Source organism: Pelomonas parva, from assembly GCF_043555835.1.
In the GTDB taxonomy this organism is placed as follows: Bacteria; Pseudomonadota; Gammaproteobacteria; order Burkholderiales; family Burkholderiaceae_C; genus Pelomonas; species Pelomonas parva.
On sequence record NZ_JBIGHV010000007.1, the window covers coordinates 110,999 to 225,335 of the forward strand.

General features: G+C 68.3%; 96 protein-coding genes and 1 pseudogene (2 of these 97 cut by a window edge). 46 read left to right on the plus strand and 51 right to left on the minus strand.

What is annotated here, in order from left to right; translation table 11 throughout:
- The 15 genes from ACG00Y_RS18960 to ACG00Y_RS19030 all read left to right on the plus strand — a co-directional run.
- A protein-coding gene (locus ACG00Y_RS18960) for a cobalamin B12-binding domain-containing protein (RefSeq protein ID WP_394481530.1) crosses the window boundary here: on the plus strand, nt 1–575 show its 3' portion. It extends 430 nt beyond the left edge of the window; 575 of the gene's 1,005 nt are visible here — the last part of the coding sequence; its start codon lies off the left edge, out of view; its stop codon occupies nt 573–575.
- A gap of 187 nt (nt 576–762) precedes the next feature.
- The gene (gene ppsR / locus ACG00Y_RS18965; protein ID WP_394481532.1) at nt 763–2,142 is read left to right on the plus strand and encodes a transcriptional regulator PpsR; all 1,380 of its coding nucleotides are present in this window, start codon (nt 763–765) and stop codon (nt 2,140–2,142) included.
- A gap of 73 nt (nt 2,143–2,215) precedes the next feature.
- Nucleotides 2,216–3,094, plus strand: coding sequence for a chlorophyll synthase ChlG (gene chlG, locus ACG00Y_RS18970; protein ID WP_394481534.1), 879 nt, complete (start codon nt 2,216–2,218; stop codon nt 3,092–3,094).
- The gene (locus ACG00Y_RS18975; protein ID WP_394481536.1) at nt 3,091–4,419 is read left to right on the plus strand and encodes a BCD family MFS transporter; all 1,329 of its coding nucleotides are present in this window, start codon (nt 3,091–3,093) and stop codon (nt 4,417–4,419) included. Before chlG ends, ACG00Y_RS18975 begins: the two co-directional genes overlap by 4 nt.
- Complete coding sequence (locus ACG00Y_RS18980) at nt 4,391–5,581, plus strand: geranylgeranyl diphosphate reductase (protein WP_394481538.1); 1,191 nt, start codon at nt 4,391–4,393, stop codon at nt 5,579–5,581. Before ACG00Y_RS18975 ends, ACG00Y_RS18980 begins: the two co-directional genes overlap by 29 nt.
- Entirely contained in the window at nt 5,581–5,892 is a 312-nt protein-coding gene (locus tag ACG00Y_RS18985) for a hypothetical protein (protein ID WP_394481540.1), read from the plus strand. The genes ACG00Y_RS18980 and ACG00Y_RS18985 overlap by 1 nt, the downstream gene beginning before the upstream one ends.
- Nucleotides 5,889–6,191 carry a high-potential iron-sulfur protein gene (locus ACG00Y_RS18990; protein ID WP_394481542.1) on the plus strand — a complete coding sequence of 101 codons (303 nt, stop codon included), beginning with the start codon at nt 5,889–5,891 and terminating at the stop codon, nt 6,189–6,191. Before ACG00Y_RS18985 ends, ACG00Y_RS18990 begins: the two co-directional genes overlap by 4 nt.
- A 20-nt stretch (nt 6,192–6,211) precedes the next feature.
- Entirely contained in the window at nt 6,212–7,498 is a 1,287-nt protein-coding gene (locus ACG00Y_RS18995; protein WP_394481544.1) for a DUF3422 family protein, read from the plus strand.
- Between the two features lie 6 nt (nt 7,499–7,504).
- Nucleotides 7,505–8,524: a magnesium chelatase ATPase subunit I gene (gene bchI / locus ACG00Y_RS19000; protein ID WP_394481546.1), complete on the plus strand. Its 1,020-nt coding sequence runs from the start codon at nt 7,505–7,507 to the stop codon at nt 8,522–8,524.
- The gene (locus ACG00Y_RS19005; protein ID WP_394481548.1) at nt 8,521–10,284 is read left to right on the plus strand and encodes a magnesium chelatase subunit D; all 1,764 of its coding nucleotides are present in this window, start codon (nt 8,521–8,523) and stop codon (nt 10,282–10,284) included. Before bchI ends, ACG00Y_RS19005 begins: the two co-directional genes overlap by 4 nt.
- A gap of 453 nt (nt 10,285–10,737) precedes the next feature.
- A complete protein-coding gene (locus tag ACG00Y_RS19010; RefSeq protein WP_394481549.1) occupies nt 10,738–10,926 on the plus strand; it encodes a hypothetical protein in 189 nt (62 codons plus the stop codon).
- A gap of 35 nt (nt 10,927–10,961) precedes the next feature.
- On the plus strand, nt 10,962–11,279 hold the full coding sequence (locus tag ACG00Y_RS19015) for a helix-turn-helix transcriptional regulator (RefSeq protein ID WP_394481550.1): 318 nt from the start codon (nt 10,962–10,964) through the stop codon (nt 11,277–11,279).
- A gap of 43 nt (nt 11,280–11,322) precedes the next feature.
- The gene (locus tag ACG00Y_RS19020) at nt 11,323–12,321 is read left to right on the plus strand and encodes a reverse transcriptase family protein (RefSeq protein WP_394481552.1); all 999 of its coding nucleotides are present in this window, start codon (nt 11,323–11,325) and stop codon (nt 12,319–12,321) included.
- 139 nt (nt 12,322–12,460) lie between these two features.
- On the plus strand, nt 12,461–13,507 hold the full coding sequence (locus tag ACG00Y_RS19025) for a PDDEXK nuclease domain-containing protein (RefSeq protein WP_394481554.1): 1,047 nt from the start codon (nt 12,461–12,463) through the stop codon (nt 13,505–13,507).
- On the plus strand, nt 13,504–14,535 hold the full coding sequence (locus ACG00Y_RS19030; RefSeq protein WP_394481556.1) for a UPF0149 family protein: 1,032 nt from the start codon (nt 13,504–13,506) through the stop codon (nt 14,533–14,535). The genes ACG00Y_RS19025 and ACG00Y_RS19030 overlap by 4 nt, the downstream gene beginning before the upstream one ends.
- Here the strand turns inward: ACG00Y_RS19030 and bchO are convergent.
- Complete coding sequence (bchO, locus tag ACG00Y_RS19035) at nt 14,498–15,397, minus strand: alpha/beta fold hydrolase BchO (protein ID WP_394481558.1); 900 nt, start codon at nt 15,395–15,397, stop codon at nt 14,498–14,500. The genes ACG00Y_RS19030 and bchO overlap by 38 nt on opposite strands.
- 47 nt (nt 15,398–15,444) lie before the next feature.
- On the opposite strand from bchO, the gene ACG00Y_RS19040 reads away from it, so the two are divergent.
- Genes ACG00Y_RS19040 through ACG00Y_RS19065 form a run of 6 tightly spaced genes read left to right on the plus strand, consistent with a single transcriptional unit; the run spans nt 15,445 to nt 20,197 of the window.
- The gene (locus ACG00Y_RS19040) at nt 15,445–17,025 is read left to right on the plus strand and encodes a phytoene desaturase (protein ID WP_394481560.1); all 1,581 of its coding nucleotides are present in this window, start codon (nt 15,445–15,447) and stop codon (nt 17,023–17,025) included.
- Complete coding sequence (locus ACG00Y_RS19045; RefSeq protein WP_394481561.1) at nt 17,009–18,046, plus strand: phytoene/squalene synthase family protein; 1,038 nt, start codon at nt 17,009–17,011, stop codon at nt 18,044–18,046. Before ACG00Y_RS19040 ends, ACG00Y_RS19045 begins: the two co-directional genes overlap by 17 nt.
- Nucleotides 18,043–19,338: a glutamyl-tRNA reductase gene (hemA, locus tag ACG00Y_RS19050; RefSeq protein ID WP_394481563.1), complete on the plus strand. Its 1,296-nt coding sequence runs from the start codon at nt 18,043–18,045 to the stop codon at nt 19,336–19,338. Before ACG00Y_RS19045 ends, hemA begins: the two co-directional genes overlap by 4 nt.
- A gap of 4 nt (nt 19,339–19,342) precedes the next feature.
- The gene (locus ACG00Y_RS19055) at nt 19,343–19,489 is read left to right on the plus strand and encodes a hypothetical protein (protein ID WP_394481564.1); all 147 of its coding nucleotides are present in this window, start codon (nt 19,343–19,345) and stop codon (nt 19,487–19,489) included.
- A 45-nt stretch (nt 19,490–19,534) separates the two neighbouring features.
- The gene (locus ACG00Y_RS19060) at nt 19,535–19,990 is read left to right on the plus strand and encodes a BLUF domain-containing protein (protein WP_394481566.1); all 456 of its coding nucleotides are present in this window, start codon (nt 19,535–19,537) and stop codon (nt 19,988–19,990) included.
- Between the two features lie 36 nt (nt 19,991–20,026).
- A complete protein-coding gene (locus ACG00Y_RS19065) occupies nt 20,027–20,197 on the plus strand; it encodes a hypothetical protein (RefSeq protein ID WP_394481568.1) in 171 nt (56 codons plus the stop codon).
- Here ACG00Y_RS19065 and ACG00Y_RS19070 read toward each other — a convergent pair.
- Genes ACG00Y_RS19070 through crtD form a run of 5 tightly spaced genes read right to left on the minus strand, consistent with a single transcriptional unit; the run spans nt 20,181 to nt 24,326 of the window.
- The gene (locus tag ACG00Y_RS19070; RefSeq protein WP_394481942.1) at nt 20,181–20,564 is read right to left on the minus strand and encodes a Fic/DOC family protein; all 384 of its coding nucleotides are present in this window, start codon (nt 20,562–20,564) and stop codon (nt 20,181–20,183) included. The two genes, ACG00Y_RS19065 and ACG00Y_RS19070, sit on opposite strands and share 17 nt — an antisense overlap.
- Nucleotides 20,500–20,832 carry a hypothetical protein gene (locus tag ACG00Y_RS19075; protein ID WP_394481569.1) on the minus strand — a complete coding sequence of 111 codons (333 nt, stop codon included), beginning with the start codon at nt 20,830–20,832 and terminating at the stop codon, nt 20,500–20,502. The genes ACG00Y_RS19070 and ACG00Y_RS19075 overlap by 65 nt, the downstream gene beginning before the upstream one ends.
- A 19-nt stretch (nt 20,833–20,851) precedes the next feature.
- Nucleotides 20,852–21,844, minus strand: a complete 993-nt coding sequence (locus ACG00Y_RS19080; protein ID WP_394481571.1) for an NAD(P)H-binding protein — start codon at nt 21,842–21,844, stop codon at nt 20,852–20,854.
- Nucleotides 21,844–22,704 carry a carotenoid 1,2-hydratase gene (locus ACG00Y_RS19085; RefSeq protein ID WP_394481573.1) on the minus strand — a complete coding sequence of 287 codons (861 nt, stop codon included), beginning with the start codon at nt 22,702–22,704 and terminating at the stop codon, nt 21,844–21,846. Before ACG00Y_RS19085 ends, ACG00Y_RS19080 begins: the two co-directional genes overlap by 1 nt.
- 38 nt (nt 22,705–22,742) lie before the next feature.
- Nucleotides 22,743–24,326 carry a 1-hydroxycarotenoid 3,4-desaturase CrtD gene (crtD, locus tag ACG00Y_RS19090; RefSeq protein ID WP_394481575.1) on the minus strand — a complete coding sequence of 528 codons (1,584 nt, stop codon included), beginning with the start codon at nt 24,324–24,326 and terminating at the stop codon, nt 22,743–22,745.
- A 92-nt stretch (nt 24,327–24,418) separates the two neighbouring features.
- On the opposite strand from crtD, the gene ACG00Y_RS19095 reads away from it, so the two are divergent.
- The 15 genes from ACG00Y_RS19095 (at nt 24,419) to ACG00Y_RS19165 (ending at nt 39,037) form a co-directional block, all read left to right on the plus strand.
- Nucleotides 24,419–25,297, plus strand: a complete 879-nt coding sequence (locus ACG00Y_RS19095) for a polyprenyl synthetase family protein (RefSeq protein ID WP_394481577.1) — start codon at nt 24,419–24,421, stop codon at nt 25,295–25,297.
- Entirely contained in the window at nt 25,294–26,424 is a 1,131-nt protein-coding gene (locus ACG00Y_RS19100) for a methyltransferase (RefSeq protein WP_394481579.1), read from the plus strand. The genes ACG00Y_RS19095 and ACG00Y_RS19100 overlap by 4 nt, the downstream gene beginning before the upstream one ends.
- A gap of 97 nt (nt 26,425–26,521) precedes the next feature.
- A complete protein-coding gene (gene bchC / locus ACG00Y_RS19105) occupies nt 26,522–27,475 on the plus strand; it encodes a chlorophyll synthesis pathway protein BchC (protein ID WP_394481580.1) in 954 nt (317 codons plus the stop codon).
- Nucleotides 27,472–28,479, plus strand: a complete 1,008-nt coding sequence (locus ACG00Y_RS19110) for a chlorophyllide a reductase iron protein subunit X (protein ID WP_394481582.1) — start codon at nt 27,472–27,474, stop codon at nt 28,477–28,479. The genes bchC and ACG00Y_RS19110 overlap by 4 nt, the downstream gene beginning before the upstream one ends.
- A 2-nt stretch (nt 28,480–28,481) precedes the next feature.
- A complete protein-coding gene (bchY, locus tag ACG00Y_RS19115) occupies nt 28,482–29,960 on the plus strand; it encodes a chlorophyllide a reductase subunit Y (protein WP_394481584.1) in 1,479 nt (492 codons plus the stop codon).
- On the plus strand, nt 29,960–31,441 hold the full coding sequence (gene bchZ, locus ACG00Y_RS19120) for a chlorophyllide a reductase subunit Z (protein WP_394481586.1): 1,482 nt from the start codon (nt 29,960–29,962) through the stop codon (nt 31,439–31,441). Before bchY ends, bchZ begins: the two co-directional genes overlap by 1 nt.
- A gap of 104 nt (nt 31,442–31,545) precedes the next feature.
- Nucleotides 31,546–31,695 carry a light-harvesting antenna LH1, beta subunit gene (gene pufB / locus ACG00Y_RS19125; RefSeq protein ID WP_394481587.1) on the plus strand — a complete coding sequence of 50 codons (150 nt, stop codon included), beginning with the start codon at nt 31,546–31,548 and terminating at the stop codon, nt 31,693–31,695.
- Nucleotides 31,696–31,718: 23 nt separating this feature from the next.
- Nucleotides 31,719–31,943: a hypothetical protein gene (locus ACG00Y_RS19130; protein ID WP_394481589.1), complete on the plus strand. Its 225-nt coding sequence runs from the start codon at nt 31,719–31,721 to the stop codon at nt 31,941–31,943.
- An 11-nt stretch (nt 31,944–31,954) separates the two neighbouring features.
- Entirely contained in the window at nt 31,955–32,140 is a 186-nt protein-coding gene (pufA, locus tag ACG00Y_RS19135) for a light-harvesting antenna LH1, alpha subunit (protein WP_394481591.1), read from the plus strand.
- A 118-nt stretch (nt 32,141–32,258) separates the two neighbouring features.
- Entirely contained in the window at nt 32,259–33,083 is an 825-nt protein-coding gene (gene pufL / locus ACG00Y_RS19140) for a photosynthetic reaction center subunit L (protein ID WP_394481593.1), read from the plus strand.
- A gap of 12 nt (nt 33,084–33,095) precedes the next feature.
- Entirely contained in the window at nt 33,096–34,073 is a 978-nt protein-coding gene (pufM, locus tag ACG00Y_RS19145) for a photosynthetic reaction center subunit M (protein WP_394481595.1), read from the plus strand.
- A complete protein-coding gene (locus ACG00Y_RS19150) occupies nt 34,073–34,219 on the plus strand; it encodes a hypothetical protein (protein WP_394481596.1) in 147 nt (48 codons plus the stop codon). The genes pufM and ACG00Y_RS19150 overlap by 1 nt, the downstream gene beginning before the upstream one ends.
- Nucleotides 34,216–35,337, plus strand: coding sequence for a photosynthetic reaction center cytochrome PufC (gene pufC, locus ACG00Y_RS19155; protein WP_394481598.1), 1,122 nt, complete (start codon nt 34,216–34,218; stop codon nt 35,335–35,337). The genes ACG00Y_RS19150 and pufC overlap by 4 nt, the downstream gene beginning before the upstream one ends.
- Before the next feature lie 137 nt (nt 35,338–35,474).
- Nucleotides 35,475–36,899 carry a transcriptional regulator PpsR gene (ppsR, locus tag ACG00Y_RS19160; protein WP_394481600.1) on the plus strand — a complete coding sequence of 475 codons (1,425 nt, stop codon included), beginning with the start codon at nt 35,475–35,477 and terminating at the stop codon, nt 36,897–36,899.
- 2 nt (nt 36,900–36,901) lie between these two features.
- On the plus strand, nt 36,902–39,037 hold the full coding sequence (locus ACG00Y_RS19165) for a GAF domain-containing protein (protein ID WP_394481602.1): 2,136 nt from the start codon (nt 36,902–36,904) through the stop codon (nt 39,035–39,037).
- On the opposite strand, the gene ACG00Y_RS19170 is transcribed toward ACG00Y_RS19165, so the two are convergent.
- The 4 genes from ACG00Y_RS19170 to ACG00Y_RS19185 all read right to left on the minus strand — a co-directional run bounded on the left by ACG00Y_RS19170 (nt 39,034) and on the right by ACG00Y_RS19185 (nt 43,457).
- Nucleotides 39,034–39,696 carry a biliverdin-producing heme oxygenase gene (locus ACG00Y_RS19170; protein WP_394481604.1) on the minus strand — a complete coding sequence of 221 codons (663 nt, stop codon included), beginning with the start codon at nt 39,694–39,696 and terminating at the stop codon, nt 39,034–39,036. The two genes, ACG00Y_RS19165 and ACG00Y_RS19170, sit on opposite strands and share 4 nt — an antisense overlap.
- Nucleotides 39,635–41,230 carry an esterase-like activity of phytase family protein gene (locus tag ACG00Y_RS19175; protein WP_394481605.1) on the minus strand — a complete coding sequence of 532 codons (1,596 nt, stop codon included), beginning with the start codon at nt 41,228–41,230 and terminating at the stop codon, nt 39,635–39,637. The genes ACG00Y_RS19170 and ACG00Y_RS19175 overlap by 62 nt, the downstream gene beginning before the upstream one ends.
- An 88-nt stretch (nt 41,231–41,318) precedes the next feature.
- The gene (locus tag ACG00Y_RS19180) at nt 41,319–41,942 is read right to left on the minus strand and encodes a hypothetical protein (protein WP_394481607.1); all 624 of its coding nucleotides are present in this window, start codon (nt 41,940–41,942) and stop codon (nt 41,319–41,321) included.
- A gap of 24 nt (nt 41,943–41,966) precedes the next feature.
- On the minus strand, nt 41,967–43,457 hold the full coding sequence (locus tag ACG00Y_RS19185; protein WP_394481609.1) for a hypothetical protein: 1,491 nt from the start codon (nt 43,455–43,457) through the stop codon (nt 41,967–41,969).
- Nucleotides 43,458–44,041: 584 nt separating this feature from the next.
- Between ACG00Y_RS19185 and ACG00Y_RS19190 the strand changes: the two genes are divergently transcribed.
- Together ACG00Y_RS19190 and ACG00Y_RS19195 are read left to right on the plus strand one after the other, a co-directional pair.
- A complete protein-coding gene (locus ACG00Y_RS19190) occupies nt 44,042–45,793 on the plus strand; it encodes a ShlB/FhaC/HecB family hemolysin secretion/activation protein (RefSeq protein ID WP_394481611.1) in 1,752 nt (583 codons plus the stop codon).
- Between the two features lie 56 nt (nt 45,794–45,849).
- Nucleotides 45,850–63,186: a filamentous hemagglutinin N-terminal domain-containing protein gene (locus ACG00Y_RS19195; protein WP_394481613.1), complete on the plus strand. Its 17,337-nt coding sequence runs from the start codon at nt 45,850–45,852 to the stop codon at nt 63,184–63,186.
- A 40-nt stretch (nt 63,187–63,226) separates the two neighbouring features.
- Here ACG00Y_RS19195 and ugpQ read toward each other — a convergent pair whose 3' ends face one another.
- A complete protein-coding gene (ugpQ, locus tag ACG00Y_RS19200) occupies nt 63,227–63,967 on the minus strand; it encodes a glycerophosphodiester phosphodiesterase (protein WP_394481615.1) in 741 nt (246 codons plus the stop codon).
- A 49-nt stretch (nt 63,968–64,016) separates the two neighbouring features.
- On the opposite strand from ugpQ, the gene ACG00Y_RS19205 reads away from it, so the two are divergent.
- The 3 genes from ACG00Y_RS19205 to ACG00Y_RS19215 are packed head-to-tail and all read left to right on the plus strand — an operon-like array spanning nt 64,017 to nt 68,672.
- On the plus strand, nt 64,017–67,874 hold the full coding sequence (locus tag ACG00Y_RS19205; protein WP_394481616.1) for a DUF3683 domain-containing protein: 3,858 nt from the start codon (nt 64,017–64,019) through the stop codon (nt 67,872–67,874).
- A complete protein-coding gene (locus ACG00Y_RS19210) occupies nt 67,871–68,233 on the plus strand; it encodes a 2OG-Fe(II) oxygenase (protein ID WP_394481618.1) in 363 nt (120 codons plus the stop codon). The genes ACG00Y_RS19205 and ACG00Y_RS19210 overlap by 4 nt, the downstream gene beginning before the upstream one ends.
- 4 nt (nt 68,234–68,237) lie before the next feature.
- Complete coding sequence (locus ACG00Y_RS19215; RefSeq protein ID WP_394481619.1) at nt 68,238–68,672, plus strand: HIT family protein; 435 nt, start codon at nt 68,238–68,240, stop codon at nt 68,670–68,672.
- A 30-nt stretch (nt 68,673–68,702) separates the two neighbouring features.
- Here the strand turns inward: ACG00Y_RS19215 and ACG00Y_RS19220 are convergent, their stop codons facing one another.
- The 6 genes from ACG00Y_RS19220 to ACG00Y_RS19245 form a co-directional block, all read right to left on the minus strand.
- Nucleotides 68,703–69,347, minus strand: a complete 645-nt coding sequence (locus ACG00Y_RS19220) for a CIA30 family protein (protein ID WP_394481621.1) — start codon at nt 69,345–69,347, stop codon at nt 68,703–68,705.
- 19 nt (nt 69,348–69,366) lie between these two features.
- Nucleotides 69,367–70,218, minus strand: coding sequence for a nucleotidyl transferase AbiEii/AbiGii toxin family protein (locus ACG00Y_RS19225; protein ID WP_394481623.1), 852 nt, complete (start codon nt 70,216–70,218; stop codon nt 69,367–69,369).
- Nucleotides 70,215–70,841 (minus strand): type IV toxin-antitoxin system AbiEi family antitoxin domain-containing protein, encoded by a 627-nt coding sequence (locus tag ACG00Y_RS19230; RefSeq protein ID WP_394481625.1) that lies wholly within the window; start codon nt 70,839–70,841, stop codon nt 70,215–70,217. The genes ACG00Y_RS19225 and ACG00Y_RS19230 overlap by 4 nt, the downstream gene beginning before the upstream one ends.
- A 460-nt stretch (nt 70,842–71,301) precedes the next feature.
- A complete protein-coding gene (locus ACG00Y_RS19235; protein WP_394481627.1) occupies nt 71,302–71,760 on the minus strand; it encodes a hypothetical protein in 459 nt (152 codons plus the stop codon).
- Between the two features lie 223 nt (nt 71,761–71,983).
- Nucleotides 71,984–73,297 (minus strand): type II toxin-antitoxin system HipA family toxin, encoded by a 1,314-nt coding sequence (locus tag ACG00Y_RS19240; protein WP_394481628.1) that lies wholly within the window; start codon nt 73,295–73,297, stop codon nt 71,984–71,986.
- 1 nt (nt 73,298) lies between these two features.
- Entirely contained in the window at nt 73,299–73,706 is a 408-nt protein-coding gene (locus ACG00Y_RS19245) for an XRE family transcriptional regulator (protein ID WP_394481630.1), read from the minus strand.
- Between the two features lie 198 nt (nt 73,707–73,904).
- Here ACG00Y_RS19245 and ACG00Y_RS19250 point away from each other — a divergent pair, with 198 nt between their 5' ends.
- Nucleotides 73,905–75,905 carry an alpha/beta fold hydrolase gene (locus ACG00Y_RS19250; RefSeq protein WP_394481632.1) on the plus strand — a complete coding sequence of 667 codons (2,001 nt, stop codon included), beginning with the start codon at nt 73,905–73,907 and terminating at the stop codon, nt 75,903–75,905.
- 41 nt (nt 75,906–75,946) lie between these two features.
- Nucleotides 75,947–76,191 (plus strand): annotated as a pseudogene (locus ACG00Y_RS19255) (hypothetical protein); the annotation flags it as partial.
- A gap of 4 nt (nt 76,192–76,195) precedes the next feature.
- On the opposite strand, the gene ACG00Y_RS19260 reads toward ACG00Y_RS19255, so the two are convergent.
- The 17 genes from ACG00Y_RS19260 to ACG00Y_RS19340 all read right to left on the minus strand — a co-directional run bounded on the left by ACG00Y_RS19260 (nt 76,196) and on the right by ACG00Y_RS19340 (nt 92,598).
- On the minus strand, nt 76,196–77,194 hold the full coding sequence (locus ACG00Y_RS19260; protein ID WP_394481634.1) for a relaxase/mobilization nuclease domain-containing protein: 999 nt from the start codon (nt 77,192–77,194) through the stop codon (nt 76,196–76,198).
- Entirely contained in the window at nt 77,191–77,859 is a 669-nt protein-coding gene (locus ACG00Y_RS19265; RefSeq protein WP_394481636.1) for a hypothetical protein, read from the minus strand. Before ACG00Y_RS19265 ends, ACG00Y_RS19260 begins: the two co-directional genes overlap by 4 nt.
- 52 nt (nt 77,860–77,911) lie before the next feature.
- Entirely contained in the window at nt 77,912–78,559 is a 648-nt protein-coding gene (locus ACG00Y_RS19270; RefSeq protein ID WP_394481638.1) for an OmpA family protein, read from the minus strand.
- Between the two features lie 10 nt (nt 78,560–78,569).
- Entirely contained in the window at nt 78,570–80,453 is a 1,884-nt protein-coding gene (locus tag ACG00Y_RS19275; RefSeq protein WP_394481640.1) for a type IV secretory system conjugative DNA transfer family protein, read from the minus strand.
- Between the two features lie 113 nt (nt 80,454–80,566).
- A complete protein-coding gene (gene virB11, locus ACG00Y_RS19280) occupies nt 80,567–81,637 on the minus strand; it encodes a P-type DNA transfer ATPase VirB11 (protein WP_394481642.1) in 1,071 nt (356 codons plus the stop codon).
- A gap of 15 nt (nt 81,638–81,652) precedes the next feature.
- Nucleotides 81,653–83,098, minus strand: a complete 1,446-nt coding sequence (virB10, locus tag ACG00Y_RS19285) for a type IV secretion system protein VirB10 (protein WP_394481643.1) — start codon at nt 83,096–83,098, stop codon at nt 81,653–81,655.
- The gene (locus tag ACG00Y_RS19290) at nt 83,095–84,006 is read right to left on the minus strand and encodes a TrbG/VirB9 family P-type conjugative transfer protein (RefSeq protein ID WP_394481645.1); all 912 of its coding nucleotides are present in this window, start codon (nt 84,004–84,006) and stop codon (nt 83,095–83,097) included. The genes virB10 and ACG00Y_RS19290 overlap by 4 nt, the downstream gene beginning before the upstream one ends.
- The gene (locus ACG00Y_RS19295; RefSeq protein WP_394481647.1) at nt 84,003–84,776 is read right to left on the minus strand and encodes a VirB8 family type IV secretion system protein; all 774 of its coding nucleotides are present in this window, start codon (nt 84,774–84,776) and stop codon (nt 84,003–84,005) included. The genes ACG00Y_RS19290 and ACG00Y_RS19295 overlap by 4 nt, the downstream gene beginning before the upstream one ends.
- Nucleotides 84,777–84,831: 55 nt before the next feature.
- The gene (locus tag ACG00Y_RS19300; protein ID WP_394481649.1) at nt 84,832–85,527 is read right to left on the minus strand and encodes a TrbJ/VirB5 family protein; all 696 of its coding nucleotides are present in this window, start codon (nt 85,525–85,527) and stop codon (nt 84,832–84,834) included.
- Between the two features lie 23 nt (nt 85,528–85,550).
- Nucleotides 85,551–86,600 carry a TrbL/VirB6 family protein gene (locus tag ACG00Y_RS19305; protein ID WP_394481651.1) on the minus strand — a complete coding sequence of 350 codons (1,050 nt, stop codon included), beginning with the start codon at nt 86,598–86,600 and terminating at the stop codon, nt 85,551–85,553.
- 430 nt (nt 86,601–87,030) lie between these two features.
- A complete protein-coding gene (locus tag ACG00Y_RS19310) occupies nt 87,031–89,514 on the minus strand; it encodes a VirB4 family type IV secretion/conjugal transfer ATPase (RefSeq protein WP_394481653.1) in 2,484 nt (827 codons plus the stop codon).
- Complete coding sequence (locus tag ACG00Y_RS19315) at nt 89,498–89,830, minus strand: VirB3 family type IV secretion system protein (RefSeq protein WP_394481655.1); 333 nt, start codon at nt 89,828–89,830, stop codon at nt 89,498–89,500. The genes ACG00Y_RS19310 and ACG00Y_RS19315 overlap by 17 nt, the downstream gene beginning before the upstream one ends.
- A gap of 13 nt (nt 89,831–89,843) precedes the next feature.
- The gene (locus ACG00Y_RS19320) at nt 89,844–90,134 is read right to left on the minus strand and encodes a TrbC/VirB2 family protein (RefSeq protein WP_394481657.1); all 291 of its coding nucleotides are present in this window, start codon (nt 90,132–90,134) and stop codon (nt 89,844–89,846) included.
- Entirely contained in the window at nt 90,131–90,634 is a 504-nt protein-coding gene (locus tag ACG00Y_RS19325) for a lytic transglycosylase domain-containing protein (protein WP_394481659.1), read from the minus strand. Before ACG00Y_RS19325 ends, ACG00Y_RS19320 begins: the two co-directional genes overlap by 4 nt.
- Nucleotides 90,635–90,643: 9 nt before the next feature.
- The gene (locus tag ACG00Y_RS19330; protein ID WP_394481661.1) at nt 90,644–91,225 is read right to left on the minus strand and encodes a hypothetical protein; all 582 of its coding nucleotides are present in this window, start codon (nt 91,223–91,225) and stop codon (nt 90,644–90,646) included.
- Nucleotides 91,226–91,412: 187 nt separating this feature from the next.
- The gene (locus tag ACG00Y_RS19335) at nt 91,413–92,201 is read right to left on the minus strand and encodes a helix-turn-helix transcriptional regulator (protein ID WP_394481663.1); all 789 of its coding nucleotides are present in this window, start codon (nt 92,199–92,201) and stop codon (nt 91,413–91,415) included.
- A complete protein-coding gene (locus tag ACG00Y_RS19340) occupies nt 92,170–92,598 on the minus strand; it encodes a hypothetical protein (protein ID WP_394481665.1) in 429 nt (142 codons plus the stop codon). The genes ACG00Y_RS19335 and ACG00Y_RS19340 overlap by 32 nt, the downstream gene beginning before the upstream one ends.
- Nucleotides 92,599–93,174: 576 nt before the next feature.
- Here ACG00Y_RS19340 and ACG00Y_RS19345 point away from each other — a divergent pair.
- Together ACG00Y_RS19345 and ACG00Y_RS19350 are read left to right on the plus strand one after the other, a co-directional pair.
- Nucleotides 93,175–93,459, plus strand: a complete 285-nt coding sequence (locus ACG00Y_RS19345) for a YlcI/YnfO family protein (protein WP_394481667.1) — start codon at nt 93,175–93,177, stop codon at nt 93,457–93,459.
- Nucleotides 93,456–93,782, plus strand: coding sequence for a type II toxin-antitoxin system RelE/ParE family toxin (locus ACG00Y_RS19350; protein WP_394481669.1), 327 nt, complete (start codon nt 93,456–93,458; stop codon nt 93,780–93,782). The genes ACG00Y_RS19345 and ACG00Y_RS19350 overlap by 4 nt, the downstream gene beginning before the upstream one ends.
- 116 nt (nt 93,783–93,898) lie before the next feature.
- On the opposite strand, the gene ACG00Y_RS19355 is transcribed toward ACG00Y_RS19350, so the two are convergent.
- Entirely contained in the window at nt 93,899–95,173 is a 1,275-nt protein-coding gene (locus tag ACG00Y_RS19355) for a cellulase family glycosylhydrolase (RefSeq protein WP_394481671.1), read from the minus strand.
- A gap of 417 nt (nt 95,174–95,590) precedes the next feature.
- On the minus strand, nt 95,591–96,709 hold the full coding sequence (gene moaA, locus ACG00Y_RS19360; protein WP_394481673.1) for a GTP 3',8-cyclase MoaA: 1,119 nt from the start codon (nt 96,707–96,709) through the stop codon (nt 95,591–95,593).
- A gap of 142 nt (nt 96,710–96,851) precedes the next feature.
- Here moaA and ACG00Y_RS19365 point away from each other — a divergent pair, with 142 nt between their 5' ends.
- Entirely contained in the window at nt 96,852–97,244 is a 393-nt protein-coding gene (locus ACG00Y_RS19365; protein WP_394481943.1) for a ribonucleotide reductase subunit alpha, read from the plus strand.
- On the opposite strand, the gene ACG00Y_RS19370 is transcribed toward ACG00Y_RS19365, so the two are convergent.
- The 15 genes from ACG00Y_RS19370 to ACG00Y_RS19440 form a co-directional block, all read right to left on the minus strand.
- Nucleotides 97,241–97,930 carry a carbonic anhydrase gene (locus ACG00Y_RS19370; RefSeq protein ID WP_394481675.1) on the minus strand — a complete coding sequence of 230 codons (690 nt, stop codon included), beginning with the start codon at nt 97,928–97,930 and terminating at the stop codon, nt 97,241–97,243. The two genes, ACG00Y_RS19365 and ACG00Y_RS19370, sit on opposite strands and share 4 nt — an antisense overlap.
- A gap of 7 nt (nt 97,931–97,937) precedes the next feature.
- On the minus strand, nt 97,938–98,687 hold the full coding sequence (locus ACG00Y_RS19375; RefSeq protein ID WP_394481677.1) for a peptidylprolyl isomerase: 750 nt from the start codon (nt 98,685–98,687) through the stop codon (nt 97,938–97,940).
- Nucleotides 98,688–98,694: 7 nt separating this feature from the next.
- Nucleotides 98,695–99,390, minus strand: coding sequence for a respiratory nitrate reductase subunit gamma (gene narI / locus ACG00Y_RS19380; protein WP_394481678.1), 696 nt, complete (start codon nt 99,388–99,390; stop codon nt 98,695–98,697).
- Complete coding sequence (gene narJ / locus ACG00Y_RS19385; protein ID WP_394481680.1) at nt 99,387–100,079, minus strand: nitrate reductase molybdenum cofactor assembly chaperone; 693 nt, start codon at nt 100,077–100,079, stop codon at nt 99,387–99,389. The genes narI and narJ overlap by 4 nt, the downstream gene beginning before the upstream one ends.
- 8 nt (nt 100,080–100,087) lie before the next feature.
- Nucleotides 100,088–101,611 carry a nitrate reductase subunit beta gene (gene narH, locus ACG00Y_RS19390; RefSeq protein WP_394481682.1) on the minus strand — a complete coding sequence of 508 codons (1,524 nt, stop codon included), beginning with the start codon at nt 101,609–101,611 and terminating at the stop codon, nt 100,088–100,090.
- A complete protein-coding gene (locus ACG00Y_RS19395) occupies nt 101,608–101,976 on the minus strand; it encodes a cupin domain-containing protein (RefSeq protein ID WP_394481684.1) in 369 nt (122 codons plus the stop codon). The genes narH and ACG00Y_RS19395 overlap by 4 nt, the downstream gene beginning before the upstream one ends.
- A 34-nt stretch (nt 101,977–102,010) precedes the next feature.
- Nucleotides 102,011–105,802 (minus strand): nitrate reductase subunit alpha, encoded by a 3,792-nt coding sequence (locus tag ACG00Y_RS19400; protein ID WP_394481686.1) that lies wholly within the window; start codon nt 105,800–105,802, stop codon nt 102,011–102,013.
- 11 nt (nt 105,803–105,813) lie between these two features.
- Nucleotides 105,814–107,151: an MFS transporter gene (locus tag ACG00Y_RS19405; RefSeq protein ID WP_394481688.1), complete on the minus strand. Its 1,338-nt coding sequence runs from the start codon at nt 107,149–107,151 to the stop codon at nt 105,814–105,816.
- A 355-nt stretch (nt 107,152–107,506) separates the two neighbouring features.
- Nucleotides 107,507–109,138 carry an MFS transporter gene (locus tag ACG00Y_RS19410; protein ID WP_394481690.1) on the minus strand — a complete coding sequence of 544 codons (1,632 nt, stop codon included), beginning with the start codon at nt 109,136–109,138 and terminating at the stop codon, nt 107,507–107,509.
- Nucleotides 109,139–109,158: 20 nt separating this feature from the next.
- On the minus strand, nt 109,159–110,424 hold the full coding sequence (locus tag ACG00Y_RS19415) for an MFS transporter (protein WP_394481692.1): 1,266 nt from the start codon (nt 110,422–110,424) through the stop codon (nt 109,159–109,161).
- 419 nt (nt 110,425–110,843) lie between these two features.
- Nucleotides 110,844–111,512, minus strand: a complete 669-nt coding sequence (locus tag ACG00Y_RS19420; protein WP_394481694.1) for a response regulator — start codon at nt 111,510–111,512, stop codon at nt 110,844–110,846.
- Nucleotides 111,509–113,374 carry a type IV pili methyl-accepting chemotaxis transducer N-terminal domain-containing protein gene (locus ACG00Y_RS19425; protein WP_394481696.1) on the minus strand — a complete coding sequence of 622 codons (1,866 nt, stop codon included), beginning with the start codon at nt 113,372–113,374 and terminating at the stop codon, nt 111,509–111,511. The genes ACG00Y_RS19420 and ACG00Y_RS19425 overlap by 4 nt, the downstream gene beginning before the upstream one ends.
- A 61-nt stretch (nt 113,375–113,435) precedes the next feature.
- Nucleotides 113,436–113,651, minus strand: a complete 216-nt coding sequence (locus ACG00Y_RS19430) for a DUF3079 domain-containing protein (protein ID WP_394481697.1) — start codon at nt 113,649–113,651, stop codon at nt 113,436–113,438.
- Nucleotides 113,648–114,316, minus strand: a complete 669-nt coding sequence (locus ACG00Y_RS19435; protein WP_394481698.1) for a hypothetical protein — start codon at nt 114,314–114,316, stop codon at nt 113,648–113,650. Before ACG00Y_RS19435 ends, ACG00Y_RS19430 begins: the two co-directional genes overlap by 4 nt.
- A 16-nt stretch (nt 114,317–114,332) precedes the next feature.
- Nucleotides 114,333–114,337, minus strand: the 3' portion of a protein-coding gene (locus tag ACG00Y_RS19440; RefSeq protein ID WP_394481700.1) for an NnrS family protein. 1,186 nt of this gene lie beyond the right edge of the window; 5 of the gene's 1,191 nt are visible here — the last part of the coding sequence; the start codon falls outside the window, past its right edge; it ends in the stop codon at nt 114,333–114,335.

The following is a 114,337-nucleotide window of genomic DNA, read 5'->3' on the forward strand; positions in this document are numbered from 1 at the left end:
CCGGCGCGTCCCAGGAGCAGGTCTTCCTGGACCTGCTCGCGCCCTGTGCCCGCTGGATGGGCGAGCTGTGGGAGGACGACCGCTACGACTTCTCGCAGGTCACCATTGGCCTGTGGCGGCTGCAGCGGGTGCTGCATGAGCAGGGCAGCCGTTTCAATCAGGTGGCGCGCCCCGACGCTGACAGCCATCGCGCCCTGCTGGCCGCCGTGCCGGGCGCGCAGCACACGTTTGGTGTGGTCATGGCGGCCGAGTTCTTCAGCCGGGCCGGCTGGGACGTCGAATGTGAACCCAAGGCCACCTGGGCCGATCTGCAGACCCGCCTGACCGGCAACTGGTTCGACATGTTCGGGCTGTCAATCGCGACTGGCGACAGCATCCCCCATGTGGCGTCTGCTATTCTTGACATGCGAGAAGCGTCAGCCAATCGCGATGTTTTCGTGATGGTTGGGGGGCCGATGGCGGCCCAATTGCCGGACTTGGCAACGCTTTGCGGGGCCGATGCGATGGCCAGCGAGGCCTGCAGTGCGGTGGAAGCCGCCAACTGCGGTGTCGGCGCACGTGTCAAGAGAGCTTGACGCCATGTGACCTGACACCCCACCCGCCGACACCGACTGTCGTTATGTCCTGCGGCGGCATCCGGATGCTGCCCCTTGCAACTCAGGGAGCCCGATGCGCAACCTCGGCACAGCAGCCACAGACCAGCTGTTTGAAGCTCCCGAGCTTTATTTCGCTGACCTGAATGCTGACGTCCTCGCGGCCGTGGTGTCCGCCGCTGCCGATCTGGCCCTGGTGCTGGACAGCCAGGGTGTGATCCGCGACATCTCCCTGGGCACCAGCCACACCAAGGAGCTGGGCGAGCTGCGCCAGTGGGTGGGCCGCCGCTGGGTCGAGACGGTCACCATCGAGAACCGGGGCAAGGTCAACTCCATGCTGGCCGCTGCGGCCGGTGGCGCCGGCCCCGAGAACCAGGGGCAGCGGCCGGAGCGTCAGGTCAATCACCCGCTGGCCGGCGGCCTTGAGCTGCCGGTCAGCTACAGCATCGTGCCCATGGGTGTGCAGGGCCGCGTGCTGGCGCTGGGCCGGGACCTGCGCGAGGTGGCGGCCGTGCAGCAGCGCCTGGTGGACGCCCAGCAGTCCATGGAGCGCGACTACCTGCGCCTGCGCCACACCGAGGCCCGCTACCGCCTGTTGTTCGAGGCGGTCGACGAGGCCGTGCTGGTGCTCGACGCCACCTCGCTGATCGTGTTCGAGCACAACGCCGCCGCCGCCCGCGTGCTGGGCGACTCGGCCAAACGCATCGTCGGCCGCAGCTTCGCCGAGCTGCTGGCGGTGGAGAGCCAGGCCGAGTCCTATGCCAAGTTCTCGCAGGCGCGCAGCGCCGGCCGCAGCGAGGACATGCTGGTGCGCCTCGCCAATGGCAGCACCGAGTTGAAGCTGGCTGCCACCGTCTTCAAGCAGGACAGCACCACCTCGCTGCTGGTGCGCCTGTCACCTGCGAATGCGGCGATCCCGGGCCAGCCGCTGAACCGCGCGGCCGAGGTGCCATCGCTGCTGAACGTTGTCAACGCGATGCCCGATGCCTTCGTGCTGACCGACATGCAGGGCCGCATCCTCAGCGCCAACCAGGCTTTCAGCGACATGCTGCAGCTGGCCGTGGGCGAATCCGTGCAAGGCCAGTCGCTGGACCGCTGGCTGGGCCGCTCGTCGGTGGACCTGAACGTGCTGATCGGCAATCTGCGCCAGCACGGCGTGCTGCGCCTGTTCCCCACCACCTTGCGCAGCGGCTATGGCGAACCCGGCGCGGTCGAGATCTCGGCCGTGGCCGTGCCCGATGGCCCGCAGGCCTGCCTGGGCTTCTCCATCCGCGACGTGGCGCGCCGCCTGCCCGCCGAGGGCCGCTCCAACCGCCAGCTGCCCCGCTCGGCCGAACAGCTCACCGGGCTGGTGGGCCGGCTGCCGCTGAAGGACATCGTCGGCGAGACGACTGACCTGATCGAGCGCCTGTGTATTGAAGCGGCACTTGAACTCACCCGAGATAACCGTGCGTCTGCCGCCGAGATGCTCGGGCTGTCTCGCCAGAGTCTGTACGTGAAGCTGCGCCGCTACGGCATTCAAGACATGGGCCCGGCTGGCGGCGACTAGCGTCCGCCTGCCGCGTCGGCAGTAAGTGTAAATCTAACTTGACATTGAACTGCGTCAGCCCAGAATAGGCTGCATGCAGCGCCCCGCTCTTTCGGCTGTCGCCGAACTGCTCAAGCCCATCACCTGGTTTCCGCCGATGTGGGCTTTTGGCTGCGGTGTCGTGGCCTCGGGCATGCCGGCCGAAGGGCGCTGGCCGCTGATCGTGGCGGGCGTGCTGCTCGCCGGCCCCTTCGTCTGCGCCACCAGCCAGGCGGTCAACGACTGGTTCGACCGCCATGTGGACGCCATCAACGAGCCGCAGCGCCCCATCCCCTCCGGCCGCATGCCCGGCCACTGGGGCCTGTACATCGCCATCCTCTGGACGCTGCTGTCGCTGCTGCTGGCCTGGCAGCTCGGCCCGGCGGGCTTCCTGGCCGGCCTGGTCGGCCTGCTGCTGGCCTGGGCCTACAGCGCGCCGCCGCTGCGCCTGAAGCGCAACGGCTGGTGGGGCAATGCCGCCTGCGGCCTCTGCTACGAAGGCCTGGCCTGGATCACCGGCGCGGCCGTGATGGCCATGGGCGGCTGGCCCGATGCGCGATCGCTGACGCTGGCCTTGCTCTACAGCCTGGGCGCCCACGGCATCATGACGCTGAACGACTTCAAGTCCATGAAGGGCGACCGGCAGATGGGCATCGACTCGCTGCCCGTCATGCTCGGCGCGCCGGGTGCGGCCTATGTCGCCTCCATCGTGATGGCGACGCCGCAAGTCATCGTCGCGCTGCTGCTGTGGCACTGGGGCCAGGGCTGGCACGGCCTGGCGGTGGCCGGCCTGCTGGCCGTGCAGTTGCTGATGATGAAGCGCTTCGTGGCCCAGCCGTTGGCGCGGGCCGTCTGGTACAGCGGCGCGGGCGTGCCGCTGTTCGTGTCGGGCATGCTGGTCAGCGCCTTTGCCTTGCGCGGGATCGTGACATGAGCAGGCCTTTCGGTGCCTTGAGCGTGCTGCGGCTGGGCCTGGTGCAGGCCAGCCTGGGCGCCATCGTCGTGCTCACCACGTCGACGCTGAACCGCGTGATGGTGGTGGAGATGGCCTTGCCGGCGCTGCTGCCGGGCCTGCTGCTGGCGCTGCACTATGTCGTGCAGATCAGCCGCCCGCGCATGGGCCATGGCTCGGACCTGGGCCGGCGCCGCACGCCCTGGATCATGGGCGGCATGGTCACGCTGGCGGCCGGCGGCTGGCTCGCCGCGCTGGCCACTGTGTGGATGGGCAGCAGCCCGGCCGCCGGCATCGCGCTGGCCCTGGTGGCCTACACACTGATTGGCCTGGGCGTGGCCGCCAGCGGCACCTCGCTGCTGGCGCTGCTGGCCAAGCGCGTGCCGGCCGAGAAGCGCGCCACAGCGGCCACGACGCTCTGGATCATGATGATCGCCGGCTTCGTCGTGACGGCCGGCGTGGCGGGCAGCCTGCTCGACCCGTTCTCGCCGGGCCGGCTGATGTGGGTCGCAGGCGGTGTCGCGCTGTCGGCCGTGGTGTTGACCGCGCTGGCGTTGATCGGCCTGGAAGGGCCGGCGCAAGCGATCGCCGCAACCTGCGCGCCGGTGGACTTCAGGCAAGCGCTGCAGGACGCCTGGGCCGAGCCGCGCGCGCGCCGATTCACCGTCTTCGTCTTCGTCTCCATGCTGGCCTTCAGCATGCAGGACCTGATCCTGGAGCCCTTCGCCGGCCTGGTGTTCGGCCTGACGCCGGGCGCCACCACCAAGCTTTCCGGCACCCAGCACAGCGGCGCGCTGGTCGGCATGCTGCTGGCCGCTGCGGCGGGCAGCCGCTGGGCCGGACGGCACTGGGGCTCGCTGCGCAGCTGGACCGTCTGCGGCTGCGTGGCCTCGGCCTTGGCGCTGGGCGGGCTGGTGTGTGCCGGTCTCGTGGGCCCGACCTGGCCGCTGCAGGCGAATGTCTTTGCGCTGGGCCTGGCGACCGGCGCGTTCTCCATCGCGGCCATCGCTTCCATGATGGGCCTGGCCGGCGCCGGCGAGGCGGGCCACGAAGGCGTGCGCATGGGCCTGTGGGGCGCGGCCCAGGCCATGGCGTTTGCGCTGGGCGGCGTGCTGGGCACGGCGGCCAGCGACCTGACGCGCTGGCTCATCGCCGATGTCGGCCTGGCTTATGCGCTGGTCTTCCTGCTCGACGCCGCGCTCTTCATCGGGGCGGCCCGTCTGGCTGCCCGCGTGGAACCTCGCGCCAGGTCCTCGCGCGCCAACTTGGGAGAGCGGTATGAACCACAGCCAGCCGGTGGACTTTGATGTCGTCGTGGTGGGCGGTGGCCCAGCCGGTGCGACGGCGGCGGACGACCTGGCCAGCCAGGGCCAGCGCGTGCTGCTGCTGGACCGCGCCGGCCGCATCAAGCCCTGCGGCGGCGCCATCCCGCCGCGCCTGATCGCGGACTTCGCCATCCCCGAGCACATGCTCGTGGCCCGCGCCACGGCCGCGCGCATGGTCTCGCCCAAGGCGGTGGAGGTGGACATCCCGATCGAAGGCGGCTTCGTCGGCATGGTGGACCGTGAGCAGTTCGACGAATGGCTGCGCGAGCGCGCCGCCGCGCATGGCGCCGAGCGCCGCACCGGCAGCTTCGAGCGGCTGGACCGCGATGCGGACGGCATCAGCGTCGTGCACTACAGCGCCGACGGTGGCCCGCAAAGCGTGCGCACTCGCGCCGTCATCGGTGCCGACGGGGCCCGGTCCCAGGTGGCGCAGCAGGCCGTCCCCGGCGCCGACAAGGGCCGTTTCGTGTTCGCGTACCACGAGATCGTCGCCGTACCCGAGCAGCCGCCCGCCGGCTACCTCGGCAGCCGCTGCGAGGTGCACTACCGGGGCGAGCTGTCCCCCGATTTCTACGGCTGGGTGTTCCCCCACGGCACCAGCGTCAGCATCGGCACCGGCAGCGCCGACAAGGGCTTCTCGTTGCGCCGGGGCGTCATGCAGCTGCGCGCATCGGCCGGCCTGGCCCACGCGCGCACGCTGCGCCGCGAGGGCGCGCCCATCCCGATGAAGCCGCTGCCCCGCTGGGACAACGGCCGCGACGTGGTGCTGGCCGGTGACGCGGCCGGCGTCGTCGCGCCTGCGTCGGGGGAGGGCATCTACTACGCGATGCTGGGTGGCCGCCTTGCTGCCGAGGCCGTGCAGCTGCTGCTGCAGACCGGCGATGCGAAGTCCCTGGCCCTGGCCCGCAAGCGCTTCATGCGCGAGCACGGCCGGGTGTTCTGGGTCCTCGGCATCATGCAGCGCTTCTGGTACAGCAGCGACAAGCGCCGCGAGCGGTTCGTCAGCATCTGCCGCGACCGCGACGTGCAGCAGCTCACCTTCGACGCCTACATGCACAAGCGGCTGGTGCGTGCCAAACCCATGGCGCACGCGCGCATCTTCTTCAAGGACATGGCCCATCTGCTCGGGCTGGCGCGGGTGTGATGGACAACCTGCTCGACGCCCGACTGCTGCGCCACCTGGTGGACCTGGTGCTGGCGGTCAGCCTGATCGAATTGCTCTGGCTTTTGCTGCGCCGGCCCACGGGGTTCACGAATCTGGCGCCCAATGTATTGGCCGGGCTGAGCCTGACGCTGGCGCTGCGCCTGAGCCTTGTCGGCTCAAACCACGCCTGGATCGTTCTCTGCCTGGCCGCTGCGGGCCTGGCCCATCTGCTGGACCTGCGGGCGCGCCGACGCCACCCCGGACTTTTCACACCCACCCAGCCCCTCGGGCAAGGAAGGCAATCACCATGAGCACACGTCGCAATTTCATCCGCCTGGTCCCCATTGCAGGCGCCGGCATGCTGGCCGGTACGGCCTGGTCCCAGGCGATGGTTGACGAGAAAGACGCGATGGCCGCTTCTCTCGGCTACGTGGCCGACGCCACCAAGACCAACAAGACCAAATACCCCAAGTACGCCGCCGGCCAGGCCTGCAGCACCTGTGCGCTTTACACAGGCAAGGCCGGTGCGGCGTCCGGGCCCTGCGGCATCTTCCCGGGCAAGCAGGTGGCGGCCAAGGGCTGGTGCAGCGCTTACGCAAAAAAGCCTTGAGTCGCTGAAAGCAACGTCGCATGAGGCTGCTCCCGGCCGACCTGCCCGAGCGAGCTGCCCTCTCGCTGGAGGTGCACGCGCGGCCGTCGGAGCCGCTGGCGGCGCCTGGCCGTGCCAGCTATGCGGCGGTGCTGGTGGACGCCGACGAGCGCGAGCGCGAGCTGGCCCACCTCGCCCGGCTGTGCCGAACGCACGGCCAGGCGCCGCCGGCCGCCGATGCGGTGCACTGGAGTGGCCTGATCGGCGGCCTGCGGCTCAAGTGGGAGCGCCATGGCGAGTTCTCCAGCTACACGCTGCTGATGGCGGCGCGCGCAACCGCGCCGTTTGTCGACTCCGCCGCTGCCAACCTGCCGCCCGGCTGGCTGGCTGGCGTGCCGGGCATGACGGTCTATGCCGGCCATGCCGAACTGCTGCAGGCCGAGGACGCGCCCGCGCTGCCCGACCTGCAGCAGCAGTTCTTCGCTGGCAACGCAGTCGTCGGCAGCGCCGTGGGCGATGGCGCGGGCCTGGCCTACTCCGACTTCCTCATCCATCCCGACGGCTTTGGCCGCATGCTGCTGGTGGACCAGGGCCTCACGCCGCTGATGGCCGGCCGCATGCTGCAGCGGCTGTTCGAGATCGAGGCCTACCGCATGATGGCCTTGCTGGCCTTCCCGGTGGCGCGCCGCCTGTCGCCGCGCATCCTCGCCATCGAGCGCGCGCTGGCGGGCCTCACCGATGACATCGCCCGCGACGGGGGGCGTGACGAGAAGCTGTTGCACGAGTTGACCCGTCTGGCGGCCGAGGTGGAGAGTGGCCTGTCCGCCAGCCAGTTCCGCTTCGGCGCCTGCCGGGCCTATGCCGAACTGGTGCGAACCCGCATCGGCGAGCTGCGCGAGCGGCGGCTGAGCGGCCTGCAGACCATCGACGAATTCATGGGCCGCCGCTTCACACCTGCCGTGGCCACCTGCGCCACCGTGTCGCAGCGCATGCACGATCTGTCCGAGCGCGTCGCCCAGGCCAGTCACCTGCTGTCCACGCGGGTCGACATTGCCCGCGAACACCAGAACCACGCGCTGCTGGCCTCCATGGACCGGCGCGCCAAGATGCAGCTGCGGCTGCAGCAGACGGTCGAGGGCCTGTCCATCGCCGCCATCGTCTACTACATGGCCGGCGTGGTGGGCTACGTCGCCAAGGGCGGGCGCTCGCTGGGCGCACCGCTTGACGTCGACCTGTTCGTGGGCCTGAGCGTGCCGGTCCTGGCGCTGTTGGCCTTCAATGCGGTGCGCAAGGCGCGGCGCCGCGCGCGTGAAAACGAGGCGGTCTGAACACCGATGAGCACACCCTTTCCTTTTTCTGCCATCGTCGGCCAGGACGAGATGAAGCGCGCCATCCTGATCGCCGCCGTTGAGCCCGCCATCGGCGGCCTGCTGGTCCTGGGCGACCGCGGCACCGGCAAGTCCACCGCCGTGCGTGGCCTGGCTGCGCTGCTGCCTAAGATGCGCGCGGTGCAGGGTTGCCGCTACCACTGCGACCCGGCGGTGTCTTCCGCCTGCGAAGACTGCGCGCGGCTGAAGTCGGCCGGCCGCCTCAAGACCGAAGAGCTGCCCGTCCCCGTCGTCGACCTGCCGCTGGGCGCCAGCGAGGACCGGGTGTTGGGCGCGCTCGACCTGGAGCGGGCGCTGTCGCAGGGCATCAAGGTCTTCGAGCCCGGCCTGCTGGCGCGCGCCCACCGCGGCTTTCTGTACATCGACGAGGTCAACCTGCTGGAGGACCACCTCGTCGACCTGCTCATCGACGTGGCCGCCTCGGGCGAGAACGTCATCGAGCGCGAGGGCCTGAGCGTGCGCCACCCCGCGCGCTTCGTGCTGGTGGGCAGCGGCAACCCCGAGGAGGGCGAACTGCGGCCGCAGCTGCTGGACCGCTTCGGCCTGTCGGTCGAGGTGAAGACGCCCACCGACATTGCCCAGCGCGTGGAGGTCGTGCGCCGCCGGGACGCCTTCGAGCGCGACCCCGTCGCCTTCACGACGACGTGGGCCAAGCAGGACGTGAAGGTGCGCCGGCAGATCCTGCAGGCCCGCGACCGCCTGACCGACCTCGCCGTCAGCGACGCCGTGCTGCACCGCGCCGCCGAGTTGTGCGTGGCGGTGGGCAGCGACGGCCTGCGCGGCGAGCTGACGCTGATGCGTGCCGCCCGCGCGCTGGCCGCGCTGCAGGCTGCGCCGGAGGTCACGCTGGCGCATCTGCGCGAGATCGCCGTGCCCGCGCTGCGCCACCGGCTGCGCCGCAATCCGCTGGACGACACCGGCTCGGGCGAGCGCATCGAGCGTGCGGTGGCCGAGTTGTGGACTTGACCGAGTTCGACCCGGGGCTGCAGGCGATCTGTCTGCTGGCGGTAGACCCACAAGGCCTTGGCGGCCTGTGCCTGCGTGGCGCGGCTGGCCCGGCGCGTGATGCGCTGCTGGCCACGCTTCGTCGTTTGCTCCCGGCTGAAACACCCTGGCGCCGCCTGCCGCTGCAGGTCGACGATGAACGCCTGCTGGGCGGCCTGGACCTGGGCCTGAGCCTGGCCGCCGGCCGGCCCGTGGCGCAAGCCGGCCTGCTGGCCGAGGCCGATGGCGGCGTGCTGCTGCTGCCCATGGCCGAGCGAGTGGACGCCGGGCTGGCGGCCAAGCTGGCGTCGGCGCTGGAGCAGGGCGCGTCGCGCTTTTGCGTCGTGGCGCTGGACGAAGGGCAGTCGGCCGAAGAGCAACTGCCGGCCGGCCTGCTGGAGCGGCTGGCGTTGATCGCGAGCCCGGCTGCGCCCGACCTTGCGGCGGGATTGGCGGGGCTGAGCGAGGGTCAGGCCTTGCCGTTTGATCTGGCCGAAGCGCGGCAGCGGCTGGCTCGCATCCCTTACGACGACGCCACCGTGGAGGCGCTGTGCGGCACGGCTGCCGCGCTGGGCTTGCAGTCGTTGCGCGCTCCCTGGCAGGCCTGGCGCGCGGCCTGCGCGGCGGCGGCCATTGCGGGGCGGGATGCAGTGACGCAGGCCGATGCCGAACTGGCCGCTCGGCTGGTGTTGGCGCCGCGTGCGCGCGCCTTGCCGCAGGCGCAGGCTGAGGCCGAATCAGCGCAGGCACCTGAGCCTTCAGCTTCGCCCGAGCCACAGCCGTCAGCACCCGAAGCCGCCGACGCCTCGCCACCCGAGCCCAGCGAAGGCGAGCAGCAGGCCCAGCAACTGCAGGAACAAATGATCGCTGCAGCCCAGGCCGCCATCCCGCCCGGCCTACTGGCCAGCCTGGCCGGCGTGCCCACGAAAGGCGGCGCGGGCGCCGGCCGGCGCGGTGCTGCCGCCCGCCCGGCGCAAAGCGGCCGGCCGCTGGCGTCGCGGCGTGGCAGCCTGCGCGCCGGTAGCCGGCTGGACCTGCTCGCCACCATGCGCGCCGCCATCCCCTGGCAGCGCCTGCGTATGCTGGAGCGCGAGCAGCAAGGCCTGGCCCCCGTTCTTGGTCAAACATCGGCCCGCCTGCTGCTGCGGCGCGATGACTTCCACATCAAGCGCTACCGCCGCCCCAACGAGACGACGACGGTCTTCGTCGTCGACGCCTCCGGCTCCCAGGCGCTCAACCGCCTGGCCGAGGCCAAGGGCGCGGTGGAGCTGCTGCTGGCCGACTGCTATGTGCGCCGCGACCGCGTGGCGCTGATCGCGTTTCGCGGCGAAGGCGCCGAGGTGCTGCTGCCGCCCACCCGCTCCCTGGTGCGCGCGCGGCGGTCACTGTCCGGCCTGCCTGGCGGCGGCGGCACGCCGCTGGCGGCCGGCATCGAGGCGGCCTGGCTGTTGGGCAGCAGCCTGCAGTCGCGCGAGGGCGGCCGGGCGGTGCTCGTCTTCCTGACGGATGCCCGCGCCAACATCGCCCGCGACGGCAGCGCCGGCAGGGGGGCTGCGATGCAAGACGCGCTGGCCGCCGCCCAGCGCCTGCGCGCGGAAGGCCTGGCCAGCGTGCTCATCGACACCTCGCCCCGCCCCCAGCCGGCCGCGATGGCGCTGGCCCAGGCGATGGCGGCGCGCTATGTGCCGTTGCCGCAGGGGCAGGCGGCGCAGGTGTATGCGGCGGTGGCGAGGGTGGGTTGAGCGGGCTGCAATACAACGAGGGCGTCCTAGCGGGCATGCAACTGCTAGGTTGGTTCGGCCGCACCAACCTTTGTTGAACGCTCGAATCGTCATTCGCTGTGGGCGCATGAGATTCGCTGTTGGCGAAAATTGTTTTGACGCCGAAGCAGTGGTCCGGCTACACTCGCGCCGCGGTTGCGGAGATTTATGTCTCGTAGCAATGGGGGCTTCGGCCCTGCGGGGGTGTTACAGCCCCTACCCAATCCCAGACCAGACGGCGGCGCGGTCCCACGACCACGGCTCTCCGGCAGGCAGGGGATAGCCGAGTCCGACGAGAGCCGGACTCGGGTAACTGGCTCAGGGGGAAAAGCGCGGTTTTCTCCAGGTTGTTTCCATCACGAGCGTACGAGAGGCATCAGGCTAAGGCGGGAGGTCCCGCTGAGGTTGTTGATGTCGCGTCGTGAAAGGCCCCAAATGACAACCAAAGAAACCGCAAAACCGTGTCCGTCGACGGAACGGAAGAAGTCGAAGGTCGTGATCCTCAAGGAGGTTCTCGGCTGGGCAGCAACCCTCTACCGGGTGTTCAACCTGGTGGATGGACGTTGGAACTGGGTCAAGGAGCACTGGCAAGTGCTTCGTGACTGGTTTGTCGACTTCCTGTGAAGACGACTACTCCTGATCTTTTTACTGCCAGGACCATGATGTTGAACGAAGCGCTAAGGCTTGTCAGGGCCTATCACGACCTCTCGCAGTCGGAGCTATCCGCCCAGTTGGGTATCTCCAACTCCTATTTGTCGGAGATTGAGTCTGGCAAGAAGCAGCCAACACTCGAGATGTTGAACAGATATAGCGAGCATTTCGATATTCCGGTTTCGTCGCTGCTGTTCTTTTCGGAGAATCTTCACCAAACAGGGCTCACCAGCAATCTGCGCGTTGGAGCCGCAAAGAAAGTTTTGGCATTACTTCATTGGGTTGAAGCAAAAAGTGTCAGCAAGTCCGAATCCAGCGCCAGGTAAGGCGCGCAAGTCATACGCATTGAATCAGTGTGCCCTCTACAAGGTGGGCTCCAAGAAGCGGCTGGCGCAGATCCTCGAAGTCAGTGCCGGCGATTTGACGAGGCTGTCGGTTGACGATGGCAATTTCGAAATCTTCGAACTCGAAGCACAGGTTTGTGAGTTCACCGGTAGGACGCGAAAGGCGCGATGGGTGCAGAACCCGGTCCCCGATCTGAAGATCGTGCTTGCGCGGATAGCCAAGCTGCTTTCCCGTATCCAATCTCCGGACTACTGCCACGGCGCGACACCTGGTCGGTCATACCGATCTAACGCTCTGGCTCATGTCGGCGCACGGTCAGTCGCTACGTTCGACCTCAAGGAATTTTTCCCATCCACATCGTCGAAACAGGTCTTCCGCTTCTTCCTGAAGGATTTGCAGTGCGCACCGGATGTGGCTGGACTCCTTACAGATCTCTGCACCTACAGGCGCGCGCTACCCACCGGCGCGCCGTCAAGCCCGATCCTGGCCTACTGGGCTAATCGAGGCTTGTTCGAAGCAGTTGATCGACGCGGTAAAGAGCTAAAGCTGAAGCTGTCGGTCTATGTCGACGACATCACTCTGTCTGGAGACGCGATCCCGCGCAGTCTGACTGACCAAATGGAAGGCATCGTCGAGAGCCATGGACATAAGCTGTCTGGGGATAAGACTAGGCTCTTCGGCCCCGGGCGTCCCAAGCATGTCACCGGCGTTGTCATCGCGGGCGGGGCACTGCGTGTGCCGCACACCCGGTTTCGCAAGGCCCGCGCCATTCGAGCCGCATTTGACGCGGAGAAGGACTGTCAGAAGCGCGCGCTGCTGGCCGCCAAACTGTGTGGTCTTTTGGGGGAGGCTGCCTTCTTGGACGTCCGTTACAAGCGAATGGCCGCCGACAGCGTGAGGCTGTTGGCCGCCGCGAAATCGAAACTGCCTGCACGTTCTGCTCGCACACGGGTATGCAAAGCCAAACGAGCAGCAGCCTCGGGAACCAAGCGTTGGCAGGTGGCCGGCCCTGTTCCGTTCTGACAGGCGACCGCTGGGTCGCGTCATTGAGACGACAAGCGCTGATCTCACGACTGCGACAGCCGCCACTCAGCCATCATGTCCAACACGCCGTTTTGCATGCTCGGGCGACGTTTTTTCGATGGCACATACACATCGACCCATGACCGAACTGACCGCCTTCCACACCGACATCAAGTCCATCCTGGAGCAAGCCCGCAGCAAGGCGCGCTCGGCGGTGAACTCGGCCATGGTGGAGGCGTACTGGCTGATCGGCCAGCGCATCGTGCAGGAAGAGCAGCAGGGGCAGCACAAGGCCCAGTACGGCGCGCGGCTGCTGGAGAACCTGTCTCGGGCGCTGACCGAGAACTTTGGCAAAGGCTTCTCCTATGCCAACCTGCGCAATTTCCGCCAGTTCTACCTGACCTACCCCGACTGGGAGATTTGCTACACAGCGTGTAGCAAATTGAGCTGGAGCCACAACCGGCTGATCATGCGGGAGGACGACCCCAAGGCCAGGGCCTACTACCTGGCCGAGGGCGCTGCGCAGCAATGGACCGTGCGGCAGCTGGAGCGCAACCTGCAGAGCCGCAGTTTCCAACGCCTGTTGTCGTCTCAAGGCAAGACCGAAGCCAGCGGCGCAGCGAGCCTTGAGTCGCTGGGCGACTTCATCAAGGACCCCTACGTGCTGGAGTTTCTGCAGCTGCCGGAATCGGCCCGGCTCCGGGAGAGTGAGCTGGAGCAAGCCATCATCGACGAGCTGCAGAAGTTCCTGCTGGAGCTGGGCAAGGGCTTCTCGTTCGTGGCGCGGCAGATGCGCATCAGCACCGAGACCAGCCATTTCTTCATGGACCTGGTGTTCTACAACTACCTGCTCAAGTGCTTCGTCATCATCGACCTGAAGACGGGCACGCTCACCCACCAGGACATCGGCCAGATGGACATGTATGTGCGCATGTTCGACGACCTCAAGCGCGGCGAGGACGACAACCCGACCATCGGTCTCATCCTGTGCGACAGCAAGGATGAGACCGTCGTCAAGTATTCGGTCATCAAGGAAAGCCAGCAGCTCTTCGCCTCCAAGTATCAGCGGGTGCTGCCCACCGAGGCCGAACTGATTGCCGAGATCGAGCGGGAGAAGCGCTTGATCGGCGCACAACGTGATTTGCCCGATGCGCCCGGCGCAGCAGACCCAGACGACACCCTATGACCGACGACGACATCGAACTCATCTACTCACCGCTGTCGCAGACCCACAGCGCCGAGGGGCACACGCTGCGCATCGAGATCTACCGTGGCGCGGGCGAGCCGTGGATTCTGGAAATCGAGGACGAGCTTGGAACGTCCACCGTGTGGGACGACCGATTCGAAACCGACACCGCTGCCCTGGCTGCGGCCTTTGAGGCGATCGAAGCGGAGGGCATTCATGCCTTCGTGACCGACGCCCAGCAGGCGGCCAAAGAAGCCGAGCCCGAGCTGTTGCGTCGGCTGTCGGAGGTCGAGCGTCCCGCTATGCCGCCCGGCATGCAAGCCATGATGACGCCGCTGTCGGAGGAGGAACTTGAAGAGCTGGACATGTTCCTGCTGGAGCTGGAAGCCGAAGAGAGCATGACGCTGGACATGCTCGACGGCTATCTGCACGCGCTGGCGATCGGGCCGGAAACGGTGATGCCCAGCCAATGGCTGCCCAGGGTGTGGGGGCAGGAAGAAGGCGCGATGTTGCCGCCGGTGGACGACCTGGATCAGGCCAACCACCTGCTGGGCCTGGTGATGCGCCACTTCAACAACATCGTGGCTGGCTTTGACCACAGTCCGCCGCTGCTAGCGCCCTTGTGGCACACGGTTCAGTACGGTCCCGACGAGGAATTCGAGGATGCGGAAGCCTGGACCTTTGGCTTCACGGACGCCGTGCGTCTCAGCCCGGCGGCGTGGCAGGCGCTGTTCAAGCACCCGGACGGCCAGCGTTGGTACCGGCCCATCGGCTTGCTGGGCGAAGACGATTTCTCGCCCGACCAGGACGAGCTGACCCGCACCCCCGAGCAGCGCGCGGCGCTGGCGGAGCAGATCGAGGAGAGTCTGCTGCGCATCCATGCGTTCTGGCTGCCGCTGCGGCAGGCGGTTAGCGAGCGCGAGCTGGCGCAGCGCATCAGCACCAAGGTCGGCCGCAACGAGCCGTGCCCCTGCAACAGCGGCAACAAGTTCAAGAAGTGCTGCGGGGCCCCGGCCGAACTGCACTGACAGCCCCCTCACGCGCATTGCGGGTCGCGTCCCGCAGCGCCACCAGCAACGCGTTGACCACCTCTGGCGCCTCCTCATGCGCCAGATGCCCCAGCCCCGGCAGCGGGTGAAAGCTCGCCCCCGGCAGCCACCGCGCCAGCTCCAGCGACTGCACCGGCGCCACCGTGCGGTCGGCCAAGCCCGCCGCCAGCCACAGCGGCGTGCGCAGTTCGGGCAGGCGGGCCTGCAGGTCTTCCAACTGCCAACTGGCCAGCATGTCCAGCACACCGCGCAGGTGTTCAGGCTGCTTCAGCAGCTCGCGGTAGTGCTGCACGCCGGCTTCGTCCAGGCGGGAGCCGGTGGAGGCGATCAGGTTTGTCAGCGCCCGCGGCTGGCCAGCGTGGCGGCCGACCCAGGCGGGCAGCCAGGCGCTGCGTGACGCGAGCTTGGCCACGGCCGGCGCCACCAGGCCCATCAGGCCGGGCAGCGGCTGCAGCGCGCCGTTGACGGCCAGCAGCCCGCGCGCCTGGGGCAGGCGGCCGTCCAGGCTCATCTGCACCATCACCGCCGCGCCGGCCGAGTGGCCGGCAACCAGCGCGGGCTGCCAGTCCAGCGCGTTGAGCAGGTCGCCGACCGCAGCGGCCATGCGCGGCAGGCTGGCCTGGCGGTCGGCAAAGCCTTCGCTGCCGCCGTGGCCGGGCAGGTCGGGGATGAGCATGTTGAAGTGCGCCGCCAGCGCAGGCAGGCAGGGGCGCCAGGACTGCAGCGACGACCCGGTGCCGTGTAGCAGCAGCAGGTTCGGCCCCTCATTGCCCATGCGCAGCAGCCGCCAGCGCAATCGGCCGGCCTGCAGCTCCAAGGGCAGGGCACTGTCAGGGCTCATCCAAAACCCGGTTGTCAATCAAACTAGACACTCGTAGTATCCGGCTCATGTTGACACAAGGCCAGTCGCTTTCGCACGTCACGGCAGGCGACCCGCGCCCGCAGGCGCTGGTCATCGGCAGCGGCTTTGGCGGCCTGGCGGCGGCGGTGCGCCTCGGCGCCCGGGGCTACCGGGTCACGGTGCTGGAAAAGCTCGACGCCCCCGGCGGCCGAGCCTATGTGCACAAGCAGGACGGCTTCACCTTCGACGCCGGCCCCACTGTCATCACTGCGCCCTTCCTGTTCGAGGAGCTGTGGGCCCTGTGCGGCAAAAAGCTCGCCGACGACGTGGACCTGCGGCCGGTCGCGCCGTTCTACCGCGTGCGCTTCGACGACGGCACGGTGTTCGACTACAGCGGCGACGCCGAGGCCATGCGCGCCGAGGTCGCCAAGCTGTCGCCCGGCGACGTGGCCGGCTACGAGCGCTTCCTGGCCGCCAGCGAGGCGATCTACAAGGTCGGCTTCGAGCAGCTGGGCCACGTGTCCTTCGAGCGCTGGACCGACATGGCCAAGGTGCTGCCCGACTTGCTGAAGCTGGAGGGCTACCGCACGGTCTACGGGCTGGCGAGCAAGCACGTCAAAGACGAGAAGCTGCGCGTGGTGCTGACCTTCCAGTCGCTGCTGGTGGGCGGCAATCCGTTCTCCACCACGTCGGTCTACTGCCTGATCGCCTTTCTGGAGCGGCGCTTCGGCGTGCACTTCGCGATGGGCGGCACCGGCGCGCTGGTGCGTGGGCTGGTGGGGCTGATCGAAGGGCAGGGCGGGCGGGTGCTGTGCGGGCAGGGGGTCGAGGAGATCCTCGTGGACGAGGGCGCGGCCTGCGGTGTCCGCCTGCAGACCGGCCAGCAACTGCGAGCCGACGTGGTGGTCTCCAACGCCGATTCCGCCTGGACCTACAAGCATCTGCTGCCCGGCCGCTTGCGCCGCCGCTGGACCGACAAGCGCATCGCCAAGGCGCGCTATTCGATGAGCCTGTTCGTCTGGTACTTCGGCACCAGGCGCCAGTACCGCGACGTGGCCCACCACACCATCTCGCTGGGCCCGCGATACGAAGGGCTGCTGGACGACATCTTCACGAACAAGCACCTGGCCGACGACTTCAGCCTCTACCTGCACCGGCCCACGGCCACGGACCCCAGCCTCGCCCCGCCCGGCTGCGACACCTTCTACGTGCTGGCCCCGGTGCCGCATCTGGACGCCGGCGTGGACTGGGCGCTGCGTGCCGAGCCCTACCGTGCGGCGATTGCCAAGCGGCTGAGCGAGACGCTGCTGCCGGGCCTGGAGCAGGAAGTCGTCAGCTCCCTGATGCTGACGCCGCAGGACTTCCAGGACCGGCTCAGTTCCTACAAGGGCGCGGCCTTCGCGCTGGAGCCGGTGCTGACGCAAAGCGCCTGGTTCCGCCCGCACAACCGCAGCGAGGAGGTGGAGCGGCTCTACCTCGTCGGCGCCGGCACGCACCCGGGCGCCGGCCTGCCGGGCGTGCTGTCGTCGGCCCGGGTGCTGGACAGCATCGTGCCGCACGCCCGCGACCTGCCGCGCCCCCATCAACCTCTGGCCGAGGAAGGTTTTGCCCATGTCCGCACTGCATGAAACCCCGCCGCTGCTGGCGGCCGACCTCGCCGCCTGCCGGGCGAGCCTGGCCAGCAACTCCAAGACCTTCCACGCCGCCTCGCTGCTGCTGCCGCCCGGTGTGCGCGCGCCGGCCACGGTGTTGTACGGCTTCTGCCGGCTGGCCGACGACACGGTGGACGTCGGCGGCGGCCGGCGCCTGGCGATCAGCCAGCTGCGCCGCCGGCTGGACCGCGTTTTCGAGGGCCGGCCTCAGTCCGTGGCCGCCGACCGCGCGCTGGCTGCCGTCGTCGCGCAGTACGCCATCCCGCGCGCGCTGCTGGACCTGTTGCTGGAAGGCCTGAGCTGGGACGTCGACGGCCGCGAGTACGAGACGCTGGACGACCTGCAGGACTACGCCGCCCGCGTGGCCGGCACCGTGGGCGCCATGATGAGTCTGCTGATGGGCGTGCGCTCGCCCGATGCGCTGGCGCGCGCCGGCGACCTGGGCGTGGCCATGCAGCTGTCCAACATCGCGCGGGACGTCGGCGAGGACGCCGGCATGGGGCGCCTGTACCTGCCGCGCCAGTGGCTGCGCGAGGTGGGCCTGGACCCCGCCGCGTGGCTGGCCGCGCCGCGCTTCGATCCGGCGTTGGCATCTGTTGTGCAGCGCCTGCTGGACGCCGCCGATGTGCTCTATGCGCGGGCTGCAGCCGGCGTCGCCAGCCTGCCGCTGGCCTGCCGCCCTGGCATCAACGCCGCCCGGCTGATGTACGCCGCCGTGGGCCACGAGGTGGCGCGTGCCGGTTGCGATTCGGTCAGCCGCCGGGCCGTGGTGCCGCGCGCGCGCAAGCAGCGCCTGCTGCTGCGCGCCGCAGTCAGCCTGTGGCCCGCGTCCGGCCGCCTGGGCGAGCCGCCCTTGCCCGCCAACCTGCCGTTGCTGGCGGCCGTGGCGGCGACGCCGGCCGCCCAGCCGGTGCGCAAGGTCGACTTCGTCATCGACCTCTTCGACCGGCTCGGCCGCCAGGATCGCCAGGCCACGCTGGGTCGGAGCGCCGTATGAGTGTGCTGGCCCTGGGCCTGAACCATGGCAGCGCGCCGCTGGACCTGCGCGGGCGCTTCGCGATTCCGCTGGAGGCGCTGGGCCGCAGCGTGCAGGGGCTGCGCAGCCACCTAGCGCGCGCCCAGCCAGAGGTGGCCATCCTGTCCACCTGCAATCGCACCGAGCTTTACGTCGGCCTGCCCCCGAGCGCCTGCCCGCGCCATGCACTGGAGCTGGCCGAGCCGGCCATCGAATGGCTGGCCGCGCACGGTGGCACCAGCCCCGACAGCCTGCGCAGCCACAGCTACTTCCTGCAGGGCGCCGATGCCGCGCGCCACGCCTTCCGCGTCGCTGCGGGGCTGGATTCCATGGTGCTGGGCGAGCCGCAGATCCTCGGCCAGATGAAGGTCGCCGTGCGCGAGGCCGATAGCGCCGGCGCGCTGGGCGCCACGCTGCACCAGATGTTCCAGCGCAGCTTTGCCGTGGCCAAGGAGGTGCGCAGCAGCACCGAGATCGGCGCGCATGCAGTCAGCATGGCGGCGGCGGCCGTGCGCCTGGCGCTGCAGGTGTTCGAGGACCTGGGCGACGCGCGCGTGTTGTTCGTCGGCGCGGGCGAGATGATCGAGTTGGTCGCCACGCACTTCGCGGCGCAGAAGCCGCTGCAGATGACGGTGGCCAACCGCAGCGCCGAGCGCGGCCGGTTGCTGGCCGAGCGCCTGCATGCACAGCAGCTGCCATTGGCTGACCTCGGCCAGCATCTGCAGGACTTCGACATCGTCATCAGCTGCACCGCCAGCAGCCTGCCGCTGATCGGCCTGGGCGCCGTCGAGCGGGCCATGAAGGCCCGCAAGCGCCGGCCGATGCTGATGCTGGACCTGGCCGTGCCGCGCGACATCGAGCCCGAGGTGGCGCGGCTGGACGACGTGTTCCTCTACACCGTGGACGACTTGGCCCGCCATGTGCAGACCAGCGGCGAGCGCCGCCAGGCCGCCGTGCAGCAGGCCGAGGCCATCGTCAGCGCCGGCGTCAGCAGCTTCGCGCAATGGCTGGAGCAGCGCGCCACCGTGCCGCTGATCCAGGCGCTGCAACGCCAGACAGAGGACTGGCGCCAGGCTGAGCTGACGAAGGCGCGGCGCGCGTTGGCCAGGGGGCAGGACGTGGACGCCGTGATGGAAACGCTGTCGGCAGCGCTGACGCGCAAGATGCTGCACGGCGCCCTGAGCGAGCTGCACGGCAGCGCGGGCCCGGCGCATGCGCAGTGGATGAACTCGGTGGAGAAGCTTTTCCTGCGGCCGGCTGCGGTGCGCGAGTAATCCCGTGCCCGGTCACTGGTTCGGCCTCATCGAGCTGCTGCTGGTGTTCGGCCTGGTGCTGGGCTGGGCGGGCTGGCAGTGGTGGGACTGGTGGCGGTGGCGCAAGACGCAGGAGCGCAAGCGGCTTGAACAGCGCGATCTGGACGAATAGCCGCGACGCCTGACTCCGCATGGAATGCAACAGCCTGGGATCGCAATGCCGCATCAGCTGATCTATTCGTCCACGTCCTCCACGCCCATGCAGCAGGAGGATCTGGAAGACATCCTTGAGCGGGCACAACGCAACAACGCCCGCTCGGGCGTCACCGGCGCTCTGGTCTACGTGGATGGCTGCTTTCTGCAGGTGCTCGAAGGGGAGGAGGGCGCGGTGCAAGGCTTGATGGAGAGGATCTCCGTCGACCTCCGCCACGAGAACGTCACGGTGCTGCAGGCGCAGGCCGTGGATGCGGCGGCGTTCGCGAACTGGAAGATGGCTTACGTGAGCGCCACGTCTGCAGAGGTGGCGCTATGGGCGGGGCTGAGTGCGAGGACGGAACTCGCGGAAACCTTGGAAAACCTGCGCATCGACCGCCAAAGAACGATGCAGGCCTTGGATGGCATCCTGTCCGTCTTGTTGCACGAGCAGCGAGCCAGCTTGGGCGGGGCTCAGTGAAGCCACGGCTAAAATTCAAGCCTCCGACGAATCACCATGCGCAAGCCTCCGCAGCCCCCTCAACCCGCCCGCAAGCCCAGCGAGCAGTCGGTGCGACGCTCTGTTGCCAGCTCCACGGCCATCGAGACCGGCCAGAGCATCGAGGCGCTGGAAGCCAAGCTGCGCAATCCGGCGCGACGCTTCGCTCACATCACGTTGACTCGCTGATCCGAGAGTCTGACGCCTGCATGGCTGCGGCAACAAGGCCGCACATGGGCTCGTAGTCACCGGCCAGGCCGGAATGGATGGCTGAGATGTAGTCGGCCTTGCGCGTCTCCCAGGTGCTGTAGTCCAAGGTTTCATGGCCGCCCTGAATGGCCATCACGTCCGCCAGCAGGCGCGACAGGCGGCCATTGCCCTCGCGGAAAGGGTGGATCAGGATGAACTCCACATGCGTGACTGCGATGGCCTCAATCAGTGTGGGTGCCGCCATGCCGTTGCAGGGCGTCCACCGCGACAGGCAATCTTGTTCAAAGGTCGCGAGCAAGCAAGGGATCTGCGGGGCAGCGGCAAGCATGAAGCCGCCCTTGCCCATGTTCACCGAGCGCTCTTGGCCCACCCACCCAGCTGTAGACGTTGCCCAGCCACTGACGGTGCCAGGTCTTGATGTCTTGCACCGTGATGCGCCGGTCGGGCAAGTGCAGCAGGTCCAGTAGCACTGCCTTGTACAGCTGTGCCAGCAGCTCCAGCTCCAACTCGTCCATGTCGCCGGGCAAGGTGATATCGAGCAGGTTGCGCAGCACCAGGCCGTTGGAGCCGGGCTGGAACTCGCCTTCGTCGCTGTGGATGTCGTATCGGCTCATGGCGTTGGCCTGCATCCTCTCAGAACACCGCGTGATCGCCACGTTCCGGCGACTGCACCGCGCCGGTGACCAGCATGGAGTAGAAGTTCGCCAGCGTTTGCGAGCCCGTCGAGGGCGTGACGGTTGGGTCGTAGCAACCAGTCAACGGGTTCAGCACCAGCATCGACTCCGTCGCGTAATAGCGGCCGATGCGCGCCAGCTCCGCCTTGTCGGCCAGCCTGGGCGCCACGCGGCCCAGCGTGGTGAGCGTGGCGATGATCAAGTCCATCAACCCCACCGGCACCGACTTGAACTTCGGCGCCATGCCCAGCGCGGCGAACAGCAGTTCGCCCTGCTGCCGTGCGGTGAGCGCCGGGCCGGGGCCGCCGATGGGCAGGATGCGGTGGTGGCGCTCGGGCAGGTGCAGGCAGTCGGCGAGGTAGTCGGCCAGGTCGTCGTCGCTGATGGGCTTGCAGGCGGTCAGCTCGCCGTTGCCGAAGATGAGAAAGGGCTTGCCCCGCCGTACCCGCTCCACCTGGCCCGACAGCGACTTGAAGAAGGCGGTCGGCCGCACGATGGACCAGGCGAGACCCGAGTCCATCAGCGCGGCCTCGAAGGCGAGCTTGGCCTGCTGGAAGGCCAGGAGCGGCTTCTGCACGCACAGCGCCGACAGCAGCACCATCTGCGTCACGCCCGCCTGCTGCGCGGCGGCGAGGGCGTGCAGGTGCGCTTGGTGGTCGATGGCCCAGGCATTCTGCGGCGCGCCGGTGCGCGAGGCCAGGCAGGAGACGAGGGCGTCGAAGCGTTCGCCGCGAAAGCCAGCGTGGGCCAGCGAGACCGGGTCGCACACGTCGCCGAAGCGCAGCGTCGCACCGGCCAGCAGCCGCTCGGTGTCGTGCGCTTGCAGCCGCCCGCCGACACCAGCGCGCGGGCGCACGAAGCAGACGACCTCGTGCCCGCGCCGCAGCAGCGCCCGCACGGTGGCCTGGCCGATGGTGCCGGTGGCGCCGAGCATGAAGACGCGCTGCGGCATCAGCGAGCCCGGCGTGGCATGCGAAACGGCAGCAGGGCCTGCACCCAGGGCTGGCTGAAGCGCTGCAGCGACAGGCTCTCGTGCATGGCGAGCGAGCCGTCTGCCGGGTCGCGCAGCAGCGAGCGGCTGTAGAAGGGCCCGCTTTCCAGGGTGGCGATCAGCTCGGGCGCTTGCTCGGCACGGCTGCTGCGGGCCAGGCCCCAGGTGGTACCGGGCAGCGCGTGGCGCGGCGGCAGCGGGCGGGGCTGGATGCGGCCGTCGGCGTCGATGTCCAGCGCCAGCGCGCGCTCGGCGCCGTCCAGCGTCTGCACCTCGTAGTGCACGCGGCTGCCGTGGCCGGGCAGGGCGCTGCGCGACCACTGCCAGCTGGCGAAGTCCCGCTCCAGCGGCCGTGTGCCGTGGTTGGCGTCGAGGTAGGCGTCGCCTTGCCAGCGCAGCTGCGGCGCGTCGAAGTCCAGCGCGATGCGGGCGCGCGGGGCGATCGGCTGCCAGTGGTGGCGGCCCGCCGTGTCGAGCGCGAAGGCCTGGCCCGGCTGCGCTTGCGGCTGCAGATGGATGCGCCCGCGCAGGCGCTGCGGCCAGGGCGCGGTCCATTCGTCAACGTCGATGTGCAGGCCGCCATCCGCGCTCCACGCCAGCCGGCTGGGCCCGATCTGCAACTGGCGGTCGTTGCGCTGCAGCTGCTGCTCACCGCGCTCGGTCATCGCCCACAGGCGTTCATAGGTCGTGCGGCCCTCCGGGCGGCGGTACAGCGACAGGTTCAGCGCGCAATGGGCCTCGGGTCGTGCGCCGGCATCGCCGTTGCGGCGCCGCGCCCAGGCGTAGTAGGGCGAGAAGACGCTGCCGACAAAGGCGATCAACGTCAGTGCGAAAGCGCTGCCGTCGGGCTGCGGGTCGCTCAGCGCGTCGACATACCACCAGGCATAAGCGCCGCCGTCGAGCGCGATGTCGAACGCAGGGCCGTGCAGATCTGCTCGGCGGCCAGCTGGCCCGACAGCGCCGCCATCGGCACGCCCGGCCCCGGGTGCACCGAGCCGCCGGCCAGCCACAGCCCCGGCACCCGCGTGCGGCCATCCGGGCGCGAGAAGCTCGCCCGCCAGCCGTGGCTGGCAGGGCCGTACAGCGCCCCGCCACTGCCCGGGAACATCTGCGCAAAGTCCTGCGGGCGCGTCAGCACCGGCACCGGCGAGCCGGGTTTCAGCTGCAGGCCAGCACGGCTCAATTGGGTCCACATCTGCTCTTCGCATCGTGCGATCTCCGTTGGCGTGAGGGGGCGCCCGTCGGCGGCCGGGGCGTTCACCAGGCACATCAGCCGCTCGGCCCGGCGCGGGCCGTGGCGTGTGGGGCGGGCGTCGCCGGCACGGTCCTGGGCGCAGACGTAGACCGTGGGCGCTGCAGGCAGGCTGCCCTGGGCAATGGCCTCGAACTCGGCGCGGTAACCCGCCGGTGGGCCGAAGAAGACGTTGTGGTGCGACAGCTCGAAGCCGCTGGTCTCGGCTTGGCAATGCCAGGTCAGCGCCGACAGCGAGCGCTGCGACCGCGCGGGTGCGCCGAGCGCCTCCCGCACCGGCTGGCCCAGCAGGCCGCTGCCCAGCGCCTGGGCGTCGCCGTTGAACAGCACCGCGTCGGCGTGCAGGCGCTGGCCGTCTGCCAGCTCCACGCCGCTGACCCGGCCGCGCTCCATCAGCAGCTGGCTGGCCTCGCAGCCATAGCTGATGCGCACGCCCTGCTGCTGCGCGCAGCCCGCCAGCACCTGGGCGAGCCGGAACATGCCGCCCTCGACCTGCCAGACTGCCTCGCGCTCGACATGGGCCACCAGCATCAGCGTGGCCGGTGCGTCGAAGGGCGAGGAGCCGCAGTAGGTGGCGTAGCGGCCGAACAGCTGTTGCAGGCGCGGGTCGTGGAAGTAGCGGCCCAGCTCCCGCCACAGCGTCGTGAACGGCGAGATGCGCAGCAACTGGCGCAGGCCGGGCAGGCCTTGCTGGCGCAGCACCCGCCAAGCCAGCGACCCCGGCGTGGGCCGGTTGCTCTGCATGAACGGGCGGTCCAGCGTCTCGTAGACCTGCCGCGCACGCACGCAGAAGGCGCGGTAGCGCCGGGCCTCGGCCGCGCTGCTGAAGTGGGCAATCGCGTCCACGCTCAGCTCCAGGTCGGCCGACAGGTCCAGCCGCTCGCCCGGCCCCCAGGCGTGGCGGGCCAGCACGTCGCAGCGGCGCAGATGCAGGTGGCGGTCCAGCGACAAGCCCAGGCGCTCGAACAGCGCGTCGAACACCCAGCGCATGGTCAGCACCGTGGGCCCACCGTCCAGCCGCTGCGGCCCCAGTTCGACCTGGCGCATCTTGCCGCCCGGCGTCTCGGCGCGCTCGACCACCTGCACGTCGAAGCCCCTGCGCGCGAGCAGCGCAGCTGCCGTCAGCCCGCCCACGCCGGCACCGATCACCAGCACATGCGGTGGGCGGAGGCGGTCGGGCGGGGCACGCATTGACGCAAATCCTGCTTGTGTCTATTCTGATTGACACATATTAATGTAATTCGACGGCGACAAGCCTCGAATGCCTCTTCGCAAAGGCCTCTATGCCGCATGAAGACAGGATCGAGCGGGCTCTGCGGGCCAGCCTGGCGCCCACCCTGCAAGCCGGCCACCCGCCCAAGCTGGCGGCGGCGATGCAGCACGCGGTGTTCCCCGGCGGCGCGCGCATCCGGCCCAAGCTGACGCTGGCCGTGGCCATGGCCTGCGGCGAGGACGACCCGGCCTTGAGCGATGGCGTGGCGGCGGCCATCGAGCTGCTGCACTGCGCGTCCCTCGTCCATGACGACCTGCCTTGCTTCGACGCCGCCGAGACGCGACGCGGCCGTCCGTCCGTCCACCGTGCCTTCGGCGAGCGCCTGGCCGTGCTGGCCGGGGACGCGCTGATCGTGGCCGCCTTCGAGGTGCTGGGTGGCAGCGCGCGGCGCCATCTGTCGCGGCTGCCGGTGCTGCTGCGCACCGTGTGCCATGGCGTCGGCATGCCCATGGGCATCGTTGCGGGCCAGGCCTGGGAGTCCGAGCCGCAGATCTCCTTGAGCGACTACCAGCAGGCCAAGACCGGCGCGCTGTTCGCCGCCGCCACGATGGCCGGTGCGCAGGCGGCCGGCGCCGACGGCGCGCCGTGGCGCGCGCTGGGCGAGCAGCTCGGCCAGACCTACCAGGTCGCCGACGACATCCGCGACGTGATGCTGGACGCCAGCGCGCTGGGCAAGCCCGGTGGGCAAGACGTGGCCCTGGGCCGGCCCAGCACGGCGCGCGAGCTGGGGCTAGAGGGTGCGCTGGCCGAGTTCCACCGCCTGGTGCAGGCGACGTTGCTGACCGTGCCCGTCTGCCCGGGCGCGTCGCAGTTCCGGCAGCTGATCCGGCATGAGGCGAATCGCCTGGTGCCGCAGCAGTTGATGGAGCGGGTTGCCGCCATCGCATGACGCCCGTGGCTGCCGCGCACTGGAGCGACACGCCGCTTGCTTGGCGCGACCGGCTGCTGGGCAGTGCACGCTTTCGGCGCTGGGCCGAGGCCTTCGTGCCAACGCGCTGGATTGCCAGGCGTCGTGCGGCCCAAGTGTTCGACCTGGTGGCCGGCTTCGTCTACTCCCAGGTGCTGCTGGCCTGCGTGCAGCTGCGCCTGTTCGACCTGCTGGCCCAGGGCCCGCAGACGCTGGCCGCGCTGTCGCTGCGTTTGAAGCTGCCGCTGGCCGGGACCGAACGCCTGGTGCTGGCCGCCGTGTCCCTGAAGCTGCTGGAGGCCCGGCCCCATGACCGCTTTGGCCTGGGCCCGCTGGGCGCGCCGCTGGTAGGCAATGCGGGGGTCGCGGCCATGGTGGAGCACCACGCCGCGTTGTACCGCGACCTGGCCGACCCGCTGGCGCTGCTGCGCGGCGAGGCGGGGCCGCGCGAGCTGGCCGGCTTCTGGCCTTACGCGGGCACCGAGATGCCGGACGCCCTGCCAGCGCAACAGGTCGCCACCTACTCGACGCTGATGGCCGCGTCGCAGCCGCTGGTGGCCGAGCAGGTGCTGCAGGCCTACCCGCTGCAGCGCCACCGCCGGCTGCTGGACGTGGGCGGGGGCGATGGCGCTTTCGCCTGCGCCGCCGCCCGTCATGCCCCCGCGCTGCAGGTGCAGGTGTTCGACCTGCCCGGCGTGGTGGCGCGCGCCGCGCTGCGCTTTGAGCAGGCTGGCCTGGCCGCGCGCTGCAGCGCCCAGGGCGGCGACTTCTTCCGCGACGAGTTGCCGGCCGGCGCCGACCTGATCTCGCTGCTGCGCGTGGTGCATGACCACGACGACGAACGCGTGCTGCGCCTGCTGCGCGCCGTGCGCCGCGCCTTGCCCGAGGGCGGCCGCCTGCTGTTGGCCGAGCCGCTGGCCGACACGCCCGGCGCCGAGGCCATGGGCCATGCCTATTTCGGCTTCTACCTGCTCGCCATGGGCCGGGGCCAGCCGCGCAGCGAGGCGCGCCTGCGCGAGCTGCTGGCCGAGGCCGGGTTCACCCGCGTGCGCCGGCTGGCTACCCACCTGCCTCTGCAGGCCAGCGTGCTCGTCGCCGACGCCGGCTGATCAAATAAGTGTAAATCGTAGTTGACGGTTGACTGTGTAAGCGTAGTATGACTCTCATGGGATCGACAAACCGCACCGCAGCTCAGGAGGCCATCTCATGAATACGCTGGCCGTGGTCATCGACCGCCCCGAGCACCTCAGCCTCAGCCACCTGCGGTTGCCGGTGATGGAAGACGAGGACGTCGTCGTCGAGGTCGAATGGAGCGGCATCAGCACCGGCACCGAGCGCCTGATCTGGACCGGCACCATGCCGATGTTCCCGGGCATGGGCTACCCGCTGGTGCCGGGCTACGAGGCCGTGGGCCGCGTCATGGCGGTCGGGCCGGCCAGCTCCAACTGGGTGGGCCAACGGGTCTTCGTGCCCGGGGCGCGCTGCTTCGGCGAGGTCAAGGGCTTGTTCGGCGGCTCGGCCTCGCGGCTGGTGGTGCCGGGCAACAAGGTCGTGCCGGTCGAAGAGAAGCTGGGCGAGCAGGCCGTGCTGCTGGCGCTGGCAGCCACCGCGTATCACAGCGTGGCCGGCGGCGGGCAGGGCGCCTCGCACACGCCGCCCGATCTGATCGTGGGTCACGGCGTGCTGGGCCGCCTGCTGGCGCGCATGAACGTGGCGGCCGGCATCACCGATTTCACCGTCTGGGAAACCAACCCGGCGCGTGCGGACGGCGCCGTCGGCTACACCGTCGTGCACCCGGACGACGACAAGCGCCGCGACTACAAGGCCATCTACGACGTCAGCGGCGACTCTGCCCTGCTCGACAGCCTCATCGGCCGGCTGGGCTATGGCGGCGAGGTGGTGCTGGCGGGCTTCTATTCCAAGCCGCTGTCGCTGAACTTCGCGCCGGCCTTCATGCGCGAAGCGCGCATCCGCGTCGCTGCCGAATGGAAGCGGCCCGACATGCTGGCGGTGAACGCCTTGCTGCACGCCGGCCGGCTGTCACTCGACGGCCTGCTCACCCACAGCGAGCCGGCCGACAACGCCGGCAACGCCTACCAGCAGGCGTTCACCGACGCCGGCTGTCTGAAGATGGTCCTGGACTGGAGACACCACGCATGAGCACCTCGACCATCCCGGCTGAGGCGCCTGTGCGCTTCCAGCAGCTTCGTGCGGAGGCAGCCATCGAACCCGATGCCGTCGCCACCGGCCCCGTCACCAAGACCACGCAGATCATCGCCATCTACGGCAAGGGCGGCATCGGCAAGAGCTTCACGCTGGCCAACCTCAGCTACATGATGGCCCAGCAGGGCAAGAAGGTGCTGCTGATCGGCTGCGACCCCAAGAGCGACACCACCAGCCTGCTGTTCGGCGGCAAGGCCTGCCCGACCATCATCGAGACCAGCTCGAAGAAGAAGCTCGCTGGCGAAGCAGTTGCCATTGGCGATGTCTGCTTCAAGCGCGACGGCGTCTACGCGATGGAGCTGGGCGGCCCCGAGGTCGGCCGCGGCTGCGGCGGGCGCGGGATCATCCACGGCTTCGAGACGCTGGAGAAGCTCGGCTTCCACGACTGGGGCTTCGACTACGTGCTGCTGGATTTCCTCGGCGACGTGGTCTGCGGCGGCTTCGGCCTGCCGATTGCACGCGACATGTGCCAGAAGGTCATCGTCGTCGCCAGCAACGACCTGCAATCGCTCTACGTCGCCAACAACGTCTGCAGCGCAGTGGAGTACTTCCGCAAGCTGGGCGGCAATGTCGGCGTGGCCGGCATGGTGATCAACAAGGACGACGGCACCGGCGAGGCGACCGCGTTTGCTGAAGCCGTCGGCATCCCCGTGCTAGCCGCGATTCCGGCCAACGAAGACATCCGCCGCAAGAGCGCCAGCTACGAAATCATCGGTCGGCCCGGCACGCAGTGGGCGTCCCTCTTCGAGACGCTGGCCACCAACGTCGGCGAAGCGCCGCCGGTGCGGCCAAAGCCGCAGACGCAGGACCAGTTGCTGGGACTGTTCTCGGCCGAGGTGACCGGGCGCGACTTCAAGATGGAGCCGGCCACGCTGTTCGACATGGTCGGCAAGAACGAGCAGATCAAGCCGACGCTCGAAGTGGTCTACGACGCGGCCTGACCATGTCCAACTGCCACGCCACCGTCGAGTTAGCGCAAGCCACCAGCGCCGCCACGCGCGAGACGCTGGATCGCTACGCAGCCGACTATCCCAAGGGCCCGCACGACCAGCCGCAGAGCATGTGCCCCGCCTTTGGCGCGCTGCGCGTGGGCCTGCGCATGCGCCGCACGGCCACCATCCTCAGCGGCTCGGCCTGCTGCGTCTACGGCCTGACCTTCACGTCCCACTTCTACGGCGCCAAGCGCAGCGTCGGCTACGTGCCCTTCAACAGTGAAAGCCTGGTGACCGGCAAGCTGTTCGAGGACATCCGCGACACGGTGCATGCCCAGGCCGACCCCGAGAAGCTGGACACGCTGGTGGTCATCAACCTGTGTGTGCCCACCGCCAGCGGCGTGCCGCTGCAGCTGCTGCCCAAGGTCATCAACGGCGTGCGCATCATCGGCATCGACGTGCCCGGGTTTGGCGTGCCCACGCATGCGGAGGCCAAGGACGTGCTGGCCGGCGCCATGCTGCAGCGTGCCCGCAGCGAGGCCGAGGCCGGCCCGGTGACGGCGCCCAAGGGCTGGCGCGAGCAGGGCATGGACGCGGCCAAGACGGTCAGCCTGCTGGGAGAGCTGTTCCCGGCCGATCCGATGGTCATCGGCATGCTGCTCGGCCCCCTGGGCCTGAAGGTCGGCCCCACGGTGCCGACCCGCGAATGGCGCGAGCTGTACGCGGCTTTGGACTGCACCGTCGCTGCGGCCATCCACCCGTTCTACACGGCCAGCGTGCGCGAGCTGCAGGCCGCCGGCCGGCCCATCGTCGGCTCGGCCCCGGTGGGCGCAGACGGCACGGCCGCCTGGCTGCGCGCCATCGGCGAGGCGGCCGAGGTGCCGTCTGCCCAGGTCGAAGCGGCGATTGCCGCCATCCTGCCCGCCATCCGCGGCGCGCTGGCCAAGTCGCCCATCAACGCCAAGGTGACGGTCAGCGGCTACGAGGGCTCGGAGCTGCTCGTCGCCCGCCTGCTGGTCGAAAGCGGCGCGACCGTGCCCTATGTCGGCACCGCCTGCCCGCGCACGCCCTGGTCCGAGCCCGACCGCGCCTGGCTGGAAGCGCGCGGCTGCGAGGTGCAGTACCGCGCCTCGCTGGAGCAAGACTTAGCGGCGGTGCACCGCCACCGCCCTCAGCTCGCCATCGGCACCACGCCGCTGGTGCAGGCCTGCAAGGAGCTGGCAATCCCGTCGCTGTATTTCACCAACCTCATCTCGGCACGGCCGCTGATGGGCCCGGCCGGCGCGGGTTCGCTGGCCCAGGTCATCAACGGCGCCATCGCCAACCAGGCGCGCTTCGACACGATGCGCGAGTTCTTCGGCGAGACCGGCAAGGGCGACCGCGCCGGTGTCTGGACCGAAGTACCCATGTTGCGGCCTGAGTTCCGCGCCGAGACGAAACGCCAGGTCATCAAGATCATGAAGCGCCGCAAGGCGGAGGAGATGATCTGATGTTCGTGCTCGACCATGACCGTGCCGGCGGCTACTGGGGCGCCGTCTACGTGTTCACCGCCATCAAGGGTCTGCAGGTCGTCATCGACGGCCCGGTGGGCTGCGAGAACCTGCCGGTGACCTCGGTGCTGCACTACACCGACGCGCTGCCGCCGCACGAGCTGCCCATCGTCGTCACCGGCCTGGCCGAGGAACAGCTGGGCCGCGAAGGCACCGAGGGCGCCATGAAGCGCGCGCACGCCGCGCTGGACCCGGACCTGCCCAGCGTCGTCGTCACCGGGTCGATTGCCGAAATGATCGGCGGCGGTGTGACGCCCGAAGGTACGAACATCGCGCGTTTCCTGCCACGCACTATCGACGAAGACCAGTGGCAATGCGCCAACCGCGCGATGTTCTGGCTGTGGACGGAATACGGCGTCAAGAAGGTGCCGGCGCGCAAAGCCTTTGCCGACCGGCCCGTAGGCGAGAAGCCGCGCGTCAACATCATTGGCCCCTGCTACGGCCAGTTCAATAGCGCCAGCGACCTGCACGAGATCCGCCGCCTCATCGAAGGCATAGGCGCCGAGGTCAACATGGCCTTCCCGCTGGGCAGCCATGTGGCCGATGTGGCCAAGCTGGCCGACGCGGATGCCAACGTCTGCATGTACCGCGAGTTCGGCCGCATGTTGTGCGAGGCACTGGACCGACCCTACCTGCAGGCGCCCATCGGCCTGCACAGCACCACGGCCTTCCTGCGCCAGCTGGGCGAGCTGCTGCACCTGGACCCCGAGCCCTTCATCGAGCGCGAGAAGCACACGACGATCAAGCCGATCTGGGACCTGTGGCGCTCGGTCACGCAGGACTTCTTCGCCACGGCCACCTTTGCAGTCGTGGCCAGCGAGACCTATTCGCGCGGCCTGCGCCATTTCTTCGAAGACGAGCTGGGCCTGCCCTGCAACTTCGCCGTCGCCCGCAAGCCTGGCGAGAAGACCGACAACGCGGCCATCCGCGCCCTCGTGCACGAGAAGGCGCCGCTGGTCATGTACGGCAGCTTCAACGAACGCATGTACCTGGCGGAGGCCGGCGCCAAGGGTCCGATGAAGCCAGTCTTCATTCCCGCCTCCTTCCCCGGCGCGCTGATCCGCCGCGCCACCGGCACGCCCTTCATGGGCTATGCCGGCGCCACCTACCTGGTGCAGGAGTTCTGCAACGCGCTGTTCGATGCGCTCTTCCACATCCTGCCGCTGGGCACCGAGCTGGACCGGGTCGACCCGACGCCCGCCCGCGCGCTCGCCGAGATGAGCTGGAGCCCGGAGGCCAAGGAGCTGCTGGACGAACTGCTGGAGGCGCAGCCGGTCCTGGTGCGCATCTCCGCCGCCAAGCGGCTGCGTGACCGGGCCGAGGCGGCTGCGCGTGCGCGTGGTGCCTCCGCCGTGGCAGTTGAAGACATTGAAGGTCATACGCGGCAGCTGGCCGCGGCGGCCATCGGGGCATTGGCGTGAGCGCCTGCCCTGAACGACTTGCCGGGGGCGCTCTGCCCTGGAAGTCCCTGCCGCGCGGGAGCTGCGCGGTATTGGCCGCAAGGCTTTTTTGAGGAGCTATCGATATGGCTGAACACAGAACAGGCTCGCTATCCGGGCTGACTGAAAACGAGGCCCGGGAATTCCACGGCATCTTCATGACCAGCTTCATTGGCTTCACGGCGATTGCCGTGGTGGCCCATGTGCTGGTGTGGATGTGGCGTCCCTGGCTTTAAGCCCTGTTTGAAAGGTTGTCGCCATGGCTGAGATCACGACTGTCCCTGTGAGCAACGCTGCGTTGCAGGACTCCAAGACCTATGAGGCCTTGTTCTTCATGAGTTTTGTCTTCGTGTTCTTCATCGCGCTCGTCGCTCAGGTGCTGTTCCTGAAGTGGCGCACGTGGTTGCCTGGCGCAGAAGGCGAGAAATCGCTGATCAAGGGTGTGCGGTCGGGTGTCTACACCTTCCTGTCCCACCTGAACTAGGAGAGAAAAGCATGTGGAAGATCTGGTTGCTGTTCGACCCGCGCCGAGCGCTGGTCGCATTGTTTGCCTTCCTGTTCGTACTGGCACTGGTGATTCACTTCGTGCTGCTGAGTACCAACAAGTTCAACTGGCTCGACGGACCGCGCACGCAGGCGGTGAGCCAGAACTCGGCCATGCCGGCGCCTGCGCCCAAGTAGGCCCGGCCGGGCCGCAAGGCCCAACTCGCGGTGCGCCGGCCTCAGGGCCCGGCGTACCCATTCGAATGAACTCAGGCGCAGCGGCCTTGTCGTTGCTGCGACTGTGGGGGTGGCAAGCATGTCCATGCTGAACTTCGAGCGAAAGTACCGCGTCCGCGGCGGGACCCTGCTGGGGGGTGACCTGTTCGACTTCTGGGTCGGTCCGTTCTGGGTCGGGTTCTTTGGTGTGACGACGGCGTTCTTCTCGCTGGTCGGCATCCTGCTGATCGTGTGGGGCGCGTCGCAGGGTGGCACCTGGAACCTCTGGCAGATCAGCATCGCGCCACCCGACCTGAAATACGGGCTGGGCATGGCGCCGCTGATGGAGGGCGGGCTGTGGCAGCTGATCACCGTCTGCGCCACCGGGGCCTTCATCTCCTGGGCGCTGCGCGAGGTCGAGATCTGCCGCAAGCTCGGCATCGGCTACCACGTGCCCTTCGCCTTCTCGGTGGCCATCCTGGCCTATGTCACGCTGGTCATCATCCGGCCGCTGCTGATGGGCGCCTGGGGCCATGGCTTCCCCTACGGGATCATGAGCCACCTGGACTGGGTGTCCAACACGGGCTACCAGTACCTGCACTTCCACTACAACCCGGCGCACATGCTGGCGGTGAGCTTCTTCTTCGCCACCACCTTCGCGCTGAGTCTGCACGGGGCGCTGATCCTGTCGGCCACCAACCCCGGCAAGGGCGAGGTGGTCAAGACGCCCGAGCACGAGAACACCTTCTTCCGCGATGCCATCGGCTACTCGATCGGCACGCTGGGCATCCACCGCCTGGGCCTCTTCCTGGCCTTGTCCGCCGGCTTCTGGAGCGCCGTCTGCATCGTCATCAGCGGCCCCTTCTGGACGCGTGGCTGGCCCGAATGGTGGAGCTGGTGGCTCAACCTGCCGGTGTGGAAGTGAGGAGCACAAAACATGGCTGAATATCAGAACCTCTTCACCAGCGTGCAGGTCACTGCACCCTCCTACCCTGGCGTGCCGCTGGGCCGGGACGAGTACCAGCGCGAGGGCAAGGGCCTGCACGTGCACTGGCTGGGCCGCCTCGGCGATGCGCAGATCGGCCCCATCTACCTGGGCTGGCTGGGCATCTGCTCGCTGATCTGCGGCTTCATCGCCATCGAGATCATCGGCCTGAACATGTGGGCCTCGGTCGGCTGGGACCCGGTGCAGTTCGCCCGTCAGCTGTTCTGGCTGGCACTGGAGCCGCCGCCGCCCGCCTACGGCCTGGGCCTGCCGCCGCTCAACCAGGGCGGCTGGTGGCTGCTGGCCGGCTTCTTCCTGACGATGTCCATCCTGCTCTGGTGGGTGCGCATGTACCGCCGCGCCCGCAAGCTGGGCATGGGCACGCACGTGGCCTGGGCGTTCGCGGCGGCCATCTGGCTCTACCTGGTGCTGGGCTTCATCCGCCCCATCCTGATGGGCAGTTGGGGCGAGGCGGTGCCCTTCGGCATCTTCCCGCACCTGGACTGGACGGCGGCCTTCTCGCTGCGTTACGGCAACCTGTTCTACAACCCCTTTCACATGCTCAGCATCGCCTTCCTGTACGGGTCGACGCTGCTGTTCGCGATGCACGGCGCCACCATCCTGGCGGTCAGCCGCTTCGGCGGTGAGCGCGAGATCGAGCAGATCACCGACCGCGGCACCGCCAGCGAACGCGCGGCCCTGTTCTGGCGCTGGACCATGGGCTTCAACGCGACGATGGAGTCCATCCACCGCTGGGCCTGGTGGTTCGCGGTGCTGTGCCCGCTGACCGGCGGCATCGGCATCCTGCTGACCGGCACCGTGGTGGACAACTGGTACCTCTGGGGCGTCAAGCACGGCCTGGCGCCGATGTATCCGGCCGTGTTCCCGCCGGTGGTGGACCCCGCCCTGCAACTGCTGGGAGTCAAGTGATGAGCCGTCAACAACTGAAGCGCTGGGTTGCGCCGCTGTGGGCCAGCCTGAGTCAGGCCTTGGGCGCACCGGCCGTGGGCCTCAGCATCCAGGCTCATTTGCCCGCCCACCGCCCGGCGTCCGCGCAGCCAGGAGTGCAAGCATGAGCCGCCGCAATCTCGATTTGCTCGGCCTGCTGGCCCTGACCTGCGCCCTGCTGGCCGGCTGCGAGCGGCCCCCCGTCGAAACCGTGCAGCGGGGCTACCGCGGCACCGGCATGGAGCAGGTCTACAACCCTCGCACGCTGGCCGAGCAGGCCGCCGGCAACGAGGCGCCCGCGCCGCTGGATGCGGCCTCGCCCGACGGCCCCAAGGCCAGCCAGATCTACCAGAACGTCCAGGTGCTGGGCAACCAGAGCGTGGCGGAGTTCAACCGCACGATGGTGGCGATGACCAATTGGGTCGCGCCCAAGCAGGGCTGCGTGCATTGCCACAACGCGGCCAACTTCGCCGACGATTCGCTCTACACCAAGGTGGTGGCGCGGCGCATGCTCGTCATGACGCAGAAGATCAACAGCGACTGGAAATCCCATGTCGCCAAGACCGGCGTCACCTGCTTCACCTGCCACCGCGGCGAGCCGGTGCCCAAGGAAGTCTGGTTCCAGCCCTTGCTGCCCAAGGGCGCCAACGACTTCGCCGGCGAAAAGGCCGGGCAGAACGCGCCGGCCGACAGCGTCGGGCTGAGCGCCTTGCCCAACGACCCGTTCACGCCCTTCCTGCTTGGCGACGAGAACATCCGTGTGGCCGGCACCGAGGCCTTGCCGGCCGGCAATCGCCAGTCCACCAAGCAGGCCGAGTGGACCTACGGGCTGATGATGCACATGTCCAAATCGCTGGGCGTCAACTGCACGCAATGCCACAACACCCGCTCGCTGGGCTCGTGGGAGAACAGCTCGCCGCCGCGGCTGAGTGCCTGGCATGGCATCCGCATGGCGCGCGAGCTGAACCTGGAGTTCATGGTGCCGCTGACGACCGCCTTCCCGGCCAACCGCCTGGGCCCGGGCGGCGACGTCGCCAAGGTCAACTGCGCCACCTGCCACCAGGGTGCGCACAAGCCGCTGTACGGCGCCGAGATGGCCAAGCACCACCCGGAACTGCTGGTGAAGGCCATGCCTGCTGCCACGGCGGCGTCGGGCGTGGCCGCGCTGACGGCCGATGACATGAAGGCGCTGCAGACCTTGCCCGCAGCCGAGACCGAGACCAAGCCGGCGGCTGCGCCGGGCTGAACCGCACCCACCGCCCAGGGTTTAGCCAGGGGAGGGCGGCGCCGCAGGCGCCTACGATCAGCGCGTTTGTCAAAATGCATGGCGCCACTGGGCCGCGAGCCGCCCGGTGGCGCCATCACCTGATCGAGACTGCCACGGTGTCCACGCCTCCCGCCCCCGACCTCAGCGCCCTGTCGCCGCTGGCCACCGAGCTGGCGACGACGATTGCGCGCGTTGCCAGCGACATCGCGCTGGTCATCGACAAGGACGGCGTCATCTCCTCCGTGGCCGAGGGCGCGGCCGTGCAGGCCCATGGCTGTGGTCACTGGGTAGGCCAGCGCTGGGTCGACACCGTCAGCGCCAGCACCCGCCCCAAGATCCAGTCCCTGCTGGACGAAGTCGCCAGCAGCGGCACCGCGTCGCGCCGGCGCGAGGTCAGTCACCCCGCCCAGGGCGGCGAGGAGCTCCCCGTCACCTGGTCCGCGATCCGCCTGGGCGCCGATGGCCCGGTGCTGGCCGTGGGCCGGGACCTGCGCGCGGTGGCGGCCATCCAGCAGCGCTTCGTCGAGGCGCAGCAGGACATGGAGCGCCACTACTGGAGCCGTCGCCAGGCCGAGAACCGCTACCAGCTGCTGTTCCAGGTCGCCAACGACGCCGTGCTGGTGATCGACGCCGGCAGCCTGCATGTGCTGGAGGCCAACGCCGCCAGCGCGCTGCTGCTGGGGCATGAACTGGGCCTCATCCAGGGCCGGCCACTGACCGACAGCCTGCCCCCGTCGGCGCGCGCGGCGGTGGCCGAGCTGCTGACCAACGCCCGCAGCACCGGCCGCGCCGGCGAGATCCGCGTGCGCGCGCCGGCCCTGCCCGGCGTGCTGGACATCTCGGCCACGCCCTTCCTGGCCGACGACCAGCAGCAGATCCTGCTGCGCGCCCGCCACGATGACGCGACCGCCGGTTCCGTCGACAGCCTGGCTTTGTCGCGCATGGCCGAGTTCGTCGAGACCACCCCCGATGCGGTCGTCATCACCGATGCGTCGGGCGGCATCCTGATGGCCAACCCGGCCTTCCTGCGCCTGACACGCCAGGCCGACGAGACGCGGCTGCGCGGCCAGGCCTTGTCCAACCTGCTGCTGGACGCCGACGGCGGCTGGTCGCGGCTGGTGGCGCGCGTGCGCGGTGCCGGCATGGTGTCCAACGCGGCGCTGGAGGTCGGCTCGCTGGACGGCAGCCCGCAGAGCGTGCGCGTGTCGGCCGCGTTGATGGCCGAGGGCGAGCAGGCCTGCCTGGGCTTCATCCTGCGCCCGGGACTGCGCCTGCCGGCGCACCTGGCGGGCGACGATGTGCTGGCCGGGCTGCTGGACCAGGTCGGCCGCGTGCCGCTGGCCGACCTGCTGGTCGAAGTGGCCCACCGCGCCGAGCGGCAGCTGATCGAGAGTGCCCTGCTGCGCACCGGCGGCCAGCGTGCGGCGGCGGCCCATGCGCTGGGCATGACGCCCGAGGCGCTGGAGCTGCGCATCCAGCGCCATGGACTGGCCGGGCTGGGCTATCCGGCTGGCGGCGGTGCGCCACCGCTCATCAATTGACGATGCATACGGCACCTGCCTTCGGTCAGGCCGACCTGACCAACTGCGAACGTGAGCTGATCCACCTCGCCGGTTCGGTACAGCCGCATGGCGCGCTGCTGGTGCTGGCCGAGGCCGACCTGCGTGTGCTGCAGCTCAGCGGCAATGTGGCGCGGCTGCTGGGGGTGGAGCCCGACACGCTGCTGCAGCGGCCGCTGGCCGCGCTGGGTGGCGACGTGGCCGAGCGCGTGGCGCACCTGCAGCGCAGCGCCGACCTGCACGAGGCCGTTGCGCTGCAGTGCCGGCTGGGCCCGGCCCAGCGGCGCTTCGACGGTGCGCTGCATCGGCTGTCTGACGGTGCGCTGGTGCTGGAGCTGGAGCCCGCTGCGACCGCGCCCGATGGCGTCGAGCTGCAAGACCTGGCCCCCGACGTGCTGGCCACGACCCTGTCCGGCGCGCTGCAGCGCTTCGGCGCCGCACCCTCGGTCGGTGTGCTGGCGGATGCGGTGGTGGAGGTGCTGCGCCATCTGACCGGCTATGACCGCGTGGTGGTCTACAAGTTCGACCCCGACGGCCACGGCAAGGTCATCGCCGAGGCCCGCCACCCGCGGCTGGAATCGCTGCTGGGTCACCACTACCCGGCCAGCGACATCCCGCAGCGCGCCCGGGCGCTGTACCTGCTGAACCGCGTGCGCATGCTGGTGGATGTGGACGCGGTGCAGTCGCCGCTGATGCCTGCCACCGACACGCCGCTGGACATGTCGCTGTGCCAGCTGCGCAGCATGTCGCCCATCCACCTGCAATACCTGCGCAACATGGGCGTGACCGCCACGCTGACCGCCTCGCTGGTGCGCGAGGGCCAGCTGTGGGGCCTGATCGCCTGCCACCACTACTCGCCGCGCTACCTGCGCTGCACCGTGCGCGCGGCGGCCGACCTGCTGGCCGAGGTGGCGTCCACGCGCATCTCGGCCATCGAGAACTACGCCCACGCCCAGGTCGCGCTGATGGTGCGCCGGCTGGAGCAGCGTCTGGTGGAAGCCACGTCGACCGAGGGCGACTGGCGCTATGCGCTGTTCCGCAACCCGCGCACGCTGCTGCAGCCGCTGGATGCCACCGGCGCTGCGCTGTTCTGCGAAGGCGAGGTGCTGACCACCGGCGAGGCGCCGTCCACGCCCGAGCTGCGCGCACTGCTGGCCTGGGTGCAGCAGCAGCCGGAGCAGGGCGATGCGCCCTTTGCCTGCTCATCGGTGGGCCAGGCCAACCCGGCGCTCGCCAGCGTGACGCCCACGGCCAGCGGTGTGCTGGCGGTGCGCCTGTCCACCAACAGCCCGGACTGGCTGATCTGGTTCCGCAAGGAGCAGTTGCAGAGCGTCACCTGGGCCGGCGACCCGTCCAAGCCCATGGTGGCCAACAACCCGCTGGAGCTGTCGCCGCGGCGCTCGTTCGCGGCCTGGTCGGAGATCGTGCGCGGCACGGCCGTGCCCTGGTCCACCACCGAGCTGGCGTTGGCGCGCGGCATCGGTGTGGCGCTGGTGGACATCATCGTGCAGGTGCATGCGGTGCGGCTCTTGATCGCCGAGCACCAGCTGGTGCAGATCCGCGGCGCCGTGGCCGGCTCGCGCGAGCCGGTGCTGGTGGCCAATGCGCAAGGCGAGGCCGTCTTCGCCAACGATGCCTTGCTGGCCTTGCGCGGCGAGGGTGTTGACAAGGGCAGCCCGATCAGCGCGCTGTTCTGCGCCGGGCCTGCCGTGCAGCAGGCGCTGGAACAGATGCGCGCCTCCCACCATGGCTGGCGGCGCGAGCTGGACCTGCGTGTGCGCGACGGCGGCACCGTGCCCATGACCGTGCACGCCGAGCCGGTCAGCGGCCGCGACGGCAAGCTGCTGGGCTTCGTGCTGACCCTCATCGACCTGCGCGAAGCCCGCCGGGCCGACACCGCGCGGCTCAACCTGGAGAGCGCGCTGCGCCTGGCCGCGCAGAGCGGCGCCAGCGAGGCCGACGAGGTCATCTCCGCCATCCTCACCAACGCCAGCCTGGCCGCGATGGACATCGCCGACGCGCGCGGCGGCCCGCCGGTGGCGCCGCTGCTGCAGGAGCTGGAAACCTCGACCCGCCGCGCCGCCGGGCTGTACGCGCAGATCCGCAGTTTTTGCGGCTAACGGGCCAGTTCCTCAAACAGCTGCCGATGCAGCCGGAAGGCCTGGCAGGCCTCGGCGACGAAGGCGTCTGCCTGCTCGGTGGTCAATGGCAAGGCATCCAGGCCGGCGCGGAAATCCGCCTTCAGCGCCTCGACCTGTGCCGGGTCGCCAAACGCGTAGAAGGCGGTTCCCGCCTGCCCGTCGAGCGCGAACTGCCGGCTGACCAGGCGGGCCAGCACTTGGCCGCCATGCAGGTCGCCCAGGTAGCGCAGGTAGGCATGCGCCAACAGCAGGACTGGCTCCGTGCGGCCCAGCAGCGTCAGGCGCTCGACGTAGGCGACCGTCGCCGGCATCAAGGGGCCATGGGTCCGCCAGGGGGTGGCGTGCAAGCGGTCCAGGTCTTGTTCAAGCGGCTGGACGCGGCTCAGCTCCGGGCGCCACAGCCGTGCGTCCACCGGATGCCGGCCCAGGCCCGCCTCCAGCGCTTCATAGATCGCATGGAGATTGCGCAGCAGCGCGCAGTAGCCGGGCAGGCTCAGGCGCCCCCGCAGCAGCGCCGCCATGACACCGCTTTGCTCGACCCGCGTGTGCAGTGGACGTGTTTCCTGTTTGAGCCTGCTAGACAGGCTGGTTCGGGTGGCCGTGTTCATTCGTCGATGATGCAGCAGACGGCGCTGCATCTGCCCGACGGCGCCGCGCCGTGAGGCCCAGCGCGGCTGCGCCGAGCAACCAGAGCGCCGTCGTTGCCGGCTCCGGCACCGCCGAAATCGTCACGCGGTAGGCCAGGAACATGGTGTCCAGGTCCTTGCCATCGTTGTAGGCCGAGCCGACCTGGAAGCCGTCGGTGGTAGCGAAGTCGTTGTCGTTGGCGACGAACAGGAAGTAGTCGTCCGGGCGAGTCGGGTCCAGCGCCGACAGCAGGGCCAGGCCTTCCCATTTTTCCGAGAGGTTGTCGAACCCGGTCGTGACGCCGTTGGTCAGGCCGAAGCGGTTCAGCTGGGCCTTGTCGTTGATGTCCAGCCAGGCCTTGTAGGCGGCCGGCGTGATCGAGGGGTTGAGCACACCGCCCGGCGCCACCAGCGCTTCACCGGCCTGGCCGAGGATGTTGGTCGCGCCGCTGATGTCGATGACATCGACGTGCCGCAGCAGCGACTGCTGCGTGCCGACGCTCTGGCCGTTGCTGTCGCGCGGCAGGATCAGCAGCTGCGTGTCCGACAGCGCCAGCACCTCGCTCTGCGCCGCGACCAGCGTGTTGCTGCCTTGCTGGAATTTCGGCAGCTGCACGACGTATTCGCCCTTGAGCGCGATCTGGTCGAGGTTGCTGACGTCGTAGGTGAACAGCCGCGTCGTGTCCCGCGTGGCCGGGCTGGTGCCGCCGTCCTGGCGGGCGGCGCTCTGCAGGGCGACGAACAGCGTGCGGCCGTCCGGCGACAGCGACAGGCCCTCGAAGCCCTGGTTGTTCGCCCGGCCGGCCGTCGGGTTGGCGGGGCTGGGCGCGGGCTGGCCGACGGTCGGGTTGTTGGAGCTGTAGTCGTTGACGCCGTTGCGCACCGGGCGCACCGAGGCGGCCACGGGCAGGGCGCCCAGGAACTGGCCATTGGCGGCGAAGCGGTAGATGGACGGCCCGTACTCATCGCTGATCAGGCGCGAGCCATCCGACAGGATGACGATGCCTTCGGCGTCCAGCGACAGCTTGCCGTTGTGGGCCTGGGGCAGTTGCGGCAGCGAGCCGATGGCCGGGCGTGCACCGCCGGTGGCAACGCCGCCCGGCACGGGGTCCAGCCCGCTGAACGGTCGCGTGCCGCCGCCGGCCAGCGTCTCGTACAGAAGCGTGGACTGGGTCAGGCTGAGCCCGATCTGGTTCTGCGCCAGCCCGGTGCTGCCGGCGGCAGCGGGCGTGAAGCTCAGCGCGATCTGGTTGACGCGCGCCGTGTAGTCGATGGTGCCGGCCACGTTGTAGCCGCGGTCCGGGGAGGCGTAGAAGATGCCGCTGTAGGTGTTGCCGGTCCTGGCCCAGGTCGACTTGTCGGCCACCAGGCCGGAGATCGAACCGAAGGTCTCGCCATGCTCGTCACGCAGGTTGGCCGCCAGGCGACCGACACCCGCCAGTTCCTGCACCACGAGCGTCGTGCCGTTCAGCGTCAGGGTCTGGGCCTGCGACGCGCCGGCAACGGCGGCGCAGATCGAAGCGATGAGGGCAATCTTGAGGCGCACGGGTTCTCTCCAGCAATGAAGACCGCATCGTGCGCAACGGACGTGACGGCGGCGTGACGCTGGTTTGATCGAAACGCAGTCCGCGCCGTCAAGTCCCCAGGCTGCCTTGCATGGGGCCGACGCTGATCCGCTTCGGGAAGGCGACTTCCAGCGAGTCCGTCCGCCCTGTCCCGGTCCTGCCGGGTTCGGCCGCCGCGTACCAGCCGACCTCGACGTAGAACACGAAGCGCATCGTCTCCTCCGATACGAGCTTGACCACGAAGGCCTCCGTCTCGGCGTGCGCTAAGGTCAAGGGCGGGTTGTCTTTGTCGAAGACCCGTTCCCGGATGTCGTAGACGTCCTTGTCGGGCAGCAGGCACACCCGATGCTGATGCACGTTGAGGGGCGCCATGGTGACGCTGGGCGCGGAGGTGTCGATCTCACGCCGTGCGGTGACATGCAGACGCAGCGTGCTCATGATGTGCTGCGCGGACCCCATGTTGGTGACGACGAACTGCAGCCTGCAGGCATTGGCCGCCGGGTCCAGCGCCGACAGGTGAACGTCGGCGATTGCCAGCCCTTGTGCCGCGAGAGAGCGCTTCTTGTCAGCGTCCACCTTGTCGGCCTCGCGCTTCTGGTATTCGGTCCAGAACCGCCACAGCGCGTAGGCGAGCGCGACGACGGTGCTGATGGCTGCGAACGCCCCGGTCTTCGAGTTGATGAAGTCAAGCATCCTGGTTTTCCTTCCCGTCCCGGTTCAAGTGGCCATGGCCGTCTTCAGGCCCGCCAGCCTGGCGCTGAAGTCGTCATTGGCCATGGCCATCTCTCTGAGCAGCCCGTCCACCTCTTCGAGCGTCAGGATGCGTCCCAGCTTGGCCGCCGGCCCTGCGGCCGCGGGCGCGCAGGGTTCCGTGCGGTTCTGTGATCGCAGCATCTGCGCCTCGATGGGCGTGACCACCCGGGCAAAGCGCTTTTCGCCGTCAAAGATCAACGCCGAGCCATCGGCCAACCCGACCAGGTTGAACACGTGGTCCTCCGCAATGGTCTCGCCCATCTGTATCGCATAGAAGAACCCGACCACGTCGTGCGTCACCAGCTCGGGCGCGGCCCGGAACCTCTCGCTCGCAGCGCCGCCACGGCGGGCCAGGTAGCGCTTTTGCAGGTCGACGATGGCAGGCGTCCAGAACGCGATGGCCTGGTCTGCCGACATCGAACCATTGGTGGGCGCCAGGTAGACCACCTGGCCCCGCGCCTCGGAGAAGAACAGGGCCGGGACATTGTTCGGTGCGAGAAACCCGCAGAAGGGGCAGCGGCTGACCATCAGGTGCTGCGGCAGGTAGACGATGTGGTTGCCCAGGCGTTGCGCGTAGCTCACCTGGTCGTCCAGGGCCGCAGCCGTCCTGCTCGCGAACCACATGGCGCAGCGGCCGCAGGGGCCGAAGCTGGCGGTCCACTCGCCGTCATCACCGCGCAGGCGCATCGGATCGACAGCATCGATCCGGTCGGCCGCAGCCTTCAGCAGTGCCGCCCATTCCTCGGTTCCCGGAGCGACCGCCTTGTCTGCCTGCCGACGCAGGTGAGCGGACAGCGCCCGGGGTTCCTGCGCCGAGCGCAGGCTCGCCGGAACGACCGAGATGAAGCCACCGGGTTCGCTGTTGTGAACCAGCAAGGCCCGGATCGGTCGCCGGGTCCACGGGATGTCCAGGAACGCGAACAGCGCGTTGCAGAGCACCTGATCGACCACCGCAGCCAGGCTGCGCGCGTCGGTCAGCTTGGCCAAGGCCTCGTCCAGGCGCTGGAGTGCAGTCACACGCGCTTCGACCTCCACCTTGCGCCGAGGCGCGGTGCGAAGGCCTGCAGCGAAGCGGTCGAAGGCATCGAGCACGCGCTGCCCTTCGGGGCTCATCCACGTGTCTTGCCACGCGTCGTAGATCGGCGCCAGCGTGGTGGCCTCCGCGCGGCTGAGGGACATGCCGCCGAGGCCCTGGTCGCGGGCCGTCAGGTTGGTCGGGAAGCCGATGATGAAGAGCAGGTTGTGGATGAAGTCGAGGATCTGCTGGTGATTCCGGTCAGTGAGATCCGGGCGCAAGCGCTGCCAGTCCAGTTCGAGATAGAGGCTCGGAGAAAAGTCCTGGCGGTGCGCGGTGCAGGCCTCGAACATCGCGTTCTTGCTGGTCGGATGGACGAGCGACTGGATCAGCGCCTGGTTCTTCTGGCGAGGATGGGGACGATAGATTGCGTGAGGCACGGCAACTCAACCTTCGCCCCGGCGCTTGAGGCGCGGCGCCTAGGGTCGCCAGCAGGCGCCTCGGGCGCATCCTCAAAGCTGCGGACAAGGCCGGATTCACATCGTTGCCCACCTCGGGCGGGGCGCCCTTGGCCAGTTCGGGCTTGCGTTTCTGGCAGGCGCCCGGCAGGAGGGCGGCGAGAGCAGCGAGGGCGCAGAGGGAAAGGGTCTGTTGTTCCGCGCTGCCCGATGCCGCGAAGCCGTTCAGCGATGGCCGGCAAAACTGCACGTTTTGGTGCGCAAGCTCGGCGCGGCTGACACAGACGGCCAGCGCAAGCGCCGTAAGCTTTTTTCCTTGTCAGGTTCGGCGTCGCGCGCCCGTCGTTTTGCGCGTGCGGCGCTCCGGGCCGGGTTTCCCGGCCTTCTGTTGCAGGGCAAATTGCGGCGTGTTCCGGTCGCAGTTGTTGCCAATGCAGCGGGCCGAGCCTGGCTATGGTGCTTGGTGGTGAAGTGCGCTCGGACAGCAGCTCCGACAGCCCCGGCAACTTCTCAAGCCCTGGCGGCATCCGCCGCAGGGACAGCCGACTTTCTGAACTGGTGCCCCCATGATCTTGTTGACCGCCGCGAGCCAGCCACGCCTTTCGACCGTCCGCACCTCCTCCCCTTCCGACCCCGTCCGTGCCGCACCCTGGTCCCGCCCCGCGCTGGCCGCGCTGCTGGCCTGCGGCCTGGCATCGGCTGTGGCGCAGACCACGCCGCCGCAGCTGCCGCCCGGCGCTGAGCCGGGCCGTGGCACGCTGACCCCGGTCATGCCGCAGCCCTCGCTGGGCATGCCGCGCATCGAGGTGCCGCGCAGCTCGGCCGCCGAGGCGCCGCCCGGCGCGAAGGAGGCGAAGTTCGCGCTGCGCGAGCTGCTCATCGAGGGCGCGACCGCCTTCCCCGCCGACGCGCTGCGGCCGCTCTACGCCGGCCTGCTGGGTCGCGAGGTCACGGTGGCCGAGGTGTTCGAGGCCGCCAACGCCATCGAGCTGCGCTACCGCAATGCCGGCTACGTGACCTCCCGGGTCATCGTGCCGCAGCAGACCGTCGCCGATGGGCGCTTTCGCATCGTCGTCGTCGAAGGCTTCGTGGCCGACCTGGTCTACCAGGGCGACACCGGCCCGGCGCGCGCCGCCGTCGAGCGCCTGATGGGCAGCCTGCGCGGGCTGCGCCCGGTGACGTTGGCCGCCATCGAGCGCCGCCTGCTGCTCGCGAACGACCTGCCCGGCATCACCGTGCGCGGCACGCTGGAGCAGGCCCCCGGCGAGGTCGGCGGCTCGCTGCTCGTCGTGCGCGTCGAGCGCCGTGCCATGGAAGGCTCGGCGACGCTGGACAACCGCATCTCGCCTTACCTCGGCGACGGACAGGTCAGTGCCAGCCTGGCCTGGAACGGCCTGGGCGAACGCGCCGACCGCCTCAGCCTGAATGCCCGCAGCTCGCTGCGTTTCGAGCGCAGCCATTCGCTGGGCGCCGGCTACGACGCCCTCGTCACCGATGCCGGCGGCATGCTGGGCCTGGCGCTGTCGCATGCCCGCTCCAAGCCGGGCCGTGAGCTGGAGGCGCTGGATGTACGCAGCCGCGTGAGCAGCGGCCTCATCACCTTCACCCACCCGCTGCTGCGCGGCCGCGAGGAGAACCTGCGCGCGATGGGCCAGCTGGAGGTGCGCGACGTCAGCACCGACATCGCCGGCACCGGCTTTACCCGCGACCGCCTGCGCATCGTGCGCGCAGGCCTGAGCTACGACCGCAGCGACAGCTTCAACGGCATCACCACCGTGCGCGGCACGCTGCACCAGGGCTTGTCGGGCCTGGGCGCCTCGCCCAACGGCTCGGCGCTGGCCTCGCGCGTGAACGGCCGCAGCGACTTCACCAAGCTGACGCTGGACCTGACCCGGCTGCAGCAGTTCGGCGAGCGCACCAGCCTGGTTGCCAGCCTGACCGGCCAGCTCAGCCGCCGTCCGCTGCTGGCCAGCGAGGAGATCGGCCTGGGCGGCGCCAGCTTCGGCCGTGCCTTCGACGACGGCGAGGTCTCCAGCGACAACGGCCTGGCCGCGACGGTCGAGCTGCGCCATGTGCCGGCCGTCTGGTCGAACAACGTGCAGTTCTACGGCTATGTCGACGCCGGCCGTGTCTGGGCCGCCGACGGCGGTGCGCCGGTGACGCGGCCCAAGCTGGCCTCGGCCGGTGGCGGTGTGCGCGCCAGCCTCAACCGCAGCGTCTTCGCGACGCTAGAAATCGCCAAGCCGATCAATACCGAGGTCAGGACGCGGGGCGACAAGAACGCCCGCGCCTTCGTCACCGTCACGGCGCAGTTCTGAGCTCGACGCTTGTCGACCCTCCCCGCCTGACCCAACGCCAGATTGAGTACCCGCCCATGAACCACACCGCCCAAGCCTCTCGCCAAGTCCTCCGCCGCGCCGCCCTCCGCGCCCGCCGCCTGCAGCGTTCGCTGCAGCGCGCCATGGCGCGTCGCGCGAGCCCCGTGGGCTTGTCGAAGATGGCCTTGGTGGTCGGCTGGCTGATGTCCAGCCCGATGGCCTACGCCAACCCGACGGGTGGCGTGGTGGTGGGCGGCACGGCGAGCATCAACCAAAGCACGCCGGGCACGACCGACATCGTGCAGAGCAGCAACCGGGCCATCATCAACTGGCAGAGCTTCGGCATTGGCGCGGGCGAGACGGTCAACTTCCTGCAGCCCTCGGCAAGCAGCGTCACGCTGAACCGCGTGCTGGGCAACGACCCCTCGCAGATCTTCGGCCGCATGAATGCCAACGGCATGGTCATGCTGGTCAACCCGAACGGCATCGTCTTCGGCAAGACGGCGCGCGTGGACGTGGGCGGGCTGGTGGCCACCACGGCCAACGTGCGCGACCACGACTTCATAGTCGGCCGCTACGACTTCAGCCAGGCCTCGCCCAACCTGAACGCCAGCGTCGTCAACCACGGCCACATCAGCATCCGCGACAGCGGCCTGGCCGCGCTGGTGGCGCCTCGCGTGCGCAACTCGGGCGTCATCGAGGCGCGCCTGGGCCGCGTGGCGCTGGGCGCCGCGCAGCGCTTCACGCTGGACTTCCACGGCGACGGGCTGCTCAGCTTCGGCGCTGGCTCGGCGGTCAGCGACGCGCTGGTCGACAACAGCGGCGCGATCCGTGCCGAGGGCGGCAACGTGCTGCTGACCGCGCAAGCCGTCAAGGGCGTGGTCGACAACGTCATCAACACCAGCGGCATCATCGCCGCCACGTCGGTGAGCGGCAGCGGCGGCCGCATCGTGCTGTCGGGCGGCAGCGCCGGCAGCGTGGCCATCAGCGGGACGGTCGATGCGTCGTCGGCAACGGGGCAGGGCGGCCTGGTGATGGCCACCGGCGAGCACATCGCCGTCGCTTCCACGGCCCGCATCAACGCCTCGGGGCTCACCGGCGGCGGCGAGATCGCGCTGGGCAGCACGGGGCTCACGGATGCCGCCGAACGCTTCGGCAACAAGTCGCACAGCGTCGTCGTCGACGCCGGTGCGCAGCTGCATGCCGACGCGCTGGGCAACGGCCGTGGCGGCAACATCACGATGTGGTCGACCGACCGCACCGTGTTCGCCGGCAAGCTGTCGGCGCGCGGCGGCAGCCAGGGCGGCGACGGCGGCTTCGCCGAGGTGTCCAGCCTGAAGGACATTGGCCTCAGCGGCAGCGTCGACCTGCGTGCGCCGCTGGGCAAGAGCGGCCTGCTGCTGATCGACCCCACCGACCTGCGCATCACCGACGCGGCCTCGGGCGGCAGCCAGGACGGCAATGCCACCGACACCAGCGTGGCCGCAGGCGACGCCAACCAGGGCTCCGGCGCCACGCTCAACACCGTCTCGCGCGGTCTGCTGGAATCGCTGTCCGGCAGCGCCAACATCCTGCTGCAGGCGACCGGCCAGATCACCGTCGACGCGATGGCCGGCGGCCTCATCGACCTCGCCACGACCAACGGCCACAGTTTCACGCTGCAGTCCACGCAGTCGGGCGGCATCCGCTTCGTCGACGCGCAGACCGAGATCCGCACGCAGGGCGGCGCCATCACGCTGGAGGCGCTGGGTATTGGCAGCACGCTGGGCAACATCGGCAAGCTCACCACCAACGGCGGCGCGGTGACGCTGCGTGCCACGGGCGACATCACGCTGGCCGGCAACATCAACGCCGGTGCCGGCGCGGTGACCGCGCAGAGCACGGTGGGCTCGATCAGCAATGCCGAATCCACCACGCCGCTGCTGAGCGGCGGCGCGGTCAGCCTGTCGGCGCTCGCCGGCCATGTGGGCTCGGCGGGCAATGCCATCGCCACCCACACCACCGGCTTGACGCTGGCCTCCGGCGGCCACCTGGTGGCCAGCAGCGACACGGCACTGAGCAACCTGTCCATCACGGCGGGCCACGTGGCGCCGACCGATGCCAACGTCTACCAGGTCAGCGCGCCCGGCCTGGCCTTCCTGCTCACGGATGGCGCGGCACTGGCGGTGACGCAGATCAGCCAGTCGCCCGGCCTGAACCTCAGCCTCACGTCGGACCGTTCCCTGCAACTGGGCAGCGTGAACGTGGGCAGCGGCACGCTGACGCTGGGCTCCACCGGCGGCAACCTGCTGGGCGCCGCCGACACGGCCCTGACCGCCGCCTCGCTGACGCTCAGCGCGCTGGGCAGCAACGGCAACAACGGCGCCATCGGCAGCAGCGGCCAATCCTTGTTGACCACCGCCGGTCATGTGAACGCCACCTCCGGCAGTGGCGGCGCCTACCTGGCCAACACCGGCGCGCTGGCGCTGGACCGCCTGAGCACGACCGGCAGCTCCAACGTCTCCGCCACTGGCACGCTCACGGCCGGGGACGTGAGCGTCGGCAGCGCCACGCTGGCCCTGGGCTCCAGCGGCGGCAGCGTGCTGGACGACGGCAGCGCCGCCACGCGCATCACCGCCGGCACGCTCAACCTGACGGCGGGCGGCGCGATCGGCAGCAGCGGCACACGGCTGTCCACCAACGCCAGCACGATCTCGGCCAACGCCGCGTTGGGCGGCATCTACGCCAGCACCACGGCCACGTCCAGCGTGCTGTCGTCCATCGTTTCCGGCGATGGCGCCATCGACATCACCACCGGCGGCAGCACCACGCTCACCTCGCTGGCCTCCAGCACCTCGTCGGCCAGCAACGACATCACCGTCACGGCCACCGGCTCGGGCTCCCTGAGCGTGGGCACCGTCAACGCCGGGGCGCTGGGTGACGTGACGCTGGCCACGACCTCGGGCTCCATCTTCGGCAACAGCGGCCTCATCACCGGCAACCTCGTCACGCTGAACGCCGCCAACAGCGGCAGCGTCACGGTACGCACAGCAGCCGCGCACCTGGACGTGCAGGCCGGCTCCAGCAGCATCAGCATCACGCAGACCGGGTCCGTGGTGCTGGACCGCATCGCCACGCCCAGCACCACAGCCAGTGTCACCAGCAGCAGCGGTGACATCACGGTCGGCAACGTCAGCACGTCCACCAGCGGCCAGGTCAGCCTGACGGCTTCTGCTGGCGCCATCCTTGACGACGGCAACAGCGCCACCCGCATCACCACCGGCACGGCCACGCTCAATGCCGGCGCCGCCATCGGCACGGCCAGCCATGCGGTGCAGACCCAGGCCACCGGCCTGTCGGCTACCAGCACCGGCAACCTGTATGTCACCAACGCCGACGCGACGCTGACCAGCCTGAGCATTACCAACCGCCACGCCAGCCCCGGCGTGGCCAACACGCTGCAGGTCACCTCGCCCTACCTGACCTTCGACGTCACCGACAGCGGCACGCAGTTCTCGTTGAACCGCCTCGTCGGCGTGCCGCTGGGCTCGCTGGCCTTCAGCGGCGACCAGACGGTGCAGATCGGCCAGGTGCAGGCCACCGGCTCGGTCAGCCTGACGGCCACCCAGGGCCACCTGGTGGACGATGGCAACCTGAACACGCGCGCCACGTCCGGCAGCACGCTGACGCTGAGCGCGGCGCAAGGCAGCGTGGGCAGCAGCAGCAACGCCATTGGCGCCAACACGTCCAGTCTGGCGCTCACCACGCGCGGCGACCTCTACGTCTCCAACCTCACCGACCTGAGCACGCTCACGCTGACGAGCAACCACGCTGACACCACCACCAGCCACGGCATGGGCATCACTGCGCCGTCGCTGAAGCTCGCCGTCACCGACTCGGCGGCCGGGCACAACGTGGCCACGCTGACCGACAACTCCTCGCTGTCGCTCACCTTCACCAGCGACCGCGACATCACGCTGGGCCAGGTGGATGTGACGAACACTGGCACGGCCCGCTTCACCTCCTCGGCCGGCGTCATCAAGGACGACGGCGACAAGAACACCCGCGTGCTGGCCAACAGCACGACGCTGTCCGGCCTCGCCGTGGGCGCCACGGGGGCCAACCACATGGACGTCGTCACCGGCACGCTGGCCGCCACGGCCAGCGCGGGCGGCGTCTATGTGCAGCTGCCCATGCCCACCGGCAGCAGCAACACCACCAGCACCGTCACGCTGGGCACCATCACGGCCACCGGGCCCGTGAACATCACGGCCGTGGAGGGCGACCTGTCGCTGGGCGGCTTCATGACCGCCACCAACCAGGCCGTCACGCTGACGGCCCAGCAGGGCTCCATCCTCAGCCCTAGCGGCTACAGCATCGCCATCGGCACCGGCAGCCTGACGCTGGATGCCGCCAAGGCCATCGGCGCCAGCGACCGCACCGTGCCGCTGACCAGCAGCGCCGGCGCCACGCTGACGGCGCAGGCCGGCACGTCCATGTGGCTCAGCGGCAACGGGCCGGTGACCCTGTCCAGCCTGGAGGCAGCAGCAGGCATCAGCTACACGCAGAGCAGCGGCGCCATCACCGTGGGCCATGTCGATGCCACCGCCGGCGGCACGGTGGCCATCACCGCCACCACCGGCGCCATCCAGAACGACGCCGACCCGGCCACCGGCATCCGCGCCAACCAGGTGACGCTGAGCGCGGCGCAGAGCAGCATCGGCGCCGGCACGGCCCTCACGGTGGCTGCACCCAAGCTGCTGCTCACGGCCAACGGCGCCGTCGCGGTGACGGACAGCCTCGCGCTGGACACGCTGTCCATCACGCGTGGCAGCGGCTCGACCGGCAGCCTGGCCATCAGCGGCGTGTCCGGCCAGAGCTTCACGCTCTCCGAGGACGCCAGCAACCATTACGTGGAGTCAGTGGACAGCAACACGCCGCTGGCCTTCAGCTTCTCCGGCCAGCGCGGCGTGAAGATCGGCCACATCGGCGTGGGCGCTGCCGGCTCGGCCAGCATCAGCTCGGCGGCCAGCCTGATCAACGACGGCGTGTCCGGCTCCAGCATCGCCGCCGGCAGCGTGTCGCTGACGGCCGGCTCGGCCGGCTCCATCGGCGCCACCGGCAGCGGCAACGCCATCAGCCTGGAAGGCACGACCGCGCTGACGCTCAGCGCCGGCCGCAACTTCTTCGCCAGCAGCGATGCGGCGCTGACCGACCTGACGATCACCAGCACCAACACCACGACGGTGGCCGGCACGGCCAGCGTGTTCGGCCTCGGCGGCCTCAACCAGACCTTTGGCATCACCGACAGCGGCACCACGCAAAGCCTGAACTTCACCGGCACGGCGCTCGCCAACACCGGCTTCACGACGCGCAAGAACATCCAGGTGGGCGCCATCACGGCCACCAACGATGTGACGCTCACCACCACGGGCGGCGGGGCCAACAGCAACATCAGCAGCGACGCCGGCTCGGGCACCATCGCCGGCAACCGCGTGCTGCTGACGGCCACCTCCAGTACGGCCGGCGGCGGCTCCATCGGCAGCAGCGGCACCGCATTGCGCGTGGATACGCCGACGCTGATCCTGTCCGGCAGCGCCAACGTCTACGTGGACGATGCGCAGAACCTGGCCCGCCTGGACATGACGCTCACGCATGGCACGAACACGACGTTCGGCTATGACGTGACGGCTGGCAACATCGGCTCGTTCGCCGTCACCGACGGCAGCACGCAAAGCCTGGGCCTGGCCGTCAGCGGCGCGATGGACTTCAGCTACAGCGTGGACCGCGCGCTGAGCCTGGCCACCCTCGACGCCGGCACCGCTAGCACCGGCTCCATCTCGCTCACGTCGCGCAGCGCGCCCACCGGCACCGGCGCGCAGATCAACCGCAGTTCGGGCTCCCTCACCGCCGGTCGCATCACGTTGTCGGCCGTGGGCAGCAACGGCGGTGTGGGCGCGGGCGCGACCGTCAGCACCGCCACGCAGAACCTGAGCATCGCCTCCGGCGGCAACGTCAGCGTGAGCAACGCCGGCACGCTGACCTCGCTGGCACTCGACGCCCGCCACAACACCAGCGGCAGCAGCACGCACAGCTACTCCGTCAGCGCGACCGGCCTGACCTTCAGCATCAGCGACACGACCGGCACCAACGCCTTCCAGCTCAGCAACATCGCGCAGAGCGGCCTTGACCTGTCGATCAAGGCCGACCGCGTCATCACCGCCAGCAGCGTCAACACCGGTGCGGGCGGCAAGGTCACGCTGCAAAGCAGCAGCTATGTGCAGGGCGGCAGCGGCGCCAGCGCCGGCAGCCCCAGCATCACCACCGGCGACCTGACGCTCAACGGTGGCAGCGCCTTCGGCTACCAGGGCAGCCCGCCGCTGTACACGGCCGCCAGCACGCTGAGCAGCAACCTTAGCAACACGCTCTACCTGTCCAACGCCGGCGCGCTGACGCTGAAGACCAACATGGTGGGCGGCTCGGCCGACGTGGCCAGCAGCAACAACTCGCTGCTGCAGGGCAGCGGCGGCCTGTTCACCACGCCCGTGTTGAAGCTGAACGCCAACCAGAGCCTGGGCAGCAACGCCACCCTGCTGACCGACGTGCGCCGGCTCACGCTGGTGTCGCGCGGCAACATCGATGTCAGCAACGCGTCCGACCTGTACGCGCTGACCATGACCTCCACGCACGCCACGCCCGGCGTGCAGAACACCATCGCCGTCGCGGCCCCGCGCCTGGCCCTGGCGCTGACGGATAGCGTCGGCGGCAACCAGTACCACCTGAGCAACCTGCAGGACAGCACCGGCCTGGACTTCACGCTCAGCACCGACGTGGCCTTGAACCTGGGCACCGTCAACGCCCAGGCCGGCCGCGCGCTGGCGCTCTACAGCACCGGCAGCACCACGTCCATCACCAACGACGGCAGCAGCCTGCTGACCGCCGGCAGCATCACGCTGTCGGCCGGCGGCTCCGTCGGCGCGGCCGGCGGCAGCGGCACGCGCATGCAGACCAACGCGCTGGGCCTGACGCTGGCCACCGGCGCCAATGCATTTGCCGACAACGCGCAAGACCTGAGCAGCCTGTCGCTGACCAGCACCCAGGCCGCAGGCGGCTCCGCGCCGGTCTACCAGGTGACGGCACCGTCGCTGAGCTTTGACATCACCGACGACGGCACCACGCGCATCAACAACGTCGCCGACAGCACCGGCCTGAACTTCGTGCTGAACACACAGCGCGACCAGGCCGTGGGCGTCATCGACGTCGGCCGCTCGGGCACCGTCTCGCTGACCGGCGCCGGCGACATCCTGGGCGATTCCGACAGCAGCAAGCGCATCAGCGCCGCCAGCGCGACCCTCTACGCCAGCAGTGGCGGGGCCATCGGCAGCGTGGGCAATCCCATCCGCCTGTCGGCACCGCTGACCAGCTTCGCGCCGACGGGCGCGTTGAATGTCGAGTCGGACACGCACATCGACCGCCTCAGCATCAGCACCACCCACCCCACCGTCACCTACGGCGGCACCTACAGCATCGTCTCGGTGCCCATCAGCGGTGCAGCCTATGCGCTGTTCACCGCCACCGACAGCGTCACCGGCACAGCACTCACCAGCCTGGTCGACACCGAGGGCCTGGCGTTCAGCTTCACCAGCGACGCTGGCATGCAGGTGGGCACGCTCAACCTCGGCACCACCGGCACGGTGGCGCTGACGGGCACCGGCAGCGGCGGCATCCTTGGCGACGGCGACTCCAACACGCTGATCCAGGCCGCCAGCCTGAGCATGACGAGCCAAGGCGGCGCCGTGGGCGCCACCGGCAGCGGCAACGGCATCGACGCCACCGTCAACTCGGTCAGCGCCACCGCGCAGGGCGGCGGCGTGAACCTGGCCCTGCACGGCCGCACCTTGCTGGGCAGCATCTCCGGCACCGGCGGCATCAACCTGGCCAATGACCAGGGCGATATCGCGCTCGGCTTCATCAACGCCAACGGCAATGCCGTCAGTATCAACAACCAGGGCGGCTCCATCCTGAGCGGCTCGATCAGCAACACCACCACGGTGGCGCTGACGGCCAGCGGCTCCATCGGCAACACCAGCGCCATCAACACCTCAGCCAATAGCGCCGGCACCACCACGCTGACGGCCTCGGCCAGCGCGGCGCATGGCGCCATCGGCAGCATCGCCATCAGCGAAAGCTACAACCTGTTCGCCTCGTCCGTGACGGCGCCTGCAGCCGTGACGCTGAGCAGCGGCTACGGCCTGCTGGCCGGCACCATCACCAGTGGTGGCGCAGTGGCCTTGAGTTCATCGGAAGGTGGCATCTACGGCAGCGGCAGCAATGCCATCACCGGCACCCGCGTCACCCTGTCGGCCCCCTACGGCACCGGCAACGGCATCGGCGACAGCAACGTGCGCCTGAACGTGAACACGCCGCAGCTGGTGCTCAACACGCCGGGCAGCGTCTATGTGACCAACAGCGCCGACCTGAACCTGCTGACGGTGGACCGCACCAACTACACCGGCGCCGGCAGCAGCGGCACGCTCAGCGTCGTGGCCAGCGGCCTGACCTTCAGCGCCACCGACAGCAGCGACACCACCACGCTGACCAGCCTGGCCGACGGCACCGGGCTGGACTTCACCTACTTGGGAATAGGCTCCCTGTCGGTGGGTAGCCTCAACGTCGGCGCCGGCAGCATGCTGCTGCAGGCCTACCTCGACAACGGCGACGGCAACATCAACGCCATCAACAGCAGTTCGCTGATTACCGCAGGCAGCCTGACGCTGCAGGCCTACGGCACGGACAGCCGCATCGGCAGCAGCGGCACGGCCCTGGGCCTGGCGGTGGGCTCCCTCACGGCCAGCTCGGGCACCGGCGGCATGAACCTGCGGCAGGCCGGCTCGCTGAACCTGTCCAGCCTGGCCACCACCGGCGACCTGGCGGTCACCGCCACCAGTGGCGACCTGTCGCTGGGCACGCTGAGCTACGGCAGCGCCAAGACGCTGAGCCTGACCGCCAGCGGCGGCAGCATCCTCGCGGGTGGCGGCACGCTGGCCGGCAGCGGCGCCAACGCGGCCATCACGCTCAGCGCGGCCAATGGCATCGGCACGGCAGCGGCACCCATCCTCGTCAACGGCTCGGCCGGCCACACGGTCAATGCCAGCGTTACCGGCACCGGCTCGCTGTATCTGAACAGCCTGAGCACGCTCAATGGCGGGCTGACGACGTCCGTCCATGACGGCGCAACCACGGTGACCGCAGCCGGCAACATCAAGCTGACGGCCATGAGCTCGGGCACCGACGCCGCGGGCAACGACATCCGCGTCACGGCAAGCGCCGGCGACATCACGATGGTCAGCGTGTCGGGCGGCGCCGGGGCGAACTTCAATGCCATTGACCTGGCTGCCAATGCCGGGCGCCTGCTGGCCGCTCCCGGCGCCACGCTGGAAGCCTTCGACGTGCAACTGCACGGCGCCACGGGCGTGGGCGACACGACCAACCGCGTGGCTGCCAATGGCCAGCGCGTGCAGGTCAGCAGCAGCGGCGGCGCCATCTACCTGACGGCGGCGACGCCCTCGGTGCTGACCGCCGTGCAATCGGCCGGCGGCGCGATCAACATCACCCACAGCGACGACCTGCTGCTGGCCAATGCCTTGTCCAGCGGCGGCGCGATCACCGTCACCAGCACCACGGCCAACGCCGACCTGACCGCCGGCAACCTGAACGCCGGCAGCGGCGCGCTGACGCTCAGCACCACCGGCTCGGGCGCGAAGATCCTGGACGATGGCGACCGCAACACCAGCGTCGCGGGCGGCACCGTCAACCTGACCGGCAGCGGCGGCGTGGGCACTGCCTCGCTGTCCGTGCAAACCAGCGCCACCACGTTGAACGCCAGCAGCGGCAACGGCATCTACATCGACGACAGCCGCAGCGCGGGCGTCACGCTGGCCTCCGTGGTCGCCACCGGCGGCGCCGTGGCCGTCGGCAGCGCCGGCCCCACCGTGGCCACGCTCGTGCAGGCCAGCGCCGACAGCGCCAGCAACAACGTCACGCTGGCCACCAGCAGCGGCGACCTCACGCTCGTCAGCGTCAGCGCAGGCGCCAACCATGGCGCGGTCAATGTCTCCTCCGCCGGCTCCATCCTGGCCAGCGGCAGCGGCACCCACATCAGCGGCAGCAGCGTCACGCTGGCGGCGGGCGCGGACATCGGCGCCGTCACCAACCTCACCACCGGCGCCGGCACGCCCATCAAGCTGGACGTGGGCGCCATCACCGCGCTGAGCACCAGCGGCACAAACCGCGTCGTCTCGGTGCTCAACACCGGCAGCACGGCGCTCAGCCTGGGCGGCGGCGCGCTGTCGCTGGGCAGCGGCAGCTCGGCCTACATCAGCACGGCTGGCGACCTGGACGTCAGCGCCGGCATCACGCTGGCCAACGGCAACCTGTCCTTGAGCTCCGGCGGCACGCTGCTGCTGCCCACCACGGCGATCTCAACCACCGGCGCGGTGCGCCTGAGTGGCAGCACCGACATCCTCACCAGCGGCAGCGGCGCTGCGGCGCGTGACCTGCACGTCAGCGGCAGCAGCCTGGTGCTGGCCAGCGGTGCGGCAGGTGGCGATACAAGGCTCACCACCTCGGTGGGCAGCATTGACGCCACGCTCAGCGGCGCGGGCGACCTGACCGTCAACAACACCGGCACGCTCACCGGCGCCACGCTGGCCACGGCCGATGGCGACATCACCGCCACCAGCAGCACCGGCATGACGGCCGGCTCGGTGGTTGCCGGCGGCAGCGGGCGGGCCATCAGCCTGACCGCCACCTCGGGCGACCTGACGGTGGGCACCGTCAACGCCGGCAGCAACGGCAGCATCACGCTGTCGGCGGCGCAAGGGAGCTTGTCGGGTGCCTCGTCCACGTTGACCGCCAGTACGCTGGACCTGACCGCCGGCAACGGCATCGGCAGCAGCGGCGCCGCCTTCGGCGTCAACGCCGTGAACGTCAGCGCGCAGGTCACCGGCACCGGCGGCATCTACCTGTCGACTGGCTCGGCCCTGACGCTGGGCAACCTGTCCACCCACGATGGCGACATCGCCATCACGGCGGCCGGCAACATCACGGCCGGCGCCGTGACCGCGGGCCAGAGCGGCAACGTCGCGCTCACCTCCACCGGCGGCAACGTGACGCTGACGCAGGCCTTCAGCAACCTGGGCGCCGACAGCAGCCGCTCGGGCCTCGCCCTGCAAGGCCAGCAGATCGCGCTGAGCGGCAGCGTGGCCACCAGCGGCACGCAGACCTATACCGGCGCCGTCATCCTCAGCACCGGCACGACGCTGACCGCAGGCGGCGTGAGCTTCGGCGGCAGCGTCGACGGCGCGCAGGCGCTGATCGTCAATGCGGGCAGCGGCGGCGCCAGCTTCACCGGCGCCGTCGGTGCCACCACGCGACTGGGCTCGCTGGCCGTCAACAGCGCAGGCACCACCACCTTCGGCAGCAGCGTGCGCGCGGCCTCGCTGGCCACCGACGCGGCCGGCAGCCTGCAGCTCAATGGCGGCTCGGTGGACACGACCGGCAGCCAGACCTACGGCGAGCGCGCCGTGCTGGGCACCGACACCGCGCTGACCGGCGGCACGGTCTCGCTGGCCGGCGGCGCCGATGGCGCCCATCAGCTCGCCATCACCGGCAACGCAGTGCTGGGCGCGCTGGGCGCCAACCAGGCGCTGGCCCGCCTCACCGTCAACGGTGGCAGCACGCTGGGCGGCAATGTGACGACGCAGGGCACACAGGCCTACAACGGCGCCGTCGCCCTCACCGGCAACAGCGTGCTGAGCGCCTCCGGACTGAGCTTCGGCAGCACCATCGACGGCGCACACGACCTCTCCATCACCGCGACGTCGGGCAATGTCGCCTTCACGAACGCGGTGGGCGGCACGACGCGCCTGGGCCAGCTCGCCATCAACAGCAGCGGCGAAACCCGCCTGGCTGCGCCCATCCGCGCCGCATCCGTCACCACCGACGCGCTGGGCACGCTGGTGCTCGCGAGCACCGTCAACACCACCGGCGCCCAGACCTACGGCGAACGCGCCGTGCTGGCCGCCGACGTGACGCTGACCGGCAGCAGCCTGACGCTGTCGCAAGGTGCTGACGGCGCGCAAGCCCTGACCCTCGCCGGCAACGCCCAACTGGGCGGCGCCGTCGGCGCGCAGCAGGCGCTGACCAGCCTGTCGGTCAGCGGCAGCAGCACGCTGAACGCGACTGCCATCACCACCACCGGCGCGCAGACCTACGGCGGCGCTGTGACGCTCGGTGCCGACACGACGCTCGGCGCGAGTGGCGTCAACTTCGGCGGCGCCATCGACGGCGCGCAGGCGCTCACCGTCAACGCAGCCGGCGCCACCTTCGCCGGTCCTGTCGGCGCCACGACCCGCCTGGGCGCGCTGACCGTCAACAGCGCTGGCGCCACCACCTTCGGCGGCAGCGTTCGCGCGGCCTCGCTGGCCACCGATGCGGCTGGCAGCCTGCAACTCAATGGCGGCACGGTCGACACCACCGGCAGCCAGACCTACGGCGAACGCGCCGTGCTCGGCGCCGACACCACGCTGACCGGCAGCACGGTCTCGTTGGCCGGCGGCGCCGATGGCGCTCATCAGCTCGCCATCACCGGCAACGCGGTGCTGGGCACGCTGGGCGCCAACCAGGCGCTGGGCGGCCTCACCGTTAACGGTGGCAGCACCCTCGGCGGCAACGTCACGACGCAGGGCGCGCAGGCCTACAACGGCGCCATCACCCTCACCGGCAACAGCGTGCTGAGCGCGACCGGCTTCAGTTTCGGCGGCAGCATCGACGGTGCGCACGACCTCAGCGTCAACGCGGGCGCTGGCAACGTCACCTTCACGAACGCGGTCGGCGGCACGACGCGCCTGGGCCAGCTCGTCATCAACAGCAGCGGCGAGACCCGCCTGGCGGCACCCATCCGCGCCGCCTCGCTGACGACCGATGCGCCGGGCACGCTGGTGCTCGCAAGCACCATCGACACCACGGGCGCGCAGACCTACGGCGATCGCGCCGTCTTGGCCGCCGACGTGGCGCTGACCGGCAGCAGCGTCGCGCTGTCCCAAGGTGTGGATGGCGCGCATGCGCTGACCCTCGCCGGCAACGCCCAGCTCGGCGCCGTCGGTGAGCAGCAGGCGCTGAGCAGCCTCGCCATCACCGGCACGGGCACGCTGACCGCAGGCTCTGTCGCCACGACCGGCGTGCAGAGCTACGGCGGCGCTGTGACGCTCAGCACCGGGACGACGCTCACCGGCAGTGGCGTGAACTTCGGCAACACCGTCGACGGCGCGCAGGCCCTCACCGTCAACGCGGGCTCTGCGACCTTCACTGGCGCCGTCGGCGCCACCACCCGCCTGGCTGCGCTGACCGTCAACAGCGCCGGGGCTACCACCTTCGGCGGTGCGGTCCGTGCAGCCTCGCTGGTCACCGATGCGGCCGGCAGCCTGCAGCTCAATGGCGGCTCGGTCGATACCACCGGCAGCCAGACCTACGGCGAACGCGCCATGCTCGGCGCCGACACCGCGCTGACCGGCAGCAGCGTGTCGCTGACCGGCGGCGCCGACGGCTCCCATCAGCTGGCCATCACTGGCAACGCGGTGCTCGGCGCGCTGGGCGCCAACCAGGCGCTGGCCCGCCTCACCGTCAACGGTGGCAGCACGCTGGGCGGCAACGTCACGACGCAGGGCACACAGGCCTACAACGGCGCCGTCGCCCTCACCGGCAACAGCGCGCTGAGCGCCTCCGGCCTGAGCTTCGGCAGCACCATCGACGGCGCACACGACCTCGCGGTCAACGCGAGCACCGGCAACGTTGCCTTCACCCACGCGGTCGGCGGCAACACGCGCCTGGGCAACCTCGCCATCAACAGCAGCGGCGAAACCCGCCTGGCAACGCCCATCCGCGCCGCGTCGCTGACGACCGACGCGCCGGGCACGCTGGTGCTCGCGAGCACGGTCAACACGACCGGCGCCCAGACCTACGGCGAACGCGCCGTGCTGACCACCGACGTGACGCTGACCGGCAGCAGCCTGACGCTGTCGCAAGGTGCAGATGCAACCACAGCGGGCGCGCAAGCCCTGACCCTCGCCGGCAACGCCCAGCTGGGCGGCGCCGTCGGCGCGCAGCAGGCGCTGACCAACCTGGCCATCACCGGCAGCAGCACGCTGAACGGCGGCACGGTCACGACGACCGGCGCGCAGGCCTACGGCGGCAATGTCACGCTCGGCACCGGCACGACGCTCACCGCGAGCGGCGTCAACTTCGGCAGCGCCGTTGACGGCGCGCAGGCGCTCACCGTCAACGCAGCCGACGCCACCTTCAGCGGTCCTGTCGGCACCACGACCCGACTGGGCGCACTGACCGTCAACAGCTCCGGCACCACCAGCTTCGGCGCAGCGGTGCGTGCAGCCTCGCTGGCCACCGACGCGGCCGGCAGCCTGCAACTCAGCGGCGGCTCGGTCGACACCACCGGTGCGCAAAGCTATGGCGAACGCGCCGTGCTGGGCGCCGACACGACGCTGACCGGCAGCACCGTCTCGCTGGCGGCCGGTGCCGACGGCGCACAGCAGCTGGTCATCGCCGGCAACGCCCAGCTCGGCGGCAACGTCACGACGCAGGGCACGCAGTCCTACGGTGGCGCCATCACCCTCACCGGCAACAGCGTGCTGAGCGCATCGGGCTTCGGTTTCGGCGGCAGCATCGACGGCGCGCATGACCTCAGCGTCAACGCGGGCGCCGGCAACGTCGCCTTCACGAACGCGGTGGGCGGCAACACGCGCCTGGGCCAGCTCGTCATCAACAGCAGCGGCGAAACCCGCCTGGCGGCGCCCATCCGCGCGGGCTCCGTCACCACCGATGCCGCAGGCACGCTGGTGCTCGCGAGCACCGTCAACACCACGGGCGCCCAGACCTACGGTGAACGCGCCGTCTTGGCCGCCGACGTGGCGCTGACCGGCAGCAGCGTCGCGCTGTCCCAAGGTGTGGATGGCGCGCATGCGCTGACCCTCGCCGGCAACGCCCAGCTCGGCGCCGTCGGCGCGCAGCAGGCGCTGAGCAGCCTGGCCATCACCGGCAGCAGCATGCTGAACAGCGGCTCGGTCACCACGACCAGTGTGCAGACCTACGGCGGCGCCGTGACGCTCAGCACCGGTGCGACGCTCACGGCGAGCGGCGTGGACTTCGGCAGCAGCCTTGACGGCGCACAGGCACTTATCGTCAACGCGGGCGCCGGCGGCGCAACCTTTACCGGCGCCGTGGGCGCCACCGCCCGCCTCGGCGGGCTGACCGTCAACACCCCTGGCGCCACCCGCTTCGGCGCGGCGGTGCGGGCCGCCTCGCTGGCTACCGACGCTGCCGGCAGCCTGCAAATTGACGGCGGCACGGTCGACACCACGGGCAACCAGAGCTACGGCGAACGTGCCGTGCTGGGCGCCGACACGACGCTCACCGGCATCACGGTCTCGCTGGCCGCCGGCGCGGAGGCCGCAGGCGCACAGCAGCTCGTCATCGCGGGCAACGCGGTGCTGGGCGGCAACGTCACGACGCAGGGCACGCAGACCTACGGCGGCGCCCTCACGCTCACCGGCAACAGCGTGCTGAGCGCATCGGGCCTGACCTTCGGCGGCAGCGTCGACGGCGCTCACGACCTCACCGTCAACTCGGGCACCGGCAACGTCGCCTTCACCCACGCGGTCGGCGGCGGCACGCGCCTGGGCCAGCTGGCCATCAACACCAGCGGCGAGACCCGCCTGGCGGCACCCATCCGCGCCGCGTCGGTGACCACCGATGCCGCAGGCACGCTGGTGCTCGCGAGCACGGTCGACACGACCGGCGCCCAGACCTATGGCGAACGCGCCGTGCTGGCTGCCGATACCACGCTGACCGGCAGCACCCTCACGCTGTCGCAAGGCGCGGATGCCAGCACAGCGGGCGCACAAGCCCTGACCCTCGCCGGCAACGCCCAGCTGGGCGGCGCCATCGGCGCGCAGCAGGCGCTGAGCAGCCTGTCCGTCTCAGGCACCAGCGCGCTGAACGCAGGCTCGGTCGCCACCACCGGCGACCAGACCTACGGCGGCGCCGTGACTCTGCAGGGCAACCAGGTGCTGGATGCCGGCGCCGGCCGCATCGCCTTCGGCGCGACGGTCGATGGCGCCCACGCCTTGACCTTGCGCAGCGGCGCGGGCGGCGTGCGCCTCGATCACGCGGTGGGCGGCCAGACGCGCCTGGCCGCAGTCGTCATCAACACCAGCGGCGAGACCCGCCTGGCAGCGCCCATCCGCGCCGCATCGCTCACTACCGATGCAGCGGGCAGCCTGGTGCTGGCCAGCACGGTCGACACCACCGGCGCGCAAAGCTATGGCGAACGCGGCGTGCTGGCCGCCGACGTCACGTTGACCGGCAGCAGCGTCACGCTGGCCGGCGGCCTCGATGCGACGACGGCGGGCGGGCAGGGTGCCACCATCAACGGCGACACCACGCTGGGCGGCGCGGTGGGCGCTGTGCAGGCACTGGGCATGTTCCGCGTCAATGGCCCCTTGACGGCGCTTGGCGCCCAGGGGCTGCAGCTGACGGGCCACAGCTTCGCCTTCAGCGATGCCGTGACGGCCACGCTCGGCGGCATCACCCTGACCAATACCCACGCGTCGGGCACGACCACCTTCGCGGTCGACGGCCCGGTGCAGGCCGCCACCGGCTTCACGCAGACGGGCGGCGCCTCGGTGTTGCTGCCGGCGACGATCACCGTCACCGCCGGGCCGATCAGCATCGGCGCACCGGCGTCCCTGCCGGCCGGCACGGCCAGCATCAGCACCGCGGGCAACATCACCTTGCGCGGCCTGTCGGGCCCGTCGACCGCGCTGACGCTGACGGCCGGCAGCGGCGTGCTCAGCCTCGGCCTGGCCGACGCCGACCCCGCCAGCAAGGTCAACCTCGGCAGCCTGGCCGTCATCTCGGCCGCCTCGGCGCAGATGTACGGCAGCCTGGGTGAATCCACCGGGGCGTTGGTGGCTTCGCGGGTCAACAGCACGCTGTTCGGTGCACCGTACTTCTTCAACGACACGCCTTGGGGCCCCATCGAGGCGATCGCCCGCGTGACGGCGACGACGGTGCCGATCAGCGTGGTGCCGAGCACGCCGGGGGTGACGGCGCTCTTCACCGGCGTGGTCGACCGTGGCGGCGTGGCGCCCAATGTGCTGGGGGCCTATGCGTCGCCTCAGATCCTCACCGTGGCACCCATGGCGCCGGTCACCTTGTCACCCAGTCAGGCGCCAGCGATGACCGAGCAGGAGCGAGGCGCCGAGCAGCAGCGCCAGGTCTGCAGCGCGGCAGTGAAGAGCGGCGACACGGCGCGGATCGCGGCGCTGCAATGCCGGTGATGGCCGATGCCGGCTGGCGGGGCGGCGGCCCCGGCGAGGGCTACGCCCCGCCGGGCCCCAGCCGGTCGACCGCGTCCGTGATGATCCCGTCGATGCCGTCGGCCACCAGCCGCTCGGCCACGTCGGCGTCATTGACGGTATAGACCAGCGCCCGCCAGCCTTTGGCATGCAGGCGCTGGATCAGCGCCGCGTCCATCAGCCGCCAGTTGGTGATGACGGCGACCACGCCCAGCGCCGCGGCGGCCTCGGGCCAGCCGTCCCACAGCTTGTCCAGCAGCAGCGCGCGGGGCAGGGCGGGGGCACTGGTGAGGGCGCCTTGCAGCGCCTCGGGCTTGAAGGAACTCAGCAGCGGCGGCACGGCGGCGCCGGCCCACAGCCGCGCGGCCTCGCGGGCGGCGACCTCGCCGGTCAGGCGCTCGACGCCGGGGCAGGGCTTGATCTCGATGTTCAGCGCGCAGCCGTTGGCCTTGCAGAAGGCGGCGATCTGGGTAAGCGTGGGCAGCGGCTCGGCCGTGAACGGCGCGCTGTGCCAGCCGCCGGCATCCAGGCGCCTCAGTTCGGCCCAATCGATGTCGGCCGGCGAGCCCCGCCCGCTGGTCGTGCGCTGCAGTGTGTCGTCATGCAGCAAGAAGGCTTCGCCGTCGCGGCTGAGCTTGACATCGCATTCGAAGGCTCGAAAGCCAAAACCCGCGCCGACGCGGAACGCCGCCAGCGTGTTCTCCGGGGCGAGCTTGCCGGCGCCGCGGTGGGCGAGCCAAAGTGGATAGGGCCAGGGCTTCATCCCGCAGATTCTGAAGGTGAAACCCCCTGCGATACGATCCCTCCCCTCTATGAACGCCCCGCATCCCCTGATGCCGGTTGCCGCTGCCGCAACCGACACACTCCACGCTGGCGACGCCCCCCGCCTGCGCGAAATTCCGTACAACTACACCTCGTTCTCGGACCGCGAGATCGTCATCCGCCTGCTCGGCTCCCGTGCCTGGCAGCTGCTGGACCAATTGCGGCTGGAGCGGCGCACGGGTCGATCCGCGCGCATGCTCTACGAGGTGCTGGGCGACATCTGGGTGGTGCAGCGCAACCCCTACCTGCAGGACGACCTGCTGGACAACCCCAAGCGTCGCGGCCAGCTGATCGAGGCGCTGCATCACCGCCTCGGTGAGGTGGAGAAGCGCCGTGACGCCGCCGCCGACGCCCAGCGCGACGCCGCCGTGGGCGAGTTGCTGACGGCCGCCAAGGCCGCCGTGGCCGAGTTCGCGACGATGTTCGAGCGCGTGGCGGTGCTGCGCAAGCGTGCCTCCAAGACGCTCGCGAAGCACACCGCCAAGGACAACATCAAGTTCGACGGCCTGTCGCGCGTGTCCCATGTGACGGACGCGACCGACTGGCGTGTCGAGTACCCCTTCGTCGTGCTGACGCCGGACACCGAAGAAGAGATGGCCGGCCTGGTGGGCGCCTGCTTCGAGCTGGGGCTGACCGTCATCCCGCGTGGCGGCGGCACCGGCTACACGGGCGGCGCGATTCCGCTGGTGTGGAACACCGCCGTCATCAACACCGAGAAGCTGGAAGCACTGCGCGGCGTCGAGATGCTGGTGCTGCCTGGCCTTGACCGCGAGGTGCCGACCATCTTCAGCGAGGCCGGTGTCGTCACGCAACGCGTGGCCGACCTGGCGGAGCAGCATGGCTTCGTCTTCGCGGTGGACCCGACCTCGGCCGAGGCCAGCTGCATCGGCGGCAACGTGGCCATGAACGCGGGCGGCAAGAAGGCCGTGCTGTGGGGCACGGCGCTGGACAACCTGGCCAGCTGGAAGATGGTGACACCCGAGGCCAAGTGGCTGGAGGTGATCCGCCTCAACCACAACCTCGGCAAGATCCATGACGTCGAAATGGCGAGCTTCGAGCTGCGCTACTTCGACGCCTCGGGCACCAAGCTGGAGAAGACCGAGCGTCTGGACATCCCGGGCCGCGTCTTCCGCAAGGAGGGCCTGGGCAAGGACGTGACGGACAAGTTCCTCGCCGGCCTGCCGGGCATCCAGAAGGAAGGCTGCGACGGCCTCATCACCAGCGCGCGCTGGATCGTGCACAAGATGCCGGCCCATGTGCGCACGGTCTGCCTGGAGTTCTTCGGCAACCCCAAGGACTGCGTGCCCAGCATCGTCGACATCAAGGACTACATGTTCGGGATCGCCGGCACGGGCGTGCTGCTGGCGGGCCTGGAGCATCTGGACGACCGCTACCTGAAGGCCGTGGGCTACGCGACCAAGAGCAAGCGCGGCGGCTTCCCAAAGATGGTGCTGATCGGCGACATCGTCGGCGACGACGCTGACGCGGTGGCACGTGCCACGTCGGAAGTCGTGCGCCTGGCCAACGGCCGCTCGGGCGAAGGCTTCGTGGCCGTCAGCGCCGATGCGCGCAAGAAGTTCTGGCTGGACCGCAAGCGCACCGCGGCCATCAGCAAGCACACGAACGCGTTCAAGGTGAACGAGGACGTGGTGATCCCGCTGCACCGCATGGGCGAGTACACGCTGGGCATCGAGCGCATCAACATCGAGCTGTCGCTGCAGAACAAGCTGGCGCTGATCACGGCGCTGCAGGCCTTGTTCACGACCGGCAAGCTGCCGCTGGGCAAGAGCGACGACGCCGGCGACATCCCCAGCGCCGAGTTGCTGGAAGACCGTGTGCAGCAGGCGCTGGCGCTGCTGCGCGAGGTGGGCGAGCTGTGGCAAGGCTGGCTGGACGGCATCGACACCGGCTACTTCGAGGGCCTGCAGACGCATGAGCTGCGCGCCTCGTGGAAGACGCAGATCCTCAAGCCCCTGCAGGGCATTTTCAGCGGCGCGTCCTTCGAGCCGCTGCTGGCAGAGGTGCGCCGCATCCACAAGGACGTGCTGCGCGGCCGCGTCTGGGTGGCGCTGCACATGCATGCCGGCGACGGCAATGTGCACACCAACATCCCCGTCAACAGCGACAACTACGAGATGCTGCAGACGGCCCATGCGGCCGTGGCGCGCATCATGGTGCTGGCCCGTTCGCTGGACGGCGTCATCTCCGGCGAACACGGCATCGGCATCACCAAGCTGGAGTTCCTGACCGACGACGAGATGGCCAATTTCACGGCCTACAAGCAACGCGTCGACCCGGAAGGCCGCTTCAACAAGGGCAAGCTGCTCAAGGACGCCGACCTGCGCAACGCCTACACGCCGAGCTTCGGCCTGATGGGGCATGAGTCGCTGATCATGCAGCAGAGCGACATCGGCGCGATCAGCGCGTCGATCAAGGACTGCCTGCGCTGCGGTAAGTGCAAGCCGGTCTGCGCCACGCACGTGCCGCGCGCCAACCTGCTCTACAGCCCGCGCAACAAGATCCTGGCGACCTCGCTGCTGGTCGAGGCCTTCCTGTACGAAGAGCAGACGCGCCGCGGCGTGTCCATCAAGCACTGGCAGGAGTTCGAGGACGTGGCCGACCACTGCACGGTCTGCCACAAGTGCCTCACGCCTTGCCCGGTCAACATCGACTTCGGCGATGTGACGATGAACATGCGCAACCTGTTGCGCAAGATGGGCCAGAAGACCTGGCGCCCTGGCAACGCGGCGGCCATGTTCATGCTGAACGCGACCAACCCCGAGACCATCAAGCTCGCCCGCACGGCCATGGTGGGCATCGGCTTCAAGGCGCAGCGCTTTGCGGTGGACCTGTTCAAGCCGGCCGGCCGCAAGCAGACGGCCGCGCCCCGCGCCACGGTCGGCGCCGCGCCGATCAAGGAACAGGTCATTCACTTCATCAACAAGAAGCTGCCCGGCGGCCTGCCCAAGAAGACGGCGCGGGCGCTGCTGGACATCGAGGACAAGGACTACGTGCCCATCATTCGCCCGCCGTCGCTGGCGAGCGAGACCGAGGCCGTGTTCTATTTCCCCGGCTGCGGCTCGGAGCGCCTGTTCAGCCAAGTGGGCCTGGCCACGCAGGCCATGCTCTGGCATGCCGGCGTGCAGACGGTGCTGCCGCCCGGCTACCTGTGCTGCGGCTACCCTCAGCGCGGCTCGGGCCAGTTCGACAAGGCCGAGAAGATGATCACCGACAACCGGGTGCTCTTCCACCGTGTCGCCAACACGCTGAATTACCTCGACATCAAGACTGTGGTGGTGAGCTGCGGCACCTGCTACGACCAGTTGCAGGGCTACAAGTTCGAAGACATCTTCCCCGGCTGCCGCATCATCGACATCCACGAGTACCTGCTGGAGAAGGGCATCACGCTCGGCTCCAAGACCAGCTACCTGTACCACGACCCCTGCCACTCGCCGATGAAGCTGCAGGAGCCGATGAAGACGGTGAAGGCGCTGGTGGGCGAGAACGTCGTCAAGAACGAGCGCTGCTGCGGCGAGAGCGGCACGCTGGGCGTGACGCGGCCCGACATCTCGACGCAGGTGCGCTTCCGCAAGGAAGAGGAGCTGCGCAAGACCGAGACCAAGCTGCGCGAGAGCGGCAAGGTCGGCGCCGACGAGAACATGAAGATCCTCACTTCCTGCCCGAGCTGCCTGCAGGGCCTGAGCCGCTATGGCAACGACCTGCAGAACGGCCTGCTCGAAGCCGACTACATCGTCGTCGAGATGGCCAACCAGATCCTCGGCCCCAACTGGATGCCGGAGTACGTCGCCAAGGCCAACAACGGCGGTATCGAGCGGGTGCTGGTGTGACGCTGGCCGGCTACCTGCGGACTGCCCTGCGATGGCAGAGCGGGCGGCAGGGCAGCGGCTACGACAAGATGTTGCTGCTGACGGCGCGCTGGCCGCTTCCGTTCGACAGCTACCTGATCCGCTACCCGGCGGGCAGCGCCATCCCGCCGCACACCGACCCGGTGCAGGCCGGGCGCCACTACCGGCTCAACGTCGTGTTGAAGGCCTCGCCGCGCGGCGGCGAGTTCGTCTGCGCCACTCCCATCTGGCAGAGCCGGCGCATCAAGTTTTTCCGCCCGGACGCCTGCGAGCACAGCGTGACGCGCGTGGAGGGCGGCAGCCGCTATGTGCTGTCGCTGGGCTGGGTCCTGAAAGGCTGATCACATGACTTGCCCGCTCTGCACGACCGATGCCGGCCTCGTCGTCGCCCGGATGCCGCAGTTCCGCGTCGTGCGCGTCATCGATGGCGACGAGGCGCGGCGCTTCCCGGCCTTCTACCGCCTCATCTGGACGGCGCATGTCGCCGAGTTCAGCGATCTGTCCCCGGCGGACAGGCACGCCTGCATGGACGCCGTCGTGGTGATCGAGCAGGTGCTGCGCTCCATGCTCGCGCCGACAAAGGTCAACCTCGCGACGCTGGGCAATGTCGTGCCGCATCTGCACTGGCACGTCATCGCCCGCTTCGACTGGGACAGCCATTTCCCGGCGCCCGTGTGGGCGGCGGCTCAACGCGACGAGGTGCCGGGCGGCGCGGCGGCGCGGCTGGCGCGGCCGCTGGCGGCGGTGGACTCGGCAATAGCCCAGGCGTTCCGCCGTTGATTCGCACAATACCTGCGCAGGAGGTGGATGTCAGGCCGCTGGCGGGTCGGCGCTCGCCGTGTTCTCAGGCTGAAGTTCCGCAGCATTGGCAGCCACCCGGCAGCCTGTTCTCCCTATGACTGGAGTTGCGGGTACACCGGACGTGCCCATTGTTCGTTCAATGTTGCCCGGCCGGGTCAGGCGAGGCAGATCTGGCGGATGCGGAGTTCGAAGGGCCCGGCCTGGCGTGCCGCGATCATCAAGCCGACCTGGCGGATGCGTGCGGGGGGCCAGCGGTGGTGCGTCGGTGACCTCGCGTCCACGGAAGCTGGCGCGGAAGTCGGCCAGCGGCAGGTGCAAGGTCTGCCAGTCGGTGCCCTTTGGGGTGAAGCTGGCCTGGTAGTTCAGGCTGTCGAAGCCGTCGTCGGTCAGCAGGCTGAGCTTGAACTGCTTGTTTTCACCGCGCAGTTCGACCAGGAAACTCCCGGCGCCAGGCAGGCCCTGTTCGCCGGGGTTGGACCGCACTGAGGCGAAGCCACCGTTTTGCTCCAGCGAGACGTTTCCCTCGAACACGGCGTGACCTGCTGGGTCGTGGCGCAGTGTGCTGGGTGAGATGCCGCCCATCACGCGGTCGTCGATGGCGTGCCATGCGTTCGCTGCACTGGGGTCGGTGAAGTCAAACAGGGTCGTGAGCATGGTCGACGCAGCGCCAGTCCTAATGGCTGGGAAATCCGAACTGCAACGCACGCGCTCGGATGGCCCCGACCACACTGCGGAGGTCCATCGGCGCCAGCTTGTTCTTGTTCAGGAATGCCCGCCATTGCGTCTGCTTGGTCGTGTCGTCGGCAAATACGTCGCTCAGGCCGATGGGCATGGTGCCGGGTATGGCAGTCTCTCGGCGGGCAAAGGTCGCTCCGACCGCTTGCTGCAGTTCCGCATCGTCAAGCGTGTCGTCGCGCAGCAGCACGGCGAGGTCGAAAAAATCTTTCATGCGGGTATTGGTCATGCCCAGCACGGTCACGGCGTGCAGCTTCTCGGCGACGACCGTGGCCTTGGGGTAAGCGCGCAAGGTGGGTGCGGGGACGTCCGGCAGCAGGGTCGGGTAGGCGATGGACAGTGCCGCCGGCGTGACGGCATCGCCGAATCCAATGTCGATCTGCAGGGACAGGCGGGCGCCGTCGAGCGTGGCGCGCAGATCGATGCGCACGCCACCGTAGCCGGCGTCCTTGCGGATCGGTGCTCCTGCAACCGATCCCGGGTCGAACACGATGCCGTCGTCCCCTGCGATGCCGGCGATCGAACGGAAGACACCGACCAGCGTGGACACGTCGTCGGGGCCGAAGCCCAGCAGGTCGGCGTCGCGTGTCGGCCGATGCGGTTGGCCGTACCAGAGCTGGAACAGCAGCGCGCCCTTCAGCAGGAAGTTCGGTGCGTGCTCGGAGATCGACAGTCGGTAGAGCAGTCGTTCCAGCCCGTACCGGGTCAGGGTCAGGTTGAAGTCCTGCTTCGACGTGTCGGTGTGCTGCTTGAGCCTGGCGCGGATCGACGCAGCGCGGTTGGCGGTCATGCCGTGATGGCCTCGATGTAGGGGCGCATGACGTTGGCGACACGCCCGCGCGTGGCGTCACGCCAGAGGTCATCCAACGTGAACTTGCGTTGGGTCCAGCCGTCGCGGAGTGCTTCCAGCGCCACATCCAAGCCGATCTTGTTGCGGAACCGGAAGCAGTCGACGACGGTCCGGGCGGCGCTGAAGACCGGCACGTCGACGCCATCGATCGTCAGGCGATCGAGGCCGTCGGCCAGAGCTGCTTCAGACATGCGCACGACGCGGATTGCGGGGTGGTCGAGCCGGGGGATCGCCATGTGCGGCGGGATGGCGATCCAGACCTCGTGGGGGGCCTGTGTGCCAATCTCGTGGACCCGCAAGGCCGATAGCAGGCACACCACGCCTTTGGGCACGCGTGCTGAGATTTCTGCCAGCGAGCGGTGCTCGCTGATTTCTGCGCCCGGCAGGCCGTAGAGGCCGCGCGCCACGCGTTCGAGCTTGCCGGCTTGCACCAGACGCGTCAGGGTGATGGTCGGCAGCCCTTGTGGCTTCAGGTCACGCGCCCGCAGGAGGGTGCGCTTGCGCGCGAGGCGCAGGACCTGCTGCTCATGGGTTGAGGCAGTTTCCGTGGCGTCGGCCTTCATGGGTACATTGTGTTGCGGAATGACTGGGACAGTCAATTTCTACATTAAAAACGCAACATCACTGTGCGCGACATCTCGGGCTCCACCTGCCTCGAAAGACGACGTTCATCCGGGGCTACAGGCTATCGAGCAGGTCTTTGCTGGACGCTACGGTGACGATGTTGTCGAAAGCATGTGCGCGAGCGGAGTACATGCAGTCGACTCAATCAATAGCGGACTTCACATGGATCTGCGCGAAGGCAAACCTCCGCGAGTTCGACATCTGCGCAAATGCGAATGCAGTCGCGCAGTGGGTGGCCAAGTATGTGACCAAGGCCAATAACGGCGGCATCGAGTGGATGCTGAGATCCCTGCTCGCGCCGACCAGGCCGCTCCCGTGGCGGCGACGAAGTGCCGGGCGGCGCGACAGCGCGGCTGGCGCGGCCGCTGGCGGCGGTGGACTCGGCAATAGCCCAGGCGCTCAGCCGTTGATGCGGAAGCCGCGCGCGGCCGTGCGCGTCTCGCCGATGGTCGTCGCGTTCGGGTCGATGAAGTCCACGCTGAAGCGATAGACCTGCGTGCCGGCCGCCTGCTGGGCGCAGTCCAGGCGGTGCATCGCGGCGCGCACCTTGCGCGACACGGCCCTGGAAATTCCAGTCGCTTCGGCGGCGCCGACGCGGCCATTCTCCAGCACCAGCTGCACCTTCACCTCGCCATAGCGGCCCTCTTCGAGCCAGGCCTTGGTCAGCGCGCTGGCCAGCTGGTTGTCGAGGCCTTTGCAGGCGGCGTGCACGTCGTAGCGCGGCGTGGCTTCGACCACGCGGCCGTGGATCTCGACGCGCTCCAGCGCCTGGGCCTGGGCCAACGCCGGGGCGGCGGCGAGGGTCAGCAAGGCGAGGCCGGCGAACAGGCTGCGGGGGGTGAAAGTGGATGCGGACATGTGGAACTCCTGAGCGTTTCGGGTGGGGCTGCCGACGCGGAATTGCGTCGACTTGTGCTCAGGCTAGGTGCACCGTCGAGCGGGCCCAAGGCGAAGGCGATGAGTTGCCGTCCGCATGCGACGGCCTGTGAAAAAACGCGGCTGAACTGAACTCGCGACGAATGCGTGCATTGGGCGGCGCCCATGTCATTCGTCATGAAGCCTGGCTGGTTTGCCGCACGCATCAATCGCTTCGGAACGGGGTTCTCTTGGGAGCTTTGGCGGGCGTCGCATGCTTGAGTGGATCGAAATCCGCTCGCTGGGCAGCGAGTTCGTCGCTGTCGATCCGTTCAGCGAGGCTGTCGATGTCACGTCGGGTGACGCCGACACCCTGGAAGTGCTCCTTCCAGGTCTCCACAACCTGGATGACCGCCATGACCTCGGCGGCTGCCTCAGGCCGCCGCAGCCCGAATGACCCGCACTGGGACATCGCATTCGAGAGGGTCGAGTCCCGCCCCTCATCGCCACAGATGAATTCCTGATAGCCTTGACCCGAGTTGGTGGGCAGCACGTCATAGGCCGGCGCCAGCGTCAAGCGGCCGTTCGCGTTCGGACTCACGACCAGCAGTGCGTGGTTCTTCTCGTGGTCGTCCGTGTTGTCCATCAGGATGTTGAAAACCATGCGCCGAAACAGCTCGCGCGCATCGAGTTCGTGCTGGTTGCCGTGCGTGACGCCCACGCGCCGCAGCAGGAGCGCCAACTCCGGATAGCCCATCTCCGGCTCCTGGCCGGCGGGCGTTAGCGCCCGGATTGCCGTGCCTGCGGAGATGCTGTGAATCCGCTGGACACCCTTGCGGTCAAAGCGCCGGATGGCGATAGCGTTTTCACCCTGTAGCCTGATGACCTGCGTCTCGGCCGTGTTGATGCCAGCCTGCTTGGCCAGCGTCATCGTCGCGTGCTCGATGACTGGCGTGTCGACGGGCTCGCGGTTGTAGAACTTGATGACCCACTGCTCGCCATCGATCTCGATGAGGGCCTTGGGCTTGCCACCCCCCAATGGGCTGCCACCGCCCGCGATGATCTTTGCCTCGATGACCGTCAGGGGCTCCGAGGCCTCGATCTTGGCCGCGACCTCGCTGAGCTGCTGTACATCGGCCAGCCGAGGTAGAGGGCTGGAACTGCCCGGCTCGTAGACGGTCGCCGAGGTAGACACGCCGAGCGCGCCGAAGCGGTCGTCACCGGCGTAGTAGAGGTACTCCATCAGGGACAGTCGTTTGGGCTTGGCCACGCAGCGGATGACCTTTTCACCCCAGCGATCCGGCCTGGCATCGTCGACGGCACCCACGGCGCGGGGGACATCTCCTGCCAGCCGGTCCGGCGGCATGAACTCGATGTCGCGCAGCGGCAGGTCTTCGCTCAGTGCAAAGCCCTTGGCAAGCCAGTCGGCGCAGTAGCGCAGCGACACACCTTTGCCGGCGGCAACCGGCCGGAGCTGGCCGACATATGTCGGGGTGGACGGATCTCCCAAATGCCAGAGGTGCAGTTCGTCGTAGCGCATCTCAAGGGGTCTTCCCTGGAACTGGTGGATGCGATGGCGAAGGCTTGACCTTGCGACCGCGTGTGGCGCGACTGGCAGCCGAGGTCTTGGCGCGCTCCCTGCCCAGGGCAACGGCCTCACGGACATCCATCTCAATGGCTCCCTTGTCGTGCTCCGGGGCCGCGAGGTCGCCAAGTGCGCCGTCGCGCTGGATGAGCCACAGCGCCGTGGCAATGATGCCGATGCCGACGCCCGGATCGCCGGCCTCCAGCCGCATCAGCGTGGCAACGGTGACGCCCATACGCTGGGCCCAGGAGCGCAGTGACTCCTTGCGGCGAAGGCGAGCCACCGCGAGATCGCTGCCCAGCTTCTCGATGGCCGCTGCGGTTGCCGGGGGCAGCTGATGAAGGGCTTGGGCTGTCTTTGGCATTCTTATAGAATGCTACATAAATGTCGTTTATGTCAATATCTATAGTTACATATCGTGGGGGTCGCAACCCGCCCACAGAACTGTGGGCCCGCTCGCCGATGCGAGGGTGTTCGCCGATGCCACAGCGCGCCTGTCGTCCCTAGCATCGCGCCGCCGATGTACACAGACATCCGGCGACGCAAGACGAGGGGGCGGAGGATGAAGAAGATCGTGTGGGTGCTGGTGGCGTTGCTCACGGCGTCGGCGCTGTGGGTGCTGGTGGCGATTCGCACGCCAGCCCGCGCGGCGGTGTGCGAAGGCATGCGGGCCGGCATGCGGGTGCACGATGCGCAGTCGGCGCAGCGGCTCGCCATCGTCTTGCACGGCATGGGCAAGACGCCCTCGGACGTCGACCCGGTGGCGCAGACGCTGCTCACGTCGCCTCAGTACCAGGGGACGACGCGGGTCGTCGTCCCCGCGCTGCCGTTCTCCGTGCTGTCGACGGCCCGCGCCGAAGACGTCACGGCTTGCCTGCTGGAGGTCGTCGACCAGGAATGGCAGGCGCGCAAGACCGCAGGCCAGCCCTATCAGTCCGTGCTGCTGGTGGGGCACAGCATGGGCAGCCTGTTCGCGCGCAAGCTGTACGTGGTGGCGCGCGGGGAGCTGGCGTCGGCACCGTTCGAGAAGGACCTGCGCCAGGCGCTCGGGCTGGCGGAGGACAGCACCGCGCTGGTTGCGCCTCGGGAGTGGGTGGCCAAGGTGGAGCGCATCGTGCTGCTGGGCGCGATCAACCGGGGCTGGTCGGTGGACCATCACATGCCGCTGCTGCGCATGGCGCAGATGCAGGCGGGCCTGGCGTTCAACCGCTTCGTGCAGGCCGTGGGCGGCCCGCCGTTCGCCGTCATGTCGACACGCAAGGGCGCGCCCTTCGTGACGCAGCTGCGCCTGCAATGGCTGGAGGCGGTGGACTGCGCCGGTCGGCTGCAGGCGCCAACGTTGACCAACACCACCGGCACGCGTTGCCAGGGAGGCATCGACGCGCCCATGCAGGAGGTGGTGCAACTGCTGGGCACGCAGGACGACTTGGTGCGGCCGGGCGACAGCATCGATGCCGTGGCGGGCCGGAAGTTCGCCTACATCGAGGTGCCGCATTCCGATCACGGCAACGTCGTGGACATGGCCGCGAGCGCCCCCGCCGCTACACCCGGCCAGACGTTCAGCGATGAAGAACTGCGCGAGCAGCGGCGGGCGCTGAAACGGGCGGAGCGCTTCCTGGCGGCGCTGGACCCCCAGGGTGATCGCGACACCCCGCCGGAGCTGGTGACCGCGCGCGGCGACCCCGACTTCGACGTGAAGCACCTCGTGTTCGTGATGCACGGCATCCGCGACGAGGGCTTCTGGACGGAGCGCCTGGGCGGGCGGGTGCGCGACCAGTTGCTGACCCAGCCGGACTGCCAGCCCGGCGAGGGCAAGCCGCCTTGCAAGGTGAAGCTGGAGGTGTCGTCCTATGGCTACTTCCCGATGCTGTCGTTCCTGAAGCCCGGCGCGCGAGACGAGAAGGTCGAGTGGCTGATGGACCGCTACGCCGAGGCACGCGCGCAATACCCCAACGCCAAGTTCTATTACGTAGGGCACAGCCACGGCACCTACCTGCTGAAGGAGGCATTGAAGAAGTACGAGTCGGTGCGCTTCGAGCGGGTGGCGCTGGCCGGCAGTGTGCTGCGCACCGACCAGGACTGGCTGGCGCTGCTGAAGACCGGCCGCATCAAGGGCGTGCTGAACCTGAGCGCGGATGCGGACTGGGTGGTCGCGTTCTTCCCCAACGCGCTGGAGCAACTGGGCCTGCAGGACATGGGCGGTGCGGGCTTCTACGGCTTCAGCAAACACGACTCGCAGGGCTTCGAGCAGTTCCCCAAGGACGCCGCATCCTGGGTGGGCGGCGGCCACGGGGCGGCGGTGTCCGAGGACTGGTGGGACCACGTGGCCGGCTTCATCGCGACGGGCCGGCGGCCCACGCCGGATGGCGAACTGCTGCGGGAGAAGCCGCACTGGCTGGTCGAGGCCGGCGGGCGTGTGGCGCCCGCCATCTGGCTGCTGCTCGCGACCGTGGTGGTGCTGGGCGTCTGGCTCATCGTGCGCAGCAAGCTGCGCGAGTGGGCCAAGACCTTGGCGTTGATCAGCTACGCCGGAGGTGTCTGGTTCGTGCTGACGTCGGTGTAGGACCTCACCACACCGTCAGCGGGTCGCTCGCCACCATGCCGCTGCCCGCGCACATTGACGCCCAGCAGGTGATGGCGCTGTATGCCGGCCACGACACGTACGAGTAGTCGCACGTGGAGTTCAAGATCGACCTGGACCTCACGCGGCTGCCCTCGGGCAAGGTCGACACCAACGCGCCGGTGTGTCGGCTTGCCGCGCTGGCTGTGAACATGCTGCGGCTGATGGGCCAGCGAGGGCGCCGGGGGCTGACGCACCGGTGCGGCACGCGGCCAAGCGCCGGCGTATATAGATCAACGCGTCATCTCGGGCCCCGGTTCGATACGACTCGACGCGCGTCCCAGCGAGGGCTCCGGCCAACGCTGCGAGGCGGTGTCGGCTTGCCGGTCGTACTTGCCGACAACCTCTCGAAAAAACGGCGAGCGGCGAACAAAGCCTGCGATGTGGTCTGCAAGACTGCGGTCCTGCGGGCTTTGCGACTCCGCGAGGGCGCTCATGATGTTTGACCAGGCTTGCATCGCCTGCGCGCGGCTCTTCATGTAGTTCTCTCCCGTCCTGGTCGGCTCTGAGGCGGTGCGCAGTACCCCGCTTTCCTTTGCTCTCAGGCGCCAGAGCACCTCGTAGTTGCGGTTCTCGCCGCGCGTGGACTGCCTTGTTGCCTCAACGTCGGCACCGCGCGCGCGCAGCTTTTCCGCAAAGGTCTCTCGCCAGCGCAAATTTCCTACCCAGGGGCGCATCCTTTCGCCCGAGACGGCCTCGGCTTTGACGACAAGGTGAACGTGAGGGCTGGCCTGATGTTCATGCAGGACCATCACGTAGCGGTGCCCAGCCAGGCTCGCTTTGGCGAAGTCGCGCGCGGCGTCCCGGATGACGCCCGGGGAAAAACCTTCGGGAAGGGACAAGAGGATGTTGAAGGCCTCCCGGCGGCTTGAAACATCCTCGATCAAAGATCCGCCGTAACGCCACTGGTTGACGATGTCGTGTACTGAATCGCGTCCGGTCCGTAACTCACCGCGGTCATCTTCCATCTCAAGCTGGCCGTTCCTGCTGATGTAGCGGAAATGAGCCGCAATAGCCCGCATGCCTCGGCCGCCGCCCGCGAGCTTCACGATTACCTGAGGCGCCTGCCTGACTACGGTGGCCTCGATGCGTCTACGGACGCTTTCCGCACGCACGTGCAGCGACCCGTGCAGCCTTGGCGGCAGATCCGGGCTGACGATTCGGTTCTGCGGAAAAAACAGGCGCTCTCCCCACTGCACCAGGACGGCGTCCACCCTTTGACCGTCCATCATGTTGGCCTCCTCCAGACTCTGACTGCGGTGAGGGTTGCCGCCGCGACCTTCAGGTGGGCTTGAATGTCACTTGTCAAGGACTGAAGCTTGGCTCGATACCCATCAATCTGAGTGGATGGCGCTGAGCTGAGAAGGCGCATAAATGCGTTGAGATCAGCGGTTGTCGCTGCAAGCTGATCCGTCGACGCCCGCAGCGCGGAAACCAGCGCGGCATGATCTGATGGCATCGCCGCAGGTGGGTCGCCATCCAACAGTGCTCTCAAATACTCGGGCTTAGAGACGCCAGATGCCCTCGCGCAGCTCGCCAACTTCAGATCCTGCGGCGTCGACAGACGCACATTTACCTGGGTGATCAAGCAAGCCCTTGGTGCTTGGATTTCCGACAATGCGCCCGGCTCGATTGCTTCCTCTCTGGCCATGCGGGCCAACTCGCTGCGTACGAGGCCGGCGGGTGTCGTTCCCCTGCGGGCGGCCAGGGCCCGAACATAGGGGCCGAGGCCGCGCAGTCTGACAGAGAGTCGGTCTGCCTTCACCAGCCCCTCAGTCCGTTCTGTGCCTTCAAGATGTTTCGGGATCGGCGTGACAGCTTCGTTTGCCGAGCCGCTGAACGCTGGAGACTGACAACCTGCCGAACTCGGCGTTCTGATCAGATTCGGTGAGTGCATCAAGGGCTCCTCGTTTCGTTGCCGTGCTGCAGCTGGCCCAGGTCCGTGAGACTCAGTTTCCGCGCAAGTCCGTGGTCACGGACATTGGCGCGGCTTGATAGATCTCTATTTCGACTCGTCGGTTGAGGGCGCGACCGGAACTGCTCGAGTTGTCCGCAACGTGGTCACCTGCGGGCTGGTAGGTCGCGCGGATGCGGGTCGCCTGCACGCCGGCTGCGATGAGGAAGTCGCGCACGGCTGCTGCCCGCATGCGTGCAACTCTTGCTTCTGCGGCGGTATCGGAGACGCCATCGGTCCTGCCGCGCACTGCGATCAGCGGCGCAGATTTCGCGTCATCGATCAGTGCCTTGGCAGCCTGAGCGGGCAGGTTGAGTTGGCCGCTCCCGAACTCGAAGTGCACCGTGTGGACACGATTGCCTGGTGAAGACTGTGGGTCGTGTGCCTGCATGTTCGCCAGTGCCTGCTGCCAGGCCTTGATGTCGGCCAATGCCATGGCGCCCGACCTGAGTCGGTCGGCCTCTGTTGCGAGCAGTTGGCTCTTCGCGAGGTCGTGCTTGCACTGCTGAAGTCCAATTGCAACGACTGAGTTGGCGGGGCGTCTGGTCGATTCGTCGACGGTGGGTGGCTTGGGGGCCGTACCGCAGGACGCAAGCATCGCAGCCAACGTCAATGATGATCCAAGCAGCAGTAAGTTGCGCATGGCGGTCTCCTTAGGTTCGAATGCCTGGAAAGCGGCCGCTGTCTTCTGGTGGCAGCCGATCCGTCGCCACTGAACGCCCGCCATTGCTTGTGTCCGCGGCAATGCTGCGGCGGTCGGAGTTGTCGGGGCTTCCGAAAATGTCGACAAGGACTTCGGCCAGGCGTTCGTTCTTGCCGTCGATGTTCGCGCCGCGCTGGTCCTGCTGCTGCGGACCAGCCGGCTCCGTTCCACCCTGCGGTGCCCGCCTCTTGTCGAAGGTCTGCCATTGACGCTGAACCCGGGCCAGGTGGCCATGCACGTCCATCACCGGCACGGTGGGCGGAGGAAGCAGGCGTGCCAAGAATTCGTTCTCACGGTAGTAGCAGATCTTCTCGCCGAGGATGGGTTTGCAGTTTTCGAGAATGATGGCCAGGCGTGCGCTGCCCAGCTCTTTGATCTCCTGTGGCAGTAGCAAGGCCCTGCGTTGGTCGCTCTCGTTGCGGCTAACGCTGCTATGACCGTGCGCACCGAACGAGCTGCTGCGACCACGCGATGTCGCCAGCTCGGTGAATTGCCCGAGCATGGCGCTGTACTCATCGGCGTCGCGTTGTTCTCGCGGCGCATACAGAATCTGCAGGCCATGGTTGGTGGCGAAGGTGCGTGCCTCCTTGTCGCCATAGACAGAGTCGAGTTGCGACATCGCCTGCACGACCGTCAGGAGGCGCAGGTTGTAGCCGGCCAGGAAGGGGGCTGCGGTGACGATCGCGGCAATACGTCCGAGAGCAGTGAACTCGTCGTTGACCAGCAGGCACTGGAACTTCAGGGTTTTGTCTTGCTGCGGCAGATGCTCGGTATTGAGGCTGATCAGCTGCGACAGGAAGAGGTTCAGCAGTGGACGGGCGTTGGCCAAGCGATTTGGCGGTACGCGCAGGTAGATGGAGATTCGACGGCGGCGGACATCTTCCAGCCGGAAATCGTCTGCGCTGGTTGCTGCATCCACGATGGCATCCGCGAAGATGGTCAGCGGGGCCAAGAAGGTGGCGACGATGCTTGAGAGCGTGTTTTCGGAGGTGCTCAGAACACGTTGCAGCGCCTCCCTGCATTCCTCGCTGAATGGTCGTTGCGTGTTCTTACGCGCGGCAACTAGTCCGTCCACATGATCCCGCAGCGGCCGTCCCTTGCCGGAGGCTTGGCGCAGCATCTCGCCGACGGTCCGTGGCAGTTCAGGCGTCTCCAGCAACAGCAGCCCCAGGGCCAGAAAAAGGTTGCGTGCCTGGTCATTGAAGAAGGCCTCGGATGGGGTGCCGCTGCCGTCGTTCGGATAGAACACCTGGCCGATGCTCAGCAGGTCGCCGACGCGATGCATTGGGTTGGACCGAACGGCGGTGAGTGGGTTCCAACGGTGGCTACGGGCGTGGCCGTCGAACGGGGAAAACGCATAGACGGGTTGTCCGTGCGCCGAGCGATACCCAGCGGTGATGTCAAAGTTCTCGCCCTTGATGTCGAGGACGACCACGGAGTGCGGCCAGTTCAGCAGGTTGGGGATGACGACACCAACGCCCTTGCCGCTGCGCGTGGGTGCCGAGAGCATCACGGACAGCTGGCCGCAAAGGCTCAGGTATTGGCCTCGGTAGCGCCCAACCAGGATGCCCGGCTGTCCACCCGATGTCAGGCCGGCCCTGGCCACTTCGGCTGGCGTGGCGAATCTCGCATCGCCGTGCAGTGGGCGCCTTCGGCGTGCTGCCGCGACCATGCTTGCCGGTAGCACCACCAGCAGGGCACCCGCTGCTGCAGCCATCGAGCCCAGGAGCTTCTTGCGAAGCGCGGGTTCATCGGCATACAGCTGCCAGTAGCGAATGATGCTGGTCAACCTGGCCTGCGCAGGGTTGGCCTTGTTCAAGAGCAGGAACAGCACGGCAGACAGGTATAGGGCTGCGCATGCAAGCGCCGCGTAGGCCGCCACCGCGAACGCCACGGCAGTCACTTTGCGGCTGACCGACCATGGTGCAGAGGGCAGGGGAGGGCTGCTCATGACGAACACGCTCGGCTGGCACCCGCGCTCGCCAGCCTGTGGGCGCGAGGGACATAGTGCATCTCGGAGATAAACCGTCTGTGCCCGTCACGGTCGAATTGCACGACGACGTCGACGACGAGGCTGAGCAGGCGCTTGATCTCTTCCATGGCGAGGCCGCCGCCGGCGCCGGATTCTCGAATCATCAGCGCCATCTGCTCGAAAGCCAGCCCGCAGCTGCCCGAGTGGACGCTGGTGATGCTGCCCGGATGTCCGGACGCAGCCATACGGACGAAGTGAAAGCACTCGTCACCGCGAACTTCCGCCAGAAAGATCCTGTCGGGCTTCATGCGCAAGCAGGCTTCCAGCAAGGACTTCGCCGTCACGCGCGCCGCACCCTGGCCGTCCTTGCTGTAGAACAGGTGAACGGCATTGGGGTGGTTGGGCAGGGTCAGCTCTGCAGCGTCCTGGATCGTGATCAGGCGTTCATCCCTCGGCACCTCCTCAATCAGCCCCTTCATGAATGTTGTCTTGCCTGAACCCGTACTGCCGCTGACCACAATGGTTTGCCGCTGGCGGACGGCCATGCGCAGAAAGTCGGCGTAGCGGCGCGCTACAAGCAGCTTCACGAGCGCCGTCTCGAACGGCTGGACCGCGCCGGCGCTTTGCGCCGCTGAGGCGGTGAGCGCAAAGAGGCCCTCTCGCTCGAAGTCGTCGAGGCGCTTGATCAGCAGCGAAGGTTTGCGGATCGTGATCGACACGGTGCCGCGCGGCACTGCGGGCGGAATGGCGAACTGCACGCGCTCGCCGGTGGGCAGCGTGGCAGACAGAAGTGGGCGCTCTTGGTTGACCTGCTGTTCGCAGAACGTTGCAACAGCATGGGCCAGCGAAAGGCAACGTTCCTGTGTCATGTCTTCAGCGGGGACCGAAACCCAGCCCGACGTGGTCTCGACCATCAGCTGGCCAGGCTTGTTGACGCAGACCTCGAGGACGTCAGGTGCGTCCAGCTGCTCGCGAAGCGGGCGAAGAAACTCGATCACCGAGGTGGCGTCACCCTGCCACACGGGGTTTGCCAGGCTGAGTTCCAAGCAGGTGTCCATGGCTCAACGGTCCGGTGCGTTGCCGGCAGTGGGCACCAGCTCGTAGACGGACGAGAAGTCGACGTCCCGAGCGACGTAGATGCCGACGATGGCGCCCTGGTTCTGGTAAATCAAGGGCGGAATGTTGATCGTGCTGTCCAACACCTTCTCGGCCAGCTTGCTGGTGTTGGACGTCGTGGACGGCAACACGAAGGTGTCGCCCTGGCGGTCGTTGGATTGGTTCTGGATGACGAGCTTCACGGTGTCGTCGATCAGAGAAAGCAACATGGCGGCACCGACGCGTTCTGACCAGCGGCGGTCGACGTGGCCGTCGATTCCCGACTCACCCAGCATGCCCGTCGCGGGTGAATCCAGGTCCACCGTGACGCCCAAGGGGGTGCGTAGGCGTGTCCACAACACCGGAATGCGAACCGTACCCGGCCTGACCGACGTGATGCGGTACTCACCGTCCAGATGAGAGCCCCGTTCGATCAGCAGCACACGGCCGTCTTCGCTGTACAGGTTGCGCAGAACCTGGCAGCCAACAAGGCCAGACGCCGCGCTGATGATGCGGGTCTTCAGGGCGCAGGTGAACGCGGTGCCCTTTGGCAGGATCAGGCTCCGGGTGCCAAGCATGCCTGCGTGGACCTTGGGCGCCGACGTGCCTAGAAGCTGCCCGCCGAACAGTCCGGGTGGTGGCGGGTGGCCCGCGTCGACCGCGCCACGCCCCATCGGCAAACCCAGCATTGCGCTGGGTGGATCCGCTGCGGAGCTGCCCTGGGTGGAGAACTCGGCAGTCTTTGTCAGGTTGTCCAGCAGTCCTTGCAACTGTCGCTGGTAAGCCTGCAGGTTTCGCGAGGTCGCTGTGATGGGGTCCGTTGAGTCGGTCCCGTCGTCGACCGGTTCATTCGGGGTGCTTTCGGTGTTCTGGGCGTTCTGAGTCGTCTGCCGGTGAGCTGGCTCACTGGGTTGCCTGGCGTTGGGCCGGACACTGACGAGCATGACTGGTGCGTCCTCGGGCAAAGAGGCCTTCGCGTCCTTGCCACCCTGCCGACCGTCGCCTGTATGGCGTATGCCGAGGGGCTCCGCAAGTTCTTCCTCCGTCGGCGTGATCGCCGGTACCTTCAACTCGGGCGTCGTTTTTGTAGCGCTCGCTTGCTGCGCAGGCATCTCAAGCTTGCGCGGCTCAGTCGCTGCCGCCGTGGGGATGTCCCGCGTCTGCTTGCGGCCCTGTGCGTCCGGATTGCTTCTGATGGTCGAGTAGCGCTTGATGGCAAAGGCTGATACCGCGACCAGGCTCACGATGAGCAGGGCGACGGCCAGCAAGCCTTTCGTGGATAACGCCGCCTTTTTTGGCGCAGCGACATTGGGGATGCCGAACTCACCTGGCAGTGGCGCGAGGGTGTCGCCCTGACGGCTGTTGCCGTCGGGATGGCCTCCCGGGGCGGCGTCATGTGCGCCCGCAGTCATGGCCTTCCCACCTTGGTGGTCGCAGCAGTGACAGACTGCTCGGGTTTGAGCATCCGTTCAACGCCGGGAACCGTGGTGCCATGGTCGGATGGCACACCTTCGAGATCGAAGGCTTCGTTCCAGATGCCCACCACGGCAGACCCCGCCCGCAGGACGAGGCGCCGGCTGACGCGGTCCACCACCAGCAGGTCTTCCTCCATGCGCGTGTTGACGAGGGTTTCCTGGCCATCACCGAGAACATGGAACACGGCAGGCACCTCGCGGTTTGCGGGGAAGCGCAAGTAGGTGAACCGCCCGTCATCGAAGAGCAGCGTGGGGACGATGTCCTCAGAGCCCTGACCTTCGGCGAGGCTGTACTGGGTGTTGACAACCTTGGGCTTGGCCTGGAGACGCTCGGCGACGAGCAGTTCGGGCGGCGGCGGGAGTGGGATGACGGGCAGTGGGGGAAGCTGCAAGCTGACCGGTGGAATGGGCCGCGCGGCAAGCGTAGTGGGAGTGGGTACCTTCACGATGAGTCGGTAGATCGGCTCCCGGCGGTCGCCATCAGCCAGCACCACCAGCCGCAAGGCGTGGTGCCGACGGTTGGTGACGATGGCCAGGTTGTTGGCAGCACCCGCGGTGCTCTTTGGCTTCACGAACAGTGTTCGCCCGCCGGGCTGTGCAGCAATGCACCACGCGGCGTCGGCCTTTGCGCAGTCAGCACTCAAGCCAGCGCCGACCTCGGTGATGGTTTCGTCAGCACCCAGGACCACCAGCGTGACAACACCGCGCTTGACCGGCACGGTCACGACACCGCGGGGGTCGTACATGACCTCGCGCAGGCGCGGATCGTTGGAGCCACTGGCTGCGACCAGCGCGGAACCCAGCAGCAGCGGGAACGCGACGATGGAGCGAGGTGTGGCGTTCATGGCCTGGTCTCCTGGGGCGCTGTGTTGATCTCCGGATCGGATCGGTACGCCGTGACGACGAAGCCGAATGGGTTCTCCAGGCGATCCCGTTCCTTGGCGAGAACCTTGGGCTGGTACTGGTAGACGACGGTGGCGACGTGGCGGGTCGTGACATCAGCAAGGCCGCGCTCGGGCTGGCGGACGACCTTGTCGTAGGTCACCGTGGCCTGGCCCTCGTTGCCTGTTCGTCCCTCTGCCGCCAGGCGCACGCCGACAACGTTGATGCGCCAGTCTTCGGTCCCTGCCAGCTTCTTGTGGAGCGCGTCGGGGCCTTCGAACAGTCGGCTGAAGTCGGCGAAGACGCTCGGCACTGCCATGCGAGCCACCTGATCGAAGTCACGCTGAAGGAACTGCCAGCTGTAGCCTTCACGGGCACGTAAGAACGTCGCGAGGTTGTGCTTGTCCATAGCCTCCAGCGCCGGGATGGTCTCCACGTCCAGACGTTGCTGCACAGTGACCTCGCCGGTCACCTTGTCGACAACGATGGGAATCTCGACTGTCCGGCGCAGTGGGCCCTGTACGAACACGGCTGCGATGCCGATGAGGCCCAGGGACATGCCTGCGGCGGCCACTCGCCATGCACGGCGTTCCGATCGTTCGAGGATCTCGGCGTGATCGACCTCCCAGGCACGATTGGCGCTGATGGCCGTGTCGTCGGGCTCTTCCGCCGGGCAGTCTGCGGTTTTGCTTGGCAATGCAGCAGCTGTGCCTGTCGTCATGACGGCGCTCATGGGGGGCCTTTCTGGTGTTGTCCGGCGGTGGTGTCCGGTGGTGGTGGGGGCGGTATCAGCGCAGGAAGTTGGAGACCTTGCCTGTGCGGCTCAGCATTTCGTACTGACGCTCACGGTCGCGTGACCGCGCAATTCGGTCCTCGCTTTCGGCCATGCCCTGCAGCATCTGGACCTGGGACAGCTCGTGGGCCAGCAGCGCGTTTTCGGCGCCAATGCGGGCCTGGACTTCCTGGACTGACTTCTGGTCAGGCGTAGCGTTGATCTGGCCCATCAGTGCCTGGATCTGGCTGAGGCGGCCTGACGCACGGCTCATGGCGTCTTGCAGCAGCCCTTTGTGCTGGTAGGGCTGAGCGAGCGAAGCCTGGCAATCGGTGCGCGCGCTGCCGATGCGGTCCAGGCAGTTGTAGACCATGACCGCGTCGCGCAGCGTTTTGCCGGTGATGCCGAGGCCGCCGTAGCCAGACGCAGCGATTGCCTCGAACTGCTGGAAGGCCTTCGCGGGTATGTAGTTCATCAGCCCGGTGCTGTGGAAGATCTTTCCCAGGTTGCGCACACCGTTGATGCTGCTCAGCTGCGCTTGCAACTGCATGATCTGCTGGACCTGGTTGTTGATTTCGGTGATGTCGTTGATGACCTGCTGGACGGTCTGCGCGAGATTGGCGACGTCGATGACAGGGATGCCACCGGCATGGGCGCTGCCTGCACCTGCGACGGCCAGCAAGGTCGCAGCGAGCTTCTTCCGGAGTTCCATGGTGCTGTCCTTTCGCTGTGGTTTCAGATTTGCCCTCGGCGTGCCGCGAGCTTGTACGCAGGGGTCCTTGCGAAGCCACGCATGGCTGCCACGGCTGTGCCAGTTGCCCGGCCCACCGTGTAGCCGGTGCCGTTTGCGTGGCTGTCGACCCGGCCACTGGCGCGTGCGGCGTTGCCACCATGAGTGACCCGGTTCCCTGACCTGTAGCCCGAGATCACGCGCATGTTCTGGATCATCTGGATGCCCTGCTGAATCGCAACGCCGCCGGTCAATGCCGAAGCCAGGCTGGGCGCCTGCAAGCAGATGATGGCCATCAGGGTCATCAGCACGCAGTAGCGCGTGGACTCCCCCAGCACGTTGAATGTGCCGCCCAGGAAGCCGCCGCCGTCGTTGATTGCCTGAAATATCGCCAGACCCATGTAGTTGCTCAAACCTAGGGCGAAGAAGGCGAACCACGAGAGCACGACGGCGTTCAGCAGCATCGACAGCCAGCTGTCGAAGAAGCGCGCAGTAGGCCGCCATGCCAGGCACAGGATGAACATCGGCCCCACCGCGATGACGAAGGTCAGCATCAGCTTCGAGAGCGTCACGACGAAGAGCGCAATGCACAGGAACAGCACCGAGCCAAACGAGAAGATGACGGCGGCGAGCAGCAGGTCGAGACGGAACATGCTGGCTTCCTTCATGAGGTCAGCGGTCTGGGAACTCGCTTCGTCGTTGAATTTGTCCAGTAGTTCGTAGGGGGTCGAAACGGTCGACGCAGGTATGTCGGCCGGCACAAACGTAGCGGCGACCCCCATGGAAAGGGCATTGGCGGTTTCGGCGATGTTGGCGATGTAGAAGCCGCTCTGCAGCGACAACGCCAGTACGAGGCCGATCTTGAAGACCTTCCAGACGAACGCTGGTACCGGTTCGGGCGCTTCGCCTCTGACAACCGCCCATCCGTACAGAGCGATCCAGAGCGTCATGGCTGTCAATGCAATCGGCGTGATGGCAGCCGCCAGCGTGGTCACCACGCCAAGGACATAACCATTGAGGACGGCGTCGAACTTCGATCCAGCCCAGGCGAACATGTTCTCTCCTATTGCGAAGCGTCGTACGGCAGGTTCGCTGGCGGTCGCGCGAAGATCGGCACGCACTTGCTTCTCAAGTCGGGGTACTGACATTGCAGCCAAGTCGAATCTGACTTGACCACCCAAAGTCGGCGAAGCTTCGTGGCGCCGTATGTTGATGGTCGGCAACTGCCGGCGCGGGCGTAGACCTCTGTGCATTCAACGAGGCCGTGAGATGTCTCTACCATGCGCCACGGCCCAGGATGGCAATTGCGGTCGGCTCTGCAGGGCTCGAGCTTGCCGGCGGACCCGCTCCTCGGAAGCGGCGGCGTCTCCACAACCCGCTTCCCACCAGGCTGCACGCGGACGGCCTCGTTGCCCTTGACGAATTGCGCCTGTGCCGTGGTTATGGATACGAGCGCGGAGACGGTGAGGAATCTGGCAGCGATGCTCATGCGTCTCTCCTTGGGTTGCGATGCCGGCGGTCCTGTGCCTCGCGCAGCAGAACGGGGAGCCATCGGTCGGGATCGTTGCCGTGCTGAGCGCGGATGGCATCCAGCAGGGCCACGTTGTCCGTCGTCGCCGAGAGCACGGTGATGAATTCCTCCAGGCCGGACAAGTCCAGCTCGCAGATGGCGCTGGCGTGGCCTTGCTTGACGAGGAAGCGGTGTCCGCCCCTGGCGCTGAGGCTGCGGACGATCTCGAACTCGGACTCGCTCAGGCCAAACCCGTCGACGTACTCCTCGCGAACGGCCTCGGGGTTGGCGAGGAAGATCTTGGTGACGCTCTGCTCCACCATCGTGCGACCGATGGGATGTTTCAGGACATCCGATGGGCTCTGTGTGTCGAAGATGCCCAGGCCGTTTTGCTTGCGGATGGTCTTCTGCTTGTGCTTGGCGAACTCGCTGAACACTTCGTGGTCCAGCGCCTTCCAGAACTCGGAGATCACGTAGATCAGCCGCTCGCCGTTGACCAGCTCTTCCATCACCTGCAGCAGGTACATCATCACCGGCGTGCGGACCTCGGGCAGGTCCAGGAACTCGGTCGTATCAAAGCCGATGACGCGCTCCGCAGCGAGGTTCTGCAAGCGGTCCGGCGCCTCGTCGAAGACCCAGCCGAGCGCGCCGCCCTCGCACCAGCGACCCAGGCGTTCGAAGAGGCTGTTCTCGCCGGCCTTGGGCAGGTTCTGCCGAACGGTCGACATGCGCCGCAGCGGGGCCGGCATCATGGCGACGGACTTCACGGCTTGCGAGATGGCTCGCTCATCGCCTGGCATCAGCGGCATCGCAGTCGATGCGATCAGCGTCCGGACCAGTTGTTCCCAGAACTGGACGCGCCCCGGTGTGGTTTCCCACTGCAGCGGATTGCAACCCGTGGGTTTGCCTGCCTCCAGGGCGAAGTAGATGCCGCCCATGGCGCGCAGCGCAATCTCGCAGCCACGGTCGAGGTCGAACAGCACCAGGCGCGGTGCGGGGCTCCATTTGCGGGTGAGTGTGAGCAGGAACATCTCCAGCGTTGTCTTGCCAACACCCGTCGAGCCGATGAGCAAGGTGTTGCCCGGCAGCTTCTTGTCCTCGGAGTCCTCGTCCTGCGGGCTGCTGTGCAGGTTCAGGTAGAACGGCTGGCCGGACGGCGTGCGCAGCAACGCCAGAGCCTGTCCCCAGGGGTTGCCGTCGCGCTTGCCGCAGGCGAAGTTGTGCCCGCTGGACAGCGCAGCGAAGGCGCGGGAGGAGAGCTTGGCGTCCCTGGGGCGCCACCGCCAGTTGCCGGGCATCTGGGCGAACCACGCGGCGTCGGCCACCAGATCGACCGGCGCCAACTGCAGGCTGGAGGATTCGCCGACGGCGCCGATGGCCTGGGCGGCACGACGGCCCGCGTCCTGGGCATCGGCGCCAAACACCACGAGCGAGTAGTGATATTCGCCCATGCAGAACTGACCATCGCCCAGCTCGTTCAGTGCCAGGTCCATGTCCGCGATCTGGCTCGTGACGACGTCCTCGCTGGCAATCAACTGGTCACGCTGCAGTTCCAGCGCGCGCATGGCCTCGCGACGCGGCAGGATCGAAAAACTCTGGGTCTCGATGAACTCGCTGGGCTCGTAGAGCAGCGCGTTCAGGATGCCGGGCTCGACGGCGTCGGCGTACTCCTTGATGTCGACCAAGGCAGCGCACCGGCGGCTCTCGCCGTGACGCAGTTCGAGCTTGTCGCCGCCGAAGGTCAGCCTGGCTGTCGGCAGCGTGCGATACAGCGCGCTGGCGGTCAGGGGGACGGCGCGCCAGCTGCCGTTGACGAGATAGCCGAGGAACTCGGCCACTTCTGAGTAGAGGCGGCCTGTCTGCTGGCGGCTGCCGAGCAGTCGCGGGCCGAACGAGCGCAGCACGCGGGCCACGAGCGACGAGCGCTCTTCCATGACGCGAAGGGCGTCAGCCTGAGCCTCGGCGATCGCAGCGCGAGTCCTCTGGCGCGGTTGAAGGGCGCGGCCGATACGCGAGACATTGGGGCGGTAGACCAGCGTCAGGTAGAGCTCGTTGCTCATCATGACCCGCTGGCTCAGGTTCTGTTGGTAGGCCCGCGAGAGGTCCCGGGCAAAGCCCGCCTCATCGGGATCGTCCAGACGATCCTCGACGATGCGGTGCAAGCGGTGCGTCCAGACCGCCCATTGGCCGCCAGCCAGGTTGCGCAGCAGGCTGCAGATTGCCGCGTGGCGCTCCGCGATGTGTTGCTCGTCGGCGCATTCGAACGTCACGCCGTCCAGGCGCCAGACTCGCAGGTAGTCGCCGCCGCGCGTGATGACATCATGGTCACTGACCAGCGACGAGAAGGGGACGAAGGCTGCCAGCGGGTTCTCGTCCTGGGCTTGACTCCACAGGCGTGGTCGGCAGACCTGTCTGCCGAACCAGCCACTGCCGGCGCCGCCGTTAGACATGCCAAGCATCGCGGGCTCCTTGGTACAGGGTGGGTGAGTAGCTGCGTGCGTGCCAGAAGCGACGGTTGCGGTCATGCAGGCCCAGCTTGACGGCCATGAACATCTGATGTAAGCGCTGGTCGTCCTGGGCGGTGACCCATCGCATCCACAGCAGTGCTGGCACGATGCTCAGCACGACAGCGAGTGCGATCCACCAACTCAGCAGTGCGCCGCCCCACATGATCAGCAACATGCTGATGCCAAATAGCAGCACCAGGGGCACGAGCGGGACGCCCATGCGCATGGCTGGGCGCGTGGCGCCTTTGTAAATCGCTTCTGCCAGCATGGCGGGCCCCCATTCAGCTGACGAGGTAAGACGCCATCGCGCCGGCCCCGCCGATCAGCGTGGCACCGATCAACACGTTGGCAACGTCGGACAGCCGCGCCCCCTGAAAGATCATCTTGAAGCCAGCCCAGATGATGGCGATCGTGACCACAGCAATCGAGATCGTCACGAGGATGTCGTTGACGTTCATGACCGTGTCGTTGATCTTGTCGAAACCCTGAGCTTCGGCGCGGCGGCATGCCGTGACGAGCGTTACCAGCGTGGCTGCGGCGCAGCGGCTCTTGAGTTGTCCAAGTCGGCTCATGTCTTCTCCTTCGGAAGGGCTGGGGGGATGGGCTGCTTCATGCCGGTCGCTGCCCTGACGACCCGTTGCACGTAGCCGTGCTCGAAGCCGGTGGCGAAGTTGCCGCTGTAGTAGCAGGAGAGGGCGCGTCGCAGTGCGGACTGTCTTGAGCGATTGCCTGGCGCGCCGGCGCGATCAAAGCAATCAGCCAGGATCTCCTGCATGGCGGCCAGGTTGGTGCAAGGGTCGAACGCAGACTCCAGCGTCAAGTGCAGCCGGGCGAAGTTGCGAACGTTGATCTGCCCCAGGCCAACGCTGAAGTTCCAGCCGGCGGTCTGCAGAGCTCTCGCAGTGGCGAGTGCTTCGGCTTTGCTCCTGGGCTGCCGGTTGAGCTGACCACCAACGACGCCGATGGCCCATGGGTTGAGGCTGCTTTCGACATAGACGAGAGCTGTTGCCGTGCCGGTGTGGATTGCTGGCGCGCAGGCGAGCGCCAGGGACGTGAGCGCGGTGGCTTCCATGGCGGGCGCTCAGTCGGTGGTTGGCGAGGTAGCCCGGCGCAAGGCCAGCCACACGGTGAGTTCAGCGTCGAATCGCTCGTCCCAGGAGCCGAGTTGCAGCTTGGCGGCAGGGGTGTACTCCGTCACGGAGTCACCATCGAGGGACCACCAGGTGCGTGCAAACGGCGCGCCTTGCACGGTAAGCGAGATCGCGCCTGCGTAGTCGCAGGTGTAGGTCGGGCCATTCGGACCATCGAGCATCCGCGTGTACTGCTGCGGGCAGAACGACGGTGCACTCGACCAGTGATGGGATGCCGAGTTGCCTGGGCCGGCCATCGCGCATGTCGGGAAGGCCTTGCCGCGAGCCAGATCGCGGAGCACTTGCCGCACCGGTGGAACGCACTGGGAAATGGATTTCCAGCTGGGTGCAGCAAGACACAGCAAGACCTGACACCCGTCGACTCCGTACGCGGGCACTGATCCCGCCATGGCGACGCACAGCGCCGGCGCACGACGACAAAATTGGCGTAGTTTCACGAGCCAAGTCGGATGTGTCGTGGTCCCGCGATCGCACCCTTCGAGTAGTGAGTTCAACTGCAGCGGCTTCAGCATGATCGACCTCTGTTGTGAAGGGCTGTGCAGCCCCTTCAGAAGGGCTCGTCCAGAGCCATGAGGTCAATTTAGGAAAAGGAAGCAGTTGGGCGGTAGCTGGATTCGTGTCGTTTTCCAGCTGCCGACGCGGTGTTTTCCACGACTACAGGGGCGTCGGTAAGGCTTGACCCATTTGTCTTGCTCCGGTTCAGATCAGTCCGTACAGGCGGGCAAGGCGCGCGGCCGTTCTTCGATCCGGAGCACTCAGCTTCGCGCACAGTTTTTGGAATCGACAGTCGACGGTCTTCGCCTCGATGTTGAGGGCTGCTCCAATGTGCTTGCTCGTGTGGCCCGCTTCCTCGTATCGAAGGAGATCGAGCTCGGCAGCCGAGATCCGGGTGCTCGCCAGCAACTCGCTGCGCATGAAGTTGAGGTGCCAGCGATGCAGCTCCATCGCAAGTGCCCGTGCCAGGACGCGCACGACAGCGAACGCTCCGTCGTCTTCGAAGAAGCCAAGGTTGTGCGAGCCCAGGCAGAGCATCCCGACGCGCGAAGCGCCAGCGTTGGTCGGGGCAGGGACGATGACTGCCGAGGCGAAGCCGAGAGTGGCGGACGTCGCTGCGAACTCTTCCTCATCTGGTAGGACGTTCAACTCGGTGCCGCGAATCGGCTCCGTACCGTGGAGCGCATGCCTCAGCCAGGGATCGTGGTCGTGCCAGGCCCGTCGTGTGTATTCGACAGCCCAAAGCGCATCACAGGCCAGCAGCCAGCGATAGGAGCAGCGGGTGGCGTCATCACGGATGAAGCTGAGGAATACACCGGCGTCGGCGCCGAGGAGCTGAAGAATCTGATGAAAACTCTTTACCGCAGTAGCTGGATCGGGTGCGTCGCCCAGGTGGGTCAGGCCCGTCAGGATGCGCGCTCCGTAGTCAGGAGCACTTGTCAGCGTCGACAAGCTGAAGAGGTCAGCCGCCGATGCACAAGACTTCATGGCCATGACGACACAGTTGATCGAACAGCATCGGATCGTCGAAACGGACCGGCTCGCTGGCGCACCAGCGGTCAAACCGCGCGGGACTGTCGAACAGCATCTGAAGCACGATGCGTGGACCGTACGAGCGGCAGTGCGTCCGTTCGACAAGCATGCCCCCAGCAGCCGGGCGCATGGAGAAGGTGAGGGTCGCGTCCGCAGATGAGACAACGCGCACGCTCTGGCTCGCTGGCGCGATGTTCATGGTTGCCGGTCGTCGCCTGCGGGCCATCAGCGCGGCGCTCTTGTCGCCTAGCGGTCGCGCTGGTTCCTCGATGAGATCGAGGCGCCGATGTGCGGAGCCATCCTGAACATCGAAGGGCGCAAGCCCTCGCTTGTAACGGTATTGCTTGTCTGAGCTCATCCCTGCTCCTGACCACCTCCGGCCACGTCACGCTCTCGCCGGCGGCTGCTTCACAGCTGGCCGGTGCGTGCCTCGTGGGCCATTGCAGACCTCTGAGCGCGAGATGTCCAGAATGCTTCGTAGCAAATTCAACACACCAGTTACATCGACTGGGGTGGCTGGTTTGTCCCAGGGTATCCCGGCAGTCTGTGCTTCACCGAACGTCCAGATTGATGGTCAGTTCGTTCGGCCATTTACGGGTCCAGGCGCCGTAGCCGTTCCTGTTGTCGAGCGTCCCACAGGAAGCTCGTCCATCACGAGTGCCGAACGCCTGAACGCACTTTTACGGATTGTTTCCGTACAGTCTCCACGTTAGTGTGTTCGGTGTCCTTGACCTTGAACGGCGCCTTCTGGCCGACGATCTTGCCCTTGTTCCACGGCTCGCGAGACAGGGTGTTGGCTGCTGGTCCCATGATGGTCTGCCATCGAGTTGAGGGCCAACCAGCATGCGCCTGGACCGCCCGGATCGATAGGTGTTGCGCGTCGGCGGCTTGGATGCGGATTGGCGGCGTAGCACGTTTGCTATACATTCAGGCGATGCGCTCCGCCACCTTTCCCCCCATCCGCGTCGAGCCTGAGGTTCGGGCCGAAGTCGAAGCCGTCTTGCGGGACGGTGAGTCGCTGACCCAGTTCATCGAGCAGGCGGTCGTTGCGGCCGCAGCTTGGCGTCGCGTGCAGGCGGAGTTCGTCAGCCGCGGTGAGGCGGCGATCGAGCGTTGGAAGCAAGAAGGCGGCGGCCGTACCGTCGACGAGGTCATGGCTGGCTTGCAGGGGCGCCTTGACGACGCGAAACGTCGAGCAGCTGAACGCACTGGCCGGTGAAGCCCGTCTACAGCGTCACGCTGCTCGAAGAGGCAGTTGCGGACCTTCAGCGCCTGGAGGACTTCGCCATCGAACGTGAGCTCGCAAGTGAAACGCCGGATTGGACGACGCCTCAACGCGCGCTCGACGCGATCAGCGAGGGGATGCGTCTACTCTCCTGGTCGCCTTTCACCTGCCGAAAGGCGGAGCTGGGGAATGGCCGCTCGCGTGAATTGGTCGTGCCGTTTGGCGGCGCGGGCTATGTTGTGCTGTTCGAAATTGTCGGCAACGACGTGGTCGTGGGTGCTGTTCGGCACCAGCGCGAAGAGGACTACCGGCCCTGAAATCGGGCACTAGGCCAGCCGGCCGACGCAGCGAGGCGCCGGCTCGTGTCGGCCGTGCTAACCGCCTTTTTGAGTCACCTGGCAGCTTCGTGCCCAAAGTGGCCGGTCGCACGCGTTCACTTCACCTCGACCTCTGCTGAAAATACCAGGCCGCCGTCCTGGCTGGTGGCTGTCAGCCTCGCCTTGCCCCGCTTCAGTGCGGTGAGCTGGCGCTCGCCCGCGTCGAGGCGTACGACGCCCTTGCCCTCCCACTCGTCGAGCTTCAAGCTGAAGCGCTTGTTGGCCGCATTGGTCGGCGCCACGAGCGTCGTCACTGCCGTCGCCTCGCCGACCTTCAGCACCGACTTGGCCAGGTGGACGTAGACGCCCGAGGCCCGCACCACGCCGTCCGCATAGAACGAGGCCGGCCGGACCGAGGTCTGCATCAGGCCATGCGGGCTGAGCGCCACGATCTGAGCGCCGGGCTCGTGCGGCCATTTGCCGAACACACCGCCCTCGGCGATATCGAAATAGCGGAAGTCGTTGCAGTCGCCATTGGGCATGCCGCCCCAAGACCAGTTCAGCCAGCCGACGCCGTGCTCCTGCAGCATCAGCATGGCCTCCAGGTAGGGTAGAGGCTTGGGGTCGGCGCACTGCCCCATGCGGGTCACCGACGGTCCCTCGCCCACTACCACGGCCACGCCGTGCTGCCGGCCGGCCTCGACCACCTTGCGGTAGTTGTCCAGCGCCTTGTCGGCCGGCCAGTAGGAGTGGGCCGAGAAAATCAGGTTGCGCAGCGGGTCACGCTGGAGCAGTGCGGGCGCCACGCGCAGCAGCTGGTCGATGTTCTGCCCCCATCCGGCCGCGTCGATCATGATCGGTACTGTGTAGCCCCAGCGGCGCAGGGATGCGACGGCTTGGTCATATGTGGCCAGGAAGTCCTCGTCTGTCACGGTGCGGTCGCCCGCCTCGTTGGCGATGTTGAGGATGGTCCAGCGGCGCTGCGCCTGGATGCCCGCGATGAGGGCCGGGTCGTTCCAGAAGTTCACGCAGCCCTGCAACGCCTCGCCCCACTTGCCGGTGGCGTTGTGGCATTCGGGAATGGCCACCATCTTGCGTGCGATCGTGGCTTCGATCAGCTTGAGGAGGTCCGCGCTCGACCCCTTCTTGTGGTCCCACACCAAGCGCAGACTGTTTGCGCCGGTCTGGTCGATCTGCGGAATGAGGGTCTTGCCCAGCGGATCGTTCGACCACACGAACATCTCGTTCAGGCCACGCATCACCAGGCGCTCGCCAGCGGCGGTGTAGATCTGGCCGCGTGGGTCGACGTGGATGGTGTCGGGTGCGGACCGGACGGCGCCAGTAGCCAGGACGGTGAGCAGGGCGGCGGCGGTTCGAAGGAGTGGGTGCATCGGTATTCTGGGAGGCAACACGGAGGGGGCCGGATGAAAGGCGCGGCGTTCAGCGGTTCAACCGGCGCATCATCCACTGCGGCGCAAGCCAGCTCACTTGCGCTGCGTGCCCACCGAGATTCCTGCCTCGCCGCGGTCGAAGCGGCAACGCCGGCGCAGGAGCGGTGACAGGTAAGCGATGGCAGCTTCGTTGCCCCAACTGCGAAGCTGGCCACGCGCCTCATACAGGGGCTCCCGCTGCATAGCAGCTACTGAAGTGAATCAGGGCAGGCAGGCGGTCGCTTTGTGCCCAAAGCAGTAGCTCGCTGCGCATCGACCAGCCGCGCGATCAGGCCGTTCTGTTCAATACGGGTGCCTGAACCGCGGCAGCCTTGGGCGGCGAGGCTGTGCTTTTGAGAGCGAAGAACCCGGGTCGATTCAGCCGCCGAGCACGTGCATGTCGGCGCGCTCGGGGTGCAGCAGCCGCAGGCGCTCGCGTTGCTCGGAATAGGCGTCGCTGCGGCCGCCCCAGATCTCGGCGAGGCGCTCGCGCAGCAGCGCCTCGCTGCCGTCGGCGGCCCGCAGCAGCGGCCGCAGGTCATGGCCGTGGGCCGCGAACAGGCAGGTGTAGAGCTGGCCCTGGGCCGTCAGCCGGGCACGCGTGCAGTCGCCACAAAAGGCGTGGCTGACGCTGCTGATGAAGCCGACCTCGCCGCCACCATCGGCATAGCGCCAGCGCTCGGCCGTCTCGCCACCGCGCGTGGGCTGCAGCGGCTGCAGCGGCCAGCGTTCGGCGATGCGCGCGCGCAAGTCGGCGCTGGGCAGCACCTCGCCCAGCTGCCAGCCGTTGTGCGTGCCGGCGTCCATGAACTCGATGAAACGCAGCACCATGCCGCCGCCATAGTTGTCGCGGAAATGCGCGGCCAGTGGCAACGCCTCGCCGTCGTTGACGCCGCGGCGCACGACCATGTTGACCTTGATGGACGTGAAGCCGGCGCGCTGCGCGGCCTCCAGCCCGCGCAGCACCTCGGCAACCGGAAACCCGACTTCATTCATGCGCTGGAACACCGCGTCGTCCAGCGCGTCGAGGCTGACGGTCAGGCGGTTCAGCCCCGCGTCGCGCAGCGCCGGAGCCTGGGCGGCCAGCAGGCTGCCGTTGGTCGTCAGCGCCAGGTCGGGCGGCGTGCCATCGAGCGTGCGCAGTGCGGCGAGCTGGCTGATGAGCCGGGGCAGGTCGCGGCGCAGCAGCGGCTCGCCGCCGGTCAGGCGCAGCGTGCGCACGCCCAGGGCCAGCGCCTGGCGTGCCACCTGGGCGATCTCCTCGAAGTTGAGCAGCTGCGCCTGCGGCAGGAAGCGGTGGCCGGGGCCGAAGCGGCTGCGCGGCATGCAATAGCCGCAGCGGAAATTGCAGCGGTCGGTCAGCGAGATGCGCAGGTCGCGCCAGGGGCGCTGGCGACGGTCGCGCAGGGCGCCGTCCAGCGGCGCCGGCGCAGCCGGCTCGACCCGCGCCGTCGCCGGGCGCGGCATCCAGATCAAAGGGGCGGTCCTGGCGTCCATGCCGGCATTCTGGGCAGCGGCCCTGCGCGGCGCATCCCGCCGTGGCACGAGGCCGGCGGGAGGTGGCCTAGTCCGTCTGGCCGACCCCCGCCTCGTCCGTCGGACGCTCACGCCGCTATGGCGACGCGATAGTGTGTCGACCATGAACATCGAACATTTCAACGACCTGCTCGCCATCGCACGCGCCCAGCCCGAGCCGCAACGTCTGCTGATGGTTTTTGCCACGGCCGAATGCGAGCCCGACGCGACGCCCGAGCAAATGGCCGCCCACGCGGCCGGCACTGGCGGGGCGCTGCGCCCACTGATGTGCGTGGACAAGGATCCGGCCGAGCTTGCCGACTTCGCCGCCCTGGCCGCGGAGGCGCGCGCGGCGGGCCCCGGCTGGCAGCTGGTGTTTACCGCCGCTCTGGCCGGCCGCACGACCAGCACCGAGATTCAGCGCATGCTGGATCTGCTGGTCAAGCGCGTGGAGAGCGGCGAGTTCGGCGGGCTGCTGCCCTTTGACACGGCCGGTGAAGCCGTCCTGATCGGCTAGCCGGCGGGCACGCCGCTCGCATCCAGCCCGGCGTCTTCGTCAAAGACGCGATAGGGGCCGGTGCCGGCGTTGTCGGCGCGAGAGGCTGGCACGAAGGCGCCGACGCTGACATCGAAGACATGGACCTCCCCGTCCTCGATGACGTAGTGCCATCCATGCAGGGTCAGCGCCCTGGCGTCGACCTGCTCGCGCACCATGGGGTAGTCCATCAGCCGCTCCAGCTGCAGCACGATGGCGCGCTGCTCGGTGCGGCGCAGCACCTCGGCGCCCTGCTCGGCCACGGGCAGCACCGCCTCGCAGCCGAGGTCCAGCCAGCGCGCCAGGTTCTGCGCTGCCGCCGGCACTTCGCCGTAGAGAGCGCGGATGGCACCGCAGTGGCTGTGGCCGCAGACGATGATGCGTCGCACCTGCAGGGTGAGCACGGCGAACTCGATGGCCGCTGCCGTGCCGTGAAAGCCCTGGCTTTGGTCATAGGGCGGCACGAAGGCGCCGACGTTGCGGACGAGGAACAACTCGCCCGGGCCGGCGCCGGTCAGCAGATAGGGCACCAGGCGCGAATCGGAGCAGCCGATGAACAGGGTCAGCGGATGCTGGCCCTCGTCGACGAGGTGCCGGAACAGCGAGCGCTGCTGCGGGAAGGCGTCCGTCTGGAAACGGCGCAGGCGTTCGAGCAGCTCGTCAGGCATGGGCGCCTTACTGCACCAACGGCGATGTCGCCTGTTGAAGTTCGACACCCTGCAGCCGCGCATCCGCCGCCAGCGTCTGCAGATACTGGCGCAGCGCGCTGATCTGATGCAGCTGGCGCATGCGCTGGGCCACCGCGTCGCGGACCTGCTCAAAGGCGGGCAGGCGGCCAGGCTCGCGCGCATCGACGGCGGCGATGTGCAGGCCGAAGCGGCTGTGCAGCAGGCGCGGCAGCACGCCGATCTCGGTGCGACCGAACAGCTCGCGGGCGAACTCCGGCGCGCAGTCGTCGGCCGTCAGCCAGCCCAGCTGCCCGCCGTCTGCGCCGCTGGGGCAGTTGGACAACGCCTTGGCGGCGGCGGTGAATGCGGCCTGCTCGCTGGCGCGCAGCTCGATGAGGTGGGCTTCCGCGCGCTGGCGCAGCCGCACGACATCGACACCCGGTGTGACGCCGAACAGGATGTGGCGCACCTGCACCCGTTCGCCCTGGGCATAGTGGCGCGTGTTGGCATCGAAGTGGCGGCGGCTGGCCGTCTCGTCGGGCTCCGGGCCAGCCAGTTCGCGGGCGATCAGCGCCTCGATGGCCTGGCTGGCCGCCTCGCTGATGGCGCCCTCACGCGGCGCGGGGTCGTCCTGGGCGAGCAGGCCAAGCTGCATGGCGCGCTGGCGCAGCAGCTCGGTGCAGGCACGCTGGCGCAGTGCTTCGTCGTCCACGGCCTCTTCGGGCGAGGCGATCTCGATGTCGTTGACATGGGCCATGGTGGACTCACTTGGGCAGGTTGAGGCGGCGCGAGCGCACCACTTGGTAGGGCCGGAATACGTAGGCCACCGACGCGAGCCCGCTCCATACATGCACCAGACGGCTGAAGGGGAAGAGCAGGAAGATCGTCATGCCCAGCACCATGTGGACCTTGTAGGGCCAGTCCAGCGGCACGAGGGCGCTGGCGTCGGGGTTGAGGGTGACGATGCGCTGGGCCCAGTCGGCCAGCACCAGCATGACCGAGCCGTCGCTGTGCGAGAAGGAGTAGGGCAGCGTGATCAGGCCCAGGCTGAGCTGGATCCACAGGATCCACAGCACGGCAAGGTCGGTCTTGTGGCTGGTCAGCCGGATGCGCGGGTCGGTGTGGCGGCGCCAGATCAGCATCGACAGCCCGACGAAGCAGACCAGGCCGGCGATGCCGCCGGCCACCATGGCCAGCATCTGCTTCTGCGCCGCGCTGATGACATGGCCGTAGAAGAAGTGCGGCGTCAGCATGCCGACCGCGTGGCCGACGAACAGGAAGAGGATGCCGACGTGAAAGAGGTTGCTGGCCCATTTCATGCCGCGGCTGCGCAGCATCTGCGAGCTGTCGCTCTTCCAGGTGAACTGGTCGCGGTCGAAGCGGGCCAGACTGCCCATCAGGAAGACCGACAGGCAGATGTAGGGGTAGACGACGAACAGGAAGTTGTGAACGGCGCTCATGCCTGCGCTCCCGGTTGTTGAGGGCTGTGCTTGCGCACGATGTGGATTGGCTGCGGCTGCTCGGGCCGCGACTGGCCGGCCGTGGAACAGCCGCCGAAGGCTTCGGGCTCGGCCCAGGCCTCGTCGAGCTCGGGCTCGGGCGGGATGTCGACGCGCTCGGCCCGCTCGCCGGCCAGCTCCAGCGCGGCGGCCAGAACGCTGGCGTACGGGCTCTGGCGGCGCTTGAGCGCGCTGAAGATGGCGCGAACGACATGCGCGATCTCCTGCAGGAAGTCGCGCGCCTCGCGGGCGGGCTGGGTGCTGGCGAACTCCAGCACCACGGCCAGGTGGTCGGGCAGCTCGCTGGCCGTGAGGTAGAGGCCGGCGCGCTCATAGGTCTGCTGCAGGTCGACCATGGCCGGGCCGCGGTCGCGCGAGTCGCCGTGGATATGCTCGAACAGCAGCAGCGAGGTGCCGCGGCCACGGTCGAAGAGGTCGACAAAGTCGGCCTCGACCGCGAAGGGGTCATCGCGGTGCAGATGCTCCAGCAGTGCGCACAGCTCGTCGAGGCGGGCGGCCGGCAGCGCGGCCTCGGCGCGCAAGGCCTGCTGCAGCTCCGGGACGGCGGCGCGCAACGCCGCATCCGGGTAGCGCAGCAGTGCGGCGAGCACGCGTAGGCTGTAGGGGGCGTGGGTGGGTTTGTTGAACATGGCGACCCTCAGATCGTTGCCTTGATGGGGATGGTTCGCTTCTTCTCCGAGCCAAAGAGGCTCGTTTCCGTTACGCCCTCGGAGCAGCCGTTGCCGAAGCTGAAGCCGCAGCCGCCGCGCACGTTGAAGGCGTTCTCGGCGTACTCGCGGTGCGTCGTCGGGATGACGAAGCGGTCCTCGTAGTTGGCGATGGCCATCACGCGGTACATGTCCTGCACCTGGGCTTCAGAGAGGCCGGCCTGGTCGAGCACGGCCAGGTTCTTCACGCCGTCCACGTGCACGCCGCGCTGGTAGGCACGCATGGCGAGCATGCGCTCCAGCGCGCCGACGACGGGCACCGTGTCGCCGGCGGTCAGCAGGTTGGCGAGGTATTGCACGGGGATGCGCAGCTGCTTCACGTCAGGCAGCTCGCCCACCTCGCCGAGCTGGCCGGCATTCGCCGCCGCGCTGATGGGCGACAGCGGCGGCACGTACCAGACCATGGGCAGCGTGCGGTACTCGGGGTGCAGCGGCAGGGCCACCTTCCAGTCCACGGCCATCTTGTAGACGGGGCTGTTGCGCGCCGCCTCCAGCCAGTTCTCCGGGATGCCGTCAGCCCGCGCCTGCTCGATGACGGCGGGGTCGAAGGGGTCGAGGAAGAGATCGAGCTGGGCCTGGTAGAGGTCCTTGTCGTTGGGCGTGGCGGCGGCCTCGAGGATGCGGTCGGCGTCGTAGAGCAGCACGCCCAGGTAGCGGATGCGGCCGACGCAGGTCTCGGAGCAGACCGTGGGCTGGCCCGCTTCGATGCGCGGGTAGCAGAAGATGCACTTCTCGGCCTTGCCGCTCTTCCAGTTGTAATAGATCTTCTTGTAGGGGCAGCCCGACACGCACATGCGCCAGCCGCGGCACTTGTCCTGGTCGATCAGCACGATGCCGTCTTCCTCGCGCTTGTAGATCGAGCCCGAGGGGCAGCTCGCCACGCACGCCGGGTTCAGGCAGTGCTCGCACAGCCTGGGCAGATACATCATGAAGGTGTTCTCGAACTGGCCGTAGATGTCCTTCTGGATGTCGTCGAAGTTCTTGTCCTTGCTGCGCTTGCTGAACTCGCCGCCGAGGATCTCCTCCCAGTTCGGGCCCCACTCGATCTTCTCCATGCGCTGGCCGGTGATGAGGCTGCGCGGCCGGGCCGTCGGCGCATGCTTCATCTCGGGGGCCGACTGCAGGTGGTCGTAGTCGAAGGTGAAGGGCTCGTAGTAGTCGTCGATCTCCGGCAGGTTGGGGTTGGCGAAGATCTTCATCAAGAGCTTCCACTTGCCGCCCTGGCGCGGCTCCAGCTTGCCGTCGGGCTTGCGGATCCAGCCGCCGTTCCACTTGTCCTGGTTCTCCCATTCCTTGGGATAGCCGATGCCGGGCTTGGTCTCGACGTTGTTGAACCAGGCGTACTCGACGCCGGGGCGGCTGGTCCAGACGTTCTTGCAGGTCACCGAACAGGTGTGGCAGCCGATGCACTTGTCCAGGTTCAGGACCATGCCGATCTGTGCGCGTACTTTCATGATGAGGATTCCTCTGTGTCGATCGCTGATGCGTGCGGGCGCTCCCCATGCAGCATCACCAAGGCCGAGGCAGCGGTCGTGGCCGTCACGGCGTGGAGTTCATTGGGCGGGATGTGGCACAAATCCCCGGCGGTCATCCGCAGCGCCTTGCCATGCACCTCGAAGGCCATCTCACCTTCCAGGCACTGGATGACCAGGGCCTGGGGAACACGGTGTTCCTCCAGGTGCTCCCCGGCGCGCAGCACCAGGCGAAAGACATGCAGCCCGGGGACCTTCACCAGGGTGGTGGTCTTCTCTTCGGCGATGCGCTCGCCCAGTGGGCCGGCATACACCACCGCGCCTGCCGCCGCATGCATCAGCGCCATATGCCGTCCCCCTTGTGCGCCGAATGCGGCCGCATCACGGGTTCTCCCCTTGGGCCTGATAGGCGGGCGCCAGGTGGTCGTCACGCGGCGTGTCCAGCCAGTCCACCTTGTTCATCTTGCGCACCACGACGAACTCGTCGCGGTTGGTGCCGATGGTTCCGTAGTAGTTGAAGCCGTAGCTGTACTGGGCGTAGCCGCCGATCATGTGGGTGGGCTTGGTGACGATGCGCGTCACCGAGTTGTGGATGCCGCCACGCACGCCGGTGATCTCGCTGCCGGGCGTGTTGATGATCTTTTCCTGGGCGTGATACATCATGGTCATGCCGGGGTTCACGCGCTGGCTGACCACCGCACGGGCCGCGATGGCGCCGTTGATGTTGAACAGCTCCACCCAGTCGTTGTCCTCGATGCCGGCCGATTTCGCGTCGTCCTCGCTGAGCCAGATGACAGGCCCGCCGCGGTTGAGCGTCAGCATCATCAGGTTGTCGCTGTAGGTGCTGTGGATGCCCCACTTCTGGTGCGGCGTGATGAAGTTGAGCACGATCTCGGCATTGCCGTTGGGCTTGATGCCGTGGATGCCGCCCGTGGCCTTCAGGTCCACCGGCGGGCGGTAGCTGCTGAAGCCCTCGCCGAAGGCACGCATCCACGCATGGTCCTGGTAGAACTGCTGGCGGCCCGTCAGCGTGCGCCATGGGATCAGTTCATGCACGTTGGTGTAGCCGGCGTTGTAGGAGACCTTCTCACTCTCAAGCCCGCTCCAGGTCGGCGAGCTGATGATCTTGCGCGGCTGCGCCTGGATGTCGCGGAAGCGGATTTTCTCGTCCTCGCGATGCAGGGCCAGGTGGGTGTGCTCGCGACCGGTGGCCTTGGACTGCGCGGCCCAGGCCTTGACGGCGACATGGCCGTTGGTCTCTGGCGCCAGCTGCAGGATGACCTCGCAGGCATCGATGTCGGTCACGATGCGCGCGCGGCCGGCGGCGTCCACGCCGTTGAGCTCGGCGAGCTGGGCGACCTCGGTCTTGGTGTCCCAGCCGATGCCCTTGCCGCCATTGCCCAGCTTGTCCATCAAGGGCCCCAGCGAGATGAAGCGCTCGTAGGTGGCCGGGTAGTCGCGCTCGACGACGGCGATGTTCGGCGCCGTCTTGCCAGGGATGAGTTCGCACTCGCCCTTCTTCCAGTCCTTCACGCCGAAGGGCTGGGCCAGCTCGGCCGGCGTGTCGTGCATCAGCGGTGACAGCACCACTTCCTTCTCCACGCCCAGGTGCCCGACGCAGACCTTGCTGAAGGCCTTGGCGAAGCCCTTGTAGATCTCCCAGTCACTGCGTGACTGCCAGACCGGGTCCACGGCCGCCGACAGCGGGTGGATGAAGGGGTGCATGTCGCTGGTGTTGAGGTCGTTCTTCTCGTACCAGCTCGCGGTGGGCAGCACGATGTCCGAGTAGAGGCAGGTGGTGCTCATGCGGAAGTCCAGCGTCACCAGCAGGTCCAGCTTGCCCTGCGGCGCCTGGGCATGCCAGCGCACCTCGTTGGGCTTGGCTTCCTCCGCGCCCAGGTCCTTGCCCTGCACGCCGTTCTCGGTGCCCAGCAGGTGCTTGCAGAAATACTCGTGGCCCTTGCCGCTGGAGCCCAGCAGGTTGGAGCGCCAGACGAACATGTTGCGCGGCCAGTTCTGCGGCGCGTCGGGGTCCTCGCAGCTCATCTGTAGCGAGCCGTCGCGCAGGCCCTGCACGACATAGTCCTTGGGCGCCATGCCGGCCTCGGCTGCGTCCTTGACGACCTGCAGCGGGTTGGTCTTGAGCTGGGGGGCGCTGGGCAGCCAGCCCATGCGCTCGGCGCGCACATTGCAGTCGATGAGGCTGCCGTCGAACTCGGCGCGCTCGTCCGCCGTGGCCAGCGGCGACAGCACCTCGTCGACATTGAGCTTCTCGTAGCGCCACTGGTCGGTGTGGGCGTAGAAGAAGCTGGTGCTGTTCATCTGGCGCGGCGGGCGCAGCCAGTCGGTGGCGAAGGCCAGCGGTACCCAGCCGGTCTGCGGGCGCAGCTTTTCCTGGCCCACGTAATGCGCCCAGCCGCCGCCGCTCTGGCCGATGCAGCCGCACATCATCAGGAGGTTGATGACACCGCGATAGTTCATGTCGCAGTGGTACCAGTGGTTCATCGCGGCGCCGATGATGATCATCGACTTGCCCCGGGTCTTGTGCGCGTTCTCGGCGAACTCGCGCCCCACGCGGATGACCTGCGCACGCGGCACGCCAGTGATGGCCTCCTGCCAGGCCGGCGTGTAGGGCGCGTTGTCGTCATAGCTGCTGGCGCCCGAGCCCCAGCCGCGGTCGATGCCGTATTGCGCGGCCTGCAGGTCGAAGACGGTCGCGACGATGACCTCACCGTCCTGCGTCACCAGCCGCGAAGCCGGCACACGGGCGCAGTGGCTGACGCCGTCGGCTTGCGGGTTGGGCGTGAAGTGCGCGCTGGCGCTGCCGGCGAAGTAGGGGAAGGCGACATCGACGATCTCGTGCGCCTGCTCGCCGTCCTCTACCAGCGAGAGCTTGAGCTTCACATCGCCGCCGCCCTCGGCCTCCCTGGCCTCCAGGTTCCACTTGCCGGTGTCGTCGCGGCCCTCGGCACCCCAGCGGAAGCCGATGGAGCCGTGCGGCAGCACCAGGCGGCCGGTGGCGTCGAAGGCCAGCGTCTTCCACTCCGGGTTGTTGCTCTGGCCCATCTGGCCGGCCAGGTCGCTGGCGCGCAGGTAGCGCCCGGGCACGCGGGTCTTGCGGCCGTCGGGCAGGGTCTGCTCCTGCAGCAGCACCAGCAGCGGCAGGTCGGTGTAGCGGCGCGCGTAGTCGTCGAAGTAGGGGCTGCGCTGCTTGAAATAGAACTCGTTGAGGGCGACGTGGCCCATCGCCATCGCGAGCGCGGCATCCGTGCCCTGCTTGGGGTGCAGCCACAGGTCGGCCAGCTTGGCGACCTCGGAGTAGTCGGGCGTCACGGCCACCGTCTTCGCGCCCTTGTAGCGCACCTCGGTGAAGAAGTGGGCGTCCGGCGTGCGCGTCTGCGGCACGTTGCTGCCCCAGGCAATGATGTAGTTGCTGTTGTACCAATCGGCCGACTCGGGCACGTCGGTCTGCTCGCCCCAGACCTGCGGGCTGGCTGGCGGCAGGTCGCAGTACCAGTCGTAGAAGCTCATGCAGACGCCGCCGATCAGGCTGAGGTAGCGGCTGCCCGCCGCGTAACTGACCATGGACATCGCCGGGATGGGCGAGAAGCCGATGACGCGGTCCGGCCCGTGCTGCTTGATCGTGTAGACGTTGGCCGCAGCAATCAGCTCGTTGACCTCGTCCCAGGTGGAGCGCACGAAGCCGCCCATGCCGCGCACCTGCTGGTAGTCGCGCCGCGCGCTCTCGTCGCTCTGGATCAGCGCCCAGGCATCAACCGGGCTCTTCGAGACAGCCAGCGCCTCGCGCCAACGCTTGAGCAGGCGGCCGCGCACCATCGGGTACTTCACGCGGTTGGCGCTGTAGAGATACCAGCTGTAGCTCGCGCCTCGTGCGCAGCCGCGCGGCTCGTGATTGGGCAGCTCGGGGCGGGTGCGCGGGTAGTCGGTCTGCTGGGTCTCCCAGGTGACGATGCCGCCCTTGACGTAGATCTTCCACGAGCAGGAGCCGGTGCAGTTCACACCATGCGTGCTGCGCACGATCTTGTCGTGCGCCCAGCGGTTGCGGTAGGCGTCCTCCCAGGTGCGGTCCTCGCCGGTGGTGACGCCATGGCCGCCCGAGAACACCTCCTTGGGCAGCTGGAAGGCGGTCAGTCGATCCAGGAAATGGGACATCGATTTCTCCGTTAACAGGACAGTGGGGCGTGCCGCCGGCCGTAGAACCACCAGCAGATGGCCATGCAGCTCAGGTAGAACGCCAGGAAGCAATACAAGGCGGCCTCGGGGCCGCCAGCCAGCGCGATCGCGCTGCCGAAACTCTTGGGAATGAAGAAGCCGCCGTAGGCACCGATGGCTGAGCACAGCCCCAGCGCCGCGGCGCCCTGGGCCTGGGCCTCAGGCAATGAACCTTGGCTTTGCTGCGCTTCGCGCACAAAGCCCATCGGCACCATGCGAAAGGTGCTGCCGTTGGCAATGCCGGCCGCCAGGAAGATGAGCGTGAAGCTGGCGACGAAGAGCGCCGCGCCGCCCTCGCCCGCCAGGCTGGCAAGCACGCCGACGACACCCAGGGCCAGCGCGCCGAAGCAGGCCAGGCTGATGCGCGCGCCGCCGAACTTGTCGGCCGCCCAGCCGCCCAACGGCCGTGCCAGCGCGCCGAGCAGCGGGCCGATCCAGGCCAACTGCAGCGCGCCGTCCAGCTCAGGCAACTGGCTGCGCAGCAGCAGCGGATAGGCCGCCGAGAAGCCGATGAAACTGCCAAAGCTGCCCAGATACAGCCAGCTCATCAGCCAGCTGTGCCGGCGCGTGAAGAGCTGGGCCTGCTCGGTCATGCCGACGCCAGCGGCGGGCAGATCGTCCATGCCGAACCAGGCGGCCATGCTGGCGAGCGCGATCAGCGGCAGCCACACCAGGCCGGCATTGGCCAGCCACAGCCCGCCCGGTTGGGCGGGCAGGCCGAAGAGATCAAGCGCGATGACCATCGGCACGGCCCACTGCACCAGGCCCACGCCCAGGTGCGCGAAGCCGGCGCCCACGCCCAGCGCCGTGCCCTGCTCGCGCGCCGGATAGCAGGCACTGATGTGGGCCATGCCGCTGGCGAAGTTGGCGCCGCCCAGGCCGCACAGCAGGGCCAGCACGACCATCCATTCGTAGGGCGTGGCGGGGTCCTGCACGGCCAGCGCGATGCCGCCGGCGGGCAGCAGCAGGCTGGCGGTGGACAAGGCCGTCCAGCGCCTGCCGCCGACCCAGCGCACGGCGAAGCCGTAGAAGATGCGCAGCGTGGCGCCGCACAAGGCCGGCAGCGCGCTGAGCCAGAACAGCTGGTTGGTGCTGTAGCGAAAACCCGCCGCCGGCAGATGCACGACGAGCACCGACCACAGCATCCACACCGCGAACGACAGCGCCAGCGCGGGAATAGCAACCCAGAGGTTGCGCAGCGCCACCGCCCGGCCATGGCCGGTCCAGAAACCCGGGTCTTCCGGGTTCCAGGGCAGTGGGAGTGAGAGAGTCTTTGGCACGGTAGTCATGCTCCTCGGCGGGGGCTTCGTTGCCCATCCACCGCCGGTTGGGTGGGACCGGCGCGGAAGGAGGAGGCGGGAGGCGGCAGGCATCGTTCTTCCGGACGAGGGCACTTAGGTTGGGCGCAGGAGGCTGGGTAGGCCTGATGCTCCGTTGCTCGGGCCAGCGGCCCGATCCTTCGCCAGGCACAAACAGTCCTCAGGACTGTTTGAGTCCGGGCTCAGTCCCCCGGTCTGCTTCGCAGCCCTCCTCCTTTACCTGCGCATCAGGCCCACCCAGCCTCCTGCTTGGCACTTCTCGGAATGCGCCAAGAAAAATCGCGCCCGTCGGGCGCGATGTGAAGATGGGGACGTGCGGTACTGGTCAGGGGTTCTTGATCTCTGCGCCGCGGCGCAGATAGAACCACCAGTTCAGCACCAGGCAGACGGCGTAGAAAGCCGCGAAGCCATAGAAGGCGAACTGCGGCGTGCCGGCCTTGATCTGCTCGCCGATCAGCACCGGCGCGACGAAGGCGCCGTAGGCGGCGACGGCCGAGGTCCAGCCCAGCACGGGGCCGGCCTGGGTGCGGTCGAAGATGATGCCCACCGAGCGGAAGGTGGAGCCGTTGCCGACACCGCTGGCCGCGAACAGCAGCACCATCAGGCCCATGAAGGCCGGGAAGAACTGCTCCGGCGTGGCCGAGCCGTAGGCCTGCTGCATGACGTAGCCGACGGCCGCCGAGGCGAACACCATGACCGTGGAGATGACCTGCGTGACGATGGAGCCGCCGACCTTGTCCGAGATCCAGCCGCCCAATGGCCGCACCGCAGCGCCGACGAAGGGGCCGATCCAGGCATAGGTCAGCGCAGACGGGGCGTTCGGGTTCTTCAGCGTGTGCGTGAGCACGCCGGCCGCATCGGCTACATGCTGGAAGCCGAAGATCACCGTGATCGCCAGCGGCAGGGCCATCGAGAAGCCGATGAAGCTGCCGAAGGTGACGACGTAGAGGGCCGTCAGGCTCCAGGTGTGCTTGTTGCGGAAGATGGCGAACTGCTTGGCGACGTTCTCCTTCATCGCCCCGAAGGCGGCCAGCCGCATGACGAGCAGCGCGGCAATGATGTCCAGCGGGATGGCCACCCACATGCTGAGCAGGCCCAGGCCCGTCGGCGCCGGCAGGTAGAGATAGAGCATCCCGATGGTCGGCAAGAAGGCCAGCGAATACAGGTAGGTGATCTTCAGGAAGGCCACCACGGGATGACCGGCGCTCGGCGTCACGGTCTTCAGGTTGTTCATGCCGAACCAGCACAGGATGGACAGCGGCACCAGCGACAGCACCCACGCAAAGCCGGCGTTCTGAATCCAGGTCTCGGTGCCCGCAGGAATCTTGCCGAAGATCCAGCCGCTGGCCTTCACCAGCGTCATGGGGTCGCCGCTGAGGCCGAAGAAGCTGACCGTCATGACCAGCGGGATGACGACCTGCATCGTCGTCACGCCGAAGTTGCCCAGGCCCGCGTTCAGGCCGAGCGCCGTGCCCTGCAGCCGCTTCGGGAAGAAGGTGTTGATGTTGGACATCGACGAGGCGAAGTTGCCGCCACCCACGCCCGACCACAGCGCCATCAGCTGGAAGGCCCACAGCGGCCAGCCCGGGTGCTGCAGTGCGATGCCGGTGCCGATGGCCGGCGCCAGCAGCATGGCGGTCGTCAGGAAGATGGTGTTGCGCCCGCCGGCCATGCGGATCAGGAAGGAGGCCGGGATGCGCATCGTGGCGCCCGAGATGCCGGCGATGGCCGTCAGCGTGAAGAGCTCGGCCTGGGTGAAGGGGAAGCCCAGGTTCAGCATCTGCACGGCGATGATGCCCCACATGCCCCAGACGGCGAAGCCGCACAGCAGGGCCGGGATGGAGATCCACAGGTTGCGGTAGGCGATGCGCTTGCCGGTGCGCTCCCAGAAGGCGTCGTCCTCAGGGCGCCAGTCGTCGATGTCCGCGCCACGGGTGGCGCTGCCGGTCTTGTTCATGGAATGTCCTTGTGCCGGGTTCAGCCGGCGAGATGAAACTCGGGCGCGTTGCGGCCCATGACTTCGGTGCGGCGCACTTCGGTCCAGTACATCCAGATCAGCGAGACCCAGACCACGCCGTACATCAACATGAAGGCGCTGGAGCGGATGCCCGTGAGGTCCAGCAGCGCGCCGAACGCGATGGGCAGCACGAAGCCGCCCAGCCCGCCGGCCAGGCCGACGATGCCGCTGACGGCACCGATGTTCTGCGGGTAGTCGTCGCTGATGTACTTGAAGACCGAGGCCTTGCCGAAGGCCCAGGCGACGCCGAGCACGGCCATGATGGCGGTGAAGGTGTAGACGTTCAGGCCGATGAAGAAGGTCCTGGGGCCGTCGATGGTGGCGACGGTGAACTCGGTTTGCGGATAGCTGAGCAGGAACAGGCAGATCCAGCTCGCCCACATCACCCACCACGTGACCTTGTGCGCGCCGTACTTGTCGGAGAGGACCCCGCCGAGCGCGCGCAGCACACCGCCGGGCAGGCTGAAGCAGGCCGCCAGCAGCGCGGCCACACGGATGTCCAGCCCGTACTCGCCGACGTAGTACTGCACCATCCACAGCGCCAGCGCCACATAGCCGCCGAACACGATGCTGTAGTACTGGCAGTACTTCAAGACCTTGGGGTCCTTGAGCAGCTTGAGCTGGTCGCTGAACTTCACGTGGCTCGGCACCAGGTGGCTGGGGTCGCTGTGGCTGAACAGCCAGAACAGCACGACGGTGCCGGCCATGATGGCCGCGTAGACCTGCGGCACCACGGCCCAGCCGAAGGCGACGAGCAGCACCGGCGCGACGAACTTGTTGACCGCCGAACCGGAGTTGCCGGCGCCGTAGACACCCATCGCCATGCCCTGGCGCGCCTTCGGGAACCAGCGCGCCACATAAGGCGTGCCCACCGAGAACGAGCCGCCGGCCAGGCCCACGAACAGGCCGACGACGAGGAAGTGCCAGTAGGCTGTGGCATAGGCCATCAGCCAGATCGCCGGCACGGTGATCGCCATCAGGAGGGTCATCACGATGCGGCCGCCGTAGCGGTCGGTCCAGATGCCCAGCGGCACGCGGATCAGCGAGCCGGTCAGCACCGGCATGGCCGTCAGCAGGCCGAACTCGGTGGCGTTCAGGCCGAGCTGCTTCTTGATGGGGATGCCGATGACACCGAACATCATCCAGACCATGAAGCAGACAGTGAAGGCCAGGGTGCTGACGATCAGCACCGACCAGGCCTTGCGGTCGACAGGGGGCGCGGTCATGCGGTTTCCTCCTCAGTGAACATGAGCCCACTGTCTCGCTCAGCCCGCTCGCTGCCCATTCGCCGGAGGATCAGCGGGGCACCGCCCGCTGGGAGGACGACGGGTGTGACGGCCTCGTCCTAAAGAACTACGCCTCTGGCTGCATCGGGGCGGGCGCAGGAGGGCGGGCAGGCCTGATGCTTGACGTAGCGCTCAGTGATCGCCGCGAAAACCCGTTGGTGCCGAAGCCGGGATGCGGGGGCGTGCAATTGCGCAGGTAAAGGGGGAGGGCCGCGCAGCGGGCCGGAGGACTGAGCCCGGACTCAAACAGTCCTGAGGACTGTTTGTGCCTGGCGAAGGCTCGGGCCTCTGGCCCGAGCAACGAAGCAATTGCATGCCCCCGCGTCCCGGCGCAATCCAGCTATCGCCGTGGCGTTCGCCTAGGCCCGCTGCTGCGTCACCAACACCGCCGCCTGCACCCGCGAGTCCAGATCCAGCTTGCGCAGCAGATGCTGCACGTGGATCTTCACGGTCGTCTCGGCGATGCCCAGTTCACGTGCGATCTGCTTGTTGGAGTCGCCACGCGCGATCAGGTCGACGATCTCGCGCTCGCGCGGCGACAGCGTGCCCAGCGGGTCGGGCGGCGCGGCGGCGGCCGTGGACGCCGCCTCGGCGTCGTGGCGGAAGGCGCTGGCCAGCTTGGCCGTCATCTCGGCGCTGAAGCTGGACACGCCGCGCGCCGCGCGCTCGATGGCCTGGGTCAGTTCGTGGTTGTCCGCCGTCTTCAGCAGATAGCCGCAGGCACCCGCGCGCAGCGCCGCGCTCAGGTCGGACTCGGACTCGCTCATCGTCAGCATCAGCACCTGCGCGCCAGGAGCAGCCGCCTTCAGCGCGGGCAGGGCCAGCACGCCGGTGACGCCGGGCAGGTGGTTGTCCAGCAGGATGACCTGGGGCTGCAGCTCGGCGGCCAGGCGCTCGGCGGCGCCCGCGTCGCCGGCCTCACCGACGACCTGCAGCTGCGACTGCGTGGCCAGCAACGCGATCAGGCCGCGGCGGAACAGCGTGTGGTCGTCGACGACGAGGACACGGATGGGATCAATGACGCTCATGGATTCATCGCCTCGGATTCAGGCAGCGAGACTCGCACCAGCGTGCCTCGTCCGGGTTGGGATTCGAACGCCACGGCGGCGCCCACTTTGGCGGCACGCTCGCGCATGATGCGCAGGCCCACGTGGCTGTCGTCGGGCATGTCCACCGCCGGGTCGAAACCGCGGCCGTCGTCGCGCACGTCGATCTGCCAGTGCGGCTGGTGCGTCAGGCGCACCTGCACCTGCCTGGCCTGCGCATGCTTGCGCACATTGGCCAGCGCCTCCTGCACCACGTGCAGCAGCTGCACCTGCACGTCGGCCGGCAGCGGCGCACCGTGGCCATCCACCTCCAGCTCGGCCTGCAGGCCGCTTTGCAGGCGGAACTTCTGCAGCGTTTGCTGCAACGCGGGCAGCATGTCGTCGCCATCGGTGCGGGTGCGGAAATGCATCAGCAGCGCGCGCACGTCGGCCGTGCATTCCTTCAGGCCGAGCTCCAGCTCCTCGACGAGACGCGCGGCCGCATCGGGCTGCCCGCCCTGCCGAGCATCCTTCAGCAGCTGCAGCTGGATTTTCATGAAGGCCAGGCTCTGCGCAATGGAGTCATGCAGCTCGCGGGCCAGCATGCCGCGCTCCTCGGCCACGGCCGCCTCGCGCTGCAGGGCCGCGTTGCGCAGGCTGTCCATGGCGCTGGCCAGATGACTTGCCAGGCTGTCCAGCAGTTCGCGGTCGGCCTTGCTGGGCTGCGGTGTCTCGCGGAAGAGCAGGTCCACCTCGCCCATCACCCGGCCCTGCGTCGTCAGCGCCACCGCCGTCACGGCGACGAAGCCGGCCTTGGCACAGTGCGACCCATGGCGGTGCTCGCTGGTGATCGGGATCACGCTTGCGTGAAGCCCCGCGCTGCCGCAATGGCATTCGCCCGGTGCCAGGCAGCGCTCGGTGTCCAGCATCGCGGGCGGCAGGCCCTGTGCGGCCAGCAGCACCATGCGCTGCTGGCTGGGGTCCATCCAGCGCAGGGCGACCGCATCGGCGCCAGCCGCCCGGCGCATGCGATCCGCAAAGCCGGTCGCCAGGTCGCGCGAGGACGAAGCCCCGGCGGCAAACGACGTGGCCTCGTAGAGCGTGGCCAGCCGCTGCTGCTCCAGGCGCAAGTCCGCCGTCTTGGCGCGCACCTCGTCCGCCATGCCGCAGTAGACCGCTTCGAGCCGCTGCGCCATGCGGTTGAAGCCGCGCGCGAGATCGCCGAATTCGTCCAGCGAATCCTCGGCGATGCGGGCACCCAGCGTGCCCTGCTCCAGCGCCCGCAGGCCGCGGCGCAGGCGGTCGACCGGTGCAAAAACCACCAGGTGGGAGGAGTACAGAAAGATCATGGCTGCGGCAATGGCCAGCCCCACCAGCGCCAGTTGCACGCTCGACAGCAGCGCGCTCCAACTGCCCATGCGCGCCTCGACCGCGTCGACAAGGATGTCGATGCGCCGCACGAGGGCCTCGGCCTGGGCGCCAGTGGGTGCGGGCAGGCCCCCGGGCGCAGCCGACCTGAGCTGCAGCCAGCCTTCGCGCACGCTGCGGTAGGCCTGCAGGGTCGGCTCGTCGCGGGGAAGGAACAGGGGCCGGGCCGGGTCGCCGTCCACCAGCAGTTGCAGCGATGCGTCGTAGGCCTGCGCAAGCCCGCGCATCTGGCCGCTGGCGCCAGCGGCTCCCTGGTGGGCGAGGCGCCAGGTCTGCATGCGCAGCCGCCCGGCCTCGTTGACCGCCGCCGCGCCGCCTTCGAGCTGCCAGCCAATCCACAACGTCAGCCCGATGGAGGCCAGCGCGATGCACAGCAAGGCGGCACCCAGGATGCCGACCTTGGTGGCGAGACGCGCGCGATTCCAGCCTTTGAACATGCACAGATTCTGGGCAGACCGTTTCGGGGTGAGCTTGATCTCGCGCAAGGAAGGCGGCGATTCACTGCGCTAGCGTCCCCGCTGGCCCGGCGGCTTCGCCTGCGGGCGCCCTGGCATCCAGGCCCCAGCTCATCCAGTCGTCGCCGAACAGTTCGCTGGGATGGGGCGTGGCCACCGAGCCGTTGCCGCACTGCAGCGACTCGGCCGCGCAGTAGCGGTCGCAGCCCCAGCAGATGCGCCCGGGGTTCGCCGGCCGGATCGGGAACTTCTTGCTCACGCCAACGCCTCTGCGGCCTCCGGCATGTGGGGAAGGCCGGTCGCGCCGCGCAGCCGCTGCACCGGCCGGACCATGAACACGGTGGGATCGCGCCCGCGCTCCAGGAGCAGCATGCGCACGCGCGCCTGCCAGAGTTCGCCCAGCTCGCCCTCCTGCTGCGGCGTCGCCTTGCCTGAGGACAGCAGTGCCACCAGCACGTCCAGCTCCGGCTGGCCGGGCAGGGACGCGGTGTCCACGCCGACGTCGACCGCAGCATGGCTGTCGAGCCGGGTGAAGCGCAGCGCCAGCAACAAGTCGGGTCTGCTGCGGATAAGGCCCGCCCGGCTGAAGCGCCCACCCAGGCCCTTGAAGCCGGAGCCACCCGCCGCGCCGGTGAGCATCTGCACCACGGTCGCGACGACACCGCTGCCGCCGGTGCGCACGTCGTCGCGGAACTCCACCTTGATGCCGCCGCGCTGGGGCAGGCCGTCCGGGTAGAGGTGCTCCAACGCCAGCCAGGTGAGCCAGTAGGCCGACGCGACGGCCACGCAGGAATGGCCGGCAAGCCGCACGGCATCGGCGAAGCCGTACTCGAAGATGCCGTCCTCGGCGCAGCCCAGCACGCGGGCCAGCGGGTCCTGCACGGTGAGGCGGGGGATCTCGGCAAAGTAGTCGGGCAGTTTCATGGGGGTCTCGTAGGGATCAAC

What these genes read in the sequence shown, in the direction of transcription:
- chlG (WP_394481534.1), top strand. Translation starts at nt 2,216, where the DNA reads ATGCAGCGCCCCGCTCTTTCGGCTGTCGCCGAACTGCTCAAGCCCATC.
- ACG00Y_RS18975 (WP_394481536.1), top strand. Translation starts at nt 3,091, where the DNA reads ATGAGCAGGCCTTTCGGTGCCTTGAGCGTGCTGCGGCTGGGCCTGGTG.
- ACG00Y_RS18980 (WP_394481538.1), top strand. Translation starts at nt 4,391, where the DNA reads ATGAACCACAGCCAGCCGGTGGACTTTGATGTCGTCGTGGTGGGCGGT.
- ACG00Y_RS18985 (WP_394481540.1), top strand. Translation starts at nt 5,581, where the DNA reads ATGGACAACCTGCTCGACGCCCGACTGCTGCGCCACCTGGTGGACCTG.
- ACG00Y_RS18990 (WP_394481542.1), top strand. Translation starts at nt 5,889, where the DNA reads ATGAGCACACGTCGCAATTTCATCCGCCTGGTCCCCATTGCAGGCGCC.
- ACG00Y_RS18995 (WP_394481544.1), top strand. Translation starts at nt 6,212, where the DNA reads ATGAGGCTGCTCCCGGCCGACCTGCCCGAGCGAGCTGCCCTCTCGCTG.
- bchI (WP_394481546.1), top strand. Translation starts at nt 7,505, where the DNA reads ATGAGCACACCCTTTCCTTTTTCTGCCATCGTCGGCCAGGACGAGATG.
- ACG00Y_RS19010 (WP_394481549.1), top strand. Translation starts at nt 10,738, where the DNA reads ATGACAACCAAAGAAACCGCAAAACCGTGTCCGTCGACGGAACGGAAG.
- ACG00Y_RS19015 (WP_394481550.1), top strand. Translation starts at nt 10,962, where the DNA reads ATGATGTTGAACGAAGCGCTAAGGCTTGTCAGGGCCTATCACGACCTC.
- ACG00Y_RS19025 (WP_394481554.1), top strand. Translation starts at nt 12,461, where the DNA reads ATGACCGAACTGACCGCCTTCCACACCGACATCAAGTCCATCCTGGAG.
- ACG00Y_RS19030 (WP_394481556.1), top strand. Translation starts at nt 13,504, where the DNA reads ATGACCGACGACGACATCGAACTCATCTACTCACCGCTGTCGCAGACC.
- bchO (WP_394481558.1), bottom strand. Translation starts at nt 15,397, where the DNA reads ATGAGCCCTGACAGTGCCCTGCCCTTGGAGCTGCAGGCCGGCCGATTG.
- ACG00Y_RS19040 (WP_394481560.1), top strand. Translation starts at nt 15,445, where the DNA reads ATGTTGACACAAGGCCAGTCGCTTTCGCACGTCACGGCAGGCGACCCG.
- ACG00Y_RS19045 (WP_394481561.1), top strand. Translation starts at nt 17,009, where the DNA reads ATGTCCGCACTGCATGAAACCCCGCCGCTGCTGGCGGCCGACCTCGCC.
- hemA (WP_394481563.1), top strand. Translation starts at nt 18,043, where the DNA reads ATGAGTGTGCTGGCCCTGGGCCTGAACCATGGCAGCGCGCCGCTGGAC.
- ACG00Y_RS19060 (WP_394481566.1), top strand. Translation starts at nt 19,535, where the DNA reads ATGCCGCATCAGCTGATCTATTCGTCCACGTCCTCCACGCCCATGCAG.
- ACG00Y_RS19065 (WP_394481568.1), top strand. Translation starts at nt 20,027, where the DNA reads ATGCGCAAGCCTCCGCAGCCCCCTCAACCCGCCCGCAAGCCCAGCGAG.
- ACG00Y_RS19070 (WP_394481942.1), bottom strand. Translation starts at nt 20,564, where the DNA reads ATGGGCAAGGGCGGCTTCATGCTTGCCGCTGCCCCGCAGATCCCTTGC.
- ACG00Y_RS19075 (WP_394481569.1), bottom strand. Translation starts at nt 20,832, where the DNA reads ATGAGCCGATACGACATCCACAGCGACGAAGGCGAGTTCCAGCCCGGC.
- ACG00Y_RS19080 (WP_394481571.1), bottom strand. Translation starts at nt 21,844, where the DNA reads ATGCCGCAGCGCGTCTTCATGCTCGGCGCCACCGGCACCATCGGCCAG.
- crtD (WP_394481575.1), bottom strand. Translation starts at nt 24,326, where the DNA reads ATGCGTGCCCCGCCCGACCGCCTCCGCCCACCGCATGTGCTGGTGATC.
- ACG00Y_RS19095 (WP_394481577.1), top strand. Translation starts at nt 24,419, where the DNA reads ATGCCGCATGAAGACAGGATCGAGCGGGCTCTGCGGGCCAGCCTGGCG.
- ACG00Y_RS19100 (WP_394481579.1), top strand. Translation starts at nt 25,294, where the DNA reads ATGACGCCCGTGGCTGCCGCGCACTGGAGCGACACGCCGCTTGCTTGG.
- bchC (WP_394481580.1), top strand. Translation starts at nt 26,522, where the DNA reads ATGAATACGCTGGCCGTGGTCATCGACCGCCCCGAGCACCTCAGCCTC.
- ACG00Y_RS19110 (WP_394481582.1), top strand. Translation starts at nt 27,472, where the DNA reads ATGAGCACCTCGACCATCCCGGCTGAGGCGCCTGTGCGCTTCCAGCAG.
- bchY (WP_394481584.1), top strand. Translation starts at nt 28,482, where the DNA reads ATGTCCAACTGCCACGCCACCGTCGAGTTAGCGCAAGCCACCAGCGCC.
- bchZ (WP_394481586.1), top strand. Translation starts at nt 29,960, where the DNA reads ATGTTCGTGCTCGACCATGACCGTGCCGGCGGCTACTGGGGCGCCGTC.
- pufB (WP_394481587.1), top strand. Translation starts at nt 31,546, where the DNA reads ATGGCTGAACACAGAACAGGCTCGCTATCCGGGCTGACTGAAAACGAG.
- ACG00Y_RS19130 (WP_394481589.1), top strand. Translation starts at nt 31,719, where the DNA reads ATGGCTGAGATCACGACTGTCCCTGTGAGCAACGCTGCGTTGCAGGAC.
- pufA (WP_394481591.1), top strand. Translation starts at nt 31,955, where the DNA reads ATGTGGAAGATCTGGTTGCTGTTCGACCCGCGCCGAGCGCTGGTCGCA.
- pufL (WP_394481593.1), top strand. Translation starts at nt 32,259, where the DNA reads ATGTCCATGCTGAACTTCGAGCGAAAGTACCGCGTCCGCGGCGGGACC.
- pufM (WP_394481595.1), top strand. Translation starts at nt 33,096, where the DNA reads ATGGCTGAATATCAGAACCTCTTCACCAGCGTGCAGGTCACTGCACCC.
- ACG00Y_RS19150 (WP_394481596.1), top strand. Translation starts at nt 34,073, where the DNA reads ATGAGCCGTCAACAACTGAAGCGCTGGGTTGCGCCGCTGTGGGCCAGC.
- pufC (WP_394481598.1), top strand. Translation starts at nt 34,216, where the DNA reads ATGAGCCGCCGCAATCTCGATTTGCTCGGCCTGCTGGCCCTGACCTGC.
- ACG00Y_RS19165 (WP_394481602.1), top strand. Translation starts at nt 36,902, where the DNA reads ATGCATACGGCACCTGCCTTCGGTCAGGCCGACCTGACCAACTGCGAA.
- ACG00Y_RS19170 (WP_394481604.1), bottom strand. Translation starts at nt 39,696, where the DNA reads ATGCAGCGCCGTCTGCTGCATCATCGACGAATGAACACGGCCACCCGA.
- ACG00Y_RS19180 (WP_394481607.1), bottom strand. Translation starts at nt 41,942, where the DNA reads ATGCTTGACTTCATCAACTCGAAGACCGGGGCGTTCGCAGCCATCAGC.
- ACG00Y_RS19190 (WP_394481611.1), top strand. Translation starts at nt 44,042, where the DNA reads ATGATCTTGTTGACCGCCGCGAGCCAGCCACGCCTTTCGACCGTCCGC.
- ACG00Y_RS19195 (WP_394481613.1), top strand. Translation starts at nt 45,850, where the DNA reads ATGAACCACACCGCCCAAGCCTCTCGCCAAGTCCTCCGCCGCGCCGCC.
- ugpQ (WP_394481615.1), bottom strand. Translation starts at nt 63,967, where the DNA reads ATGAAGCCCTGGCCCTATCCACTTTGGCTCGCCCACCGCGGCGCCGGC.
- ACG00Y_RS19205 (WP_394481616.1), top strand. Translation starts at nt 64,017, where the DNA reads ATGAACGCCCCGCATCCCCTGATGCCGGTTGCCGCTGCCGCAACCGAC.
- ACG00Y_RS19215 (WP_394481619.1), top strand. Translation starts at nt 68,238, where the DNA reads ATGACTTGCCCGCTCTGCACGACCGATGCCGGCCTCGTCGTCGCCCGG.
- ACG00Y_RS19220 (WP_394481621.1), bottom strand. Translation starts at nt 69,347, where the DNA reads ATGCTCACGACCCTGTTTGACTTCACCGACCCCAGTGCAGCGAACGCA.
- ACG00Y_RS19225 (WP_394481623.1), bottom strand. Translation starts at nt 70,218, where the DNA reads ATGACCGCCAACCGCGCTGCGTCGATCCGCGCCAGGCTCAAGCAGCAC.
- ACG00Y_RS19230 (WP_394481625.1), bottom strand. Translation starts at nt 70,841, where the DNA reads ATGAAGGCCGACGCCACGGAAACTGCCTCAACCCATGAGCAGCAGGTC.
- ACG00Y_RS19235 (WP_394481627.1), bottom strand. Translation starts at nt 71,760, where the DNA reads ATGTCCGCATCCACTTTCACCCCCCGCAGCCTGTTCGCCGGCCTCGCC.
- ACG00Y_RS19240 (WP_394481628.1), bottom strand. Translation starts at nt 73,297, where the DNA reads ATGCGCTACGACGAACTGCACCTCTGGCATTTGGGAGATCCGTCCACC.
- ACG00Y_RS19245 (WP_394481630.1), bottom strand. Translation starts at nt 73,706, where the DNA reads ATGCCAAAGACAGCCCAAGCCCTTCATCAGCTGCCCCCGGCAACCGCA.
- ACG00Y_RS19250 (WP_394481632.1), top strand. Translation starts at nt 73,905, where the DNA reads ATGAAGAAGATCGTGTGGGTGCTGGTGGCGTTGCTCACGGCGTCGGCG.
- ACG00Y_RS19260 (WP_394481634.1), bottom strand. Translation starts at nt 77,194, where the DNA reads ATGATGGACGGTCAAAGGGTGGACGCCGTCCTGGTGCAGTGGGGAGAG.
- ACG00Y_RS19265 (WP_394481636.1), bottom strand. Translation starts at nt 77,859, where the DNA reads ATGCACTCACCGAATCTGATCAGAACGCCGAGTTCGGCAGGTTGTCAG.
- ACG00Y_RS19270 (WP_394481638.1), bottom strand. Translation starts at nt 78,559, where the DNA reads ATGCGCAACTTACTGCTGCTTGGATCATCATTGACGTTGGCTGCGATG.
- virB10 (WP_394481643.1), bottom strand. Translation starts at nt 83,098, where the DNA reads ATGACTGCGGGCGCACATGACGCCGCCCCGGGAGGCCATCCCGACGGC.
- ACG00Y_RS19290 (WP_394481645.1), bottom strand. Translation starts at nt 84,006, where the DNA reads ATGAACGCCACACCTCGCTCCATCGTCGCGTTCCCGCTGCTGCTGGGT.
- ACG00Y_RS19295 (WP_394481647.1), bottom strand. Translation starts at nt 84,776, where the DNA reads ATGAGCGCCGTCATGACGACAGGCACAGCTGCTGCATTGCCAAGCAAA.
- ACG00Y_RS19300 (WP_394481649.1), bottom strand. Translation starts at nt 85,527, where the DNA reads ATGGAACTCCGGAAGAAGCTCGCTGCGACCTTGCTGGCCGTCGCAGGT.
- ACG00Y_RS19305 (WP_394481651.1), bottom strand. Translation starts at nt 86,600, where the DNA reads ATGTTCGCCTGGGCTGGATCGAAGTTCGACGCCGTCCTCAATGGTTAT.
- ACG00Y_RS19310 (WP_394481653.1), bottom strand. Translation starts at nt 89,514, where the DNA reads ATGCTTGGCATGTCTAACGGCGGCGCCGGCAGTGGCTGGTTCGGCAGA.
- ACG00Y_RS19315 (WP_394481655.1), bottom strand. Translation starts at nt 89,830, where the DNA reads ATGCTGGCAGAAGCGATTTACAAAGGCGCCACGCGCCCAGCCATGCGC.
- ACG00Y_RS19320 (WP_394481657.1), bottom strand. Translation starts at nt 90,134, where the DNA reads ATGAGCCGACTTGGACAACTCAAGAGCCGCTGCGCCGCAGCCACGCTG.
- ACG00Y_RS19325 (WP_394481659.1), bottom strand. Translation starts at nt 90,634, where the DNA reads ATGGAAGCCACCGCGCTCACGTCCCTGGCGCTCGCCTGCGCGCCAGCA.
- ACG00Y_RS19330 (WP_394481661.1), bottom strand. Translation starts at nt 91,225, where the DNA reads ATGCTGAAGCCGCTGCAGTTGAACTCACTACTCGAAGGGTGCGATCGC.
- ACG00Y_RS19335 (WP_394481663.1), bottom strand. Translation starts at nt 92,201, where the DNA reads ATGGCCATGAAGTCTTGTGCATCGGCGGCTGACCTCTTCAGCTTGTCG.
- ACG00Y_RS19340 (WP_394481665.1), bottom strand. Translation starts at nt 92,598, where the DNA reads ATGAGCTCAGACAAGCAATACCGTTACAAGCGAGGGCTTGCGCCCTTC.
- ACG00Y_RS19345 (WP_394481667.1), top strand. Translation starts at nt 93,175, where the DNA reads ATGCGCTCCGCCACCTTTCCCCCCATCCGCGTCGAGCCTGAGGTTCGG.
- ACG00Y_RS19355 (WP_394481671.1), bottom strand. Translation starts at nt 95,173, where the DNA reads ATGCACCCACTCCTTCGAACCGCCGCCGCCCTGCTCACCGTCCTGGCT.
- moaA (WP_394481673.1), bottom strand. Translation starts at nt 96,709, where the DNA reads ATGGACGCCAGGACCGCCCCTTTGATCTGGATGCCGCGCCCGGCGACG.
- ACG00Y_RS19365 (WP_394481943.1), top strand. Translation starts at nt 96,852, where the DNA reads ATGAACATCGAACATTTCAACGACCTGCTCGCCATCGCACGCGCCCAG.
- ACG00Y_RS19370 (WP_394481675.1), bottom strand. Translation starts at nt 97,930, where the DNA reads ATGCCTGACGAGCTGCTCGAACGCCTGCGCCGTTTCCAGACGGACGCC.
- ACG00Y_RS19375 (WP_394481677.1), bottom strand. Translation starts at nt 98,687, where the DNA reads ATGGCCCATGTCAACGACATCGAGATCGCCTCGCCCGAAGAGGCCGTG.
- narI (WP_394481678.1), bottom strand. Translation starts at nt 99,390, where the DNA reads ATGAGCGCCGTTCACAACTTCCTGTTCGTCGTCTACCCCTACATCTGC.
- narJ (WP_394481680.1), bottom strand. Translation starts at nt 100,079, where the DNA reads ATGTTCAACAAACCCACCCACGCCCCCTACAGCCTACGCGTGCTCGCC.
- narH (WP_394481682.1), bottom strand. Translation starts at nt 101,611, where the DNA reads ATGAAAGTACGCGCACAGATCGGCATGGTCCTGAACCTGGACAAGTGC.
- ACG00Y_RS19395 (WP_394481684.1), bottom strand. Translation starts at nt 101,976, where the DNA reads ATGGCGCTGATGCATGCGGCGGCAGGCGCGGTGGTGTATGCCGGCCCA.
- ACG00Y_RS19400 (WP_394481686.1), bottom strand. Translation starts at nt 105,802, where the DNA reads ATGTCCCATTTCCTGGATCGACTGACCGCCTTCCAGCTGCCCAAGGAG.
- ACG00Y_RS19405 (WP_394481688.1), bottom strand. Translation starts at nt 107,151, where the DNA reads ATGACTACCGTGCCAAAGACTCTCTCACTCCCACTGCCCTGGAACCCG.
- ACG00Y_RS19410 (WP_394481690.1), bottom strand. Translation starts at nt 109,138, where the DNA reads ATGAACAAGACCGGCAGCGCCACCCGTGGCGCGGACATCGACGACTGG.
- ACG00Y_RS19415 (WP_394481692.1), bottom strand. Translation starts at nt 110,424, where the DNA reads ATGACCGCGCCCCCTGTCGACCGCAAGGCCTGGTCGGTGCTGATCGTC.
- ACG00Y_RS19420 (WP_394481694.1), bottom strand. Translation starts at nt 111,512, where the DNA reads ATGAGCGTCATTGATCCCATCCGTGTCCTCGTCGTCGACGACCACACG.
- ACG00Y_RS19425 (WP_394481696.1), bottom strand. Translation starts at nt 113,374, where the DNA reads ATGTTCAAAGGCTGGAATCGCGCGCGTCTCGCCACCAAGGTCGGCATC.
- ACG00Y_RS19435 (WP_394481698.1), bottom strand. Translation starts at nt 114,316, where the DNA reads ATGAAACTGCCCGACTACTTTGCCGAGATCCCCCGCCTCACCGTGCAG.